This window comes from Streptomyces sp. DF42 (genome assembly GCF_058267695.1).
This window is the reverse complement of sequence record NZ_CM177859.1, coordinates 2,332,418-2,447,058: the sequence shown is the minus strand read 5'-3', so window position 1 is coordinate 2,447,058 and position 114,641 is coordinate 2,332,418. Positions and strand designations below refer to the sequence as shown.

Below are 114,641 nucleotides of genomic sequence, written 5' to 3'. Positions count from 1 at the left end.
CCTCCTGGACCTTGGTGATCAGGTCGATGATCGGCGCGTCCTTGTACCGCGCCTCGACCGTCGTCAGCGTCTCCGTCGCCGAACCGACCACCTGGTTGACGTACCTGACGACCTTCGCGTGCTCGTCCGACACCAACTTGGTGATCTTCGGATCGTCCTCCACCGTGTTCGAGTTCAGCAGCGACGCCGCCACCGACTCGACCTCCCACCGGCCCGAACGGAACACCAGCTCGAAGTCGAACAGCGTCAACCGCTCCGCGAAACACAGCGGCTCGGACAACACGACCGTCCTGCCCGTCCGCTCGTTGGTCACCTTCAGCTCCGGGATCTCCACATGCGCGTGCCCGACCAGAATCGCGTCGATGCCCGGCACCCGCTGAGCCACCAGCGCCGCCGAGTTCTCGACATACGGCAACTGGTCACCGTACGACGACGTCCCGGACGAACCGGAATGCGCCGACACCACCACCACGTCCGCACCCATCGCCCGCAGCCTCGGCACCCACTTCGCCGCCTGCTCCTCAAGCCCCGGGAACGTCAACTTCCCCTGCACATAAGCCTTGTCCCAGATCGCGATACCGGGATTGGTCAGACCCAGCACCGCCACCTTCACCGGCGGCAGACCCGGCACACGGAACCTCTTGATGAGGTACGGCGCAAACGCCGGCTTCTGCGTCCTCGCGTCCAGCGCGTTCGCACCCAGCAGCGGGAACTGCAGCTGGTCCTCGAACCTCCGCAGCGTCTCAAGCCCGTAGTTGAACTCGTGGTTGCCCAGCGCCGCCGCGTCGTACCCGATCGCGTTCATCGCCTGCGCCATGGGATGCACCGGACCACCCTTGGCGGTGATCGGATCCACCTTCGCGTAGTAGTACGTCAGCGGCGTGCCCTGCAGCGTGTCACCCGCGTCCAGCAGCATCGTGTGGCAGCGCCCCCTCTCCGCCCGCACCCGGTTCACCAGCGTCGAGATACGCGCCAGACCCATCGCGTTCCCGGCCTTGTCGGAGTACTCCGCGTCCTTGAAGTAGTCCCAGTTGAAGACGTGTCCGTGCAGGTCGGTGGTGCCCATGACGGTGAGCGAGTACCGCCTGGCAGGCCTACGCCCCTCAGCGGCCTCGGCCGACGGAGCCGCCACGGCACCGGCCACCGCCACCCCCGCTCCGGTCACGGCGGACTTCTGCAGGAACTTCCTACGGTTCAAGGGCATGCCCGGATCTCCTCGCGAAATAGTCAACAACGCGCGTAGATTCTGACCCGGACACAGCAAAACGCAACAGACCCCACAGGTTTCGATCCGATGACCCAACCGCACCACCCACGGCCCCCAAACAGCCAACAAGTGCCAGAGTGGGACGTATGACCACCCCTCCCACGAACGACCCACCCCCCGCCGTCCCCTACGGCACCCCCGACGCCCCCCGCATCGCCGTCCGCGGCGAAGCACGCCTCGAAGTCGACCCCGAAATCGCCCGCATCGGCATCACCGTCGCCTCCCGCGGCAAAGACCGCCGAGCCGCCCTCGACGACCTCACCCGCCGCAACACCACCGCCCTCGACCTCACCAAGACATACGGCAACGCAGTCGAACGCCTCGAAACCGGCGCCTTCTCCATCAGCCCCGAACTCAAGGACAAAGGCCGCGGCGAACGCATCCACGCCTACCACGGCCGCGTCCACATCACCGCCGAACTCACCGACTTCACCGCCCTCGGCGAACTCACCACCCGCCTCGCCGACTTGGACCTCACCCGCGTCGACGGCCCCTGGTGGGCCCTGCGCCCCGACTCACCCGCCCACCGACAAGCCCGCCGCCAAGCCGTAAAAGAAGCCGTCCAACGAGCACGCGAATACGCCGAAGCACTCGGCACCACACTCGCAGCACTCGTAGAACTCGCCGACATCGGAGCAGAGGACCAACAGCCCTACCCCCCGACCCCCGGCCGCATGCGCTCCATGGCCTACGGCGCCGCCACCGAAGACACCGCAGCCACACCGCTCGACCTCGAACCCCAACGCCAGCGAATCTTCGCAGCCGTGAACGCCCGCTTCACCATGGCACCACCACAGCTGTAGGAAATGCCCACCAGAGCACCTCCAGACACACTTCAATACTTGTCAACACCCCTTCACCCAAAGGTTGTTGAGAAGACATGTGCGACCAATTCCCTACCCACCCGTAAGGCCTAGGCTCACACCATGCGCCGAGCAAAGATCGTCTGCACACTGGGGCCCGCCACCGACTCCTACGACCAGATCAAAGCCCTGGTCGAAGCCGGAATGGACGTCGCCCGCCTCAACCTCAGCCACGGCACCCACGCCGAACACGAGGAGCGCTACCAACACGTACGAAAGGCCTCCGACGAAACCGGCCACAGCGTCGGAATCCTCGCCGACCTCCAAGGCCCGAAGATCCGACTCGGCCACTTCACCGAAGGCCCCGTACTCCTCGAACGCGGCGACACCTTCACCATCACAGTGGAAGACGGCGCCCAAGGAGACCAACACAGCTGCGGAACCACCTACCCCGGCCTCGCCACCGACGTCGCCCCCGGCGAACACATCCTCGTCGACGACGGCAAAGTCTGCCTCCAAGTCACCGACGTCAAAGGCCCCCACGTCCACACCACCGTCCTCGAAGGCGGCATCCTCTCCGACCACAAAGGCCTCAACCTCCCCGGAGCCGCCGTCTCCGTCCCCGCCCTCTCCCACAAAGACGAAGCAGACCTACGCTGGGCGCTGCGCACCGGCGCCGACGTCATCGCCCTGTCGTTCGTACGCAGCGGCCGCGACATCGAAGACGTCCACCGCATCATGGACGAAGAAGGCCGCCGCCTCCCCGTCATCGCCAAGGTCGAGAAACCCCAGGCCGTCGACGCGATCGACGACATCGTCGCCGCCTTCGACGGCATCATGGTCGCCCGCGGCGACCTCGGCGTCGAGATGCCCCTCGAACACGTCCCGGTCGTCCAGAAGCGAGCAATCAAACTGGCCAAGCGCAACGCCAAACCGGTCATCGTCGCGACACAGATGCTCGACTCGATGATCGACAACTCCCGCCCGACCCGCGCGGAAGCCTCCGACGTCGCCAACGCCGTCATCGACGGCACCGACGCCGTGATGCTGTCCGGCGAGACCAGCGTCGGCAAATACCCCATCGAGACCGTCCGGACCATGGCGAAGATCGTCGAAGCGGCCGAGGAAGACATCCTCGCCAAGGGCCTCCCGCCCCTGACCGAACGCAACAAGCCCCGCACCCAGGGCGGCGCGGTCGCCCGCGCGGCAGCCGAAATGGGCGACTTCCTTGGCGCCAAGTTCCTGGTCGCCTTCACCCAGTCCGGCGACACGGCCCGCCGCCTCTCCCGCTACCGCTCCCCGATCCCCCTCCTCGCCTTCACCCCCGAGCCGGCCACCCGCTCCCAGCTCAGCCTGACCTGGGGCGCGGAGACGTTCCTCGGCCCGCACGTCGACTCGACGGACGCGATGGTCGACCAGGTGGACGAGCTGCTGCTGAAGTACGGACGGTGCGAGAAGGGCGACGTGGTCGTGATCACGGCAGGCTCGCCTCCCGGGGTGTCCGGCTCGACGAACCTGGTGCGGGTGCACCACGTCGGCGAGGACGACAGTCCCAAGTAGGGCTCCGGGGTTAGTACTTGGGGCCTACGTGGGCGTCCATGAGGGCTACTGAGGCTTTGCGGGCGATGGAGATGTTGAACGGGTCGCTGCCGCGAGCGAGGGTGCTCCAGTCGACGCCGACCTTGTCGAGGGTGTCGGTGCAGAGCTTCCGGATGTCGTCCGACTTGTTGGTAAAGAAGTAGCGCGGGTATTCGTAGCGCTTGCGCTCTCCGGCCACTAGACGAGTCGTCCAGTTGGTGATGCGGCATCCGTCGGAGTGGATAAGACCACGGATGAATTCCCAGGGGTGCACATCGACGATGTCCTGCTGCCAGGGTTCGAGGGCGATGCGACGGTCGTGCTTCTTGCCGGGACCGTGTTGAGGGAAAAGGCACCATAGATGCATGGAGTTCAGTTTCACCTCGCGGCAGCCCTTACGGCGGACTCTGCAGACGGAGTTTCTTGGAAAGACCGAACGCATGGCCCTCTCGCACTCGTCCATGAGCCCGGGGTGCGCCTCAGCGCAGGTGATGGACAGGCTGGGTGACCGCATGGCGCGGTTCTGAATGATGTGGCCGTCGCCCAGGTACAGGCCTAGGAGGTAGGAATAGGCCGGACTGTCCAGGTCCCCGTCGCAACGGGGGCATGGTGGGTGGGTGCGCCCCGGGCACTCGCCGCGTTTCGCGCGGTCCACGTGCTTCCAGTAACTGACCGTACCGAGAGGGATATTGAACTGGCGAGCCACGTCCGCGTTACGAGCTCCGTCGCGAAGAAGCGTGAGTGCCCTCTGTCGAACCTCAGTGCCGTGAAAGTTCATGCGGAAACTCTGCGTTACTGATCGCTACTCCGTGCAGCAAAAAGCGGAGGACCACGCGAACGTGGTCCTCCGCTTCTGGTTCCGTTGTGCCCGGTGTGGGATTCGAACCCACATGCCCGAAGGCACGGTGGTTTGAGCACCGCGAGTCTGACCAGATTCCTCCAACCGGGCAGGCCGTGGAACTGTTGGGAAGTGTACCGGGTCACCACGAGATGCTGCAGCTAGGTAGGCTCTGGGGGAGCAGTACCTGCCCGGCCCGTAACAAGGAGCCCCCGTGACCGCCCCCGAGTCGCCCCAGCCCGCAGACGCGCCCGACGACGACAAGTCGCACGTGCCTCCGCTGACGACCCGTGTCGTCATCGCCGAGGACGAGGCCCTGATCCGGCTCGATCTCAAAGAGATGCTGGAGGAGGAGGGCTACAGCGTCGTCGGTGAGGCCGGTGACGGTGAGCAGGCCATCGAGCTGGCCCGCGAGCACAAGCCGGATCTGGTGATCCTGGATGTGAAGATGCCCAAGCTGGACGGCATCTCGGCGGCCGAGAAGATCGCGGAGGAGGGCATCGCCCCGGTGCTGATGCTCACCGCCTTCTCGCAGCGCGACCTCGTGGAGCGGGCCAGGGACGCCGGTGCGATGGCGTATCTGGTGAAGCCGTTCAGCAAGAGTGATGTCGTACCGGCCATCGAGATGGCCGTCTCGCGGTTCACTGAGCTGAAGGAGCTGGAGAAGGAGGTCGCCGACCTGACGCTGCGCCTGGAGACGCGCAAGTTGGTGGACCGGGCGAAGTCGATCCTGCAGACGGAGTACGGGCTGTCGGAGCCGGCCGCGTTCCGGTGGATCCAGAAGACGTCGATGGACCGTCGGATGTCGATGCAGCAGGTCGCGGAGGCGGTTATTCAGGACGCTGACGAGAAGAAGGCCGCTAAGGGCTGATCCTCGCGCCGTAGTCCGACGACGGAGGCCCGCGTCCCTGGTTTCAGGGGCGCGGGCCTTGGTCGTGTCCGGTGAGGGGGTCAGTCCTCGCCGAGGTAGGCCTTGCGTACCGATTCGTCGTGCAGGAGGTCCTGTCCGGTGCCGGAGAGGACGATGTTGCCGACCTCCATGACGTGTCCCTGGTCGGCGAGCGAGAGGGCGGCCTGGGCGTTCTGTTCGACGAGCAGGATGGTGGTGCCCTGGGACTTCAGTTCGACGATGGTGGACATGATCTTCTGCATCATGATCGGGGAGAGGCCCATGGAGGGTTCGTCGAGCATGAGGAGTTTGGGCTGGGACATCAGTGCGCGGCCCATGGCGAGCATTTGCTGCTCGCCGCCGGAGAGGGTTCCGGCGGCTTGTTTGCGGCGTTCTCCGAGGATGGGGAAGAGGTCGTAGGCGCGTTGGATGTCTTTTTCGATGGCTTCCTTGTCTTTGCGGAGGAAGGCGCCGAGTTGGAGGTTCTCGGTGATGGTGAGGCGGGGGAAGATGTGTCGGCCTTCGGGGGAGTGGGCGAGGCCGAGGGCGACGATCTTGTGGGCGGGGATGCCGTTGAGGGGCTGGCCGTCGAAGGTGATCTTGCCTGAGCGGGGCTTGAGGAGGCCCGAGAGGGTGCGCAGGGTGGTGGTTTTGCCGGCGCCGTTGGTGCCGATGAGGGTGACGATCTGGCCGGCTTCGACGGTGAAGGAGATGCCCTTGACGGCTTCGATCTTGCCGTAGGCGACCTTGAGGTCTTCGACCTCCAGGAGTGCGGTCACTGGGCGTTTCCTTCCGTGCTGGTGGTGCCCTGTGCTCCGGTGGTCTCGGCGGCTTCGACTTCGGCGATTTCGTCGGCGCCGGGGGCGCCTTCGAAGGGGGTGCCGAGGTAGGCGGCGACGACGCGTTCGTCGCCCTGGACGACGTCGGAGGTGCCTTCGACGAGTTTTTCGCCTTGGACGAGGCAGGCGACGCGGTCGCACAGGTTGAAGATGAAGCGCATGTCGTGCTCGATGACGAGCACGGCGACGCCCTTGTCGCGGATGGCGAAGACCAGTTCCTCGGTGGCGCGGGTCTCCTGGGGGTTCATGCCGGCGGTGGGCTCGTCGAGGAGGAGCAGGCCGGGGTCGCTGGCGAGGGCTCGGGCGATTTCGAGCTTGCGCTGCTCGCCGTAGGGGAGGTTGCGGGAGAGGTGGTCGGCTTTGTGGGCGAGGCCGATGAACTCGAGGAGTTCCATGGCGCGTTCGCGGGAGGCGGCTTCGGCTTTGCGGAAGCCGGGGCCGCGTAGGAGGGCCGACCAGAGGCCTTCTTTGGTGCGGGTGTGGCGGCCGACGAGGACGTTTTCCAGGACGGTCATGTTGGCGAAGAGCCGGATGTTCTGGAAGGTGCGGGCGATGCCGGCGCTGGTGACGAGGTGGGGTTTGGGGGGGAGGACGGTGCCTTTGTAGGCGACTTTGCCCTCGGTGGGGATGTACAGGCCGGTGAGGCAGTTGAAGAAGGTGGTTTTGCCGGCGCCGTTGGGTCCGATGAGGCCGACGATTTCACCGGTGTTGACGGTGAGGTCGACGCTGCGTACGGCGGTGAGGCCGCCGAAGCGCATGGTGACGCCGCTGGCTTCGAGGACGGGGCTGGTGGCGGTGGTGGTGGTCATGGTGGTTACGCCCCTGCCTTGGTGACGCCGACTGTGGTGTCGGGAAGGCTCTGTTCGGGGATGTCGGCTTGTTCTGTTTCGTGGAATTCGAGTTGGCGGCGTCGGTTGGCGATGATGCCTTCGGGGCGGAAGCGCATCAGGATGACGAGGGCCAGGCCGAAGGCGAAGAGTTGGTACTCCTTGAGGAAGCTGAGCTTCTCGGGGAGGAGGTAGAGCAGGGTGGCGCCGAGGATGGGTCCGCCGACGGTGCCCATGCCGCCGAGGACGACTGCGGCGAGCAGGAATGCGGAGTTGGGTGGTACGGAGCCGGCGAACTGGTAGGGGGCGGGGTTGACGCTGTAGCCGACGTGGGCGCTGACGGTGCCGGCGAGGCCGGCGAGTGAGGCGCCGAGGGCGAAGGCGATGAGTTTGACGCGGAAGCCGTTGATGCCCATGGCGGTGGCGGCGGTTTCGTCTTCGCGGATGGCGATCCAGGAGCGGCCGATGCGGGAGTCGGCGGCGCGGTTGAAGACGAGGACCACGATGGCTGTGATGACGAGCATCAGGAGCAGGTAGTTGGCGAATCGGCCGATGGTGATGGAGCCGATGTCGTGGCTGCTGCCGAAGTTGAAGCCGAAGATCTCCAGGTCGGGGATCATCGAGATGCCGTTGGGTCCGTTGGTGATGTTGGGTCCGGAGGAGCCGTCGAGGTTGTTGACGGTGATGCGGAAGATTTCTCCGAAGCCGAGGGTGACGATGGCGAGGTAGTCGCCGCGCAGTCGCAGGGTGGGGGCGCCGATGAGGACGCCGAATGTGAGGGATGCGGCCATGCCGGTGAGCATGGCGGCCCAGAAGGGGAATTGGACGCCGGAGAAGCGGGAGAACTCGGAGCCGGAGACGAGGGCTGCGGCGTAGGCGCCGACGCCGAGGAAGGCGACGTATCCGAGGTCGAGGAGTCCGGTGAGGCCGACGACGATGTTGAGGCCGAGGGCGACGGTGGCGACGACGAGGATGTTCACGCCGAGGTTGGCGTTGTGTTCGTTGTTCTCGACGAAGGGGAAGATCGCGGCGGCGAGGAAGGCCATGGAGGTGGCGAAGCCTTTGTGCCGGGCGTTGATGACGGAGAATCGGTCGGCGAGTCCGGCGGCGATCACGGCCCAGGAGCCGAAGATGACGAGCAGCAGGAAGCCGATGAAGGTTTCGCTGGCGTCGGGGTCGACGCCGATGCCGTAGGCGAAGGCGATGAGGCCGACGGCGGTGGCGGCGGTGATGACGAGGCGCTCGCCCCAGGCGGGGAGTGTGCCTGCCGGGGGGATGTTGTCGGGCTTGCTGACCCAGGCTTTGGCGGTGTTGCCGGGGCTGGGCAGGGCGAGGGCGCCGAGGATGGCGACCAGGGAGGCGGCGGCGGCTATGTAGGCGCCGGGGTCGAGGTTGACGAGCCCGCCGAGGTCGATGGCGATGGCGAGTGCGCTGAACCAGCTGACGGCGAAGGCGGCTGCGGCGGCGAGGAACACGGGGGCGGTGGCGCCGGCCGGGTTGAGCCAGGTGAGGCCGCGTATGTTCCAGCGGGTGAGCGCGAAGAGGAGGGTGAGGACGCCGGCGACGAGGTCGAGGATCTGCAGTCCGGCGGGGGAGCCGTAGTAGGTGAGGTCCCCGGGGAAGTCGGACGTCCAGGTCCAGGACATGTACGTGCTGGCGATGGTGCCGATGGCGCCTGCGGCGATCAGGAGGCGGGCGGCGGACTGGGGCAGGGGGATGAGGCCGCGCGGGGTGTCCGGCGTGGTGGGGCTGGTCTTCTTGGTGGTTGTCATGGTGGTCACGCCCTGTCCGCTACGCGTTCGCCGACGAGGCCTTGTGGCCTGAACAGCAGGACGAGGATGAGGAGGACGAAGGCCCAGACGGAGGACCAGCCGCCGCCGCCGAGTTGCTGCATGCCGGGGATGTCGTTGATGTAGGAGGTGGCCATGGTTTCGGCGAGGCCGAGGACGAGGCCGCCGATCATGGCGCCGTAGATGTTGCCGATGCCGCCGAGTACGGCTGCGGTGAAGGCTTTGAGGCCCATCTGGAAGCCCATGTCGTACTTGATCTGCCCGTAGCGCAGGCCGTAGGCGACGGCGGCGACGGCGGCGAAGAAGCCGCCGATGGCGAAGGCGATGACGATGATGCGGTTGGTGTCGATGCCCATCAGCTGTGCGGTGTCCGGGTCCTGCGCGGTGGCCTGCATGGCGCGGCCGGTGCGGGAGAGGCGGACGAAGAAGGCGAGGGCCGCCATGCAGAGGGGGGCGGCGATGATGACGAAGAGGGATCCGCTGCTGATGCTGATGGAGCCGAGGTTCCAGGGGCCGGCGTCGATCTGCGGGAAGTTGCGGTCGGTCTTGGCGTCCGGGTACCAGTTGAAGACGGCCTGCTGGAGTGCGAGGGAGAGGCCGATCGCGGTGATGAGGGGGGCCAGGCGTGGGGCGCCGCGGAGTGGTCGGTAGGCGAAGCGTTCCGCCCCGACGGCGATGAGGACGGAGACGAGTCCGCCGCCTATGAGCATCGCCGGGAGGGCTATCCACATGGATGTGCCGTTGGGCAGGACGTAGAGGTAGACCGTGAGCGCGCCGAAGCCGCCGGTCATGAAGATCTCGCCATGGGCGAAGTTGATGAGCTGGACGATGCCGTACACCATCGTGTATCCGATGGCGATCAGCCCGTACATCGAGCCGAGGAACAGCCCGTTGGCCAGCTGCTGCGGCAGGGTGTGCACCGCATGGCCTCCATGTGGTGGGGAGTGAGCAGGGGGCGTGGAACGGGCCGCGCGGGTGACGTGTGGTCGGCCGCGCGGCCCTGGGGTGGTGCTAGCGGCAGTTCGGCTGGTTAGGTCAGCCGTTGAACGTGCCGCTCTTGACGGCCTTCCACTTGCCGTTGGTGACCTGGTAGACGGTCAGCTGCTTGTTGGTGGTGTCGCCGTACTGGTCGAAGGCGACGGGGCCGGCGACGCCGTCGAACTTGGTCTTGCCGACCTCGTCGACGATCTTGGCGCGGGCGTCGGAGGGGACCTTGCCGTCCTTCACGACGTTGGCGATCGCCTTGATGATGGCGGTTGCGGCGTCGTAGGAGTAGCCGCCGTAGGTGCCGTAGTCGCCCTTGAGGCCGGCTGCCTTGTACTTCTTGATGAAGTCCTGGGCGGAGGCGAGGGTGTCGACGGGCTGGCCGACGGAGGTGGCGAGGTCACCTTCGGAGGGCTTGCCGGCGGTCTGGATGTAGGTGTCGCTGAACATGCCGTCGCCGCCGAAGAGCGGGATCTTGGCGCCGCCGTCCTTGAGCTGCTTGGTGAGCTTCTCGGACTCGTCGTACTGGCCGCCGTAGTAGACCAGGTCGGCCTTGGAGTTCTTGATCTTGGTGACGAGGGCGGAGAAGTCGGTGTCGCCGGTGTTGACGTGGTCGGTGCCGGCGACCTTGCCGCCGGCCTTGGTGAAGCCGGCGGTGAACAGCTTGGCCAGGCCGGCGCCGTAGGTCTGCTTGTCGTCGACGACGAAGACGCTCTTCTTCTTCAGCGTGTTGTACGCGTAGTCGGCCGCGAAGCCGCCCTGGAGGGCGTCGGTGGTGGCGGTACGGAAGTAGGTCTTGAAGGGGCGGGCCTTCTTCGTCTGCCAGTTCTTGCCCTGGGTGAGCTCGGGGGCGGTGTTGGACGGCGAGATCTCGACCAGGTTGGCGGTGGCGAAGACCTGCTGCATCTGGGTGGCGACGCCGGAGTTCAGCGGGCCGACGACGCCGAGCACCTTGTCGTTGTTGACGAGCTGGGTGGCGTTCTGCTGACCGCTGGCGGGGATGGCCTTGTCGTCGAGGGCCTGGACCTTGAACGTCACGCCGGGCACGAGGTTGTTCTTGTTGGCGTCGTCGACGGCGACCTGGACGCCGCCCTGGATGCCGAGGCCGGTCGCGGAGTTCTGACCGGTCAGTGGTGCGTCGACGCCGATGATGACCTCGGTCTTCTTGCTGCCGCTGTCCCCACCCTTGTCGTCGTTGCGCGAGCCGCAGGCGGTCAGCGTGAGAGCGCCTGTGGTGAGCACGGAGGTGAGTATGACCAAAGAACGGTGTCGCACGATGAATCCTCTCCCTGGCGCCGGCAGTCCTGCTGGGCTGCCGTGTGTCTCGCCGGGCCGTACTGGGGTGGAGCTGGGCCGTTCTGCAGACGCGCCCGGCGGCGCGGTGACTGGGCGTGACTCTAAACCTGTCTGTCAGGTGAGGGCATCGCTGTGGGCTGGCTTGTGACTTTCTTGTTATGACGTGCCGGAAGGTGAGGCTTGGGGAAGTTCGCTCTCGGCCGGTTTGGCGGGAGCGCGTCGGGTCCACATCGTGAGAACCCGCACTTCCGGTTGGACGCGGGGCGAGGGGAGCGCCCGGGTGGCGTCGCAGGCCGTGTGGAGGAGGTCGGAGAGGTCGCGCGAGTAGCTGCCGCCGAAGATGAAACTGTAGTGCTGTATTGCGTGTGTGTTACGCAGCGTTACGTCAAGGAATGGCAGGTTGACGTTGAGGGGGAGTCCGCCGCAGTGGGTCACGGTGATCCGCACGGTGATGCGGTGGATGGTTCCGGCGCGCACGGTGAAGGTTGTCGGGGGTGTGGTGCGGGTGTGTACGCCGGCGGGGGTGGCGGTGATGTCGGAGATGGTGACGGGGGGTCCGTCGTGTACGGAGACGTCGAAGCGGAAGTCCCTGGTGGTGGCCGTGCTCGGGTGCTCGGCAACTCCCTTGTAGTGGAAGGCCGTTGTGGTCGAGGGCCAGGGTGCGGTCGGTTTTTTGGGCGGTGTGGCCGGGGGTCTGGCGGTCAGGAGCCATACGGCCGCGGCCAGGGTGGCCGCGGCCGCTGCCAGTGCGGCGGCGCGGGTGCGCGGGAGCAGTGCGTGCCAACGGTCGGTCAGGCGGGGTGAGTCGGTGCCGATGACGTCGGGTGGCGGTGCGTCCTGGGGGGTGGCGGGGTCGTCGCCGGTGTGTGTCTCGACGGGGCCGGCGGGTTCGACGGGGCCGATGCCGCTCATGTCAGGGGCCTCATGGGGAGACGGTAGGCGCGGCGGGCGCGGCCGGACAGTGCCCGGTGGGGAAAGGGCGCCGGTGGTCAGTCCGCGGCGGGTTGCTGTACGTCGCGCAGCAGGCAGGTCAGCCGCGCACTGCACACGCGCCGCCCTTCCTCGTCGCTGATGACGATGTCGTACGTCGCCGTGGTGCGCCCGCGGTGCACCGGTGTGGCCACGCCGGTCACGAGGCCGGAGCGCGCGCCTCGGTGGTGGGTGCAGTTCAGGTCGACGCCCACCGCGAGCTTGGAGCTGCCGCCGTGCAGCATCGAGCCGACGGAGCCGAGGGTTTCGGCGAGGACTGCCGAGGCGCCGCCGTGCAGCAGTCCGTAGGGCTGGGTGTTGCCCTCGACGGGCATGGTGCCGACGACGCGGTCCGCGGAGGCTTCGATGATCTCGACGCCCATGCGCGTGCCGAGGTGGCCGGCGGAGAACAGGGCGGGGAGGTCGACGCCGAGTGCGGCGTACTCGTCGATGACCTCCTGCGGGAACTTCACGTACTGCTGCTCGCCCATGGGCCCGGCTCCGTTCGTCCTGATCGCTCGTCCAACCTGCCTGAGCAAACGCTCAGTGGGTTGGTGATTGTTCCAGACGTACGACGACGGACTTGCTGGCCGGGGTGTTGCTGATGTCGGCGGTGGAGTCCAGCGGGACCAGCACGTTGGTCTCCGGGTAGTACGCGGCCGCGCAGCCGCGTGCCGTGGGGTAGTGCACGACCCGGAAGCCGGCCGCCCTGCGTTCCACGCCGTCCTTCCACTCGCTGACCAGGTCGACGTACGACCCGTCGGCGACCTTGAGCGCCCGCGCGTCCTCGGGGTGGACCAGGACGACCCGGCGGCCGTTCTTGATGCCGCGGTAGCGGTCGTCGAGGCCGTAGATGGTGGTGTTGTACTGGTCGTGCGAGCGCAGCGTCTGCAGCAGCAGGCGGCCTTCGGGCACTTCGGGGTATTCCACGGGTGCCGCGGTGAAGTTGGCCTTGCCGGTGGCGGTCGGGAAGCGGCGTTCGTCGCGGGGGGCGTGCGGGAGGGCGAAGCCGCCAGGGCGACCAGCAGAACCAGCCACGCGCGCGTTGAAGTCCTCGAAGCCGGGGATCACGCGGGCGATGCGGTCGCGGATCGTGGCGTAGTCCTTCTCGAACTCCTCCCACGGCGTGGTGCTTTCCTCGCCGAGCACGCGGCGGGCCAGACGGCAGACGATGGCCGGCTCGGACAGCAGGTGGGTGCCGGCGGGCTCCAGCCGGCCGCGGGAGGCGTGCACCATGCCCATGGAGTCCTCGACGGTCACGAACTGCTCGCCGCCGTCCTGGAGGTCGCGCTCGGTGCGGCCGAGCGTGGGCAGGATGAGGGCACGCGCGCCCGTGACCGCGTGCGAGCGGTTGAGCTTCGTCGACACGTGCACGGTCAGCCGGGCGCGCCGCATGGCCGCCTCCGTGACGTCCGTGTCGGGTGAGGCGGAGACGAAGTTGCCGCCCATGGCGAAGAAGACCTTCGCCGCGCCGTCGCGCAGGGCGCGGATGGCCTGGACGACGTCGTAGCCGTGCTCGCGCGGCGCCGCGAAGCCGAACTCCTTCTCCAGGGCGTCCAGGAAGGCGGGTGCGGGGCGCTCGAAGATGCCCATCGTGCGGTCACCCTGGACGTTGCTGTGTCCGCGGACGGGGCACACTCCGGCCCCCGGGCGGCCGATGTTGCCGCGCAGCAGAAGGAAGTTGACCACCTCGCGGATGGTCGGCACGGAGTGCTTGTGCTGGGTGAGGCCCATCGCCCAGCACACGATGGTGCGCTTGGAGGCGAGGACCATCCGCAGGGTCTGCTCGATCTCCTCGCGGGTGAGACCCGTGGCGGCGAGGGTCTCGTCCCAGTCGGCGGTGCGGGCGGCTGCCGCGAACTCCTCGTAGCCGTGGGTGTGTTCACGCACGAAGTCCTCGTCGACCGCGCCGTCCGCATCGAGGATCAGCTTGTTGAGGAGGCGGAAGAGGGCCTGGTCGCCGCCGATGCGGATCTGCAGGAACAGGTCGGTGAGCGCGGCGCCCCTGAGCATGCCCTGCGGGGTCTGCGGGTTCTTGAAGCGCTCCAGACCGGCCTCGGGCAGCGGGTTGACGCTGACGATCTTCGCGCCGCCCGCCTTGGCCTTCTCCAGTGCGGAGAGCATGCGCGGGTGGTTGGTGCCGGGGTTCTGGCCGGCGACGATGATCAGGTCGGCCTTGTAGAGGTCCTCCAGCAGGACGCTGCCCTTGCCGATGCCGATCGTCTCGTTCAGTGCCGAACCGGACGACTCGTGGCACATGTTGGAGCAGTCGGGCAGGTTGTTCGTGCCGAGCTGCCGGGCGAACAGCTGGTAGAGGAAGGCCGCTTCGTTGCTGGTGCGGCCCGACGTGTAGAAGAGGGCCTCGTCCGGGGAGCCGAGGGCGGCGATCTCCTCGGCGACGATGTCGAAGGCGCGCTCCCAGCTCACCGGCTCGTAGTGCGTGCCCCCTTCGGGGAGATGCATGGGATGCGTCAGCCGGCCCTGCTGGCCCAGCCAGTAGCCGCTGCGGGTCGCGAGATCGGCGACGGAGTGGGTGGCGAAGAACTCCGGGGTGACGCGGCGCAGGGTGGCTTCCTCGGCCACCGCCTTCGCGCCGTTCTCACAGAACTCCGCCTTGTGCCGGTGTTCCGGCTCCGGCCAGGCGCAGCCCGGGCAGTCGAAGCCGTCCTTCTGGTTGACGCGCAGCAGCGTCAGCGCGGTGCGCTTCACGCCCATCTGCTGCTGGGCGATGCGCAGCGTGTGCCCGATGGCGGGGAGTCCCGCCGCGGCGTGCTTCGGCTCGACGACCTGCGGCGCGTCCTGCACCGGGTCGCCCTTGGGCGGCTTCGTCGCCATCGCGCACTCTCCTTCTCATACACGCACGTACACGCTTCACCCACGCGTGCGAGCCATCTCCTCGATCCTCGCACGGGGCGGGGGCAGCGAGGGGGCCAGGGCGTGCGGGGGTCTCAGTGTCAGTGGCTCGTGGCAGGATCGGGGGCGTGGCAGAGACAGCATCGAAGAAGACCGAGAAGACCTCCGGCGGCAAGCGGCCCCGCCTCATGCTCATGGACGGGCACTCACTGGCCTACCGCGCGTTCTTCGCGCTGCCCGCGGAGAACTTCACGACCGCGACGGGCCAGCCGACGAACGCGATCTACGGCTTCGCGTCGATGCTCGCCAACACCCTGCGTGACGAGGAGCCCACACACTTCGCCGTGGCCTTCGACGTCTCCCGCAAGACGTGGCGCTCCGAGGAGTTCACGGAGTACAAGGCGAACCGTTCCAAGACCCCCGACGAGTTCAAGGGCCAGGTCGAGCTGATCGGCGAGCTCCTCGACGCGATGCACGCGTCGCGGTTCGCGGTCGACGGCTATGAGGCGGACGACATCATCGCCACCCTCGCCACCCAGGCCGAGGCCGAGGGCTTCGAGGTGCTGATCGTCACCGGTGACCGCGACTCCTTCCAGCTGGTCACCGAGCACACGACGGTGCTGTATCCGACCAAGGGCGTCTCCGAGCTGACCCGGTTCACCCCGGAGAAGGTCTTCGAGAAGTACGGGCTGACGCCCGCGCAGTACCCCGACTTCGCGGCCCTGCGCGGCGACCCGTCCGACAACCTGCCGGGCATCCCCGGTGTCGGCGAGAAGACCGCCGCGAAGTGGATCAACCAGTTCGGTTCGTTCGCGGAGCTGGTCGAGCGCGTCGAGGAGGTCAAGGGCAAGGCCGGGCAGAACCTGCGCGACCACCTGGAGGCCGTCCAGCTCAACCGCCGCCTCACCGAGATGGTGCGTACGGTCGAGCTGCCCAAGGCGGTCACCGACCTGGAGCGCGTCGCCTACGACCGCACGGCCCTGGCGATGATCCTGGACACCCTGGAGATCAGGAACCCCTCGCTGCGCGAGCGGCTGCTCGCCGTGGATCCGGGCGGCGAGGAGGCTGAGGCGACGCCGGTCGCCCCCGGCGTGGAGCTGGACGGGACGGTGCTGGGCACGGGCGAGCTGGCCGGCTGGCTCGCCGAGCACGGCACGCAGACACTCGGCGTGGCCACGGTCGACACATGGGCGCTGGGCACCGGCTCGGTCGCCGAGGTCGCGCTCGCCGCCGCCGGGGGGCCGGCCGCCTGGTTCGACCCGTCCCAGCTGGACGAGGCCGACGAGAAGGCGTGGCTGGCCTGGCTGGCCGCCGGGGACCGGCCCAAGGTGCTGCACAACGCCAAGGGCGCCATGCGCGTGTTCACCGAGCACGGCTGGAGCATCGCCGGTGTCTTCATGGACACCGCACTGGCCGCCTACCTGGTCAAGCCGGGCCGTCGCTCCTTCGACCTGGACGCACTGTCCCTGGAGTACCTGGGCCGTGAGCTGGCTCCGGCCGCCGCGGCCGACGGACAGCTCGCCTTCGGTGCCGACGACGGTGCCGAGGCCGAGGCGCTCATGGTGCAGGCCCGCGCGATCCTCGACCTCGGGGAAGCGTTCCGTGGCCGCCTCGAGGAGGTCGGCGCCGCGGACCTGCTGCGCGACATGGAGCTGCCCACGTCCATCCTCCTGGCCCGCATGGAGCGGCACGGCATCGCGGCCGACCGGGCCCACCTGGAGGCCATGGAGCAGATGTTCGCCGGCGCCGTCCAGCAGGCGGTGAAGGAGGCGCACGCGGCCGCGGGGCACGAGTTCAACCTCGGCTCGCCCAAGCAGCTGCAGGAGGTCCTCTTCGGCGAGCTCGGCCTGCCCAAGACGAAGAAGACCAAGACCGGCTACACCACGGACGCCGACGCCCTGGCCTGGCTCGCCACCCAGACGGACAACGAACTGCCGGTCGTCATGCTCCGCCACCGCGAGCAGGCGAAGCTGCGGGTCACCGTCGAGGGCCTGATCAAGACGATCGCCGCCGACGGCCGTATCCACACCACCTTCAACCAGACGGTCGCCGCGACCGGCCGTCTGTCGTCCACGGACCCGAACCTGCAGAACATCCCGGTCCGCACGGACGAGGGCCGCGCCATCCGCCGGGGCTTCGTGGTCGGCGAGGGCTTCGAGTCGCTGATGACCGCCGACTACAGCCAGATCGAACTGCGCGTGATGGCCCACCTCTCCGAGGACGAGGGCCTGATCGAGGCGTTCACCTCCGGCGAGGACCTGCACACCACCGCGGCCTCCCAGGTGTTCGGCGTCGAGCCCGCCGGGGTGGACGCGGAGATGCGGCGCAAGATCAAGGCCATGTCGTACGGCCTGGCGTACGGGCTGTCGGCGTTCGGACTGTCCCAGCAGCTGAACATCGAGGCGGGGGAGGCGCGCGGCCTGATGGACGCGTACTTCGAGCGCTTCGGCGGCGTCCGGGACTATCTGCGCCGGGCGGTCGACGAGGCCCGTGCCACGGGGTACACGGCGACGCTCTTCGGGCGCCGCCGCTACCTCCCCGACCTCAACAGCGACAACCGGCAGCGCCGCGAGGCCGCCGAGCGCATGGCTCTCAACGCGCCCATTCAGGGCACCGCGGCGGACATCGTCAAGATCGCCATGCTCAAGGTGGACGACGCACTGCGGGCGGCGGACCTCACCTCCCGCATGCTCCTCCAGGTCCACGACGAAGTCGTCCTGGAGATCGCCCCCGGCGAGCGCGCGAAGGCGGAGGAGATCGTCCGCCGTGAAATGTCCGACGCCGTTCACCTGACAGTGCCACTGGGGGTCTCGGTGGGCGTGGGCACGGACTGGGAGTCGGCGGCGCACTAGCCTCCGGCGGCGGAGCGGGGGTTCGGCCGCGCGGCCGGCCCCCGAGGCCGGGCTCCAGGCTCCGCCCCGGCCCGGTGGTCGGCCCGTCCCGGGCATGGGGCGACGGCACCGGGGGCCGGCCGCGGCGGGGCGGAACGCTCTGCGTGCTCTACGGCCGGTCGCCGCAGGGCCCGCCACCGACGGTGCCACGCGAAAAAGGGCGCCCCTCGATGTCGGCATCCACGTTCTGCCGGCCCGGTGGTCGGCCCGTCACCGGTATGGATCGACGGCGCCGGGGGGTCGGCTGCGGCGCTGAGGGACGCCCTGCTTGCTCCACGGCCGGTCTCCGCAGGGCCCGTCACTCAGGTGGCCCCCGCGAAAAGGGCGCCACCGCCTCGGCCCCGTCAGGATGCGGGCATGGGTATACGCATGCTCAACCGCCGGCCGGCGAGAGCGCAGGCGAGTGCCGAGGCGGCGTCCGCCGCACCGCCCGCGCCGGCGCCGGCCTTCGCAGCCCGCGCAAGCACCGCCCGCATCCCCACCGACCTCGCCGTCGTTCTGCGCCGCACGGCGAAGAACCTCCGCCGCCGACTGCGCCGCCCCGCACCGACCTCGGGAGAGCCGTCCGTCTGGCGGCTATGGGCCGGCCTGGGCCGCAGCCACCTGACCGCACTCATCGCCCGTACCCGCCACACCCGCGCCGTCCGAGCCACCCGTACGATCCCCGTCTTCATCGTCACCACGGGGACCTTCACCAAGGGCAGGGACGGCGGCGCCGGGCCCTGACCGACGGTCAGGGTGTGCGTCGTGACCGCGGGCACGCTGATGGACGCTCCGGGCGGCCCCGGTGGGCGCCGACTGGCCTCTGGCCCGGCCCGGCTCTGCGCTTCGCGCGCGTGTGCCTCGTCCACCGCAACTGTTCCGCACGAGCGGCCAGGGCGTGGTGTGCGTAGGGCCTGCGAACACCCTCACTCTGAGGGCACGGACGGCGCCGGGCACTGACCGACGGTCACGGTGTGCGTCGTGACCGCGGGCACCCTCACCCACGGTCCGGTCGACCCCAGTCGGCGGTGACCCGCTCCGGTTCCGCGGCGTTCGGCGCGGGCCGGCGCCACATCCTGACTCCCACCGCGTACAGCAGCAGACCCAGTACGAGCCCCGCGCCCGCTCCGAAGCACACCGTCGGGATGAGTTCCCACGGCTTCGCGGCCGATCCCCAGTACGCCCACCACCGGGTCGCGCGCTGCACGGCCCCCACCGCCGCACACCCACCGGTCACGGCACCGGCCCACCACCGGTCCCGTACCGACAGCAAGGCCACGCCCGTCGGCCCTTCACCGGCATGTCCCGCGCCCACCGGCCCGGCGGCGGAGGCCACCTTGGCCGTCTCCCGCCGCAGCGCGGGCCCGGCACCGGCACGCCCCCCGCTCCCCGGCCCGGCACCGGCGCGTCCCCCGCTCCCCGGCCCGGCACCGGCGCGTCCCGTGCTCCCCGGCCCGGCACCGGCGCGTCCCGTGCTCCCCGGCCCGGCACCGGCGCGTCCCCCGCTCCCCGGCCCGGCACCGGCACGCCCCCCGCTCCCCGGCCCGGCACCGGCGCGTCCCGTGCTCCCCGGCCCGGCGGTGGACGTCACCCCCGCCGGCTCCCGCCGCAACGCCCACCGCACCCACACGGCGATCACGCCCGCAGCCAGCGCCGAGCCGCCGTACTGCAGGTACCAGTACAGAGGGAAGCTCCCGACCTTGTGTCCCAGGACAGGGAAGAGCCGCATGCCCCAGCGGTCGAGGTGGGTGAAGGCATCCCACACGACGTGGGTCAGGGCGCCGAGTGCGGCGGAGGCGTACCACCGGGCCACCAGGGACGGCCCGACGCGCGCGCGTGGCGCTCCGCAGTGCAGCAGGGCCGCCGGCCGCGGCTGCCAGGCCCGTGGCAGCAGCGCCACCAGCGGCTCGCGCAGCAGCAGCCACAGCCCGACCAGCACCCAGGCCACCAGCACATCGACCGTGAAGACGCCTGGGAAGGAGTGCGTGACGTCACCGAACTCCATCGCTCCGGACACCGCACTCGCCGCGTAATAGGTCATATCCGGCGCGAAGGAGCCGACCACGAGCACAGCCGGAATCAGCCGACCTCGCCCGGTCCCGTCGGCGCGCACCGCGGGCAGTACGGCGGCCGCATGGCTCAGCGTGAACGGCAACTGGGCTCCTCACACGGGACGTTGCCCGAGTGGGCAGTCCGGGCGATCACTTCGGTCCAGTATGCGTGCCGCGATTGTGCCCCGACCGCACATGGCCAACCGGTGAATATCGGGCACGAACGGGTCCCCGTGGAAGGGAAGTTGTCGTAGGGTCGCCTGGGTCACCGTGCCGACAGCACGTTCGAACACGCGAACAGGGCAACTCGACAGCGGCGCCGGCGACGCCGGTGGCACCAGTGACCCGAGCGATACAAGAGCAACATCGAGGGCAACCCGCACGCCGGGTCGATCGTCACAGCTAGGGCGGGCGCGGTGAGTGCCCGACAGGACGAAGACGAACGCTGGTGCGTTCACGGGAGGGGTTCACTCTATGGCGGCGCAATTCGGCAGGAGGCTGGCCAAGGGGGCGGCGACCACCGCCGTGGCAGCGGTCGCAATAGCGGCCCTGTCCGCCTCTCAGGCTCCGGGGGTGACCGTCGACGACCACGGCAGACGGACCGCCTCGGACGCCCAGCCCTCTCCCGACGCGACGGCGGACGCAGGCGCCGCCACCGGCAACTCGCCGTACTACACGGATCTGCCGCCGCTGCACAGCCCGAGCCCCTCGCCGTCCGCGAGCAGCACCCCCGTGGCGCAGGGCGGCTCCGAGTCCGGCATACCCGCGACCGTCCTCGACGCCTACAAGAAGGCCGAGGCCGAGCTGCGCGAGTCCAAGCCCGGCTGCAACCTGCCCTGGCAACTGCTCGCCGCGATCGGCAAGGTCGAGTCGGGCCAGGCCCGCGGCGGCCGCGTCTCCGCCGACGGCACCACGACCTCCCCGATCCTCGGTCCGCAGCTCGACGGCAACGGCTTCGCGATGATCAAGGACACCGACGGCGGCAAGTACGACGGCAACAGCTCGTACGACCAGGCCGTGGGCCCCATGCAGTTCATCCCCTCCACCTGGGCGTGGGCGGGCCGCGACGGCAACGGCGACGGGGTCGAGGACCCCAACAACGTGTACGACGCCGCCCTCTCCGCAGGCCACTACCTGTGCCGCTACGACTGGGACCTGTCGACCCCGTCCGACCTCAACCGCGCGATCCTCAGCTACAACAACTCGCAGGACTATCTGAACCTCGTCCTGTCGTGGCTGGAGTACTACCGCAAGGGCACCCACGAGATCCCGAACGGCAGCGGCAGTGTCCCCTCGGGCCGCAGTGACGACTCGGCGGGCGCCGGCCCGTCTCCGTCGCCCTCGCAGCCGGGCAGGTCGAAGCCGGGCAGGTCGAAGCCGGGTTCGGGCCCGACCAGCCCGTCCGCGCCGACCACCCCGTCCGTGCCGTCCACGCCGGGCAGCCCGTCGCCCACCCCCACCCCCACCGACACGGTCGACCGCCTGGAGGACGCGGGCACCGCGAAGCTCACCGCGATGGCCGGCGACGCGTTCACCAAGAAGATCAGCACCAGGGCCGAGACCAAGGCCGGCAAGGCGGTCGGCAAGGTAAGGGTCCGCTTCACCGTCGTCGGCGACACCGACACCGCCTTCACCGGTGGCGAGCGCGTCGCCACGGTCGTCACCAACAGCTCCGGCGTGGCCGTCGCTCCCGCGCTGCGGGCGGGTGAGAAGACCGGCGACGTCACCGTCCGCGCCACCGTCGTGGGCCGTTCGGTCACCGGCCTCGACTACACGGCCACCGTCACCGAGCGCGTCGCCGACACCCTCGTCCGTACCAGCGACACGGCGCTGACCTGCACCCCGGGCGGCGAGTTCGCCGACCAGGCCGAGGTGAAGGCCACCTACAAGGGTGCCGTCGCGGACAAGGTCGCGGTCACCGCGACCCTGATCAAGTCGGTGCTCGACCCGACCGAGGACGACAAGGGCCCGTACTTCAAGGACGCCGACGGCAAGGCCGTACGCACGCTGACGGGCCTGAAGACGGACGCCAAGGGCGTGCTGAAGCTGCCGAAGCTGTACTCCGACGACAACACCGGCACCTTCATGCTCCGCGTCACCACCGCGGGCGGTGCGTCGCTCAACGTCCCGCTGACGGTGGCCCCCGCCGCCTCGGCAAGCCCGAGCCCCAGCCCGTCCGCGAGCCCGAGCCCGAGCTCGTAGTTCTCCGTACGACGACGACTGCGGCGCTCCCTCGACCGGAGGGAGCGCCGCAGTCGTTGTGTGTGCAACGTGTTCTCATCTCGCCCACCCGTTGCTACGGTGCCGGAACTGACGATGTATCAGTTCTCAGTTCCATGCGGTCCACCCGTCGGGAGGCAGGCATGCGCGCCCTGATCGCCGCCGCGACCGGTCTCGCCCTCGCGTTCGCGCTGATCCTCACGATCACGGCCATGGGCAGTCCCACCGGCAAGACGTCCCCGAAACCGCTGCTGACGACGGTGCCCGCACACCCGTAACCGCCCGGTAGGGAGGCCGAGATGCGCCGCAAGGCCAGCCTGGTCCTGCTCGCCTTCGCCGTGTTCTTCGCGGCTCTGTCCCCGATGCTGCGCTGGTACGCCTTCCCCCGTCTCGCCAAGATCCCGGCCGACCAGTACCAGGACATGGTGCTGGAGGCGAAGGGCGCGACCCTCCTCGACTACGGCACGATGAAGGCACGCAAGGTCTCCGAGGTCACCATCGTGCAGACCCTCAAGGGCAACGTGGAGGCCGCGAAGGAGATCGAGAGGACGGCAGGCCGCGACGTCGTCGTCTGGGACGGCCTGTCCTACGTCCAGGGCCCCGACGGGAAGATGGTCTCCCGCATCCCCGAGCGCTACATCTTCGACGCCCACAGTCAGGCCCCGGTCCACGCCACCGGCGAGACGGTCGACGGCGCACCGGTGAAACGGGACGGCATCGAGTTCAAGTGGCCCTTCCTGACGCAGAAGCGGGACTACGAGTACTTCGACGCCCAGACCCGCACCACCAACCCCATCCACTACAAGGGGACGAAGAACTTCCGCGGCCTCAAGGTCTACTACTTCGAGCAGACCATCCCCTGGACCAAGGTGGCGTTCCCCAGGACCATGCCGGTCAAGGGCATCACCCCCGCGTCGGTCGCCAAGACCGGCACCACCCGCTGGTACACCACGGTCCGCAGGTTCTGGGTCGAGCCCGTCACCGGCGCTCCCGTCTACGGCGAGGAACTCCACAAGGAGGAACTCCGCGGCGGCACCCTGCTCGGCGGCCGCGACAAGGTGACGGCGTTCGCCGGTGACGTGAAGATGCGCGAGGACTACATCAGGCACACCGTCGACCTGGTCAGGTCCAACCGCACCCTCGTCCTGCTGCTGACGTCCTACCTGCCCTGGGGCTTCCTGGCCCTGGGCGTCCTGCTCCTGTCCCTCTCCCTCTACCTGGAGGCACGCGGCCGGCGCCCGGTCGATCCGGAACCGGCCGAGTCGTCCACGCCGGAACCGGTCACCGCCTGAGCCGCGCGTTGGTGTGCCGGGTCGGCTCCGCGGCGGCCGGATCCTCGGGCCAGGGATGCTTCGGATACCGGCCGCGCAGTTCCGCCCGTACGCCCTTGTAGCCCTCCTTCCAGAAGGAGGCGAGATCGGCGGTGACGGCGGCCGGGCGCCCGGCGGGGGACAGGAGATGCACGAGCAGCGGCACCCCCGCGACGGCGGGCGACTCGTGCAGCCCGAACATCTCCTGCAACTTCACGGCGAGCACGGGCTGTTCGGGATCGCCGTAGTCGATCCGGATTCTGGATCCACTCGGCACGGTGATGCGCTCCGGGGCGAGCTCGTCCAGCCGGCCGGCCTCCCCGGAGGCCCACGGCAGCAGCCGGGCGAGCGCCTGCCCGGCGTCGATCCGCGCCAGGTCGGCGCGCCGTCGGGCCCGGCTCAACTCCGGCTCCAGCCATTCGTCCACGCGCGCGTGGAGCGCGTCGTCGGACACGTCGGGCCAGGGACCACCGAGGTGCGCATGAAGGAACGCGAGCCGCTGCCGCAGTACGCCGGCGTCGGGGGACCAGCGCACCAGGCCGAGCCCTTCCTGTCGCAGACCTTCGAGCAGGGCGGTCCGTACGAGGGCGGGGCCGGCGTTGCGCAACGGCCGCGCCGTGAGCTCGATGGCCCCCAGCCGCTCGACGTGGCGCGCGACGACGTCCCCGTCGGCCCAGTGGACCTCCTGGGCCTCGGAGTACAGGGACGCCGCCGCCGACAGGGCGATGTCCTGGTCCACCGCGGCGGCCAGCTGCACGCGCGCGTGCCCCTTGCCGACGGGCCGGTCGGCGACCGCCACGGCGATCCAGGGAGCCCCGCGGAGGGTGGATCCGTCGCGCAGTTCGGCGCGGGTGCCGGAGGCCATGAGGTAGGAGCCGCCGTCGGCCTTCGCGACGCGCTCGGGAAAGGCGAGGGCGGCGACGAGCCCGGCAAGGTCGTGTTCCCCGGTGAGAGGGGCACCGGCGGCCGGCTCGGCGAACTGTGCCGAGACGGTCCGCAGCCGCCGCACCTCCGTACGCCAGCGTGTCGCGTACCCGTCACCCCCGCTCCGGGCCGCCCGCAACGCACCGGCGACGTCGTCCCCGTACTCCCGCGGCGCCTCCTCACTCAGCAGCGCCACCACCTCGGCGGCCCGATCGGCACCGGCGTCCAGCAGCGCCCGCCCCAGCCGGGGATGCAGCCCCAGCCGGGCCAGCCGAACGCCCCTGTCCGTGGCCCGGCCGGCGGCGTCCACCGCGCCGATGGCCGTCAGCACACCCCGCGCCGCGGCCATCGCCCCGCCCGGCGGCGGATCCAGCAGTGCGAGGCCCGACGCGTCCGGGTCGCCCCAGCACGCCGTCTGCAGGGCGAACGCCGTCAGATCGGCCACCTTGATCTCCGGCGAGGGGAAACGCGGCAGCCGGGCGTCCTCGGCCTCCGCCCAGCACCGGTACACCGCCCCCGGCGCCTCACGCCCGGCGCGCCCCGCCCGCTGCCGCCCGGCCGCCTGCGAGGCGCGCACCGTCGTCAGCGCGCTCAGCCCGCGCGCGTGGTCGACGCGCGGCTCCCGCGCCAGCCCCGAGTCGACGACCACCCGCACACCCGGCACCGTCAGCGACGACTCGGCCACCGAGGTCGCCAGCACCACCCGGCGCCGCTGCCCCGAAGCCAGCACCGCGTCCTGCACGGCCGCGGGCGTCCGCCCGTGCACCTGCAGCACCTCGACGCCGCCCAGGTCCCCCAGCTGCCCTGCCACGCGCGCGATCTCACCGACACCCGGCAGGAAGCACAGCACGTCCCCCTCCCGCTCGGCCAGGGCCCGCCGGACCACCGACGCCACGTACGCCGGCAGCGCCGGGTCGACCCGCATGCCGTGCGGCGGACGCATGGGCCGCAGGGGCGGCGCCCACACCACGTCCACCGGATGCAGGACCCCGTCCGCCTCCACCACCGGCGCCCCGCCGAGCAGCCGCGCCCACCCCTGTGCGTCGGTCGTCGCCGACGCGGCCACCAGCCGCAGCTCCGGCCGCAGCGTCTGGCGTACGTCCCACAGGAACGCCGCCGTGGTGTCCGCGTCCAGGTGCCGCTCATGGCACTCGTCGAGCACCACGACGTCGACGCCGGCCAACTCCTGGTCGCGCTGCAGCCGCTGCAGCAGCACACCCGTCGTGACGACCTCCACGCGCGCGCGGCGTCCGACGACCCGCTCGCCGCGCACCGTGTAGCCGACGCTGTCGCCGGCCTTCTCGCCCAGCAGCCACGCCATCCGCCGTGCCGCCGCCCGCGCCGCGATCCGCCGCGGCTCGGCGACGACGACCCGTCGTGCGGGCCCCTCCCCGAGCAGTCCGGCCAGGGCGAGCGGCACCAGCGTGGTCTTGCCGGTGCCGGGCGGCGCGCACAGCACGGCCGTACCGTGCCCCTCCAGCGCGTCCCGCAGGGCGGGCACGGCGGAACGGACGGGCAGGAGACCGAGGGCGTCGTGGCGGATCACCGCCTCAGTGTTCCAGCCGACGCGTCGGGCGAGACCGTCACGGCAGGACCATGAGGTCGCAGCGCTCGCAGATCAGCTTCCTCTTCCACTCGTCGTAGCGGCGGTACGCCTCGAAGGCGCTGTTCCTGACCGCCGTCAGCCACACCAGCCCCGCGGCCACCACCGGCAGCCCGAGCAGCGAGCCGGTGACGAGCAGCCCGCCCCCCAGGGCCAGCAGCCCGACGGGCGGCGAGTACCGGGCGTCGTCGAGGACGGGCGGCGCGAGGTGCGGTGCCCCGGTGCGGCCGTCGACCGACAGCGTCCTCCAGTGGCGCCCGAGGCTGGTGAGCCTGTCGCTCAGCTTGCAGCGCGTGCAGACGGCCATGCGCGCACCCCCGTGTGCGTACATCGCGGGAACCCCGGCTCAGGACCGGGAACCGCAGTCCAGGACGATGTGGCGGCCAGACGGTTTTTCCCTGACGGCGCCCGGAGCATGCTCCCCGCGGCCGGGCGCGCCGGGGATTGGCCGGAACGCGCCGCTCAGTCCCGCTCGCACACGAAGATCGCCGTACCGGGGATCAGATTGCCGCGCAGCGGCGACCAGCCACCCCACTCCGAGGTGTTCCACGCGGGCCACTCCGGCTCGACCAGGTCGACGAGGCGGAAGCCGCCCGCCACCACGTCGCGCACGCGGTCGCCGATCGTCCTGTGGTGCTCGACGTAGACCGCACTGCCGTCCTCGCCCTGCTCGACGTACGGCGTGCGGTCGAAGTACGACGCCGACACGCTCAGCCCCTCGGGGCCCGGCTCGTCCGGGAAGGCCCAGCGGATCGGGTGGGTCACCGAGAAGACGAAGCGGCCGCCCGGGCGCAGCACCCGGCGCACCTCACGCAGCACCAGCACCGGGTCGGCGACGAACGGCAGCGCGCCGTACGCCGAGCACGCCAGGTCGAAGGAGCCGTCCGCGAAGGGCAGCGCGCCCGCGTCGGCGCACACCAGAGGGACCGGCCCGCCGATGCGCAGCGCGTGCTGGAGCTGGCGGTGCGAGATGTCCAGGGCGACCGGGCGCGCACCCTGGCCTGCCAGCCAGCGCGCGCACTGGGCCGCGCCGGCGCCGATCTCCAGGACGTCCTTGCCCTTCAGCTCCTCCGGCGGGCCGAGCAGCACCGCCTCCACCTCGTCGAGGCCCTCGGGACCCCATACGAAACGGTCGTCGCCGAGGAACGTGCCGTGCTCGACCTGGTACTCGTCCGCGTTCCGGTCCCACCAGCCCCGGTTGGCCCGGGAGCTTTCCGCGATGTCCGACTCACGCCGGGTCGCTTCCGGTTCGAACGCTTCGGCCTCTTGGATGATCGGCTCCCTCGTCGTACTCTTCCGTCACCTTCACGACGCCGTCGACCCTCTTGGCGGTGTCACAGAAGGGGTCTCACAGGCCTGCGTGGCCTCCGGAGACGGTTCTTGTGCCGGGTATGGGGCGATCCGCCCCGGGTGTGCGCCTTCGCGCATTGACCCTGCCTGGCTGCCCCCGTATGCTACAAGTTGCGCTGCGGGCCTGCGCACCTCAGACGTAGCAGGCTGCGCTCGCATCTGTCGTATGTCCCCTCGGTTGTCGAGGCGTCATCACCGGTTTCTGGTGGGGCGCTTCCTTGGCTGTCCGGCTTCTTCAGAGCGATACGGGCTCCCGGCGTAGCAGTACCTACGACTCACCGTCCGTACCGGAGCCCTTTCCCACATGACGAGCAGCACCGAGACCACCGCCACCACCCCGCAGGTTGCGGTCAACGACATCGGTAACGAGGAAGCCTTCCTCGCCGCGATCGACGAGACGATCAAGTACTTCAACGACGGCGACATCGTCGACGGCGTCATCGTGAAGGTCGACCGGGACGAGGTCCTGCTCGACATCGGTTACAAGACCGAAGGTGTCATCCCGAGCCGCGAGCTCTCGATCAAGCACGACGTCGACCCGAACGAGGTCGTCGCCGTCGGTGACGAGATCGAAGCCCTTGTTCTCCAGAAGGAGGACAAGGAAGGCCGCCTGATCCTCTCGAAGAAGCGCGCCCAGTACGAGCGCGCCTGGGGCACGATCGAGAAGATCAAGGAAGAGGACGGCATCGTCACCGGCACCGTCATCGAGGTCGTCAAGGGTGGTCTCATCCTCGACATCGGCCTCCGTGGCTTCCTGCCGGCCTCCCTCGTCGAGATGCGCCGTGTCCGCGACCTCCAGCCCTACGTGGGCAAGGAGCTCGAGGCGAAGATCATCGAGCTGGACAAGAACCGCAACAACGTGGTCCTGTCCCGCCGTGCCTGGCTCGAGCAGACCCAGTCCGAGGTTCGCCAGACGTTCCTCACCACCCTGCAGAAGGGCCAGGTCCGCTCCGGCGTCGTCTCCTCGATCGTCAACTTCGGTGCCTTCGTGGACCTGGGTGGCGTCGACGGTCTGGTGCACGTCTCCGAGCTCTCCTGGAAGCACATCGACCACCCCTCCGAGGTTGTCGAGGTCGGCCAGGAAGTCACCGTCGAGGTCCTCGACGTCGACATGGACCGCGAGCGTGTCTCCCTGTCGCTGAAGGCGACCCAGGAAGACCCGTGGCAGCAGTTCGCCCGCACCCACCAGATCGGCCAGGTCGTGCCCGGCAAGGTCACGAAGCTGGTTCCGTTCGGTGCGTTCGTCCGCGTGGACGAGGGCATCGAGGGCCTGGTGCACATCTCCGAGCTGGCCGAGCGCCACGTGGAGATCCCGGAGCAGGTCGTCCAGGTCAACGACGAGATCTTCGTCAAGGTCATCGACATCGACCTCGAGCGCCGTCGCATCAGCCTCTCGCTGAAGCAGGCCAACGAGGCCTTCGGTGCCGACCCGGCGACGGTCGAGTTCGACCCGACCCTGTACGGCATGGCCGCGTCGTACGACGACCAGGGCAACTACATCTACCCCGAGGGCTTCGACCCCGAGACCAACGACTGGCTCGAGGGCTTCGAATCCCAGCGTGAGGTGTGGGAGAACCAGTACGCCGAGGCGCAGACCCGCTTCGAGCAGCACCAGCAGCAGGTCATCAAGTCCCGCGAGGCCGACGCCGCTGCTGCGGCCGAGGGCGGCGACGCTGCGGGTGCGGCTCCGGCCGCGTCCGGTGGTGGCGGTGGCGGCGGTTCCTACTCCTCCGAGGGCCCGGACAACTCCGGCGCGCTGGCCTCGGACGAGGCGCTGGCCGCGCTCCGCGAGAAGCTGGCCGGTGGGCAGAGCTGAACGCTCGCCGCTGAGGCTTAGCCGGTAACTGAGGGGCCGTACCTTTCGAGGTACGGCCCCTCAGCGTTGCCCCGGCTCGTTGTTCGGCTGTCGGCCGGTGGGGGCTTGCCGCGCCCACGCGGCGGAGCCGCACATCGATACAGCCCCGCGCCCCTCGGGGCATGCCGCTCGCCCTTGTACCAGCCGCCGCTTTTTCTCTCCTACGGCATGAAAAGCCGCTCACAGATGGCCTGATCAGGGGCGCCGGCGGGAATGCCCGTGTTCCAGGGGGTGTTGTGCTGTACGAACACGAGGAGGAGCGGTCACTGTGCTTGATCCGCAGGGTTTGTACGCATGGGAGCCGAAGGGCCTCGCCGCGGTGGACATGGCGCTCGCCCAGGAGTCGGCGGGCCTTGTCATGCTCTACCACTTCGACGGATACATCGACGCGGGCGAGACCGGCGACCAGATCGTGGACCGGCTGCTCGACGCGCAGCCCCACCAGGTCGTCGCCCGCTTCGACCACGACCGGCTCGTGGACTATCGCGCCAGGCGCCCGCTGCTGACCTTCAAGCGCGACCGGTGGACCGACTACGAGGAGCCCACCCTCGACGTGCGGCTCGTCCAGGACGCCACGGGAGCGCCCTTCCTGCTGCTGTCCGGCCCCGAGCCGGACGTGGAGTGGGAGCGCTTCGCCGCTGCCGTCCAGCAGATCGTGGAGCGGCTCGGCGTCCGCCTGTCGGTGAACTTCCACGGCATTCCCATGGGCGTTCCGCACACCCGCCCCGTGGGCCTCACCCCGCACGGCAACCGAAACGACCTCGTCCCCGGCCACCGCAGCCCCTTCGACGAGGCGCAGGTACCCGGCAGCGCCGAGTCCCTGGTCGAGTACCGCCTCATGGAGGCCGGGTTCGACGTCCTCGGTGTCGCTGCGCACGTGCCGCACTACATCGCCCGCTCCCCGTACCCGGACGCGGCGCTGACCGTCCTGGAGGCCATCACGGCCGCCACAGGTCTGGTGCTCCCCGGCATCGCGCACGCCCTGCGCACGGACGCGCACCGCACTCAGACGGAGATCGACCGGCAGATCCAGGAAGGGGACGACGAGCTCACCACCCTCGTCTCGGGCCTGGAGAACCAGTACGACGCCGTCGCGGGCGCCGAGAGCCGGGGCAACATGCTCGCCGAGTCCGTCGACATCCCGTCGGCCGATGAGATCGGCCTCGAGTTCGAGCGGTTCCTGGCGGAACGCGAAGGCGACAACTGACGGACACCCCGTGCGTCGCCGTCAGGACCAGGGCCTAAGCTCCCACTCATGCTGAAGGTGGGCCTGACCGGCGGGATCGGTGCCGGCAAGAGTGAAGTGTCGCGGCTGCTCGTCGAGTGCGGTGCCGTGCTGATCGACGCCGATCGCATCGCGCGCGAGGTCGTCGCGCCGGGCACGGCCGGACTGGCGGCGGTCGTCGAGGCCTTCGGCGAGGAGGTACTCGGCGCCGACGGCGGCCTTGACCGGCCCAAGCTGGGGTCGATCGTCTTCGCCGACCCGGAGAAGCTGGCCGTCCTCAACTCGATCGTCCATCCCCTCGTCGGCGCGCGGTCGCGTGAGCTGGAGTCGGCGGCCGCCGAGGGCGCGGTCGTCGTCCACGACGTGCCGCTGCTCGCCGAGAACAGCCTGGCTCCGCTCTACGACCTCGTCATCGTCGTCGACGCGAGCCCCGAGACCCAGCTCGACCGGCTGGTGCGACTGCGCGGCATGACGGAACAGGACGCACGCGCCCGCATGGCCGCCCAGGCGACCCGCGAGAAGCGCCGGGAGATCGCGGACGTCGTGATCGACAACGACGTACCGCTCGAACAGCTCCAGCGCCGAGTGCGGGACGTCTGGGCGGATCTCGTGCGCAGACCGCGGGCGTAGCCGGCATCGTCACGGCCGCTTCAGGAATAGCGGCCCCCTTCAGGGGCGTTGAACCCTCCCAGTGAGGGAAGGACTGTGCCGTGCCCGAGATCAGCGGTTCGACCGGACGTACTCCGGAGACGCATGTCATCGACTTCCGTGCCGCCGAGCAACTGCTCAACGCACGGGACCCGCGGGGCGCGGTGAAGTTGCTCGACTCTGTCATCGCCGCGCACCCGGAGAACACCGCCGCACGGCTGCTGCGTGCGCGTGCCTTCTTCGCCGCCGCTCAACTACGGCCCGCGGAGCTGGAGTTCACGATCGTCCTGGAGCGCGAGCCGGACAACGCGTTCGCGCACTTCGCGCTCGCCCGGACCTACGAGCGCCGTGGGGAGCCCGAACTGGCCAAGCGTCACTTCCGGCTGGCGGCCGCACTGGACCCCAACCCGGAGTACTTGAAGGCGGCGCAGTTCGACGCGTGAGCGCCGGCTCGGAGCACTGGGGGCCTGTTGCGAAAGTGGCGTCGTCGCCCGAAGGGCGTCGCGCGGCAGACGCCACTTTCGCAACAGGCCTTCAGCGGGGCCGGCTCTCGGGCGGGCGGTACGGGGGGATGTCCGGGCCCGGCTGGTAGTGCGGGCCCTGCCGGATGTGCCTGAGGATGACCGCCATGTCCACGGTGATCACCAGCCACAGCACACCGCACGCGGCCGCCCACCCGGGGCGTCCCGCGAGGGCGAACGCGGCCGTGCCGAAGACCGTCCAGACCAGCCCCCACATGCTCAGCCAGAAGCGCGCACGCAGCGCACTGCGCGCGGTCGTCGGCTCACTGCCCGTACGCATCGGGAACATCGCTCCTGTTTGCAACGTACTCTTCGGGACGGACGTTCACCAAGGGGAACGGGACTAGGGGGTCGCCGCGTGCTGCCGGATGCCGACGAGCTCGCCGAGGTGCTGCTGGACCTCGCCGTACCGCACGAGGACATCAACCAACTCGTCCGGATGGGCCGACGTGTGACCGACGACCCGGAACTCCTGCACGTCCTCGAGGCGTCGGTCGAGGAGCTGGTCCGGGGCATGGGGGAGACCGACGGCGCGGTCGACCTGCCCCAGCTGGACTGGGCGTCGGGGCCGCTGCAGCGTTGCTTCCCGGTGTACGTGTTCGTGGCGGCGTTGCCGTACACGCGCGCCTACCACCGCGCGCGGGGCGTGCCGGACGACGTGTCCCGGCGCACCCTCGCCGACCTGGGACGGAACATGGCCGTGCACCGCAGGCGGCACGGCCGGGCGGGTGTACAGGCACCGTGGTGGCTCACCCACCACTTCCGGGGGGAGCTGTACCAGCTGGGGCGGCTGCAGTTCGAGCGGAGCAAGCACGGGCAGCGCACATCGCGGGTGCTCGCGTCGGCCGGCCTGGACGTGGCACCCGGCATGCCGTGCCTGAACATCCACATCCCCGACTACCTCGGCCCGCTGTCACCGGCGGCGTGCGAGCGCTCGCTGGCCCTGGCCGGGGAGTTCTTCACCCGGCACTACCCCGAGGAGAAGTACCGGGCCGCGCTCTGCCACTCCTGGCTGCTGGACCCGCAGTTGAGGGAGTATCTGCCCGCCGGCTCCAACATCGTCCGGTTCCAGGAACGCTTCCGGGTCGCCCGCGAGGACCGGGAGGCGGCCGACACGGAACCGGTCCAGTTCGTCTTCGGCGACCCGGGGTTGCCCATCGAGAGCCTGCCCCGGCGCACAGCGGTGGAGCGGGCGGTCGGGGACCACCTGAGGGCGGGCGGACACTGGTACATCGGGCACGGGTGGTTCCCGCTCTAGGGTGCCTGCGAAATCCCGCTCGGCGGCGATGAGTTCCGGCGTGACGGCCGGTCTACCCCTGTGACAGCACGACGAACCGCTCACCACAGGAGAACCCCGTGTCCGAGACCACCGTCCCCGTCGCCTCCGTCGCAACCGCCTCCTCCGGCAGCACCGTCGCCGGGTCCGCGACGCCCCGCGGCCGCCGCGCCCGGATCGCCCTGCGCACCGTGCAGGTGCTGATCGCCCTCTTCTACGGCATCGCGAGCGCCCTGCCCAAGCTGATCGGGAACTCCTACGCCGTCGACGCCTTCGACAAGATCGGCTGGGGCAGCGCGGGCATGTACACCATCGGTGCTCTCGAACTGGCGGGTGCAGCCGCCCTGTTGATCCCGGTGCTGCAGTCGGTGGCCGCGATCGCGCTGAGCGGGCTCATGGTGGGCGCGTTCGTCGTCCAGACCACCGTCTTCGACGGCGAGAACGCGGCCACCCCGCTGATCCTGATCGTGCCGCTCGCCCTGATCGCCTGGGCCCGGCGCGGCTCGAACGCCGATCTGCTGCGACTGGTGCGACGACGGGCGTGACGACGAGCACGATGACGAGTCCGACGAGGGGGGTGACGACGGGGGCGGCGCCCTTGCGTGAACGACAGCGGTGGCGTCCGGCGGGACCTGAGAGGTCCGGGCCGGACGCCACCGCCGTATGTACGGCCGGCTTCCCGCGGCGGCGTCAGCGACCGTCCGGACGTCCCGTGCCGTCGCTGCCGCCCGCCTGGCCCCGCAGCCGTTCCATGTCGCGGCGGTCCCGCTTGGTCGGGCGGCCCGTGCCGCGGTCGCGGATGCCCGCCGGGGCGAAGACCTGGCGGGGCGGCGGGGGCGGGGAGTTGTCGACGTAGCACTGGGCCGCCACCGGGGCGCCCACCCGCTTGCGGATCAGCCGCCTGACGATGACGATCCGCTCCCAGCCCTCCTGCCGTACGCGCACCTCGTCGCCGATCCGCACGGAGTACGCGGGCTTCACGCGCTCACCGTTCACATGCACATGTCCGCCCTTGCAGGCGGCGGCGCCGAGCGAGCGGGTCTTCGCGAGCCGTACGGCCCAGATCCAGCTGTCGATCCGCACCGTCCGGCCGTCGTCCGGGCCCGCGGCCTCCGCGGCCGCGATGGCGGCGGCGATCCTGGGATCGGTCTCGGCAGGCGCAACCTCGGCGGAGCCCGGTCCGCCCTTCTCCTCGTCAGCTTCGGAAGCCATAGCCCCGACCTTAGTCCGTCGCAGCGGCCGAGCCGGACGGATTTCCGTGCGCGGCCCGCAGGAACGGCACATGGCGGACGCCCCGGCGACGTAGCCCGGAACCCGCCTCTGACCTGCGGCGATGACGATCCACTACTAGACTTGGAGCCCAGCGCCCGGTCCGAGACGGTAGGTCCGGTGCGGTGCGGGAAGGCGGTGGCGCCGGATCATGCTGTACGTCGCCGTGAGCGCGCTGAGCCATCCCGGGCTGCTCCGTGAGCGGAACGAGGACAGTCTCGTCGCCGGACCGTGGACCCTGTGCGCCACCGTGACCGACTGCCCGCAGACCCTGGTCTTCCCGCTCGGGGCGCCTCTCGTCGTCGCCGTGGCCGACGGGCTCGGCGGGCATCCCGGCGGCGATGTGGCCAGTGCCCTGACCGTCGGCCGGATCGCCTCGCTCGGCCCCGCACTGACCGGCGAGGACACCGTCCGTGCGGCCCTGGACAACTGCAACCGCGCCGTGTACAAGGCGGCCGGCGGCGACGCGGGAGGCGAGCTCACCGCCATGGGGACGACCGTCGCCGGACTCGTCGTGCAACCCGACTCACTGATGGTGTTCAACGTGGGCGACAGCCGCGTCTTCGCGTCCTCGCACGACGGGCTGCGCCAGGTGAGCGTGGACGACAGCCCGCCGCTCCGCCCCGGGCAGCACAGCACCTCGCTCGTCACCCAGTGCCTGGGCGGCTCTCCCACGTACCGTGCCGTCCGCCCGCATGTGACGACCGTGCCCCTGGTGCCCGGTGTCCGCTACCTCGTCTGCACGGACGGCCTGACCGACCCGCTGCCGACGGACGTGATCGAGGAGGCCATGCGGGAGCACGACGACGGCCGGGCCGCCTTCGAGCTGTGGAAGGCCGCGATCGAGGCCGGCGGCCCCGACAACATCACGCTGGCCGTCGTACGTATCGGGGGCGAGGGCGAATAGACCGCTCGGGGCCGAGCGGCGTCCGCCCCGGGCGAGGGCGCACAGCCCGTCCGGCCCGGGGCTACGCCGTGCCGTTCCACACGTACGGTCCGCCGCCGCGCCACTCGATCAGCTCGGGGTCGTCGACGGCCCGGTCCTCCTCGGCCGGCAGGCCCGCGCGATGCACGAAATCCAGCACGTCGAAGAGGTTGTAGGCGGTGCCGACACGCTCGCCGTTGACCGTCACCCGCCGTCCGCCGTCCGACTGCGGCGGAAGCACGACGACAGGGGGGCTCTCGTCCATGCCTCCAGCATGCGTCGGGACGAGCAGGACCGCAGGTCAGCGGCGGCCAGTCCAGTGGTTCTACGGTGGGGGCATGGACAGCTTGGCCGATCTCGACGCCCGCGTCTGCCGATGTACCGCATGTCCTCGGCTCGTGGACTGGCGTGAGGAGGTCGGCCGGACGAAACGGGCGGCCTTCCAGGACTGGACGTACTGGGCGCGCCCGGTGCCCGGCTTCGGGCCCGCCGCCGCCCCGCTCCTGATCGTCGGCCTCGCGCCCGCCGCCCACGGCGGGAACCGCACCGGCCGCATGTTCACCGGGGACCGCTCCGGCGACGTGCTGTACCAGGCGCTGTACGACGTCGGGCTGGCGAACCGGCCGACCTCCGTCAGCGCCGACGACGGCCTGGAGCTGCTCGGCGTCCGCGTCACCTCGCCGGTGCACTGCGCCCCGCCCGAGAACAAGCCCACCCCCGGGGAGCGGGACACCTGCCGGCCCTGGCTCGTCCAGGAACTCACGCTGCTGCGGCCGACCCTGCGCGCGGTGGTCGTGCTCGGCGCGTTCGGCTGGCAGGCCGCGCTGCCCGCCTTCGCCGAGGCCGGCTGGACGGTGCCCCGCCCGCGGCCCGTCTTCGGGCACGGCACGTGCGTGTCGCTAGGCGGCGGCCTCGACCTCTTCGGCTGCTTCCACGTCAGCCAGCGCAACACCTTCACCGGCAAGCTCACCCCCGAGATGCTGCGGGACGTGCTGCGCAGGGCGGGGGAGGCGGCGGGACTGCCCGTCCGGGCGGCCGGTAAATGAGGCGACGGGCCGACCTTACGGAGGTTACGGTGCCCGGATGCCTCGTTACCCGGAGACCGAACCGTACGACGAGGGCATGCTCGACGTCGGCGACGGCAACCGCATCCGCTGGGAGGCCTGCGGAAACCCCGGGGGCAAGCCCGCAGTCGTGCTGCACGGCGGGCCGGGGTCCGGCTGCGGCCCGTTCTTCCGGCGTTACTTCGACCCGGACATGTACCGCATCGTGCTGCTCGACCAGCGCGGCTGCGGGCGGTCCACACCGCATGCGAGCGCGTACGACACCGACATGAGCGTCAACACGACGGCGCATCTCATCGCCGACCTGGAGCTGCTGCGTGCGCACCTGGGGATCGAGCGGTGGCTTGTGTGGGGCGGTTCGTGGGGTTCGGTGCTCGGGCTGCGGTACGCGCAGACGCATCCCGGGGCGGTGTCCGAGCTGGTCCTGACCCTGGTCGCCACCGGCGCCGACGCGGAACACGCGCTGCTGACCAGGGGACTGGGAAAGATCTTCCCGGAAGCGTACGAGCGGTTCCTGGCAGAACTGCCCGTCGACGACCGGGACGGCAACCTCGCCGCCGCGTACAGCCGGCTCCTCGAGTCCCCCGATCCCTCGGTGCGGAAGCGGGCGGCGCGCGCCTGGACCGACTGGGAGACGGCGATCATTCCCGCGCCGCCGCGCTCGGTCCAGCGTTTCGAGGACCCGGATTTCCGCATGGGCTTCGCCCGGACGGTCACGCACTACTGGGGCAACGACTGCTTCCTGGGCGAGGGCAACGACGAAGGCGTGGTCCTGCGGGACGCGCCTCTGCTCAAGGACATCCCCGGCACCCTCGTCCAGGGCAGCCTCGACTTCGGCAACCTCCTCGGCACCGTCTGGCGTCTCCACCATGCCTGGCCCGGCAGCGAGTTGATCGTCGTCGACGAGGTCGGGCACGACGTGGGGGCGCCGGGAGTCGCCGAGGCGCTGGTGGCGGCGACCGACAGGTACGCCCGCCGCTGACCTGACCGTCCGTCAGGCCTCCGTGTTCCCCGTGTCCTCCGTGCCCTCCCTGGCTTCCCCGTCCTCCGTGTCCCCGAACAGATGCCGCACCGTGGAGCGGTAGTTGGTCCGCACATGGGCGAGGGCGTGCGCGCGGGCGCGGTCCGGGTCTCCGGAGGCGATCGCCTCGTACAACTCGCGGTGTTCAACGAGGAGTTGGGGCCACTCCTCGTTTCTCCGGGTCATCCAGCGCAGTCGGCCGGCGACCGGCTCCAGAGCCTCGGTCAGCAGGCTGTTGCCCGCCATGGCCATGATCCGGTCGTGCAGACGGCTGTTGATGTCGGTGATCGCCTCGGCGTCCCCCGCCTCGGTCGCGGCGGCCGCGCGGCCGAGAAGCTCCTCGGCCTCGGCCAGGTCCTCCGGTGTCGCGTGGGACGCGGCGAGCCCGGCGGCGTAGACCTCCAGGGCCTCGCGCAGCTCGAAGAGCTCCCGGACATCCGTCGGGGTGAGACGGCGTACGACCGTGCGGCGTGGCGTCTCGAAGTGGACGAAGCCCTCGGCGACCAGTGCCCGGATCGCCTCGCGCACGGGCACCCGGGACACCCCGAAGCGCTCGGCCAGCTCCCGCTCGACCAGCCGGTCGCCCGGCAGGAGGGTGCCGGCGATGATCTCCTGCCGCAGGCCGGCCAGGACGCGTTCGCGGACGGCGCCCAGAGGTTCGATCTTCGTCGTGGGGGAGCTCATGGAGCCATCTTCTCCGACCTCGGGGCTGTTTTACCGAGCGTTAACGATGGCGACATCGGTCCGAACGCTTGACGGGGGGACCATGACCGCAGTTTGGTATACCAAATGGCTGCAGTCCTCCGTCCGCCCGTCCCTGGAGGCCCCGTGTCCCTCGCCGACCGTGCCGAAGCCATCGGCGCCCCACCGTTCACCCCCGACCCCCGGCTCACCAACGAAGACCTCGCTCCCGCCGAGAAGCGCAACTGGAGGGTCTTCGATCTCTTCGCCATGTGGATGTCCGACGTCCACAACCTCGGCAACTACACCTTCGCCGCCGGTCTGCTCGTCCTCGGTATGAACGTGTGGCAGGTCTTCACGTCCCTGCTCGTCGGCTTCGTACTCATCTACGTCGGCATGAACTGGATGGGGAAGGTCGGCCAGCGCCACGGCGTGCCCTTCCCGGTCGTCAGCCGCATCAGCTTCGGTGTCTGGGGAGCCAACATCCCGGCCCTCATCCGGGCCGTGATCGCCATCATGTGGTACGGCATCCAGACCTATCTGGCCTCCGTCGCCGTCAACGTGATGCTGCTGGCCGCCTGGCCGGGCCTGGAGTCCTGGACGCACCACTCCTTCCTGGGACTCGACGCACTGGGCTGGGTGTCGTTCCTGTCGCTGTGGCTGATCCAGGCGCTGATCATCAACCAGGGCATGGAATCCGTGCGGAAGTTCCAGGACTTCTGCGGTCCGGCCATCTGGCTGGTGATGATCGCGCTGGCGGTGTGGGTGCTCTGGAAGGCCGACTGGAGCATCTCGCTCACGTCCACCCCGCACCCGGTCTCCGTGGGCGAGCAGTGGCGGCAGTGGTTCGGCGCGATCGGGCTGATCCTCGCCACGTACGGCACGCTGATGCTCAACTTCTGCGACTTCTCGCGCTTCGCACCGGACAATCGCACCGTCCGGCGCGGCAACTTCTGGGGCCTGCCCATCAACTCGACCGCCTTCGTGGTCGTCTCCGTGATCGTCACGGCGGGCTCGCTCAAGGTGTTCGGCGAGGCGATCACGGACCCCGCGGAACTGGTGGCCAAGGTGGGCAACACCTGGGTGCTCGTGGTGGGCGCGTTCACCTTCGCCGTCGCCACCATGGGCGTCAACATCGTCGCCAACTTCGTCTCACCGGCGTACGACCTGGCCAACCTCTGGCCGCAGAAGATCACCTTCAAGGTCGGCGGCATGATCAGCACGGTCGCCGCCCTGGTCGTGACCCCGTGGAACCTCTTCTCCAACCCCACGGTCGTCAACTACTTCCTCGGCGGTCTCGGCGCCTTCCTCGGCCCGCTGTTCGGCGTGATCATGCTCGACTACTACTGGGTCAAGCGTGGCCGTGTCGACGTGAACGACCTGTTCGACGCCCGCCCCGGCAGCCGCTACTACTACCGCAAGGGCGTCAACCCGAAGGCCCTGTGGGCGTTCCTGCCGTCGGCCGGGGTCGCGGCCGTACTCGCGCTCGTGAAGACCTTCAGCGACGTGGCCCCGTACTCGTGGTTCATCGGCACGGCGCTGGCCGCAGGCCTGTACGCGCTGCTGTGCCGGTCCGAACGGGCGGCTGCGGCCGCCGTGTCCGACAAGCCTGCGGAGGTCTGAGCGGAGTGCGGATCGTCGTCACCAACTGCAACACCACGCAGGAGATGACCGAGGAGATCGTACGGGGTGCCCGGGCCGCAGCAGGCCCGGGCACCACCGTGCTCGGGCTGACCCCCACGTGGGGCCCCGAGTCGGCGGAGGGCTGGCTCGACAGCCACCTGTCCGCCGCGGCCGTCCTCGATCTGCTGCGGACGTACGAGGGTCCGCCGTACGACGCCGTCGTCATGGCCGGCTTCGGGGAGCACGGACGCGAAGGCGTACGGGAGTTGGTCGACGCGCCGGTGGTCGACATCACGGAGGCCGCGGCGCATCTGGCGTGCTTACTGGGCCGGAGGTACGGGGTCGTCACGACGCTGGAGCGCTCCTGCGGGCAGATCGAGGACAGCCTGGAGCTGGCGGGGGTGGGGCGCAACTGCGCCGCGGTGGTCGGTACCGGTCTTGGAGTTCTCGATCTGGGGGACGCCGACCGCACGGAGGCGGCGTTTGTCACGGCGGCCCAACGGGCGCTGGACGCCGGGGCCGAGGTGCTGGTGCTCGGGTGCGCCGGGATGACCGGACTGCAGCAGGTGGTGGGGGAGAAGCTCGGGGTGCCGGTGGTCGACGGGGTCGCGGCGGCGGTGAAGCTGGCGGAGTCGCTGGTGACGATGGGGCTGAGCACGAGCAGGGCGGGGAGTTATGCGAGGCCGGAGCGCAAGAGGCGGGTGTGGGGGCGACCGCAGAACCTGTGATCACCTTCACCGACAATGAACGGCATGAACCTTCCCGACGGACTCACCCCGGTCGCCGACGGACTCCACCTGTGGTCCCCGGGCCACGCGGGCACCTGGGGCTTCGCCAACTGTCTGCTCGTCACCTCCGGCGAGCAGGCGGCCCTGGTCGACACCCCGTACGACCAGCCCATGACCCAGGCCCTCATCGCCGCCGCCCGGCCGGTCCTGCCCGCGGGCGCCGCCGCCGTGCGGACGATCGTCAACACCCACGTCAACGGCGACCACACCTTCGGCAACGGCTGCTTCCCGGGCGCCGAGATCATCGCCACGAAGGCGAGCGCCGAGCACCTCTGCCGCGAACCCTCCCCGCAGCAGATGCACTTCCTCACCCACCAGACACCGGCCGACCAGCCGCTCGGCTGGTACGCGCGCGAACACTTCGGCCGTTACACGTACGAGGGCGTCGAGTCCGTCCCGCCCACCACCACCTTCTCCGGCCGGTATGCGCTGCGGGTGGGTGACATCGAGGCCGAACTGGTCGAGGTGGGCCCGGCACACTCGGCCGGCGACCTCATCGTCCACTTCCCCCGGCAGCGAGTCGTCTGCGCCGGGGACGTCCTGTTCGCCGACGACCACCCCGTCCACTGGAACGGCCCGCTCGCCCGGATCGCCGCCGCCGCCGAGACGATCCTCGCCCTGGACCCCGAGGTGGTGGTCCCCGGACATGGTCCGGTGATGGCCCCGCAGGACGTACGCGACTACGTCACCTACCTGCGCGAGCTCGAAGCCCTCGTGCGGGCCCACCATGCGGCGGGCGCCCCGGCGGGCGAGGCCGCAGCGGACATCCTCGCCTCCGGGTTCTACGACCACCTGGGCCTGCGGGAACGGATCGTCATCCTCACCGCCGTCGAATACCGCCACCTCGACGGCGACGACAGCGACCCGGACCTGGTCCAGCTCGCGGGGCGGGCGGCGGACTGGGCCTACCGGGATCACGGTCCCGGGGCGTCGGCCTAGGGGAGCAAGGGCGGCGAGAGCGGCAGGGGAGGCGGGGGAGGCGGGGGAGGCAGTGCGGCGGACCTCCGGCCGAACGTCCTCAGGGCCGCCACACGTAACACACGTCCGGCTCCCGCTCCTCGTTCCCGCTGCCGTCCGTGTACTCGACGGCGACGAAGCCGTGGCGCTCGTAGAACCGGTGGGCCGGCCCGTTGACCTGGAAGGTCCACAGACCGAGCCCGTCCGGTCTGCGCTCCTTGGCGAGCGCGACGAACTGGTCGCCGATGCCTCTCCCACGCCAGTCGGGCTGCAGATACAGCTGGGAGAGCTCGTCGTCGTGGAGCACCATCACCCCGACGACCCCGGCACCGGCCCCGGCGTCCGCGACCCAGGTCTCCCGCAGGGGCACCACGACATCCCGGAAGTAGCCACGCACCTCGTCGGCGGAACGGGGGCTGACGACCGTCGGCAGCGCGACGGCGAAAGAACTCAGCCAGACGTCCGCTGCGGCACAGGCATCGGCGTCGGGGGCCGAGGCGGCCCGCCGGAGTGTCACCGCGGACGGTTCGGAAGCTGCGGATGGTTCGGCGCGCAAGGCGGATCCCGTCGGTAGTCGTAGTCATCGTCAGCGGTGATCAACGGTCGAGGGGGCGGTCGTGGTGATGCGCGCCGTAGAAGTCGACCTGGCGCGCCATGATGTCCCGCATGGAGGTGCCGCGGGCGACGCCGTAGACCGTGCCCGGAAAGTCCAACTCCCGCTGCACGGACCATAGTTCATCATGCTGCTCGGGCGAGAAGAGTTGCGCCAATGGTGCTCCGGCCGCGATCCAGCCGATGGGTACGACCGTGCCGGGCGCCAGTACGGAGTTGGCCTGCAGCACGCTGTTGATCCGCAGCTCGGATCCCGCGCCGGCGACGGCACCCGGGAAGACGGCGGCCCCGGTGGCGACGAAGACCTCGTCCTCGATGGCAGCCCCGTTGACATGGGCGTGGGGTCCGACGAGTACGGCGTCACCGATGACGGCGGGGTGCCCGGCGCGCCCTCGCACCAGCGCGTTCTCCATGACGACGACGTCCGAGCCGACCCGGACCTCGCCGTCCTCGGCGGTGAGCACGGCACCGTGCAGCACACGGACGCGCTCGCCGAGGGTGACGGCACCGCAGAGAACGGCCGACGGCGCCACGTAGGCGGACTCGGGTACCACGGGACGGCGCCCGCGATGCTCGATCAACATGCAGCCTCCTATTGAGACCTGGGGAGACCTACGGCGACCTGCGGGCCTCCACGGAGGCCTACGGTCGTCATGAGCCTTCGGGAACGACAGCGGTGGCCGTAATCTCCACCAGCTGTCCGCCGTACCCGAGACACGCCACGCCCATCAGCGTCGAAGAGTGCGGTCCGACGCTGAGCCCGGACGCCTCGACGACGTCCCAGACGGCGGAGAGCACGGCGGTCTCACCGCTCACCACATACACGTCGGTCGCCACGACATGCGCCAAGTCGGTGCCGACGGCGCGCAGTTGCTCTGTGAGGTTCACCAGCACCTGCTCGGCCTGCCGCACGGGATCTCCCTCGCCGACCAGCTTCCCCTCGGCGTCGAGGGGGACGGAACCGGCAAGGAACGCGAGCTTGGTCCCGGCCTCGACGACGGAGGCGTGGGAGTAGGTGGGCGGCGGGAAGAGGGCGGAGGAGGTGACGCGACGGATCACGGGGCGGCTCCTGGAACAGAGGCGGGACAACTGAACGATGGTCCGGGCTGCCGACCGGGACCGCATCCGAATTTCCCGGGACGCGGACGCGTCGGGCTCGTGCGGCGCGGGGATGGCCGGCGGCCGCGTATGTCATTCCGGCGGTGGACCGAGCTCTCGCTCGCACAGCATTGATGACGCACGCCACGGACACTCACCCGAGCTGTGTGAGCGCCGGAGTGAATAATGGTTCGCAGGCGGCGAGTTGGCACTGTTACCGTCCCTCACGTGGCGAAACTCAATCAGATCATCGCAGTGGAGAAGGGCATCAAGTCCAAGGCCCATCAGGACCTGACGGCCGCTCATCACGGGCTGCAGAAGCCCGCGTTGCTGGCCGGAATCTCGCGTACGTACCAGCCGAAGGACGAGGAGGGCGAGCAACTGCCGCCCGAGTCGACGCGAGTGCAGGTGCAGGCCGAGGGCGTGTTGCGGGAGACCGCGGCGACCCTGACCCGGCTGTTCGACGTGACCGCCACCAAGGACTGGGCCAACTGTGCCGCCCGTGCCGACGTGAAGGTGGACGGGCGGGTGCTCGTTGCCGACGTTCCCGTGTCGTACCTGCTGTTCCTGGAGAAGCAGCTCGTCGACCTCAACACCTTCGTGCGGAAGCTGCCCGTCCTCGACGCCTCCGAGGCGTGGGTTCAGGACCCTTCGACGGATGCCTGGAAGACGGAGCCCGTTCGGACTCTGCGGACCAAGAAGGTTCCCCGCAACCACGTCAAGGCCGAGGCGACCGAGAAGCATCCTGCTCAGGTCGAGGTGTACTACGAGGACATTCCCGTCGGGTACTGGACCACCGTGAAGTTCTCCGGTGCGCTTCCGGCCCGTCGCGTCAATGAACTCCTCGACCGGGTCGAGAAGTTGCAGCAGGCCGTGAAGTTCGCCCGTGAGGAGGCGAACGGCGTCGACGTCGTCGACGAGCGGGTCGGTGACTCCGTGTTCGGCTACCTGTTCGGGTAGCCTCCAAGACTCCCCGGTCCCTTGCGGCCGGGGTGCGCGAAGAGCGCAAGCTGAAGCTGAAGCTTGTCGTGAATGCGCGGTTCCAGTGGAGGTTCGAGTCCTCCTCGCGGCATCAAGAGCAACCTCCGTGCCGCGGTAGCCCAACTGGCAGAGGCAGACCGCGATCAATCTCAGACTCTCGCTCCAGACTCAGCATTCGCCGTCGATCGCCGGATCGACCGGGTTCAGGCCCCAGTACGTCGAAATGCTGGTTCAAGTCCAGTCCGCACAGCTCGATGTGCGGTGGTCCAAAGGCAGGACGCGACGACATGACGCTGACCTGGACTCTCAAGTGTGCCGGCGTGTGAACATGGGCGGCATCACAGGGCCCGGGGGCAGGCTACGCCCCCGGGTCCGCCTTCGTTTCCGCGGGTACGCAGCCGCCGTGCCGGGATTCTGTTCATAAAGAACGCGGCTTTCCCTTCGATCGTCACATCCTGGAAATACGAGCGTCCCCATTCCTCCAAGGACGCGATCTACCGTGGACACCACACCAGTCCACAGCCCGGCCACCGTCGCCCGAAGGCTCACTCCCGCCATCGTCGAGACGACAGGAGCCCCGTGTCCCGCCCCGCCGTACCGTTCGCCCTGCCGCCCTGGCTCGCCCACGCGCTCCGTGCCCAGCGCGGCCCGGTTCCCTGGAGCGCGGTCGTACGCGGGACCCTCGCCGCCGGGCCCCTCCTCCTCACCGCCGTCCTTCTCGACCGCACCTCCCTCGGCGTCGTGGCCGCCATCGCCGCCATGCTCGCCGGGATCAACGACCGGCCCGGCAGCCGTCGGGTGTCCGTCAAGCGGCTCGGGCTGCCTGCGCTTGCCGGGGCAGGCGGGCTCCTCGTCGGGACGTATGCCGGGGACCATGTCGGAGCGGTCGCGCTCACCCTTCTCCTGACCGGCATCGGGCTTCTCGCCGGCGGTGTCAGTGCCATCGGGCCCGTCCCCTCCGCCGCGGGTACGCAGGTGCTCGTCGCCTCCGCCGTCGGTGCCGGGATGCCGGTCCCGGAGGCCGGATGGCTGAGGGCACTCGCCTTCCTTGCCGGGGCAGGGTGGCTGCTCGCGCTGCGCCTCGCCCTCCCGACCCCGGGCGCCATCGCCGGCGACTTCCGGTTCGACGGCGAGCGGGACGCCGTAGCCGCCGTGTACGACGCCGTCGCCGACCTCCTCGACGCCGTCGGGACCGACGACGCCACCGCCCGTCGCGTCGCGCTCACCGCCGCCCTCGACCATGCGCAGGACGCCCTCGCCGGGCCCCGGCTGCGGCGTTACGCCTCCTCCTCCGCCGAGCGGCGGCTGCACGCGCAGTACGCCGCCGCGCTGCCGCTCGGCGAGGCCGCGACGGCCCTCGCGTGGGCCGGGGAGGCCGTCACCGGGCGGGCGTCCGAAGCGCCGCGGCGACTCGCCGCCGCCGTACGGGAGAACACGCACACCGGGCCGCTGCCGGCCCCCGACCGTTCGGCTCCCGCCCTGCGCTCCCTCGATGACGCCCTGCTGCGCGCCGCGGAGGCCTTCGACCAGGGCGACGGCGGTGACCTGCACACCCGTCGGCGGTCGGCCCGGGACCTGTTCCGGCTCACCTTCGGCGCCGGCGGGCGGGAGTACGGCCTGCGCGTCGCCCTGTGCTTCGGGGCCAGTGCCGCTGTCGCGCAGGCCCTGCATCACAGCCGTTGGTACGGACAGCACGCGCACTGGTACTGGCTGCCCGCCACCGCCGTCTTCCTCGTCAAGCCCGACCTCGGGCCGCTCGCGTCCAGAGTGCTCAACCGCGCGGCAGGGACGGTTCTGGGGGCCTTGCTCTTCGCCGGTCTCGCCGCCGTACTGCCCCGGCCGGAGGGGCTCATCGCGCTCGTGGCCGTCAGCGGCGCCCTCATCCCGGTCGCCACACGGCACTTCGCCGCACAGACCGCCGTTGTCACCGTCCTCGTCCTCGCCCTGGTGATGGTCGGCGGAGAGCCGCAGGCCTCCGCCAGCAGGATCGGCGAGACGCTGCTGGCCTGCGCGATCGTGCTCATCGTCGGACATCTGCCGATGCCGGGGCAGCGGGGCGGGGGAGTGCGGGCACGCGTCTCGGCGGCGAGCCGCGCGGCGTACGCCTACCTCGCCCACGTCCTGCGTGAGTCGCACGACCCGGACCCGGCGACCGGCCCGACCACCATCGGATCGGGCCACGCCTCCCGCGAACCCGCCGCCGACTCCCGCGCCACCCGCTGGACCCTCCGCCGCGAGGCCTACCGCACGCTCGCCGAGGCCCACGCCGCCATCGTCCTCGCCGCTGCCGAACTCCCCGCGCTCGCCCGGCACTCGAAGGGCGCGGACGAGGTCGTGGCCACCCTCGAACGGCTCGTGGACGCCACCACCGCCTGCGCCGTGCACCTCGACGACTCGGGTTGCCTCTCGGACGGCGATCGGGAGCAACTCAGGGAGATTGTGGGTGAGTTGGACACGGAGCGCGAGCGGACAAGGCTACGGCTTCCCGAGTTGCCCCTGGCCGTGTAGCACCGCGTCACCCAGTCACCGCAGGACCGGCGTACCGATGCGCCACATCACCGATTCACCGCATCACCTCAGCAGCCGCCGCTCCTTCGCCACCGCCACCGCGCCCGACCGCGTCTCCACCCCCAACTTGCCGTAGATCCTGCCGAGATGGGTCTTCACCGTGGCCTCGCTGATGAACAGTGCTCGGGCGATCTCCCGGTTGCCGAGGCCCTGGGCCAGCCAGCCGAGGATCTCGTGTTCGCGTTCGGAGAGCGTCGGGCGGGGGCTGCGCAGCTGGGCCAGGAGGCGGTCGGCGACGGGTGCCGACAGGGCCGTACGGCCGGACGCGGCGCTGTGGATCGCCGCGAAGAGCTCGTCCGGGCGTTCCGCCTTCAGCAGGTATCCCGTGGCGCCCGCCTCGATGGCGCGGGTGATGTCGGCGTCCGTGTCGAACATGGTCAACACCAGGACGTGCGTGTCTCCTTGAGCGGTCAGCCGCCTGGTCGCCGTCACGCCGTCCATGCCCTCCCCGAGCTGGAGGTCCATCAGTACGACATCGGGGTGCAGGCGCGCGGCCATGGCGAGCGCCTCCTCGCCGCTGCCCGCCTCACCGACCACCTCGATGCCGTCGGCGCTCGACAGCAGCGCGCGCAGGCCGGCCCGCACCACCGCGTGGTCGTCGCACAGCAGGAGACGGACGGGCGTCGTACTCATGTGGTCGCCTCCTTCAGGGCCTGAGCCTTCTGCGGAGCCGACGGCTCCTTCTGGGTGAGCGGGATCGCGGCCGACACGACCGTGCCCTCGCCCGGCGTCGACTCCACCGTGAGCGTGCCACCCGACTGGTGGGCCCGGATGCGCATGGCCGGCAGTCCATGGCCGCGTGTCCGGTCCGGTTCCGTCGGCAGCGCGGCCGTGTCGAACCCCCGTCCGTTGTCCGCGACGTCCAGTGAGATCTGGTCGTCCAGGCAGGTCAGGGTGAGCGCGGCCCTGGTCGCGGCGGAATGTTCGCGCACGTTGGCCAGGGCACCCTGGGCGATGCGCAGAAGGGCCGCCTCGATACGTTCGGGGAGTGGGCCGGCGTCGCCGTCGAGCCGGAAGCCGACGGTGAGACCCGGCCCGCTCTCCCGCTCGGCCAGTGAACTCAGCGCCGTCGGCAGGGCGTTCTTCGCGAGGTCGGCCGGTGCCAGGTCGTGGACGAAACGGCGGGCCTCGGCGAGGCTGCGGGAGGTGATTTCGGCTGCCCTGCCGATGTGCGCGCGGGCCGCGTCCGGGTCCGTCTCCCACACGCGCTCGGCGGCCTGGAGCAGCATCCGCTGACTGGACAGGCCCTGCGCGAGGGTGTCGTGGATCTCGGAGGACAGGCGCTGCCGTTCCGCCAGGACGCCTGCCCGCCGTTCGGTGGCCGCGAGGTCGCGGCGGGTGCGGAGCAGGTCGTCGACGATCGCACGCTGCCGGGCCGCCTGGCGCTGCAGATGGACGAAGACGGCGGTGGCGACCGCGGCCACGGCGGGCGGGGCCACGACCATGTTGGGGTTCAACGCGCCCTGTGACACCCGCACTTCGGACACCACGACCAATGCCGTGAGTACGGCGGCCAGCGGTACCGCGATCCGCGGCGGCAGGGCGTACAGACCGGCGAACAGCAGCGGCATCGCGCACCAGGTGGCGCTCGGCGCGAGGGCCAGCAGGGCCATCCAGGCCGCGGACACCGAGCCCAGCCAGGCCAGGTGCCGGACGGTGGGCGGGGTTCCGGCGCGCGGGGGCGGGGCCAGGAAGTGGCCGAGGACGTAGAGCAGGAAGAACGCCGAGAACAGCGCCACCACCCATCCCGTACGTGTCCCGCCCTGGTCGCGGGTCAGGAACCGCGCGAACGAGGAGCACAGCAGCAGGAAGAACGCGGCGTGGACGACCGCGGTCAGCCGGCGCTCGTCCGGTTCGGTGGAGTTGTCCATGCTCCGTGTCTAACGCGGCCGGCCCGGGAACGCATCAACCGATCGGCTGACATCGCGATCACCCGAACCGTCCGGCGAACGGCGCCCGTCGGCCGAGCGGGAGCCCGTGCTCCCGCACCGAGGCTTGACAGCAGTACCCACCGCCACCTCGGAAAGGCCGGGAAACATGCCCGCCAGGAACCTCACCGCCAACCGAGCAGCCCTCGGCCACCGCATCACGTACGCGCTGCGCCACCCCGACCGCGTGCCCCGCCATCTCGCCCGCGCCGCCCGGGACCTGTGGCTCAGCCATCGCCACCCCGACCACATCTCCTACTACCGCGCCGTGATGCGCTCCGACACCCGCGCCGACCCGGACGCGGCCGTCGGCAGCCGCGACCGGGAGCGCTGGCTGGCGCTGGGGGCCATGCAGTTCGACTACCTCGTCGGCCACGGCCTGCGGCCCGAGCACCGCATGCTGGAGATCGGCTGCGGCAACCTGCGCGGCGGCTGGCGGTTCATCCGCCATCTGGAGCCCGCGCACTACTACGGCATCGACATCTCGCCCGACATCCTCGTCGCCGCGCAGGACACGCTCGTGGAGATGGGCCTGGAGAAGCGACTGCCCACCCTCACCCCCGTACGCGACCTGACGTTGCGGTTCCTGCCCGACGCCCACTTCGACGTCGTACACGCCCACAGCGTGTTCTCGCACTCCCCGCTGCCCGTCATCGAGGAGTGCCTGGCCAACGTCGGGCGGGTGCTCGCGCCGGGTGGCTGGTTCGACTTCACCTTCGACCGTACGGAGGGGGAGGAGCACCAGGTGCTGCGGGAGGACTTCTACTACCGGACCGAGACGCTTGCCGGGCTGGCCGAGAAGCACGGCCTGCGCGCCCGGTTCATGGAGGACTGGGAGGAACTTCCGCACGGGCAGTCAAAGATCCGGGTCACCCATCGGCCGGACGGCGAGGCGCACTGAGTCCCCGGGGCCACCGGACGGCCGCCCGTCCGCCACGTCAGCCATGTCAGCCACTGGCCCGGAGCCCGTGAGCCGCGCGGGCGATCTCCCGGCCGCGATCCCAGGGCTCGCCGACCGGCGTACCGCAGGCCGCCCCCGGCGCCCCACCGGCGGCCCGCGCCCCAGTCGCTCTGCTGCAACACCCCGAGCAACTGGCGGCCCTGCGCAAGGACATGACGCAACTGCCGGCCGCGGTACAGGAGTTCCTTCGCTACGAAGGCCCCGCGCTGCTCGCCATCCGACGCTTCCCGGTCGAGGACGTCACCATCGGCGGCGTCACCGTCCCCGCCGGCGAGACGGTCTGGGTGTCCCCGTCCGCCGCCGACCGCGACCCGGACCGCTTCCCCGACCCCGACCGACTCGACCTGACGCGCGACGCGTCCGGCCACCTCGCCCTCGGCCACGGCATCCACCACTGCCTGGGCGCGCCCCTGGCCCGCGCCGAGACCGAGATCGCCGTGGCCGCTCTGCTGGAGCGGTTCCCCGAACTCGGCCTCGCGGACGACGACCTGCGGTGGCGCCGCTCCCTGCGCGCCCGAGGCCTGGTCGAACTCCCGGTGACGTACTCGGCCTGAACTCGTCGAAAGGAACCTGCCGGAACTGCTCGAAAAAATCTGCCGGGCGGCGATGAGTTCCGCCCCTCCCGTCGGTCACCACCCGGAACGGACCGTTGTACAGGAGGGGCCATGTCGCTTCCGGAGATCGTCTCGCGCGAGCAGTGGCGTGCCGCACGCGAGGAACTGCTCGCCAAGGAGAAGGCCGCCACGCGTGCGCGTGACGCGCTCAACGCCGAGCGGCGCAGACTGCCGATGGTCGAGGTGGACGAGGAGTACGTCTTCGAGGGCGGCGAGGGGAAGGCCACCCTGCCCGACCTGTTCGAGGGACGGCTTCAACTCGTCGTCTACCACTTCATGTTCGCGCCCGAGTGGGACACCGGCTGCCGCAGCTGTTCGGGGTTCCTGGACAATATCGGGCATCTGGCGCATCTGGAGGCGCGGGGGACGACGTTCGCGGCCGTCTCCCGGACGCCGTACACGAAGATCCTGCCGTTCAAGGCGCGGATGGGGTGGACGGTGCCCTGGTACTCGTCGTACGGCAGCGACTTCAACCGCGCCTTCGACGTGACCCTGGAGCACGAGGGGGAGTCGTTCGAGCGGCCCGGCGTCAGCTGCTTCCTGCGGGACGGCGAGCGGGTCTTCCACACCTACTCGACGTACGAGCGCGGCCTCGACGGACTCGGATCGACCACCGGCTTCCTCGACCTGACCGCGCTGGGCCGGCAGGAGGAGTGGGAGGAGCCCAAGGGGCGCGCGTCTTCTCTCGGAGCGCCCGCGGGGAGCGAGCGCATCCGGTATCACGACGAGTACGAGAGCTGACACGTTCGGTAGCGCGTATGACCGCATCGTGACCGGAACCTCACACTCCGCAGTGAACGAGTGTCAACTACGTCTCAGTCCCGCAACTGGGCGAGGCGTTCGGCCCCTGGAAGGCGTTAACTCCAACAACGACGCTTTCTGGAGGTGCGAGATGGTGAACGGGCGAACAGTGCTCGAACGCTTTCCCGCAGGTGGGCCGCGAGGCTCGTGGCCCGCGGAGGAGTTCGCGCATGCGCGGCGACTGGAAGGACTGCCCGCCGAGGTGGTCATGGACCTGGCGACGGACATGTTCCTGGTGATCGTCCGCGCGGGTGAGGCAGCCGACGCGACGGCCTGAACAGCTTCAGGGGACGGTCCGAGGAGACGTCAGCCCGCCTTCGGGGCGGGCACCGGCACCGTGAACTGCTCCGCCTGGAGCGAGTACAACTCCGCGTAGATGCCGCCGCTCGCCAGCAGTTCGTCCGGGGTGCCGGACTCCGCGAGGCGGCCCTCGTCGAGGACGTGCACCAGGTCCGCGTGGCGCACGGACGCCAGCCGGTGGGTGATCAGGACGACGGTCTGGCCCGCCGAGGCCAGCGCACGGATCTTCTCGAAGACCTCCAGCTCGGCCCGCGCGTCCAGGGCCGCCGTCGGTTCGTCCACGACCAGGATCCGGCCGCGCCGGTAGGCAGCCCGCGCTATGCCGAGCCGCTGCCACTGACCGCCCGACAACTCGTGGCCGCCGCTGAAGTTGCGGGCCAGCAGGGTGTCCAGGCCGCGCGGCAGATCCTCCACCACGTCCTGCGCCCCGGCCTGGGCGAGCGACGTGGCCATGCGTTCCTCGGTGAGAGGCACAGAGGAACGTCCGACGGCGACGTTGACACGGGCCGTGAACGGCCAGCGCTTGAAGTCCTGGGCCAGCATGGCGACCCGTTCGGCGAGCTGGTGCCGGTCCGCGGTCGCCGCGTCCACGCCGTCCCACAGGATCCGGCCCGCGTCCGGCGTGTACAGGCCCGCGAGCAGTTTGATCAGGGTCGTCTTGCCGGAGCCGTTCTCGCCGACCAGCGCCACGATCCGGCCGAGCGGGAGGGTGAGCGTGACGTCGTCGAGGGCGGGGCGGGCCGACTCGCCCGGATAGCTGAAGGTGACGTTCTCGAAGCGGATCTCCCGCGGGTCCTCGGGCAGCGTGTGGCCGCCGACCGGAATCGCCCGCTCGGCCGCCTCGACGTAGAGCTTCTGCAGATCGCCGACGAACAGGGCCTCCTCGTGGAGCGCGTTGATCTCCAGGACGAGGCTGTCAAGGCTCGATGAACCCGTGCGGATCGCGATCACGGCCGTCCCGGCCACCGACAGGGCCATCGCCCCGGTGAGCAGCAGCCCGCCGAGCGTCGCGTACGTCGCCACGGTCGCGAGGCCCGTCCAGGTCGCCGCGATCAGCCCGGTGCGCGCCGCGAGCCGGGCCAGCCGGGCCTGCTCCGCCTCGGCGGCCTCCGACATCGCGCGGAAGTGACGCAGCAGAAAGGGGCCGATGCCGTGCACACGGATCTCCGGTGCGGCGGCGGGCTCGGTGAGCAGCCCGCTGATCAGATGCCCGGCACGCGCGTGCTGCACCCAGATGTGGAAGGACTCGTAGCGGCGCCGGGCGTTCGTCAGCGCGCTCCACGCACTCGGCAGTGTCATGGTCGCGAGCAGCGGAAGCAGCGCCGGGTGCAGCACGGTCAGCACGCTCGCCGCCGCGATCAGCGAGATCATCGCGTTCACCACGCGCGTGGCGTACGAGATCATCCGCCGGGCCGAGGAGGCGCCGTACTGCGCGGTGTCCAGCAGCTTGTGGAACGCGTGGTCCTCGATCGCCGCAAGCTCCACGGCCGCCGCCCGCTCCAGATACAGCTCCGTGGCCACCCGCTCCACCTTGGGCTCAAGGCGTCCGGTGGCATACGTCGACGCCGCCCGCAGCAGCGCCCCGACCAGCATGACGACGGCCATCGCGACCAGCGCGGGAACGGCGCCGCGCAGCCGGTCCTCGATCGGACCGCCGGTGATCAGCCGCCCCAGCACGCTGTTGACCGCGAGCAGACTCACCGCCTGCATCGCACCCCGGCCGACCTCGGCCATCAGCACGGTCCGCGCCGCCCGCCGGTCGGCCTGCCAGGCGAGCCGGAAACTCGACCCCAGCAGGGCCGGCAGCCGCGTCACCATGGCCCGGAAGTTCAGCTCCAGAAACGCGTCCCGGTGCTGGTTCCAGCCCATGTCGTAGCGCAACGGCCCCCCGAAGAGCAGCTGCTCAGACTCGGAGACCTCGGGCGCCTCGGGTGCCTCGACACTGCCCCTCTTCCCCCGCCCGTCCGGGTGCTGTGTCTTCCCCCGCCCGCCCGAGCCCTGTGTCTTCCCCCGCCCGCCCGAGCCCTGTGTCATCCCCACCGAAGCCTCCCCCGGTTCACCTCGACGAACGGCCACTATCGCGGGGCCGGGTCCATCGGGGGAGGGCGTATGGCGGAGAGGGATGAGCGCGCTGGCGTGCGCCTGTGAGGGCGATGTTTACGCAATCACGAGGGTCATGCGGCGGCCGGTCGTGACCATATGGGCGTCGTCCCCGTGACCCAGCACAGGACCAGATACAGCGGGATCGGCGGGGTGTAGGGGACGGTGCCGGACGGCCGGTGGATGAGGTCGGGGACCGCCGGGGCGTCCGGAACTACCGCCCCGGCGGCGTACTGCGTGGGCTGCGGCCACTCAAGCGCGTAGTCGGAGTCGGAGGGGACGAGCCACCACCAGTGCGCCTCGTCGGCGTAGACGCACCCCACGCGTGGCAGCCGAGGCAGCACCAGCGGGCCGAAGCGCGCGGGCACCTCCACCGCGTCGCAGCCCAGCGGGGTCGTCATGCCCTCGGGCAGGGGCAGCCGCTGGGGCGCACCCGGCGTCTGCAGTCCGCGCCGGACGCGGACCAGCGTGTCCAGGCTCAGCACCTGACCCCCGGACGCAGCCCTCACCCCCATGCGGCTCCCGTCCCGTGCTGCCCGTGGTGTGCCTCGGTCTCGTCCTCGTCGCCCGAACCGCCGGCCGGGCCAGGCTTGGGGCGGGCTCCCCAGCCCAGATCGTTGCAGGGGCCGCAGTCGTGACGGGGCGTGTCCGCCTTGCGCGGCAGCTCCGCCCAGACCAGCAGCCCCGGGCCGTGTTCATGGGCACCCCATGCGTCACAGAGCGCGTCGATGAGGAGCAACCCCCTCCCGTGCTCCTCGTCGGGCCGCGCCCGCGACGGATGGGGCTCACCCGCTGCACGTCCCTCGTCACGCACGGCTATGCGCACCAGGTCGTCACCGCTGTGCAGCTCGCAGACTATGTGGCTGCTCGCCGTGTGCATGAGGGCGTTGGTGACCAGCTCGGAGATGACCAGAGCCGCGGTGTCGCAGATGTCCTCGCACACCGACCACACGTTCAGCCGGGCCCTCATCAGGCGTCTGGCCTGCGCGGGAGAGCCCGGATGTGCGGTTAGCTCGAAACGGAACCGGCGCTCGGCAGCGGCCCGGTCGGGCCTCACTCCCGGGGCGGCACCGAGACCGAGGGGGCGGCCTGCGGCAGCGTCTGTTCCTAAGGGCGCGGACGGAATCACGCTTGCCACTATCGCCCCGCCGTGAACACTTGGCAAGTGTCACTCTGAAAAATGCAGAGTGCGTGTGACGCGGTGAAGTGCCGTGGCACACTGCTCGCAACAGCACCTTGAGCGGCGCCAGTTGGGATCAACGGAGATCCGTACAGATCTTCGAATAGGTCTTCGAATGGCGCCGTAGGGCTGTCAGCATGCTTTTTTTTGGACTCTCGGCGGCCAGTGGAGGTGGAGCGTGAGTGAACCGCGGTCCGCGCCGACGGTCGGTCAAGTCGTCCTCGGCCGCCGTCTGCTGGATCTGCGGGAGCGCGCCGGCCTCAAGCGCGAGGAGGCGGCCCGCGTCCTGCGTGTCGCCCCCGCCACCGTCCGCCGCATGGAGATGGCCGAGGTCGGCCTCAAAATCCCGTACCTCCAGCTGCTCCTGAAGTCCTACGGCGTCTCGGACGAGGAGGCCGACACCTTCGTACGGCTGGCCGAGGAGGCCAACAGGCCCGGCTGGTGGCAGCGGTTCCACGACATCATGCCCGGCTGGTTCTCCATGTACGTCAGCCTGGAGGGCGCGGCCGCCCTGATCCGCTCCTACGATCCGCACTTCGTGCCCGGCCTGCTGCAGACCGAGGAGTACGCGCGCGGAGTGCTGCGGTCGGGCGCGATCGGCCAGACCAGGCCGGACGACATCGAGCGCCATGTGGCCCTGCGCATACAACGCCAGGAACTGCTCACCCGTCAGGGCGCGCCCCGGTTCTGGGCCGTGTTCGACGAGACCGCGTTGCGCCGCCCCGTCGGCGGCCCGGAGGTGATGCGTGCCCAGATCGACAAGCTGCTCGAGGCCGCGGAGCGGGCCAACGTGACCCTGCAGGTCGCGCCGTTCACCCACGGGCCGCACCCCGGCACGTACGGGCCCTTCGTGCTGTTCCGTTTTGCCATGCCGGAACTGCCGGACATGGTCTACAGCGAGTACCTGACCGGCGCCGTCTATCTCGACGCGCGCGCGGAGGTGGCGACCCACCTCGAGGTCATGGACCGCACGGCGGCGCAGGCCGCTACGGCACATCGCACGAAGGAGATCCTCCGGGACCTCCGCAAGGAGCTGTGAATGGATCGCATCAAGCCGCGCGGACACGTCTACAACGGCATGCCCGCGCGGGAGTTGGGCAGTGAGGGCTGGCACAAGCCGTGGAGCGGCGGCAACGGCGGGAACTGCCTGGAGGCCATGAAGCTCGCCGACGGCCGGATCGCCGTGCGCCAGTCCACCGACCCGGACGGGCCGGCGCTGATCTACACCACCGACGAGATGACGGCGTTCATCCAGGGTGCCAAGGCGGGGGAAGCCGACTTCCTGCTTTCGTGACGACATTGCGTGATGTTCGCCGAACCTCTGGCTTCTGGACTTCTGGACTTCTGAACGTCTGGACTTCCTTGTGCTGCTGCTGAATTGATGGGCGCCAAGCAGTGGTGGGGAACCGTCCCGTCGGCGAGTGGATCAGGCGGGATCGTCGGGGTCGCCCGGCGGCAGGATCCGGCACAGCGCTTCCAGCGCGGTCCCGTACGCGTGCTCCGAGGGCGTCGCATAACCCACGACCAGACCGTCGGGTGCGGCCGAGGCCGCGTCGGTGTCCGGGTGCCGGAACTCGGCGAGCCCGTCGAGCGCGACGCCCTGCCAGACGGCGGCCTTGACGGTGGACGGCTCGGTGCCCGGCGGCAGTCGCAGTACCGCGTGCAGTCCGGCCGCGACTCCGGTCACCTCGATCCGCGGCGCGTGCGGGGCGAGCGCCGCGACGAGGCGGTCGCGGCGGCTCCGGTACCGCTGCCGCATGCGCCGTACATGACGGTCGTACGACCCCGAGGTGATGAGGTCGGCGAGGCTCAGCTGGTCCAGGATGCTCGCCCACGCCTCCCGTTCGCCCTTGGCCGCGAGCACGCCGTCCACGTAACGCTCCGGCAGTACCATCCACCCGAGCCGCACCGCGGGTGACAGGCTCTTGCTGACCGAGCCGACGTAGATCACCCGCTCGGGATCGAGACCCTGGACGGCCCCCACGGGCCTGCGGTCGTAACGGAACTCCCCGTCGTAGTCGTCCTCCAGGACCACCCCGCCACGCGCGCGTGCCCAGTCGACCACCGCGGAACGGCGCTCGGCGGCCAGCGGTCCGCCGGTCGGGAACTGGTGGGCGGGCGTGAGCAGCACGGCGCGCTCTCGAGTCAACCGGTCGATACGGGCGCCGTGTTCGTCGAGGGGGAGTGGCACCGTCCGTACGCCGGCGGCCGCGAGCAGTTCCCGGTGGAAGGGCAGCCCGTACGCCTCCACGGCCAGTGGTCCGCCGAGGATCCGGTTCCGGCCGTCGAAGAGCAGGCGCAGCGCGTGCGCGAAGCCCGAGCAGATCACGATCCGGCCCGGCTCGGTGCGCACACCACGCGCGCGTGCCAGATACTCCGTGAGCGCCTCCCTGAGCTCGACGCGACCGGCGGGATCACCGGGCCCGAACACCTCGTTGGGCGCCTGCTGCAATGCGCGCCGGTAGGAAGCGAGCCAGGCCGCACGCGGGAACGCGGACGCGTCCGGGGTGCCCTGGCGCAGATCGTGCCGGGGGCCACGCGCGTGTGCAGCCGCCTTGGACCCACGCGCGCGTGCAGGTGAGTTCCTGCGCACGCGCGGACCGTGGCGTAGAGGTTCGGTACGGGCCGCCACCTGGGTGCCCGAGCCCTGGCGGGCGGTCAGCCAGCCCTCCGCGACCAGTTCCGCGTACGCGTCGGCGACCGTGTTGCGGGCGACGCCGAGGTCGGTGGCGAGCGAGCGGTACGGCGGCAGCCGGGTGCCGGGGGCGAGCCGCCCGCCGCGCACGGCCTCGCGCAGCGCCTCGATGAGCGCGGCCCGCCGCCCGCCCGCCGCGGTCAGTTCCAGATGCAGGTCGGCCCCGATCCGCTCCGCCGAATTGACCCATGATTCCGCCATGGAAATGCACCCTACAGCGGGTCTTTCCAGCTCGTAGATTGATGCACATGACGACGAACACGACGAACACGACGAACACGGCGAACCCGGCGAACACCACGAACGCTGCAGGCATGATGAACACCACGAACACGACTGACGGTCACGTCACCGCGGCCGTGGCCGAAAAGGGCCGCCTGGACTTCGGGAAGTCCGCCCCCAAGGTGTTCCGCGCCCTCATCGGTTTCGACGCCGCCGCCCGCGAGGGCCTCGACCCGGCCCTCGTGGAACTGATCCAGATCCGTGCCTCGCACCTCAACCACTGCGCGTACTGCCTGTACATGCACACGGGCGACGCCCGCAAGGCCGGTGAGAGCGAGCACCGGCTGCACATGATCTCCGTGTGGCGCGAGGCCCGCCACTTCTTCACCGGGCGGGAGCAGGCGGCGCTCGCCCTGACGGAGGCGGTCACGCTGGTGGCCGACGGCGGCGTCCCGGACGAGGTCTACGCCCAGGCGGCGGCCCAGTTCGACGAGCAGGAACTGGCCCACGTGCTCGCCCTGATCTTCACGATCAACACGTGGAACCGGGTGGCGCTGTCGACGGCCAAGGTGGCGGGGACGGACGGACGGCGCTGACCCTCGGCCACAGCGCCCCACCGCCGCGCCGGCGATCACACCGCGTCGGCTAGACCGTCATCGGCCGGTCGTACGGCCCTATCGGCGCGGGCAGTTGTGAGCTCCCCGTCAGGTGGCGGTCGACGGCCGCCGCCACCGCCCGGCCCTCCGCGATCGCCCACACGATCAGCGACTGCCCCCGCGCAGCGTCCCCGGCCGCGAACACGCCGGGCACGTTCGTCGCGAACCCGGCGTCGCGGGTGATCGTCCCGCGAGGCTCCATCGCCAGCCCCAACTGGTCGACGAGCCCGTCCGCCCGGTCCGGTCCGGAAAAACCGAGCGCGAGCAGGACGAGGTCGGCGGGCAACGTCCGCCCGCTCTCCGCCACCGGCCGGCGCCGCGCGTCGACCTCGACCAGGTGCAGCGAGCTCACATGCCCGTTCGCGTCGCCCTCGAAGCGGAGCGTGGACGCCGCGAACAGGCGCGCGTCCGCGTCCGCCGCCGGCGCCGTCCGAAGATCGCGGGCCTCCTCGTGGGCGGCCGACAGCCGGTAGATCTTCGGGTACGTCGGCCAGGGCTCGGTGTCCTCGTCGCGATCGGCGCCGGGCTGGGTGTAGATGTCCAACTGCGTGACGGACGCGGCGCCTTCACGCACCGCGGTGCCCAGGCAGTCCGCCCCCGTGTCACCGCCGCCGACGATGACGACGTCTTTCCCGGCGGCGCACATCGGGGAGCTCTCCAGATCCCCCTCGCGCACTCGGTTGGACAGCGGCAGATACTCCATCGCCTGCTGTATCCCGGTCAACTCCCGCCCCGGCACGGGTAGTTCGCGCCATGCGGTGGCCCCCGTCGCTATCACCACGGCGTCGTAGCGCGCCCGCAACTCCGCCGCGCCGACGTCCCTCCCGACCGCCGTCGACGTACGGAACTTCGTCCCCTCGGCCCGCATCTGCTCCAGCCGCCGGTCCAGATGGTGCTTCTCCATCTTGAACTCGGGGATGCCGTACCGCATCAGCCCGCCGAGCCGGTCGTCCTTCTCGTACACGGCGACCGTGTGCCCGGCCCGGGTCAGCTGCTGTGCCGCCGCGAGCCCCGTCGGCCCCGACCCGATCACCGCGACGGTCCGCCCGGACAGCCGGTCCGGCGGTCTCGGCGGTGCGAGGCCCAACTCCCAGGCCCTGTCGGCGATGGCGGCCTCGACGTTCTTGATGGTGACCGCGGGCTGGTTGATGGCGAGCACGCACCCCGCCTCGCACGGCGCCGGACAGAGCCGGCCGGTGAACTCCGGGAAGTTGTTGGTGGCGTGCAGCCGGTCGGCCGCCGCCCGCCAGTCGTCCCGGCTGACCAGGTCGTTCCACTCGGGGATCAGATTGCCCAGCGGGCAGGCGTCGTGGCAGAACGGGACGCCGCAGTCCATGCAGCGGTCGGCCTGCCCGGTGACGATCGGCAGCAGCGCACCGGGAACATAGACCTCGTTCCAGTCCCGGACCCGCTCCTCGACCGGACGGCGGGGCCACTCCCGGCGAGGCGTGGTCATGAAACCCTTGGGATCGGCCATGGCCGTCTTCCTTGCCTACGCGTACGACGAGCCGTGCGTCATCGGGCGGCATTCTTCCGGCCACGATACGACTCCTCTGCCCTGTGCGCAGAGGGGACGGACAGCGCTTTCCGCCCCACCCCACTCGGCATTCCCCAGCGCCCGCCCGGAACTTCTCAGCGCCCACCAGGAACTTCTCAGCGCACTCTCAGGTGAGCGCCAGCACATACGCCATCGCCGAACCGGCCGAGGCGACCATGCGGACGTGGTTCCAGAACGTCCACTCGCGCACGTACGACGGCCAGTACGCGGCCGCCTCCGCGGTGCCCGGGTCCAGCTTGAGCAGGGCGTCGTTGCGCGGCACGTTCGCGACCATGGTCACCCCGAAGCAGCCGAACAGATACAGCCCGCTGCCCACCAGCAGCTCCACCGTGCCCTGGTCCGGCCACAACACGAACGTCACCACGGCGAGCACCGCGCACAGCACCGCCGATCCCACGAACACGAGCATGAACGCGGGCATCACCGCGCTCACGTTGATCGCGTTCATCGCGGCGACGCCCTGCGCCGGCGGCAGCGCGGCGAGCCCCCTCATCACGAACGTCGAGAAACCGCAGAAGACCCCGGCCACCAGACCGGTCCCGAGCACACCCAACACCGTCAGCCAGAGGTACGGCCCATCGATCACTTCAGGTCAACTCCCCGTATCGAGCCGAGTCCTCGCCCGGCACCTCCTGTCACCACCAGTGAAATCCCGTACGGGACCGGTGACCATGGCCGAAGGGCGCGGGCACATGTGCGAGCGTCCAGGCGCGCACCGCCGGTCCGCCGTCCGTGCGCGGCCGGCCCGGCGCTCGCCGCCCGATCCCTTTTCGTCCCCTTTTCGTCAACCGGCCTCCACCCTGTCCGACCGCCACCCCTGCAGCACCGTCTCCACCCCCGCTCCGATCCGCCGCCGGGCCTCGTGCCGCGGCACCCCGCTCATCAGCAGCTGGTCGTACGGCGTGTCCACATGCCGTACGGACGCCACGACCGCCGAGACCACCGCCCCCTCGGACAGCGCCCGCCCCGCGGCGCTGCGGCCCACCCGCCCGCTGCCCCGCACCGACGCGTGCTCCGCGATCTCCCGGGCCCGCTCCACCGGGCACCCGGGAAACAGCCGCCGTATCCGTGCCGCGAACGCCTTCGTGAACCGCACGTCCTCCGTGGCCCGCCGCCGGGCGTCCCGCACCCGACGCCGCCGCCGCGCCTCGGCGTCCGCGAGGCACCGTCGCTCGGCCCGGGCGAGCCCCGCCTCCTCGACCAGGACGCCCTGCCGCTCGTACCGCGCCTTGCGCCGGTTGAAGCGCACGACGACCGCCGACAGCGTGCTCTCCTCCCGAGACCGACGCGTCAGCGCCGTGTCGCCGCGCGGCAGGAACACCAGATGCCCGAGATCGGCACAGTCGAGACACCGCGGTGCTCCCTCTTCGAGCACGAGCAGCGTCAACGGTCCGGTTTGACACTCCTTGCAGTGCCGTCCGCGGAGAGGCTGGAAGACGAGAAGTCCGGTGCGGGGCGGGGGAGTTGCCAGACGTGCCATGGGTGATTCTTTCCCCCCGACAGGACGTGGGACCACCGCGCAATCACGCCCTCCGCGCCCGCGCTCCGCGCACCCTCCTCCCGTACACCTTCCCTCCCCGCGGGTGCGCGACGCATCCGGGCGGGCGGCTGACGCATCATGGGCCGTGTGCGACTCGAAGCGATCACCTGGGACCGGCTCGGCGACCTCCTGGCCGAGCGTCTGCTCGACCTCAAGCCGGCCGGCGGCGGCTCCTGGCCCCGCATCGCCTTCGACGGAGCTGCGGCGGCCCGCCCCGGAGACCTCGCCGAGCGTGTCGCCGAGGCCCTGCGCATACGCGGCCGGCCCTCGCTGACCGTCGGCGCCGAGGGCTTCCTGCGGCCTGCCTCGCTCCGCCTGGAGTACGGCCGCCAGGACGTCGACACCTATTACGACGGCTGGTTGGACACCGGCGCCCTGTGGCGCGAGGTGTTCGGACCCCTCGAAGCCGGCGGCGACGGACGCGTCCTGCCCGACCTGTGGGACCCGGCCACCGACCGCGCCACGCGTACCCCCTACGTCCAACTCCCGCCCGGTGGCTTCCTGTTGCTGCACGGTCCCCTCCTGCTGCGTCACTGGTTCCCCTTCGACCTGACCGTCCACGTCCTCCTCTCACCCGGCGCCCTGCGCCGCCGTACCCCCGAGGCCGACCACTGGACGCTCCCCGCCTTCGAGCGCTACACGGACGAGACCGCCCCGGCGGACACGGCCGACGTCCTGGTGCGTGCCGACGATCCACGGCATCCGGCATGGAGAGGGTGATCGGCCGCGAGGTGGCGCCCCACCACTTACCACTTTTATATGCGCGTGCATTTAGTTACTGTGATTCCATGACGACCTCATCGAGTGCTCCCGTCTCCTTCGCCGACTCCGTCCGCGCCCTTGTCGACGGCAAGAACTTCGCCAGCGTCGCCACCCTCGGCCCCGACGGCGCCCCACAGAACTCGGTGGTCTGGATCAAGCGCGACGGCGACACGGTGCTCTTCTCCTCCATCGACGGACGCCAGAAGGTGCGCAACCTCCGCCGCGACCCCCGCATCAGCCTCTCGGTCTTCGACCTTGCCAACCCCTACACCTCGGTCGAGATCCGCGGCACCGCAGAGATCCTCCCCGACGAGGGCAAGCGGCTCCCGCACGAGCTCTCGCACAAATACCTCGGCATCGACCCGCCCGCGGAGAAGGACGACGAGGTCCGCGTGATCATCCGCATCGTCCCGCGGAGGATCGTCGGGTTCTCGGCCTGACGGCGCCTTCCCGGGGCGCCTGTTACCGCGGGGTTCCGGGTGCACGGGGCGGGCCGCGCGGCGAGAATGAAGGGCGCCGGGACTAGCGGAGCGTTCCCGTGCCGCGCCGGCCGTCCGGCACCGGGAGGTATTCCATGACCACCGCCGGAGACATCATGCACCGTGGCGCCCAGTGGATCCCCGCGCACGAGACGCTGGACCGCGCGGCCCAGCTGATGCGCGAGCTGAACGTCGGAGCCCTGCCCATCAGCGACCAGAACGAGCGGCTCTGCGGCATCCTCACCGACCGCGACATCGTCGTCGGCTGTGTGGCCATGGGCCACGACCCGACCAAGGTCACCGCGGGCGAGATGGCTCACGGCACCCCGCGCTGGATCGACGCGAGCGCCGACGTCGGCGACGTACTCCGGGAGATGCAGGGCCACCAGATCCGCCGGCTCCCCGTCATCGAGAACAAGCGGCTGGTCGGGATGATCAGTGAGGCCGACCTGGCCCAGCATCTGACGGAGGACCAGATCGCCGACTTCGCCCACAGCGTGTACGCGAGGGGTACGGCCCGCTGACCCGTCGGACGCGGCGCGTCACAGCCAGCCGCTGCGCCTGAAGCCGCGGTACAGCACCAGACACGCCAACGACATCACGCCTATGACCAGGGGGTAGCCGAACCTCCAGTGCAGCTCCGGCATGTGATCGAAGTTCATGCCGTACACACCGCAGACCATCGTCGGTACGGCGATCACCGCGGCCCAGGCCGTGATCTTCCGCATGTCCTCGTTCTGGGCGACCGTGACCTGCGCGAGGTGGGCCTGCAGGATCGAGTTGAGCAGTTCGTCGAAGGAGGCGATCTGCTCCTTCGCCCGCATGAGGTGGTCGAGGACGTCCCTGAAGTAGGTCTGTATCTCCGGGCCTACCACCCGTACCGGCCGGGTGGCGAGGTCCTCGACCGGGCGGCCCAGGGGCACGACGGCGCGCTTCAGCTCCAGCAGTTCACGCTTGAGCTGGTAGATCCGGCCCGGGTCGGCCCGCGCGCCGCCCTCCGCGAACACGTCCATCTCCACCTGGTCGATGTCCGCCTGGATGGAGTCGGTGACGTGCAGATAGTCGTCGACCACGTGGTCCGCGACGGCGTGCAGCACCGCCGCCGGCCCCTTCGCGAGCTGGTGGGGGTTGGACTCCAGCTCCTCGCGCAGCGGGCCCAGCGAGCCGTGCATCCCATGCCGGACGGTGATCACGAAGTCCTCACCGACGAACAGCATGATCTCGCCGGTGTTCACCACCTCGCTCGTCGCCGTCAGCTCCTCGTGCTCGACGTAGCAGACCGTCTTGAACACCGCGAACAGCGTCTCGCCGTAGCGCTCCAGCTTCGGACGCTGATGTGCCTCGACCGCGTCCTCGACCGCCAGCGGATGCAGGTCGAAGAGCTCGGCGATGCCGGCGAACTCCTGGTCCGTCGGCTCGTGCAGACCCAGCCACACGAACCCGTCCCCCTTCTTGCGCACGCGCTCCACGGTGTCCACCAGATCGCTGCCGCCGGGGACCCGCACGCCGTCCCGGTAGGTCACGCAGTTCACCACCGAGGAGCCCAGCGGGGACCTGGCCGGGTGACTCAGGTCGACGCGCGGGCGCCGCCTGGCCAGCCGTGCCACCGTGCGGAGGCCGCCGACCCTGCCGAGGTGAGTGACCTTCCGCAGATTCCCTGCCATGGACATCTGGATCTCCTTGCGTGGATCTCCGGCTCGATGCGTGGTGCGCGGTTCACCTGCGTGATGAACCGCCTGCTTGTGCCTTGGCGCGCCAGTTTGCCAGGTCTGTGTAAGCGGCGGGTGAGCCTGTGGGAGCAGGGCATTCCGCTTGGTTCCCGACTGTGGACGAAGAGTTCCCCGACGACCGGGCCGGCCGCCCCGTCGTACACCGTGCGCCGGGGCGTCGACGGCTTCCGCCGAGCCGGGCGAGCGGCTGGGATGATCGCACCATGACGCGATCCGACGGGTACCTCCTCGACAACCAGCAGAAGGAGGCGGGAGAGCGCTTCGGCGCGTTCGCCAACCTCTTCGACCCGACGACCTTCCGGCACCTCGAAGGGTTGGGCGTCGGTTCCGGCTGGCGCTGCTGGGAGGTGGGCGCGGGCGGCCCCTCCGTGGTGTCCTGGCTGGCCGAGAAGGTCGGTGTGACCGGAAAGGTCGTCGCCACGGACATCGACACGTCCCTGCTCGCCTCCGTCGCCCGCCCGCCGGTGGACGTACGGGTCCACGATGTCGGGGCCGATGAGCCACCCGGTGAGGGCTTCGACCTGGTGCACGCCCGGCTCGTCCTCGTCCATGTGCCGGACCGCGAACGGGCGTTGCGTTCGATGATCAAGGCCCTGCGCCCCGGCGGCCGGCTTCTGGTCGAGGACGCCGACCCCGCCCTGCAGCCCCTGGTCTGCCCCGACGAGCACGGCCCCGAGCAGGAGCTCGCCAACCGCCTGCGGCACGGCTTCCGGCACCTGCTCGCCGACCGGGGCGCCGACCTCTCCTACGGCCGCCGCCTCCCGCGCCTGCTCCGCGAGGCAGGCCTGCGGCAGGTGGAGGCCGACGCGTACTTCCCCCTCACCTCGCCGGCCTGCGCCGCCCTCGAATCGGCCACGATCCGCCAGATCCGAGACCGCCTCGTCAGCGCGCACATCGCCACGAACGAGGACGTCGACCGCCACCTGGCGAACATCGCATCCGGCGCAATGGACCTGGCCACGGCCCCGATGATCTCGGCATGGGGACGCAAGGCGTAACCTGCGGCCCGTCCCCCCGTCCCCCCGTCCCCCCGTCCCCCCGTCCCCCCGTCCCCCCGTCCCCCCCGGCCCCCCGGTCTCCGGCGGGCGGCACCTCCGGTCGGGCCCTTGCGGCCTGTGGCGGACGGCACCAGCCTGAAGAACATGACGGACAACACGACACGTCTCGATCATGTCGTCCTGTGGGTACACGACCCGGTCGCCGCGGCCGGCTTCTACGAGAAGGCCGTCGGGCTGCGCCCCCTGAGGATCAGCGAGTTCTCCGCAGGGAAGGCCCCCTTCCCCTCGGTACGGCTCAACGACGAGACCATCATCGACCTCATGCCCCACACCATGGCGGAGCACATGACGATGCTCCCCGGCGCCCCCGACAGCGCGGGCCACCCGGTCAACCACGTCTGCCTGGCTCTGACCGGCGACGACTTCGACGCCCTGCACAGCCGCCTGGCGGAACGCGCCGTCCCCGTCTCGGAGTTCTCGTACGACTCCTACGGCGCCCGCGGTAAGGCCAGGCGCAGCTTCTACTTCCGCGACCCGGACGGAAACGTCTTCGAGGCCCGGCACTACGACTGACAGGGCACAGGGGACGACGACCGGCGGGCGCAGGCGACCACGACCAACAGGGCACAGGGGAACATGATTCACCGGGGCACAAGGGATGCCCACGCGCGCGTGGGCATCCCTGCTCATGCCAGTGGCTGTGCGCATGGCGAGTCCGCTACCGGCTCCGCTTCCCTGCCACCCTTCGCGCGTCCCTCGGAACGGCAGAGCATCAGAACAGCGGCTCGGGCAGCACTCCCTCCAGAGCGAGCAGCTTGCGCTTCGTCTCCAGCCCGCCCCCGAACCCGCCGATGCCCCCGTCGCTCTCCACCACCCGGTGACAGGGCACGACGACCGGCAGCGGATTGGATCCCATCGCCACCCCGACCGCCTGGGCCGCGCCCGGCTGGCCCACCCGCCCGGCGAGGTCGCCGTAGCCCACCACCGCGCCGTACGGGACACCAGAGGCCAGTTCGCGCAGCACCTGCCGGTTGAAGCCCGAGATCAGCGACCAGTCCAGCGCCAGCTCGAAGTCGCGCCGATCGCCCGCGAAGTACGCCTCGACCTGCCGTATCGCCTCGGTCAGCAGCGGCGAGCCGGGGGCCTCGACGGGCTCGCAGCCCAGCCGGGACGCCAGCCGGTCGAGCGCCTTGTCGCGTGCCGCCCCGGTGGCGTGGAACACGACGTTGACCAGGCCTTCGCGGGTCGCGGCCAGCAGCAGCGGACCGATCCCGGTGCCGACCACCGCCCACACGACCTGCTGCTCGTACTGCCCATCGCTGTCCATGCGCCCACCGTACGACCCAGCACTGACAACGCCCGGAGAGCGGGGCTCAGGGCGCCTGCAGAGCGGCCCGGACCACATCCGGCTTGTCGGTGATGACGCCGTCCACGCGGTATTGGGCGACCCGGAGGGCGGTGTCCGCGTCGTCGACGGTCCAGGCGAAGACGGCGAGCGGCCGGCCGTGCGGTCCCGTCACGGAGTGCACGGCAGCGACGTAACCCCGCGAGATCGATCCGTAGGACGGGTTGATCCCGTCGGTGAAGCTCGCGTACCCGGGCAGTTCCGAGACGCGCGGTGTGCCGAGGAAGCCCGTCCTGACGGCGGGTTTGAGGTCATGGACGATCCGCAGGCTGTCCGCGCTGAAGCTCTGCACGATCAGCCGGTCGGCCAGGTGCCGCCGGTCGAGCCAGCCCTCGTTGCCGAGGACCTTCAGGGTCTGCCCTTCGATGCCCGTATACAGGTCGGGGTTCTTGATCTCCAGCAGCAGCTTCTGGTGATTGTGCTCGACGCGGCGCATGTACTGCGTCAGCGTCGGCACGCGCGCGCACCCGTACCCGGGGCCGAACCAGCTGCCCGCGTCGAGGCGGGCGATCTCGGCCGCGGTGAAGTCCTTCACCTTCCAGGGCGCCCGGCGGGGGAACACCTGCTCGACGTCTGTGGTGCGCTGCAGGCTGTCGTCGTGGATGACGACGAGTTCTCCGTCCTTGGTGCGCTGGACGTCGTTCTCGACCCAGGTGATGCCCAGCTCGGCCGCCTTGTCGATGGAGGCCAGCGTGTTCTCGGGCGCGTAGGCGGCCGCGCCCCGGTGGCCGATGACCAGGGGCCGCACTCCGACGTCGCCGGCCCGGGCGGCGGAGCCGGGCAGCAGAAGGGCAGCGGTCCCCAGGAGCGCGGCGGTGATGGCGGCGACTGCGCGCGCGTGCATGCGTACTCCTCGCGTCGGTCGATCACGGTCAGATCAACTGTGACAGCAGAGCGTCAACGACGGAGGGGCGCAAGATGGCCACACATTGAATGCAGATGCCCAAGAGCGCTCACCGTTGCCGCACAACTGAGGCAACGACGTGTTTCTTTGCCGGAAAATCGTTCGACCATTCCGGTGGGAGTCATACTCTCTGCCTCACCCCTGACCGCTCGGGCGGTCCCGGGAGGGGCGTATTTCAGGGAATTACGGGACGTACGAAGGCGGGAAGGGCAGCCGCGCATGCAAGGCACGGTCGACGGATTCAGCTACGGACTCGTCACACCGCTGGTGGCTTTTCTCATGGCCTCCCTCGGCGGCGCTCTGGGCCTGCGCTGCACCACCAGATCCATGGTCGTCTCGCACTCCTGGCGGCCCGGCTGGCTGGCCCTCGGGTCGGCGGCCATCGCTTCCGGCATATGGACCATGCACTTCGTCGCGATGATGGGGTTCAAGGTCAAACAGGCTCCGATCCACTACGACAGAGCGATGACGTTCGCCAGTCTCGCAGTCGCCATCGTCATGGTGGGTATCGGTATATTCATCGTCGGCTACAAGGGCGCGAAAGGTACGGCCCTGTTCACCGGTGGCACGATCACCGGCCTGGGTATCGCCTCGATGCACTATCTGGGCATGGCCGGAATGCGCCTGAACGGACAGCTGGAGTACAACACGGTGACCGTCGCCGTCTCCGTCGTCATAGCGATGGGGGCCGCGACCGCCGCTCTGTGGGCGGCCGGACAGGTCAGGGGCTTCCTGTGGAGCGTGGGCGCGAGCCTCGTCATGGGCCTCGCCGTCAGCGGCATGCACTACACGGGCATGGCGGCCCTCAGCGTCCACCTCCACGACACGGGGGCACCCACCGCCGGCGCATCGCCCGCCGCGCTGCTGTGGCCCATACTCGTCGGCCCGCTCGCCTTCCTCCTGCTCGCGGGGGTGGTCGTGATGTTCGACCCGCTGATGGTCATGGGGAAACCCGACTGGACCCCTGTCGAGCACAAGCCGGGCGTCCCGGCCCATCCGGTGGTCCACCACCCGGCCCACCGCCCCCCGCTCCGCCCGGTCCGGCAGCCGGGCCGGAGCGGCTCCCGCACCCCGCAGAACCGCTGATCGGTCCGCGTTGTCAGTGCCGGGTCGTACGGTGGTTTCCATGCGGCCCGTTTCCAACATCGAACGCACGGTGGCGCCCTTCGAGGTCGTCAGCCCCTACCAGCCGAGCGGCGACCAGCCGACGGCCATCGCCGAGCTGGCCAAACGCATCGAGGCAGGCGAGAAGGACGTCGTCCTCCTCGGCGCGACCGGCACCGGCAAGTCCGCCACCACCGCGTGGATGATCGAGAAGCTCCAGCGCCCCACGCTCGTGATGGCGCCGAACAAGACCCTGGCCGCCCAGCTGGCGAACGAGTTCAGAGAGCTCCTGCCGAACAACGCCGTCGAGTACTTCGTCTCGTACTACGACTACTACCAGCCCGAGGCCTACGTCCCCCAGTCGGACACCTACATCGAGAAGGACTCCTCGATCAACGAGGAGGTCGAGCGCCTGCGCCACTCCGCGACCAACTCGCTGCTCACCCGCCGTGACGTCATCGTGGTCGCCTCGGTCTCCTGCATCTACGGCCTCGGTACCCCGCAGGAGTACGTGGACCGCATGGTCCCCCTCAGGGTCGGCGACGAGATCGACCGGGACCAGCTGCTGCGCCGTTTCGTCGACATCCAGTACACGCGCAACGACCTGGCGTTCACCCGCGGCACCTTCCGCGTCCGCGGCGACACCATCGAGATCTTCCCGGTCTACGAGGAACTCGCCGTCCGCATCGAGATGTTCGGCGACGAGGTCGAGGCCCTCTCCACGCTCCACCCGCTGACCGGCGAGATCATCAGCGACGACCAGCAGCTGTACATCTTCCCGGCCACCCACTACGTAGCGGGCCCCGAGCGACTGGAGCGGGCCGCCAACGACATCGAGAAGGAACTCGGGGAGCGCCTGGCCGAACTGGAGAAGCAGGGCAAGCTCCTGGAGGCCCAGCGCCTGCGGATGCGCACGACGTACGACCTCGAGATGCTCCGCCAGATCGGCTCCTGCTCCGGAGTCGAGAACTACTCGATGCACTTCGACGGCCGTCTGCCCGGCTCCCCGCCGAACACCCTGCTCGACTACTTCCCGGACGACTTCCTGCTCGTCATCGACGAGTCCCATGTCACCGTCCCGCAGATCGGCGCCATGTACGAGGGCGACGCCTCCCGCAAGCGCACCCTCGTCGACCACGGCTTCCGCCTGCCCTCGGCCCTCGACAACCGTCCCCTGAAGTGGGAGGAGTTCCAGGAGCGCATCGGGCAGACGGTCTATCTGTCGGCGACCCCGGGCAAGTACGAACTCTCGCGGGGTGACGGCGCCGTCGAGCAGATCATCCGCCCCACCGGCCTGATCGACCCGGAGGTCGTGGTCAAGCCCACGGAGGGGCAGATCGACGACCTGGTGCACGAGATCCGGACGCGTACCGAGAAGGACGAGCGCGTCCTGGTCACCACCCTCACCAAGAAGATGGCCGAGGACCTCACGGACTACTTCCTGGAGCTCGGCATCCAGGTCCGCTATCTGCACAGTGACGTCGACACCCTGCGCCGCGTCGAGCTGCTGCGCGAACTGCGCTCCGGCGAGTTCGACGTCCTGGTCGGCATCAACCTCCTGCGAGAGGGCCTCGACCTGCCCGAGGTCTCCCTGGTGGCCATCCTCGACGCCGACAAGGAGGGCTTCCTGCGCTCCGGCACGTCCCTGATCCAGACCATCGGCCGCGCGGCGCGCAACGTCTCCGGTCAGGTCCACATGTACGCCGACAAGATCACCCCGGCGATGGAGAAGGCCATCGACGAGACCAACCGCCGCCGGGAGAAGCAGGTCGCGTACAACACGGCGAACGGCATCGACCCCCAGCCCCTCCGCAAGAAGATCAACGACATCGTCGCGCAGATCGCCCGCGAGGACGTCGACACCGAACAGCTGCTCGGCTCCGGCTATCGCAAGCTCAAGGAGGGCAAGGGCGCCAAGGCACCCGTGCCCGCCCTCGGCGGCAAGGCGGCCGGTGGTGCCAAGTCCGCCAAGGGCAAGGCCAAGGAGACGGTCCCGACCGACCGGCCCGCTGCCGAACTCACCGAGCAGATCGAGGAGATGACGGCGCGTATGCGGGCCGCGGCCGCCGACCTCCAGTTCGAGATCGCGGCCCGGCTGCGCGACGAGGTCTCCGAGATGAAGAAGGAACTGCGTCAGATGAGGGAGGCGGGCCTGGCCTGACCTCCCCGGGCTACCGCCGGACTTGGCATACGCGCTCTGTGTTGCAAGACCGACACAAAGTACGGGTCGGGGTACGGCACGGTCAGGGGCCCTGCGTAGGGTTCTGGTCAACCGCGGACTCCGCGGCAACAGGGGACAGTTCGAGAGGGGAATCAGCGCGTGACCGTCAACATGACCAAGGGTCAGGCCATCAGTCTGCAGAAGAACGACGGAGGCAGCCTGACCGCGGTGCGCATGGGTCTCGGCTGGCAGGCGGCTCCCCGGCGTGGCCTGTTCGGCTCGCGCACGCGGGAGATCGACCTGGACGCCTCCGCGGTCCTGTTCGCGGACAAGCAGCCGGTCGACGTCGTCTTCTTCCGCCACCTGGTGAGCGACGACGGCTCCGTGCGCCACACCGGCGACAACCTCGTGGGCGGTGTCGGGCAGGGCGGCGACGACGAGGCGATCCTCGTCGACCTGGCGCGCATCCCGGTCCACATCGACCAGATCGTCTTCACCGTGAACTCCTTCACGGGTCAGACCTTCCAGGAAGTGCAGAACGCGTTCTGCCGTCTGGTCGACGAGACCAACGGCCAGGAGCTGGCCCGCTACACGCTGGCGGGCGGCGGCGCCTACACGGCCCAGATCATGGCGAAGGTGCACCGCTCGGGCCCGGGCTGGACGATGACCGCGCTCGGCACCCCGGCCAACGGCCGCACCTTCCAGGACCTGATGCCGTCGATCCTGCCGCACCTGTAGGGCAATCCCGCCGGGGCCGTCGGAGTACAGGCCCCGGCGGCACACGACACGACGGACCAGCAACACAGGGGGACGAGGGCGATGACGGCCGAGCTGGTGCGGGGGCAGAACCATTCGCTCTCCCAGGCCCGTCTCGAGATCCGGGTCTCGGCCGGCGCACTGGTCGTGGCCTCGGCCACGCTCAGCGACGAGCACGGCAGGGCCAGCGGCGTGGAATGGGTGGCCCACCCGGGTGCCCCCACGCTGCCGGGGCTCGAGGTCTCCAAGCAGGCGGCCGCCGACCACCGTCTCGCGGTGGACCTGGGCGCCATGCCGGAGGCCGTGCACCGCGTCAATGTGCTGCTCGCCCTGCCCACCGGTGGCGGGGGACCGGTCCGCTTCGGCGCCGTGGCGGCCCCGTTCGTCGCGGTCACCGGCCTCGACGGTACCGAGGTCGCCAGTTACACGATCACCGGCCTGGACGCCGAGTCGGCCGTCGTCGCCCTGGAACTCTACCGACGGCAGGGCGCCTGGAAGGTGCGCGCCGTCGGCCAGGGCTACGCGGGCGGCCTCGCCGAACTCTTCGCCGACCAGGGCCTGTCCGAGGCCCACCAGCTCGCGGGCACGATCAACGAGGCGGTGGCTCAGGGCCTGGCCCGCTCGGTGCCGGCACCTCCGCAGCGCACGGCGGACGGCGACCGTACCCGCCAGGCCGCCGCACCGGCGCTCGGCCCCGACCAGGGCGGGCCCGCGCCCCAGGCCACCCCTGGTCTCGCGACCCCGCAGCCCACGTCGCCGTACGGTCCACAGGGCACGCAGTCCGGATATCCCGCCGACCCTTCCGCGGCCACCGAGCCGTCCGTTCCCCATGTCGGCAGCCCGGTCAACTACAGCCACCCCGGGCGGCAGAACGCCGCACCGCCTCCGCCTCCGCCGACCGCGCCTCAGGCTCCGCCCGGGCAGCCCGCGCAGCCCGTCGCGGGCGACGCCACTGGCTGGTCGATGGACGAGCGGCTGTACAACCAGGTGTGGGGCATGTTCGAGGACCTGGCCCGGACCACGGCCGCGTACCGCAGCGCCGTCGACTTCGCCGACTCACGCATGGAGAAGGAGCTCGACCAGGCCCTGTCAGACCCTCGCAGCAGGATCGGTGGACAGGGTGACGCCGCCCGCGAGGCGGCCCGGGCCAAGCACGCGCAACTCGTCGACCAGGCCCGCCAGGCCCTCGACCGGGACCTCGCCCAGCTGGCCGCCGAGTCCGATGTCGTCGAGCCCGCGCTGCCTCCCGCGTACGCACGCTGGGACAACCCCGTCTGGCACGCATACCGGGTGCCGATGGAGATCCCCATGGCCCTGCGCCTGGGTGACCTGTACCTGCCCGAGAGCGAGCTGCTGCGCATCCCCATGCTGGTCCGCCTGCCGCTCGAACGCGGTTTGTGGATCGACAGCGGAAGCGCCGGATCACTCGACGAGTCGTACGCGGACGCCCACGCACTGGGGCGCCTCGCGATGGACACGGCGGTGGCGCTGGCGGCCCGGCTGCTCGCGGTCTACCCGGCCGGCGAGTTCGCCGTGCACGTCATCGACCCGGCCGGCTCCGGGGCTCAGGCGCTCGCGCCGCTGGTGCAGACCGGCCTGCTCGCCTCACCACCTGCCCCGGGCGCGGCAGGGGTGTCGGACGTCCTGACCCGGCTCACCCAGCGCGTCGACCTGGTGCAGATGGCGGTGCGCGGTGGTGCGGCAGACTCGCTGCCGCCGGGGTTCGACACCGCCGAGCAGCTCCTGATCGTCAACGACTTCCCGCACGGCTTCGACGACCGTGCTGTGACCCAGCTGCGCTACCTCGCGGATGAGGGTCCGGCCGTCGGTGTCCACCTGATGATGGTCGCGGACCGCGAGGAGGCCGCCGGATACGGGCCTTTGCTCGACCCCCTGTGGCGTTCGCTGCTGCGACTCACACCGCTGCCCGACGACCACCTCGCCGACCCGTGGGTCGGCCATGCCTGGACATACGAGCCGGCGCTCGTGCCGCCCGGCAGCCAGGTGCTCCAGCACGTGCTCGGTCAGATCGCACAGGGCCGAACCAAGTACATGTAAAGCTCTTTGACCAGCTGCTTTGGTCTTTCCTTTACCAAATACTTTACCTTTCCTTGGTGATTGAGGTACTGTTTTCCTCACGGAGGGGAGTACTCCCTGTCTGCTGCGGCGCACCCGTCAGTACGGATCAACCAGATCCCGGGGCGTCGGCCCAGGGCCCGTGCCTGGGTGGAAGAGACCTCCGGTAGCGACGACGCCGACATTTGCCGTTACGTACTGCCGGAGGCGCAGTGAATGTTTCCCCGACCCTGTGGGTCCTGACCATCGTGGGCCTTGCCGCCCTCATCGCGGTCGACTTCTTCATCGGCCGAAAGCCGCACGACGTCTCGATCAAGGAAGCCGGGATCTGGACGGTCGTCTGGATCGCCCTCGCCGGGCTCTTCGGGCTCGGCCTGCTCGTCTTCGGAGGCGGCCAGGCGGGCGGTGAGTTCTTCGCGGGCTTCATCACCGAGAAGTCGCTGAGCGTCGACAACCTCTTCGTGTTCGTGCTGATCATGGCGAAGTTCGCCGTGCCGTCCCAGTACCAGCAGCGGGTCCTGCTCGTCGGTGTCCTCATAGCCCTGGTACTCCGAGCGATCTTCATCGCCGCCGGAGCGGCGATCCTCGCCAGCTTCGCCTGGGTCTTCTACCTCTTCGGCGCCTTCCTGATCTGGACGGCCTGGAAGCTCATCCAGGAAGCCAGGGTCGACGAGGAGGACGAGGAGTTCGAGGAGAACAAGCTGCTCAAGGCCGTCGAGCGCCGCTTCGGCGTCGCCGACCGCTACCACGGCACCAAGCTGTGGATCGCGCAGAACGGCAAGCGGGTCATGACGCCGATGCTGGTCGTGATGCTCGCGATCGGCACCACCGACGTCCTGTTCGCGCTCGACTCGATCCCCGCGATCTTCGGTCTGACCCAGGACCCCTACATCGTGTTCACGGCGAACGCGTTCGCGCTGATGGGCCTCAGGCAGCTGTACTTCCTCATCGGCGGACTGCTGAAGAAGCTGGTCCACCTCAGTTACGGTCTGTCGATCATCCTGGGCTTCATCGGCGTCAAGCTGGTACTGCACGCGCTGCACGAGTCGGGGGTCCACGTCCCCGCGATCAGCATCCCGTTCTCTCTCGGCTTCATCGTGCTCGTCCTGGCGATCACCACGATCACCAGCCTCAGGGCGTCCAAGAAGCGGGCGGCGGCCGAGGCGGCGCAGACGGAGAGCGAAGGCGCTCCGAAGGACAGCATCCAGGCCTGACCACGACCGACGTAGGGACAATCACCGCCGGGAGCGGTGCGCGGCGAATTGCCGACCACCGCTCCCCGTGCTTCGTTGGGTGCTGGGCGCTCCCCCCGGGAGAGCCATGGCCGGTGGAGGCACCGTGGACGCACCGATGAAGTTCGTTCAGATCGTCGACTTCGAGACCGACCGCATCGAGGAGGTGCGGACCCTGTCCGAGGAGATGGAGAAGAAGTTCGCCGGCCGCAGTGGCGGCCCGACGCACCGTCTCGTCCTGCACGACCGCAACAACCCGGGCCGCTATCTCGTCGTGATCGAGTTCAACTCGTACGAGGAGGCCATGCGCAACAGCAACGATCCCGAGACGACGAAGATGGCCGAGCAGATGGCCGCGTTGTGTACCAGGCCGCCGTCCTTCACGGACTGCGACGTGGTGGACATGACAGAGCTCCAGTGATGCCCACGGGCCCCGATCCGCCGGAGTGCGGGGCCTGTTCGCCTCTGCGACGATCACTCCATGATCGCTCGGCTGAGGTCGCTCACGACACAGTGGACGTCCATCGTGCCGGCGCTCGCGGTCGTCCTGCTGGCCCTCACCTGGGGGCGTGACCTGCCAGGCGCGGTCGTCGCCCCGGTGACACTCGTCCTCGCGGGCGCGGTGCCGGCGGCCGTCCATCATGCCGAGGTGGTCGCCCACCGGGTCGGCGAACCCTTCGGCTCCCTCGTGCTCGCCATCGCCGTCACGGTCATCGAGGTCGCCCTGATCGTCACCCTCATGGTGGACGGCGGCGACAAGAGCTCGACCCTGGCCCGGGACACCGTCTTCGCAGCCGTGATGATCACCTGCAACGGCATCGTCGGCATCTGCCTCCTCGTCGCCTCACTCCGGCACGGCCTGGCGGTCTTCAACCCCGAGGGCACCGGCGCCGCCCTCGCGACCGTCGCCACCCTGGCCACGCTCAGCCTGGTGCTGCCGACGTTCACCACGAGCAAGCCGGGCCCGGAGTTCTCGGGTGTACAGCTCACCTTCGCCGCGATCTCCTCGCTGATCCTCTACGGCCTGTTCGTCGCGACCCAGACCGTGCGGCATCGCGACTACTTCCTGCCCATCACCCGTCAGGGCGAGGTGATCACGGCGGACGACCACGCCGACGCGCCGTCCGCCCGCACCGCCTGGACCAGTCTCGGGCTGCTCGGCCTCGCGCTGATCGGCGTGGTCGGGCTGGCCAAGGGAGTGTCGCCGACCATCGAGTCCGGGGTGGAGGACGCCGGACTGCACCACGCCGTCGTCGGCGTGATCATCGCCCTGCTGGTACTGCTCCCTGAGACCATCGCCGCCCTGCGCTCCGCACGCCGGGACCGGGTGCAGACCAGCCTGAACCTCGCCCTCGGCTCCGCGATGGCCAGCATCGGCCTGACCGTCCCCGCGGTGGCCCTGGCGTCCATCTGGATCTCCGGCCCGCTCGTCCTCGGCCTCGGCTCCACAGACATGGTGCTGCTCGCACTGACCGTGGTGGTCAGCTCCCTGACCGTGGTGCCGGGCCGGGCCACGCCGCTGCAGGGAGGCGTCCATCTGGTGCTGTTCGCCGCCTACTTGGAGCTGGCGATCAATCCATGACCGGCTTCGCGACCGCCACCGGCACCGGTCGTGTCTCGGGGAGCAGCGCGAAGCAGCCCAGGCTCAGCAGCGCGATCGCCGTCAGATACGCGCCCACGCCCCACGGCACCCGGCCCCCGTGCTCGGCGAGAGCCGTCGCCGCGATCGGCGTGAGCGCACCTCCGAGCACCCCGCCGAGGTTGTAGCCGACCGCCGCTCCCGTGCAGCGCACCCGCGGCTCGTACAACTCGGGCAGATACGCGGCGATGACCCCGAACATCGTGATGAACGCGATCAGCGCGCCCAGGAAGCCCGTGAACATCAGCAGCGGCTCACCGGTCGCGAGGAGCGCGACCGTGGGAAACATCCACAGGACGGCGGCGGTGCACCCGGCCAGGCACATGGGGCGCCGTCCGTAGCGGTCCCCGAGCAGCGCGGCGACCGGCGTGAGCGCGCCCTTCACCACCACCGCGCCCATGATGCAGGTCAGCATGACGGTACGGCTCACTCCGAGTCGCTCCGTCCCGTACGCGAGGGACCAGGTCGTCACGGAGTAGAAGATCGCGTAGCCGACCGAGAGCGCCCCGGCCGTCAGCAGGACGAGCCGCCAGTGCTCGCGCACGACCTCCACGAGCGGCACGCGCGCGTGGTCGTCGATATCCAGGAAGCTGGGACTCTCGGTGAGTGAGGACCGCAGCCACAGCCCCACCGCGGCCGGCACCCCCGCCGCCCAGAACGGCACACGCCAACCCCACTGGGCGAACTGCGCCTCGGGCAGCGTCGCCGACAGTGCCAACACGACACCGTTGGCGAGCAGAAACCCGAGGGCGGGTCCGACCTGCGGGAAGCTCGACCACAGTGCGCGCCGTTCGGCGGGCGCGTGCTCAGCGGTGAGCAGCACGGCCCCGCCCCACTCCCCACCGAGCCCCAGCCCCTGCAGGAAACGCAGCACGAGCAGCAGCAACGGCGCGGCCACACCGATCGACTCGTACGTCGGCACACAGCCGACCGCGACCGTGGAGGCACCGGTCAGCAGCAGCGAGCCGACGAGGACAGGCCGGCGTCCGCGCCGGTCGCCGATGTGCCCGAAGAGCACCGAACCCAGGGGGCGCGCCACGAATCCCACACCGAACGTGGCAAAGGCGGCGAGCGTCCCCGCCACCGGCGAGAACGCAGGGAAGAACAGGGGCCCCAGGAACAGCGCCGCTGCGGTCCCGTAGACGAAGAAGTCGTAGAACTCGATGGCCGTCCCGGCGAGCGAGGCGGCTGCGAGCCGCAGCATGGAGGGTTTCGTTACGGTGCGTACGTCGTGCATGCTGCGTCAACTACCCACGGTGATCGCGGGTTACGGGGGCGCGCGGGTGCGCGTGGGCAGCCTCAGTACGTGAGGGCGATGCGCCGGGAGGATACGGGCCGGTCCACCGTCGATACACCGTGATAAACCGGTCCGAGCAGCGGTCCTTCGCCGGATCGCCCCACCCCGACCGGACCGGAGGAACCGTGCCCCGCACCCTGGCCAACGCCCCGATCATGATTCTCAACGGGCCCAACCTGAACCTGCTCGGCCAGCGCCAGCCGGAGATCTACGGCAAGGACACCCTCGCCGACGTCGAGGCCCTGTGCGCCAAGGCGGCGGCCGCGCACGGCGGCACGGTGGACTTCCGTCAGTCCAACCACGAGGGCGAGTTGGTCGACTGGATCCACGAGGCGCGGCTCCATCACTGCGGGATCGTCATCAATCCCGGCGCCTACTCCCACACGTCGGTCGCGATTCTGGACGCGCTCAACACCTGTGACGGGCTGCCCGTGTTGGAGGTGCACATCTCCAACATCCACCAGCGCGAGTCGTTCCGGCACCATTCGTATGTCTCGCTCCGTGCCGACGGCGTCATCGCCGGGTGCGGTGTGCAGGGTTACGTTTTCGGCGTGGAGCGCGTCGCGGCGCTGGCGGGGGCGGCTCAGGCCGACGCGTAAGCCCCGGCGTCCCGGAGCGCGCCCCTTACAGCCGCCCCGCCTCCACGATCCGCCGCAGGAACCGCTGTGTGCGCTCCTGCTGCGGATCGCCGAAGATCTGCGCGGCGGTTCCGCGCTCCAGGACCACGCCTCCGTCCAGAAAACAAACCTGGTCGGCGACGTCCCGGGCGAAGCCCATCTCGTGCGTGGCCAGCACCATGGTCATGCCGTCGTCCTTGAGGTCACGTACGACGGCGAGGACCTCACCGACGAGCTCCGGGTCGAGGGCCGCTGTGATCTCGTCGAACAGCAGCAGTCGGGGCCGTACCGCGAGAGCACGCACGATCGCCACACGCTGCTGCTGACCGCCGCTGAGCCGGTCCGGGAACTCGCCCGCCTTCCCGGCAAGGCCGAGCCGCTCCAGGAGCTCCCGGGCGCGCTCCTCGGCCTCCGAGCGGGAGGCGCCGTGCACGCGCCGCGGGGCGAGGGTGATGTTGTCCAGGACGGTCATGTGCGGAAAGAGGTTGTACGCCTGGAAGACGACGCCGATACGACGGCGTACCGCGTCCTGGTCGACGCGCGGATCGGTGATCTCCTCGCCGTCCAGCCAGATCGCGCCGTCGTCGATCTCCTCCAGGAGGTTGGCGCACCGCAGCAGCGTCGACTTCCCGGAACCCGAGGCGCCGATCAGCGCGGTCACCGTGTGCGGGGCGACCTCCAGGTCGACGTCCCGCAGGACGACCGAGTCGCCGAAGGTCTTGCGCACGGACTCCATGCGCAGCACGGGCGCGTCGCTCATATCGATCCTCCCTGGGCCCGCCGACGGTCCATCCGGGCCGTCACCCAGTCCGTGAAGCGGGTCATCGGGATGGTCAACGCCACGAAGACCAGGCCGGCGACGATGTACGGCGTGTAGTTGAGGCTGCGCCCCACGATGATGTCCGCGGCCCGTACGGCGTCGATGGCACCGCCGATCGACACGAGACCGGTGTCCTTCTGCAGCGACACCAGGTCGTTGAGCAGGGGCGGCACCTGGCGGCGCACGGCCTGCGGCAGGACGACGTGCCGCAGCGCCTGCCGGTTGGTGAGGCCGAGCGAGCGGGCCGCCGCGCGCTGCGAAGGGTGCACGGACTCGATGCCGGCGCGGAACACCTCGGCCACGTACGCCGAGTACGTGAGCGTGAGCGCCGTACCGCCGAGAAGCACCGGGTCGACGGTCACACCCTGCAGGCGCAGCGCGGGGACGCCCAGGACCACGATCATCAGGTTGATGATCAGCGGCAGCCCGCGGAAGAAGTCGGTGTACGCGGCAGCCAGGAACCTGAGGGGGAAGAACACGGGCCCGCGCAGCGTGCGCGCGATGGCGATCAGCATGCCGAGGACCAGCACCGCCACACCGCAGATCAGCAGCAGCCGGACGTTCAGCCACAGCCCTTCGAGGACCTTGGGGACCGCCTCGCGCGCGTACTGCCAGTCGAAGAACGTCTCCTTGGTGCGCGGCCAGCCGGGCGCGTTGACGACGATCAGGTAGAGGACGATGCCTGTGACGAGGGTCGAGAGCGCCGCGAGAGCCGTCGCGCGGCGGGCACGCGCGCGTTTGAAGGCCTCGCGCTCGATCCGCCGCTGCGACGGGACGTAGCCGTCGCCCCCGCCGTGCATGTCACCCTTGTCGGCCGCGCCGTCGCGGCCGGACTCCTCCTTCGCGACCGTCACTTGAGGACCGGGGCGTCGACGGCGTCGGAGAGCCACTGCTTCTCGATCTTCGCGAGCGTGCCGTCCTTGCGCAGGGCGTCCACGGCGCTCGTGACGCACGAGGTGAGCGCGCTGCCCTTGTCGAGCACGAGCCCGAACTGCTCCGGCGTACCGCCCTGGTTCTCGAACTGCCCGACGATCTTCGCGTCCGTCACTTCGGCAGCGGTGATGTAGAAGGCGGTCGGCAGGTCGACGACGATGGCGTCCACCTGGCCGTTCTTCAGCGCGGACTTGGCCTGGTCGTTCTTGGCGTAGACCGCGGCCTCCTGCTTCGGCTTCACCACGTCGGTGATGTAGTCGAGGCTGGTGGTGCCGACCTGGGCGCCCAGTTTGAGGCCCTTCAGATCGGCGATGCCGGACGCCTTCGCGGCCTTCGAGCCCTTCAGGGCGATCACGGCCTGGCGCACGTCGTAGTAGCCGGACGAGAAGTCGACGGCCTTCTTGCGCTCGGCACTGATCGACACCTGGTTGATGTCGAAGTCGAAGGTCTTCACACCGGGCGCGAAGGCCTTGTTGAAGGGCACGCTCTGCCAGACGACGGCGCTCTTGTCGTAGCCGAGCCGCTGTGCCACGGCGTAGGCGACGGCCGACTCGTAGCCCTTGCCGTTGGCGGGCTTGCCGTCCTTGAACCACGGCTCGTACGCGGGCTCGTCGGTGGCGATCGTCAGCTTGCCGGACGTCTGGGTGGCCAACTTGCCCTTGGCGCAGGTGTTCCCGGCCGCCCCGGACGGCGTGGCCGCCGCCTTCTCCTCCGGCTGCGGGGCACAGCCGACGGCTGTGGCAAGCAGGGCGATGGTTGCCGTGGCGACGGCGCGGCGCAGTGCGCGAGGGGCGAGGTGCATGGCGGGAGATTGGCAGTACGACGGCCCGTTTGTCGAGGTCACGACCACAATTGTCCGCATGGTGGGAACGGGTGTTGCAGTCCTGTGAACAGTTTCCGGCCAGGGAACGCGCCGGGGCCGCCGGTCGAGGGCGGGGATCGAAAGACCGGCGGCCCGTACCGCGCAGGAGCCGTCATCCTGTGCGGGGCTGTTTCCAGTTGACTGCGCAACAAGGTGCGCCGGGAGCGTGCACTTGGCTCCGGCGTGTGTGAACGGTTCACACGGGGCGCGTGCGGTGAACTACGCGCGGCGCGCAGGCAACTCCTGCGCGCCCCCGCCCGACGGTGTTCACCACCCGCGCGCGTGCCACTCCGACAGATGCGGTCGTTCCGCGCCCAGGGTCGTGTCGTTGCCGTGTCCCGGGTAGACCCACGTCTCGTCCGGGAGCGCACCGAAGATCTTCGTCTCGACGTCGCGCATCAGACTGGCGAACGCCTTCGGATCCTTACGGGTGTTGCCGACACCCCCGGGGAAGAGGCAGTCCCCGGTGAACACATGAGGGTGCCCGTGCGGGTCGTCGTACACAAGGGCGATCGAGCCCGGCGTGTGCCCGACCAGGTGGCGCGCGGTCAGCTCCACGCGCCCCACCCGGATCGTGTCGCCGTCATCGACGAGGACGTCGGTCGGCACGGGGATGCCGGTGGCGTCGTCCCGCCCCGCGTACGTGCGGGCGCCGGTGGCCGTGACCACCCGGGCGAGCGCCTGCCAGTGGTCGCCGTGCTGATGCGTGGTGACGACGGAGGCGATGCCGTCGTCACCGATCATGCCGAGCAGCGTGTCCGCGTCGTTGGCGGCGTCGATCAGCAGCTGCTCATCGGTGGCCCGGCAGCGCAGCAGATAGGCGTTGTTGTCCATCGGGCCGACCGCGATCTTGGTGATCATCAGGTCCTTCAGCTCGTGCACGTCCGCCGGGCCGCCGACCGTCACCTGTCCGCTGTACGTCATGACGGCCAGCTTATAGCGGGGGAGCGCACCCCGGCCCCCGCCATCGGAGGCGAGGTCACAGCGGGGGAAGCGCCGGCAGCGAGCCGCCCTCCACGGTCAGCCCGGAGCCGTCACGGCGTCCGGCGAGCCAGCCGAGCAGTTCGGGCGCCGGGCCTGAGACGGTGACCTCCGGCTCCCTCGCCTCCCGGCCCGTCCGCCACGCGCGCGTGCCGTCCGTCAGGCGCGCGGCCGTCACCTCGGGGTGCCCCGAGAAGCGCTCGGCGAGGAAGTCGATCTCCCGCTGCGAGAACTCCTTCGGCAGATCCTCCAGCTCGTATCCGATGCCGAGGTCCACGTGGTGCAGCTCGACCTCGGCCCATCGGCGGAACGGCACCCTGGACGCCGAGTCGGTGACCCCGTTGCGCAGCTCCACCGTGCGCGACCAGTCCGCGGGCGCGGCTCCCGTCTCCTGGAAGCGGGCCGCGCTGTCGCGCAGGTCGGCGAGCTGGACGTCGATCGGGCGCGGGGCGTCCCGCTCGATGTCGGCGTCGCGGGCGTCCCCGGAGGCGTACATGGGGCGACCCCGGAGGACGTTCGCGAGGGCGTCCGCGTTGCGGGCGAGGTGGGCGAGGACGTGGCCGCGGGTCCAGCCGGGGAGCCGTGACGCTCCGGCCGCCGAGGCGTTGTCCAGTTCGGCGGCTGCGGTGAGCAGCCGGTCCGTCGCGTCACGTACAGACGCCAGGTCATGACCGTGATCAATCATGGTGCTGACCCTAGCCCCGCCACACCTTTGGGTGAAGGTGGTGAAGCCGTGCCGTAAATCGAATGCGCGTGCCATATGGTCGGAGGTGGCGTCGGGCATGCTGGATGGTCGGGGATTGTTATGCAACCCGGAATCCGACCGGCGTTGTCAGTGGCTCCCCCTAGTCTGAGAAAGCACGGGGGCCTCGCCCCTGTCACTTCTCTCAAGAAAGGTGCGGACCGGCGTGGCCGACCGTCTCATCGTCCGTGGCGCGCGCGAGCACAACCTCAAGAATGTCTCGCTCGACCTGCCGCGCGACTCGCTCATCGTCTTCACGGGCCTGTCGGGGTCGGGCAAGTCCTCGCTGGCCTTCGACACCATTTTCGCCGAGGGGCAGCGGCGCTACGTGGAGTCGCTCTCCTCGTACGCCCGTCAGTTCCTCGGGCAGATGGACAAGCCGGACGTCGACTTCATCGAAGGTCTCTCCCCGGCCGTCTCCATCGACCAGAAGTCGACTTCGCGCAACCCGCGCTCGACGGTCGGCACCATCACCGAGGTCTACGACTACCTGCGTCTGCTCTTCGCGCGCATCGGCAAGCCGCACTGCCCCGAGTGCGGCCGTCCGATCTCGCGCCAGTCGCCGCAGGCCATCGTCGACAAGGTCCTGGAGCTGCCGGAGGGGAGCCGCTTCCAGGTGCTGTCGCCGCTCGTGCGCGAGCGCAAGGGAGAGTTCGTCGATCTCTTCACCGACCTGCAGACCAAGGGCTACAGCCGCGCGCGCGTGGACGGCGAGACCGTCCAGCTCTCCAACCCGCCCACGCTGAAGAAGCAGGAGAAGCACACCATCGAGGTGGTCGTCGACCGCCTCACGGTGAAGGACTCCGCCAAGCGCCGCCTCACCGACTCCGTGGAGACCGCCCTCGGACTGTCCGGCGGCATGGTCGTGCTCGACTTCGTCGACCTCCCCGAGGACGACCCCGAGCGCGAGCGCATGTACTCGGAGCACCTGTACTGCGCGTACGACGACCTGTCCTTCGAGGAGCTGGAGCCGCGCTCCTTCTCCTTCAACTCGCCCTTCGGCGCCTGCCCGGACTGCACCGGCATCGGCACGCGCATGGAGGTCGACCCCGAGCTGATCGTCCCGGACGAGGACAAGTCCCTCGACGAGGGTGCCATCCACCCCTGGTCGCACGGCCACACCAAGGACTACTTCGGCCGCCTGATCGGCGCCCTGGCGGACGCGTTGGGATTCCGGACGGACATCCCCTTCGCCGGCCTGCCGCAGCGCGCCAGGAAGGCACTTCTCCACGGCCACAAGACGCAGATCGAGGTCCGCTACCGGAACAGGTACGGACGCGAGCGCGTGTACACGACGCCCTTCGAAGGCGCCGTCCCCTTCGTGAAGCGCCGGCACAGCGAGGCCGAGAGCGACGCCAGCCGCGAACGCTTCGAGGGCTACATGCGCGAGGTGCCCTGCCCCACCTGCCAGGGGACGCGCCTGAAGCCGATCGTCCTCGCGGTCACCATCATGGGGAAGTCGATCGCCGAGGTCTCCGGCATGTCCATCAGCGACTGCGCGGACTTCCTGGGCGAGCTGAGGCTCAACGCCCGCGACAAGAAGATCGCCGAGCGCGTGCTGAAGGAGGTCAACGAACGGCTGCGGTTCCTGGTCGACGTCGGCCTGGACTACCTCTCGTTGAATCGTGCGGCCGGCACACTCTCCGGCGGCGAGGCCCAGCGCATCCGTCTGGCCACCCAGATCGGCTCCGGCCTCGTCGGCGTCCTGTACGTCCTCGACGAGCCGTCCATCGGCTTGCATCAGCGCGACAACCACCGGCTGATCGAAACCCTGGTCCGGCTGCGCGACATGGGCAACACGCTCATCGTCGTCGAGCACGACGAGGACACCATCAAGATCGCCGACTGGATCGTCGACATCGGCCCCGGCGCGGGCGAGCACGGTGGCAAGGTCGTGCACAGCGGCTCCCTGAAGGAACTGCTCACCAACGCCGAGTCGATGACCGGCCAGTACCTGTCCGGCAAGAAGTCGATCCCGCTGCCCGAGATCCGGCGCCCGCAGGACCCGACACGTCGGCTCACGGTGCACGGCGCGCGGGAGAACAACCTCCAGGACATCGACGTCTCGTTCCCGCTGGGCGTGTTCACGGCAGTGACGGGTGTGTCCGGCTCCGGCAAGTCGACGCTGGTCAACGACATCCTGTACACGCACCTGGCCCGTGAACTCAACGGCGCCCGCAATGTGCCCGGACGGCACACACGCGTGGACGGCGACGACCTCGTCGACAAGGTCGTACACGTCGACCAGTCGCCCATCGGCCGCACCCCGCGCTCCAACCCGGCCACGTACACCGGTGTCTTCGACCACGTCCGCAAGCTGTTCGCGGAGACCACCGAGGCGAAGGTCCGCGGCTATCTGCCCGGCCGCTTCTCCTTCAACGTCAAGGGCGGTCGCTGCGAGAACTGCGCGGGCGACGGCACGATCAAGATCGAGATGAACTTCCTCCCGGACGTGTACGTCCCGTGCGAGGTCTGCCACGGCGCCCGCTACAACCGGGAGACCCTGGAGGTCCACTACAAGGGCAAGTCCATCGCCGAGGTCCTGAACATGCCGATCGAGGAGGCGACGGACTTCTTCGAGGCCGTCCCCGCGATCGCCCGCCACCTCAACACCCTCAAGGACGTCGGTCTCGGCTACGTCAGGCTCGGCCAGTCCGCGACCACCCTCTCCGGCGGCGAGGCGCAGCGCGTCAAGCTCGCCAGTGAGCTGCAGCGCCGTTCCACCGGCCGCACCGTCTACGTCCTGGACGAGCCGACCACCGGTCTGCACTTCGAGGACATCAGCAAGCTGCTGACGGTCCTGTCCGGCCTGGTCGACAAGGGCAACACGGTCATCGTCATCGAGCACAACCTCGACGTGGTCAAGACCGCTGACTGGGTCGTCGACATGGGCCCCGAGGGCGGCGCCGGCGGCGGACTGGTCGTCGCCGAGGGCACACCCGAGGAGGTCGCCGGGGTCCCCGCCAGCCACACCGGCAAGTTCCTGAGGGAGATCCTCGGCGCCGACCGGATCAGCGACGCGGCTTTGGTGCCGGCCCCGCGCAGGACGACGGCCAAGAAGACCGTCGCTGCCAAGAGCACGGTCTCGGCAAACAAGACGGTCGCAGCCAAGTCGACGGCGAAGAGGACGACGACGGCCAGGACCGCCGACAACACGGCCACCAAGAAGGCCGCCGGCGCCACGAAGAAGGCGGCACCCGCGAAGAAGACGACGCGGGCACGGAAAGCCTGAACAATCCGGAAAAGTGCGGCGCCCCGTGGGAACTCCCCGCGGGGCGCCGCTCGTTGCAAGATCAGCCGCCTGATCCGCGGCTACGACGCACCTTGACTCCTGAACAGTGGAATCAGCGAAGGAGAGCCGAACGCCCGTTACCAGTCCCCGAGTTCGGAGACGTACGGCGGCTCTGCGCCTGCCCGGGAGCAGGTGATCGCGGCTGCGCGCGCCGCGAATCGCAGCAGCCTCGTCCAGCCGTCGGCTCCCAGTCCCAGGAGCGCCTCGGCGGACAGGGCGTCCTGGGCGGCCAGGGCATGCAGGAGAGCGGCGTTCACGGTGTCACCGGCGCCGATCGTGTCCACCACGTCGACCTTCTCGCCCGGTACGGCGTGCACCGCTCCGTCCCGGGTGAAGGCGGTCAGCCCGTCGCCGCCATGGGTGATGACGACCGCCGCGGGTCCGGCGGCGAGCCACTCGCGCGGGGTGCCGCCCAGCCAGAGGGCGTCCTCCTCGGAGAGCTTGAGCAGCGTCACCGAGGGCAGCCAGCTCGTGAAGCGGGCCCGGTAGGCGTCCGCATCAGGGATCAGACCCGCCCTGATGTTGGGGTCGAGCGCGGTGAAGACGCCCTGGGCGGCAGCGGTCCGCATCAGGCTCTCGTAGGCGGTTGCGCCGGGTTCCAGGACGAGCGAGCAGGTGCCGAAGGACACGGCTCGCGTCTCGGCGGGCAGCGCCTGCGGTATCGCGAACAGCCGGTCGGCGGTGCCCTCGACATAGAAGGAGTAGGCGGCCGAGCCGTTGCCGTCGAGCGTGGCGAGGGCAAGGGTGGTCGGCTCCGGACCGCGCTGCACGGCCGAGACGTCCACGCCCGCTTCCCGGAGCCGGTCGAGCAGCGCCTCGCCGAAGGCGTCCTGCGAGGTACGGGAGCAGAAGGCGGTGGGGGAGCCGAGGCGGCCGAGCGCCACGGCCGTGTTGAACGGGCCGCCGCCGAGCGCCGGTTTGAGCCCCGCGAGGGCACCGGTGCCTTGCGGTACCAGGTCGATCAGAGCCTCACCGGCGACGACGATCACGAGACGGTTCCTTTCTTGAACTACTCGGGCTTCTGGAACTCTGCGGGTTTCTCACACTCGGCCCCCTCGGCCCGTTCGGCCCCTTTGGCTTTATCGGCCCGTTCGGCCTTCGCGGCCTCGCCCTCCTCGAACTCCCCGCGTGGCTCGGGCTGTTCGGGAAGTGCGAACTGCGACAGCTCGAACCGCACCGACCCCTCCGGGCAACCGCACGAGGTGCGGTGGACCAAGGTGCAGGGGAGTCGCAGCGTGCGGGCGGGGCGGTCCGGGGAGGCGAGGCGTTCCAGGAGCACCCGCACCGCCTCGGCGCCGAGTTCCCTGCTGGGCTGGGCGACGGCGGTGAGCCGGGGCGAGAACAGGTCCGCCCAGGCGAAGTCGTCGAAGCAGCACAGGGCGATGTCACCGGGCACGGACAGGCCGCGATCCCGCAGTGCACGCAGCGCGCCGATGGTCATCGCGTTGTTGGCGGTGACGAGTGCCGTGGGCGGGTCGGCGAGGGAGAGGAGCCGCGCAGTGGCGCGTTCGGCGCCGACGGACTCGGAGTCGCCGTGCACCACGAGGTGTTCGTCGGGGAGGAGCCCGGAGGCGGCGAGGCCGCTGCGGTATCCGGCGATGCGTTCGCGGGTGGTGCTGAACCCGGGCGCGCCGGCGACCAGGGCGATCCGGCGGTGGCCGAGGTCGGCAAGATGGGTGACCAGCCGGGCGGTCGGCTCGGTGCTCTCGGTACAGACCTGGTCGTAGCGTGGTGTCCCGTCGGCGGGGAAGTCCACACGGCGGTCGAGGAAAACGGCCGGGACGCCGTGCCGGCTGAGGTAGGCGACGAGTTCGCCCGGGTCCGCGGACGGGGCGACGATCATGCCGTCGACCCGGCGTTCGTGCAGCAGTTGGACGACCTTGCGCTCGTGCTCAGGGTCGTCGTGCGGATCGGCGATGAGCAGGCTGTAGCCGTGTTCCAGGGCGCCGGCCTCGACGCCCTGGAGGATCTCCGTGAAGTACGGGTTGCTGGTCGCCGACACCGCGAGGCCGATGGACCGGGTGCGCGAGGTCACCAGGGAGCGGGCGAGGGTGTTCGGGCTGTAGCCGAGCCGGTCGACGGCGTCCAGGACGGCCTGGCGGGTGTGGGGGAGGACGGGCCGGGTGTCGTTCAGGACGTGCGAAACGGTCGCGACGGAGACGCCGGCGCTCCGAGCGACGTCGGCCATGGTGACCATGACGTACCCCCTGAACCGTGGCCCTCGCCGGCAGAGCATGCCTTCCGGCCGGGACGCTATCTCATTCCAGGGCGGACGTAAACGCTTGCGCAAACGTTTACGTCACCGCCCGTGCGCCTGCGGGGGATTCCCGCCCGCCCGCAGGGATTCCCTCACCGCGGAGCTCTGCGTGAGCCGGCCCTTACGTCCGGTTCACTCCCAGTCCCACCCGATCCCCACGATCCCCGACCGCACCCGGGGCTCGACGAGGTGGACCGAGTGGTGGCGGCCCGTGAGGGCGAGTTCCTGGCGGCCGCTGCGTGGGGCCGCCGGAGAGTGCTGGGCGAAGCGGTGGCAGTGGGACGGCAGGGCCTGTTCGTCGAAGCGCACCTGGAGGGCGTACTGCCCGCCCGCGGGCCCGAAGCTGCGGACGTACTCGCGGCACACACCCGCGGTGCCGTCCTCGATGCCGTAGCGGAACAGGAAGGTGTCGCCGGCCCGCAGGCGGGTGTCGAAGAGGAGCTCGGCGACGAGCACACCGGTCTCGTGGTGCACGCGTATGCGTCCCGTGCGGCAGTTCTCCAGCGCGTGCACCCCCATGCGCTCCGGAGCGCACCCCGGGTCGCCGTGGTGGACCGCCACGAAGCGGTCGACGCCGTCCTTGTGGGCGCGCACGATGTGGTGGGACTCCCGCCCCGCCAGCTCGCGGTGCGATCCGATCCGTATCCGCTCGTGATGCCCCAGGGTGTGCAGCCCGCTGTCCAGGGGCGAGCCCAGTTCGGCCAGCAGCCGTTCCAGGACGCCCGACGCCTCCACGAGGGAGCGGTAGGAACGGCCCGCGGTCCGTGGTGCGGACGGGCCTTCGGCGGTCTCCGCGAGCAGCCGGATCAGGGACTCCTCCGGCAGCTGCAGGATCTCCTCCAGCGCCCGCACGGCCCGCAGGGACTCGGGGCGCTGCGGTCGCCGGGCACCCTGCTGCCAGTAACTCAGGCTGGTGACGCCGACCTTGACCCCGTAGCGCGACAGATGGTGCTGCACGCGCTGCAGCGGCAGCCCACGGGCGGCGATCGCGGCACGCAGCGCGGCATGGAAGGGGCCACCCCGCAGGGCCGAGTCCAGTTCCGCTGTGGCGACGGTGGCGACGTCCGCGTGCTGTGTGGCGTGCGGCATGCAGGGGCCTTTCTGTGAATGCTCGCTACGGCTGGTCGGGCCGGGTTCGTGCTGTCTGCCGGGGCCTCCCCGTCGGCGCCGGGGCGTCTTCCCATCCGTACGCCGCCGTTCACGGCCCCGAGTTCCCCCGCATTGAAGCGTGTTGACCAAGTCCCGACAACACCTGACGCCCAACAGCGGCGTACTCCTGGCCGAGACACGATCGGCTCTCTCAGGCCGGTGCAGTCGTCCCGTCGGCGCCGAGAACCTCCCTGATCGCCCGCGCCGACAGGCCGGATTTCTGCAGGAACACTTGGGCGGCACCGGCGGCGACGAGTCTTTGGAAGTCCTCCGGGGAGTGCGTGGAGATCAGCATGATGACGGAGCAGACGCGGTCGGCCAGTTCCGCCGCGACGTCGAAATCGCTCTAGCCGTTGAGGTCCAGGTCCGCCAGGACGATGTCCGGGGGCGAGCTCCGTCGCGCGCGAGAGCCTCCGCACCCGTCGGGGCAAGGCCGGGGAGGGGTACTCCGTCGCGTTCGAGCAGGGTGCGCGCGGCCTCCAGGAACCGGATGCTGTCATCGACGAGAAGACAGGGCATGGCCATGCCGACAGGGTGCCAATCAGCAGGTGATTGAGAGTTCCAGCCAGCCGGAAAGACTCGGTGCGTCAGCCGTCCGGTTCTGGGGGTGGTCGCCGGCTCCAGGGGCGGCCCATCCCGCCGACCTGCTCACCTTGCAGGGGCTTGGCGCGCAGGCCCTCGAGCGCATCCGCCGGGGCGGATCGGTCGTCGGCCCCTCGCTGGTGGCGGAGCTGTTCGCCGCCAACCCCCGCGACGCCCCCTTGTCCCACTTCAGTGCCCGGGAGCGCGAGGTCCTGGCCCTGATGGCGGAGGGCCGCTCGAACGCGGGCATAGGCCGCAGGCTGTGGGGCGTCGAGGGCACCGTCGAGAAACACGTCCGCAGCATCCCGGGCAGACTCCGCCCCACCGGGGACACCTACGACCACCGCCGCGTCCTGGCCGTTCTACGTTCCTGGAGTCCGGGTAGTCCCCGCAGCGGGGTTGTCCACAGGCCGGCCGCAGTGTCAGCCCTCGCCAGTAGGGTGTGAGACATGGCCGATCCCTCCAGCTACCGCCCCAGGCCGGGTGCGATCCCGGACTCCCCGGGGGTGTACAGGTTCCGCGACGAGCACCGCCGGGTGATCTACGTCGGAAAGGCGAAGAGCCTGCGCCAGCGCCTGGCGAACTACTTCCAGGACCTGACGAACCTGCACCCGCGCACTCGGACGATGGTCACCACGGCCGCGTCCGTGGAGTGGACCGTGGTGTCCACAGAGGTCGAGGCCCTGCAGCTGGAGTACTCCTGGATCAAGGAGTTCGACCCCCGGTTCAACGTCAAGTACCGCGACGACAAGAGCTATCCCTACCTCGCGGTGACCATGAACGAGGAATTTCCGCGCGTCCAGGTGATGCGCGGACACAAGCGCAAGGGCGTGCGCTACTTCGGGCCGTACGGACACGCGTGGGCGATCCGCGACACCGTGGACCTCCTCCTGCGGGTCTTCCCCGTGCGCACCTGCTCGGCCGGCGTCTTCAAGAACGCCGAGCGCACCGGCCGGCCCTGTCTGCTCGGCTACATCGGCAAGTGCTCGGCGCCCTGCGTCGGCCGCGTCTCGGCCGAGGAGCACGACGAACTGGCCGAGGAGTTCTGCGACTTCATGGCCGGCCGCACGGGGACGTACCTCCGCCGCCTGGAGAAGCAGATGGCCCAGGCGGCCGAGGACATGGAGTACGAGCGGGCGGCCCGCCTGCGTGACGACATCGGGGCCCTGAAGAAGGCCATGGAGAAGAGCGCGGTCGTGCTCGCCGACGCGACCGACGCCGACCTGATCGCGGTCGCCGAGGACGAGCTCGAGGCGGCCGTCCAGATCTTCCACGTCCGCGGCGGACGCGTGCGTGGCCAGCGCGGCTGGGTCACCGACAAGGTCGAGGAGATCACCACCGGCGCCCTCGTCGAGCACGCCCTGCAGCAGCTGTACGGCGAGGAGAAGGGCGACTCCGTCCCCAAGGAGGTCCTCGTCCCCGCCCTGCCCGACCCGGTCGAGCCCGTCCAGCAGTGGCTCGCCGAGCGCCGGGGCTCGGGCGTCTCCCTGCGCATCCCGCAGCGCGGCGACAAGAAGGCCCTGATGGAGACGGTGGAGCGCAACGCCCAGCAGTCCCTGGTGCTCCACAAGACCAAGCGCGCCTCCGACCTGACCACGCGCTCGCGGGCCCTGGAGGAGATCGCCGACGCCCTCGACCTGGACAGCGCACCCCTGCGGATCGAGTGCTACGACATCTCGCACCTCCAGGGCGACGACGTCGTGGCGTCCATGGTCGTCTTCGAGGACGGCCTGCAGCGCAAGAGCGAGTACCGCCGCTTCCAGATCAAGGGCTTCGAAGGTCAGGACGACGTCCGCTCCATGCACGAGGTGATCACCCGCCGCTTCAGGAGGTACCTCGTCGAGAAGGAGAAGACCGGCGAGTGGGTCGACGACGGCCAGGAGAGCCATCTCGACGGTGATCTCGGCAACGGCCTCAAGGACGAGGACGGCAGGCCCAAGAAGTTCGCCTACCCGCCCCAGCTCGTCGTCGTCGACGGCGGGCAGCCCCAGGTCGCGGCCGCCAAGAGGGCCCTCGTCGAGCTCGGCATCGACGATGTCGCGGTGTGCGGCCTGGCCAAGCGTCTGGAGGAGGTGTGGCTGCCGGACGACGACCCGGTGGTCCTGCCCCGCACCAGCGAGGGTCTCTACCTGCTGCAGCGCGTCCGCGACGAGGCGCACCGCTTCGCGATCACCTACCAGCGCACCAAGCGGGCCAAGCGCTTCCGGTCGAGCCCCCTGGACGACGTGCCCGGCCTCGGGGACACCCGCAAGCAGGCACTTCTCAAGCACTTCGGTTCGTTGAAGAAACTGCGATCCGCCACCATCGACGAGATCTGCGAGGTTCCCGGCATAGGCCGCAAGACGGCCGAGACCATTGCCGTGGCCCTCGCGCAGGCGGTCCCGGCCGCGCCCGCCGTGAACACGGCGACTGGAGAGATCATGGAGGAGGAACCCGGCACCACGGGTTCCAGTGGGGAGCCCGTGACGATGGGCGCCCCGGACGAACGACGGGGGCAGGAGACATGAATGTGAACGAGCACGACGGGCAACAGACCCCAGCCGGAGACGGCCCAGCCGGAGACGGAGCACAGGTGAGTACGGGCAGCGAAACACCCGGGGTGCCCGAGTCGGCCATCCCGGAGCTGGTGATCATCTCCGGCATGTCCGGTGCGGGCAGGTCGACGGCCGCCAAGTGCCTTGAGGACCTCGGCTGGTTCGTCGTCGACAACCTGCCGCCCGCCCTGATCCCCACCATGGTGGAACTCGGCGCGCGCTCGCAGGGCAACGTGGCCAGGATCGCGGTCGTCGTCGACGTCCGCGGCCGCCGCTTCTTCGACAACCTCCGCGACTCCCTCGCCGACCTGGAGTCCAAGCACGTCACCCGGCGGATCGTCTTCCTGGAGTCCTCCGACGAGGCCCTGGTGCGCCGCTTCGAGTCGGTGCGCCGCCCGCACCCCCTCCAGGGTGACGGCCGCATCGTCGACGGCATCGCCGCCGAGCGCGAACTGCTGCGCGAGCTGCGTGGCGACGCCGACCTGGTGATCGACACCTCCAGCCTGAACGTGCACGAGCTGCGCGCCAAGATGGACGCCCAGTTCGCCGGCGAGGAGGAGCCGGAGCTGCGGGCCACCGTCATGTCCTTCGGCTTCAAGTACGGCCTCCCGGTCGACGCCGACCTGGTCGCGGACATGCGGTTCTTGCCCAACCCGCACTGGATCCCGGAGCTGCGCCCCTTCACCGGCCTCAACGAGGAGGTGTCGGCCTACATCTTCAACCAGCCCGGCGCCAAGGAGTTCCTCGACCGCTATGCCGAACTGCTCCGGCTCATCGCGGCCGGCTACCGCCGCGAAGGCAAGAGGTACGTGACCATCGCCATCGGCTGCACCGGCGGCAAGCACCGCTCGGTGGCCACCTCGGAGAAGCTCGCCGCGCGCCTCGTGGCCGAGGGTGTGGAGACGGTGGTCGTGCACCGGGACATGGGACGGGAATGACAGGACGTTCTTCGCGGCTGAGCAGGCTGCGCCGGACGGTGCCCGAGGGGCGGGCGAGCCGGCCCGTCGAGACCCGCGGTGCCAGGCCCCGCCGACGCGGCGCCCAGCCCAAGGTGGTCGCCCTCGGCGGCGGCATGGGCCTGTCCGCCTCGCTCGCCGCACTGCGCCGGATCACCGGCGACCTCACCGCCGTCGTCACCGTGGCCGACGACGGCGGCTCCAGCGGACGCCTGCGTGACGAGCTGGGCGTACTGCCGCCCGGCGACCTGCGCAAGGCGCTGGCCGCGCTGTGCGGCGACGACGACTGGGGCCAGACCTGGGCCCGGGTCATCCAGCACCGCTTCCAGTCCAAGGGCGACCTGCACGAGCACGCCGTCGGCAACCTCCTGATCGTCGCCCTCTGGGAACAGCTCGGCGATCACGTCCAGGCCCTCGACCTGGTCGGCAAGCTGCTCGGCGCGCACGGGCGGGTGCTGCCCATGTCCGCCGTACCCCTGGAACTGCAGGCACTGGTCAAGGGGCACCTCCCGGAGCGGCCCGAGGACGTCGAGACCGTGCGCGGACAGGCGACTGTGGCGCTGACGCCCGGCGAGGTGCAGTCCGTTCACCTCGTGCCGCACGACCCGCCGGCCGTGCCCGAGGCCGTCGAGGCGGTCCTGGACGCCGACTGGGTGGTTCTCGGCCCGGGCTCCTGGTTCTCGTCGGTCATCCCACACCTCCTCGTGCCAGATCTGCTGGACGCGCTCATCGAGACCAAGGCGCGCCGGGTGCTCCCGCTGAACCTCGCCCCGCAGCCCGGAGAAACCGAAGGCTTCTCACCGCAGCGTCATTTGGAGGTTTTGGGACGACACGCCCCTAAACTCGCCCTGGACGTGGTGCTGGCCGACGAGGCCGCCGTGCCCGACCGCGACGTGCTCACCGAAGCTGCCAAGCGACTCGGAGCCGCGGTCGAGCTGGCGCCGGTGGCCCGGAGGGACGGAACCCCTCGGCACGACCCGGAGCTGCTGGCCGCCGCGTACGACCGTATTTTTCGGATGCATGGAAGGATCGGCCCATGGCGATGACGGCAGCGGTGAAGGACGAGATCTCCCGGCTCCCCGTCACCCGGACCTGCTGCAGGAAGGCGGAGGTCTCCGCCATTCTGCGGTTCGCCGGCGGCCTTCACCTGGTCAGCGGGCGCATCGTGATCGAGGCGGAGCTGGATACCGCGATGGCGGCCCGGCGCCTGAAGCGGGACATCCTGGAGATCTTCGGCCACAGTTCCGAACTGATCGTGATGGCACCGGGCGGACTGCGGCGCGGTTCGCGCTATGTCGTCCGGGTCGTCGCCGGAGGTGATCAGCTGGCCCGGCAGACCGGCCTGGTGGACGGCCGGGGCCGCCCGATCCGGGGTCTGCCCCCGCAGGTGGTCTCGGGGGCCACCTGCGACGCGGAGGCCGCCTGGCGTGGGGCCTTCCTCGCGCACGGCTCGCTGACCGAGCCCGGCCGCTCGTCCTCCCTGGAGGTGACCTGCCCAGGGCCCGAGGCCGCCCTCGCCCTGGTCGGCGCCGCCCGCCGGCTGTCGATCGCCGCCAAGGCCCGTGAGGTGCGCGGAGTGGACCGGGTGGTCGTCCGTGACGGCGACGCGATCGGCGCCCTGCTCACCCGCCTCGGCGCGCACGAGTCGGTGCTGGCCTGGGAGGAGCGCCGGATGCGCCGCGAGGTGCGGGCGACGGCGAACAGGCTCGCCAACTTCGACGACGCCAACCTGCGCCGCTCCGCCCGCGCGGCGGTCGCGGCCGGTGCCCGTGTCCAGCGCGCCCTGGAGATCCTCGGCGAGGAGGTCCCCGAGCACCTCGCCGCCGCCGGGCGCCTGCGCATGGACCACAAGCAGGCCTCGCTGGAGGAGCTGGGCGCGCTCGCCGACCCGCCGTTGACCAAGGACGCCGTCGCCGGCCGTATCCGGCGGCTGCTCGCGATGGCCGACAAGCGCGCCTCCGACATCGGCATTCCCGGCACGGAGTCCAGCATCACCGAGGAGATGGCCGACAACCTCGTCGGCTGACTGCGCGAAAGATCGGTCAACACGCCGGTGCCGATGCCCTGTTGGGGCGTCGGCACCGGCGTTGTCTGTCCCTGGGGCACCCTTGACTCGATCATGGAGTGTCATGAACCTGGCAGCAGTTCGCCACTGTGGCGGACCACTGCTAGGGGGGTTCATGAGACCTAGAGCGAGATCGATCCTCGCTGCCGGCGCGCTTGTGATCGGCGGAGCGAGCCTCGCACCCATCGCCCAGGCGCAGAACGCAAGTTCGCAGGGATCCGACCCCAACGAGGTCAAGGTCTTCCGCGCCGACGTCACCGCCAGGCAGGTACCCCTGCTGCTGGCGGCCGGACAGGACAGTCACGAACTCGGTGAGCAGGTCCCGGACAAGGGCACCGCATCGGTCGAGGTCTATCTGACGGACCAGCAGGCCCACAAGCTGGAGAAACAGGGCGTCGACCTCACCGAGCACACCCTTTCGGCCAGGGCGGAGAAGCGTGTCGACGCTGCCGCACAGGGCGTGTTCCGCCCGTACGGCGGAAGCGGTGGGCTCAAGGAGGAGATCGTCCGGACCGGGCAGGAGAACCCGAACCTCACCAAGGTCGTCTCCATCGGCAGGACGGTGGGCGGCCAGGACATCCTCGCGGTCAAACTGACCAAGGGCGCGAAGAAGTCCAAGGACGGTTCGAAGCCCTCCGTCCTCTACATGTCCAACCAGCACGCGCGCGAGTGGATCACGCCGGAGATGACCCGCCGGCTGATGCACTACTACCTGGACAACTACAAGACGGACAAACGCATCAGGAAGATCGTCGACTCGACCGAGCTGTGGTTCGTGATCTCCGCCAACCCCGACGGCTACGACTACACGTTCCGGAACTCCGACACCCGCCTGTGGCGCAAGAACCTGCGCGACGTCAACGGCGACGGTGTCATCTCCACCGGCGACGGCGTCGACCTCAACCGCAACTTCGCCTACAAGTGGGGCTACGACGACGAGGGTTCGTCGCCCAACCCGACGAGTGAGACCTATCGCGGTGCGAGCCCCGGCTCCGAGCCCGAGACCAAGGCGCTCGACGCCTTCGAGAAGCGGATCGGCTTCACGTACGCCATCAACTACCACTCCGCCGCCGAACTCCTCCTCTACGGCGTCGGCTGGCAGGTCGCCACGCCGACCCCGGACGACGTCGTCTACAAGGCCCTCGCCGGTTCGCCGGACAACTCCGCGATCCCCGGCTACCACCCGCAGGTCTCCTCGGAGCTGTACACGACCAACGGCGAGGCGGACGGTCACGCGGGGAACGTCAACGGCATGTCGATGTTCACCCCCGAGATGTCGACCTGCCAGACCGCCTCGAACGTCGACCCGGGCGACCAGTGGAACGCGGCCGACTGCCAGTCGGTCTTCAACTTCCCGGACGACGAGAAGCTGATCCAGGCGGAGTTCGCGAAGAACGTTCCGTTCGCGCTGTCGGTCGCCGAGACCGCCCCGCACCCCGACACGCCGTCCTCCTCGCTCGGCCTGACCGCCGCCGACTTCAACCCGGCGACGTTCTCCACGTCGTACTCCCGCGGCGCTGACCAGACGGTCTCCGTCGTCGTACGCAAGGCCGTCCGCGACAAGGAGCTCAAGTACCGCGTCGACGGCGGCCGTACCAAGGACGTGGCGCTCAGGTCCTGGAAGGGCGGCGAGACGTACGGCGGCGCGGACAACCTGCACTTCGACGAGTACCGGGCCAAGGTCAAGGACGGCGACCCGGGCGACAAGGTCGAGGTCTGGTTCACCGGGAAGTCGAAGAGCGGCAAGAAGGTCTCCAGCGGGCACTTCACCTACACCGTCGCCCAGCGGCCCAAGGCCGACACACTCGTCGTCGCCGAGGAGGGCGCTGCCGCCACGCAGGCACAGACGTACGTGGACGCGCTGAAGGCGAACGGCCGCAAGGCGATCGTCTGGGACGTCGCCACCCAGGGCGCGCCCGACGCGCTCGGCGTGCTGAAGCACTTCAGAACGGTCGTCCACTACACCGGCGCGAGCGTCCCCGGCAACGCCACCCAGCTTCAGCTCCGCGCCTTCCTCAACGAGGGCGGCAAGCTGATCGAGGCGGGCGAGCAGGCCGGCGGCAACGTCGATCTCGGCGGCGGCACCCTGTCGAACGACTTCAGTCAGTACTACCTGGGCGCCTATTCGCGTACATCGACGCCCGGGGCCACCGGCATCACCGGTTCCGGCAGACTCGACGGCTTCAGCGGTGCGCTCGGTGCTGCGCCCGGCAACCCGCTCGACAAGGCGGGCACCTACAGCGTCACCTCCGAGGAACTGCCCGTCGGCACCTACCCGCAGTTCGCGAGCGCGGGCGCGGGCCGGTTCGCCGGGACCGTCGACCCGTACGCGCCGTACGCGGGCTCCTCCATGGCCGCGGCCGTCCACTCCGACGACTCCTACAAGCGCCTCACCCGCACCGTCGACCTCACCGGCGTCACCGCGGCCCAGCAGCCCACCCTGCGCAGCCGGCTGCTGTGGGACACCGAACCCGGCTACGACCACGTGATCGTCGAGGCGCACACCACCGGTGCCGACGACTGGACGACGTTGCCGGAGGCAGGCGGCGCCACCAGCCAGAAGGTGCCGGCGGAGTGCGAGGCGGGCTTCCTGGTGAAAGAGCACCCGTGGCTCAAGCACTACCTCACCGTCGCCTCCGGCGGCTGCACCGCGAGCGGCACCAGCGGCTCCTGGAACAGCCTCACCGGCGCCTCCAGCGGCTGGCAGCAGGTCAACTACGACCTGAGCGCCTACGCCGGAAAGTCCGTCGAGGTCTCCATCAGCTATGTCACCGACCCCAGCACGGGCGGCCACGGCGTCCTCGCCGACGAGGCCTCGCTCGTCGTCGGTGGCACGGCGACGCAGACCGAGGGCTTCGAGACGTCGCTCGGCGCCTGGGGGGTGAGCGGACCGCCCGCGGGCAGCCCGGCCGTGCTCAAGGACTGGGCGCGTACCGGGGCACTGTTCAAGACGTACGGCGCGATCACCACCGACCGGAGCGTCCTGCTGGGCTTCGGTCTGGAGCACGTCCGCGCGGCCGCGGATCGTAATGCCCTCGTCAAGAAGGCACTCGCTGCTCTCCGAGGCTGAACCACCTGGTCAACGATGACCAGCACTCCGTAGTCAGAAAGAGTGATCAGACCTTTCGGGCAGGCGGTCCGTACCCGTACTGGCGGGTACGGACCGCCTGCCCGTGTATGGGGCATCTCGATGTCACCGCGGGGCCCGCAGGGAGGTAGGGTCGGGGGTGGTCGGGGACATCCCAAACAGAGCTCGCCGGCACCGCATAGCCGGCGTACCAACGAGGAGATCGGTTCGTGACGATCCGCGTAGGCATCAACGGCTTCGGTCGTATCGGTCGCAACTACTTCCGCGCACTGCTGGAGCAGGGTGCAGACATCGAGATCGTGGCTGTCAACGACCTGGGTGACACAGCGACCACCGCTCACCTGCTGAAATACGACACCATCCTGGGCCGCCTCAAGCACGAGGTCTCCCACACCGCCGACACCATCACGGTCGACGGCAAGACCATCAAGGTCCTTTCCGAGCGCAACCCCGCCGACATCCCGTGGGGCGACCTCGGCGTCGACATCGTCATCGAGTCGACCGGCATCTTCACCAAGAAGGCCGACGCCGAGAAGCACATCGCGGGCGGCGCCAAGAAGGTCCTCATCTCGGCTCCGGCCAAGGACGAGGACATCACCATCGTGATGGGCGTCAACCAGGACAAGTACGACGCGGCCAACCACCACGTCATCTCCAACGCCTCCTGCACCACCAACTGTGTGGCGCCGATGGCCAAGGTCCTCGACGAGAACTTCGGCATCGTCAAGGGTCTGATGACGACGGTCCACGCGTACACCAACGACCAGCGCATCCTGGACTTCCCGCACTCGGACCTGCGTCGCGCCCGCGCCGCCGCCGAGAACATCATCCCGACCACGACCGGTGCCGCCAAGGCCACCGCCCTGGTCCTCCCGCAGCTCAAGGGCAAGCTCGACGGCATCGCGATGCGCGTCCCGGTCCCGACCGGTTCCGCCACCGACCTCGTCGTGACGCTCCAGCGCGAGGTCACCAAGGACGAGGTCAACGCCGCGTTCAAGAAGGCCTCCGAGGACGGCGATCTCAAGGGCTACCTGGCCTACACCGAGGACCCGATCGTCTCCTCGGACATCGTCAGCGACCCGGCCTCCTGCACCTTCGACTCCTCCCTGACCATGGTCCAGGAGGGCAACTCGGTGAAGATCCTCGGCTGGTACGACAACGAGTGGGGCTACTCCAACCGCCTCGTCGACCTCACGGTCTTCGTCGGCAACCAGCTCTGATCCACAGAGCAGGCACTTGATGTGACGGCAGGGCTCGGGCGGCGCAGTGACGCGCCGCCCGGGCCCTGACTCACGTACGGATCGGCCCTCTTACGATCACGAGCACCACAAGTCCTCCTCGGGAGCCCTCTCAATGAAGACGATCGACGAACTCCTCGCCGAAGGCGTGACCGGCAAGCGGGTCTTCGTCCGCGCCGACCTCAACGTGCCGCTGGACGGCACCACCATCACCGACGACGGCCGTATCCGCGCCGTGCTGCCCACCGTGAAGGCCCTCGCTGAGGCCGGCGCGCGCGTCGTCGTGGCCTCGCACCTCGGCCGCCCCAAGGGCGCGCCGGACCCGGCCTTCTCCCTCGCCCCCGCCGCCGTGCGCCTGGGTGAACTCCTCGGCGCGGACGTGGCGTTCGCGACCGACACGGTCGGTGACTCCGCCGGGTCCACCGTCGCGGGCCTCGCCGACGGTCAGGTCGCCGTGATCGAGAACCTGCGTTTCAACGCCGGCGAGACCAGCAAGGACGCCGCCGAGCGCGGCGCTTTCGCGGACCAGCTGGCCCAGCTCGCGGACGTCTACGTCGGGGACGGCTTCGGCGCGGTGCACCGCAAGCACGCCTCGGTCTTCGACCTCCCGGCCCGTCTGCCGCACGCCGCCGGCTACCTCATCACGAACGAGGTCGCCGTCCTGAAGAAGCTCACCGACGACGTCAAGCGGCCGTACGTCGTCGCCCTCGGCGGCGCCAAGGTCTCCGACAAGCTCGCCGTCATCGACCAGCTGCTCGGCAAGGCCGACCGCATCCTCATCGGCGGCGGCATGGCGTACACCTTCCTCAAGGCCAAGGGCTACGAGATCGGCAAGTCCCTCCTTCAGGAGGACCAGATCCCGGCGGTCCTTGAGTACGTCGAGCGCGCGGAGAAGACCGGTGTCGAGTTGGTCCTGCCCGTCGACGCGGTGGTCGGGCCCGGGTTCCCGGACCTGAAGACCAAGGCTTCGGCCGGTGCCACCGCCGTCGCCGCCGACGCGATCCCCGCCGACCAGATGGGCCTGGACATCGGTCCGGAGTCCCGCAAGCTGTACGCCTCGAAGATCACCGACGCCGCCACCGTCTTCTGGAACGGCCCGATGGGCGTCTTCGAGCACCCCGATTTCGCCGAGGGCACCAAGGCGGTCGCCCAGGCCCTCCTCGACTCCCCGGCCTTCACGGTCGTCGGCGGCGGCGACTCCGCCGCGGCCGTGCGCCTCCTGGGCTTCGACGAGAACGCGTTCGGACACATCTCGACCGGCGGCGGCGCCTCCCTCGAATACCTCGAGGGCAAGACGCTCCCCGGCCTCGCCGCACTGGAGGACTGACCTTTATGAGCACGCGCACGCCGCTGATGGCGGGCAACTGGAAGATGAACCTCAACCACCTCGAGGCCATCGCCCACGTCCAGAAGCTCGCCTTCGCTCTCGCGGACAAGGACTACGAGGCCGTAGAGGTCGCCGTCCTGCCGCCCTTCACCGACCTGCGCTCCGTGCAGACCCTGGTCGACGGCGACAAGCTCAAGATCAAGTACGGCTCCCAGGACATCTCGGCGCACGACTCCGGCGCCTACACCGGCGAGATCTCCGGCTCGATGCTGGCCAAGCTGAAGTGCACGTACGTGGCGATCGGCCACTCCGAGCGCCGCCAGTACCACAACGAGACCGACGAACTGGTCAACGCCAAGGTCAAGGCCGCCTACAAGCACGGTCTGACCCCGATCCTGTGCGTCGGTGAGGAGCTGGAGGTCCGCGAGGCGGGCAACCACGTCACGCACACGCTCGCCCAGGTCGAGGGCGGCCTCAAGGACCTCCCGGCCGAGCAGGCCGAGACGATCGTCATCGCCTACGAGCCGGTGTGGGCCATCGGCACCGGCAAGGTCTGCGGCGCCGACGACGCCCAGGAGGTCTGCGCCGCCATCCGCGGCAAGATCGCCGAGCTGTACACCCAGGAGCTCGCCGACCAGGTGCGCATCCAGTACGGCGGCTCCGTGAAGGCCGGCAACGTCGCCGAGATCATGGCCAAGGCCGACATCGACGGTGCCCTGGTCGGCGGTGCCTCCCTGGACGCGGACGAGTTCGTCAAGATCGTGCGCTTCCGCGACCAGTGAGTAGGCCATAGCGGCGATCCGTCGTACCCTTGCGGGGGCATGGTAGGGAGCTGCCGTGCCCCCGTCGTTCATCCGAATCCGAGAGAGTTGGTCCAGCCGTGGTTTTGGGGTTCTCGATCGCCCTGATCGTCTTCAGCCTGCTGATGATGCTGCTGGTGCTGATGCACAAGGGGAAGGGCGGCGGCCTCTCCGACATGTTCGGCGGCGGCATGCAGTCATCCGTCGGCGGCTCCTCTGTCGCCGAGCGCAACCTCGACCGCATCACCGTGGTGATCGGTCTGCTGTGGTTCGCGTGCATTGTCGTACTCGGCATCATCATGAAGACGAACAGCTGAGCAGCAACGCACACACAGCACCTGGATTCCGCACGTAAGGCCCCATGTTCGGTACGCGCAGCTGAGCGCGGCCTATCATGGGGCTTGCGTCTGGATGTAGGGGATGTAACTCCCATCACTGGACGCGCGTTGGGCCTTACGTAGACTGAGGCGCTCGCAACGAAGCGACACGCCGACTCGCTTCGCGGCACCATCACGCAGGGAGTTACGACCGTGGCAAGTGGCAACGCGATCCGAGGAAGCCGGGTCGGGGCGGGGCCGATGGGCGAGGCCGAGCGCGGCGAGTCCGCGCCGCGTCTGCGCATCTCCTTCTGGTGCTCCAACGGGCACGAGACGCAGCCCAGCTTCGCCAGCGACGCGCAGGTTCCGGAGACCTGGGACTGTCCGCGCTGCGGCTTCCCGGCCGGACAGGACCGGGACAACCCGCCGGACCCGCCGCGCACCGAGCCCTACAAGACGCACCTCGCGTACGTCCGGGAGCGGCGCAGCGACGCGGACGGCGAGGCGATCCTCGCCGAGGCGCTCGCGAAACTGCGGGGAGAGATCTAGGAGTTGAGAGCCGGCCGGGTACCCAGGGTGCCTGGCCGGAGGTGTTTCGTCACCGGCCTGTTCCGTCACCGGCGGCCGGCCGTCCGCGGACCGATTGTCAGTGGTGCCCTCTACGGTTTGTGCATCGGCGAATCGTGAGGGGGAGACGTGGCGGCGGTCGAGGGGACGGGCGCGTTCGCGCCCGTGTGGCGTGGGGGATTCGGGCGGCTGTGGACGGCCGCGGTGGTCTCCCGGTTCGGGGACGCACTGCGGGGCGCGGCGCTGCCCCTGCTCGCCACCTCGCTGACGAGCCGGCCCCTGCTCATCGCGTCGGTGACCGCCTGCGGCTATCTGCCGTGGATCGTCTTCGGGCTGCTCGGCGGCGCGGTCGCGGACCGGGTGGACCAGCGGCGCGCCATGTGGACGGTCGATGCGGTACGGGGAGTGCTCGTCGCCGTCTTCGCCGTGGCCGTCGCCTCCGGGCACGCCTCGATCGCGCTGCTCATCGCGCTCGCCTTCGTACTGACCACCCTCCAGACGCTCTTCGACAATGCCTCCACGGCCCTGCTGCCCGCCCTGGTCGACCATGAGGCACTCGGCCGTGCCAACGCGCGTCTGATGACCGGACAGCAGATCGCGGGCGGCCTGATCGGGGCGCCCGTGGTGCCGCTGCTGATCGCCGCGGGAGCCGCCGTTCCCTTCGCGGCCGACGCGGGGACCTTCCTGCTCGCCGCCGCGCTGGTCGCCTCCCTGCCACGAACCGAAGCGCCCGAGCGCGCGCCGAGACCGGCGGGCGGCACCCTGCGCCGCGAGATCGCGGACGGGCTGCGCACCCTGTGGCACGACCGGGCCCTGCGCGGACTGTGCACCGCCACGGCCCTGTGCAACATCGGGATGGGTGCCCTGATCGCCACGCTGGTGATCCTGGTGACCGGCTGGCTGGACGCCGGCACCTCCGGATACGCGGCGGTGACCACCGCGTACGCGGCCGGCGGCCTGGCCGGGGGAGTGGTGAACGGGCGGATCGCCGCGCGGCTCGGGCCCACGCCGGCCGTGCTGCTCGCCGGGCTGATGCAGATCGCCGCCCTCGTGGTCCTGGGCAGTGTGCGCCGCCTGGCCGTGGCGGCGGCCGCCCTCGCCGTCTTCGGTTTCATGGGCATGGTGTGGAACGTCAACACCACGACCCTCATGCAGCAGCGCGCGCCCTCCGAGATGCTGGGCCGGGTCAGCTCCGCCTTCCGCACCCTGGCCGTCGCCGGGGCCCCGCTGGGCGCCCTGCTCGGCGGGGCCGTCGCCACCGCCTGGGGGCCGAACACGCCGGCCCTGCTCGCCGCCGCCTTCTTCGTCCTGTCCGTCCTCGCGCTGATATCTGCCCGCAAGCGGGACGTATCTGTTGTTGCGCCGGGCGGCGACGCCACGACGGCTCACCCCCCGCGCTGATCAATTAGGTTGGAACATCTGGGACAGGCACGAAAGAAGGCTGAAGTCGGACATGAACGCAGACGGCCGTACCAGGCTCAACCAGACGCCCGAGTGGACCGCGCTGGCCAAGCACCGTGAGGAGCTCGCCGGCACCGGTCTGCGGGAGCTCTTCACCGCCGACCCGGGCCGCGGCACCGGCTGCACGCTGCAGGTGGGCGACCTGTACGTCGACTACTCCAAGCACCTGGTCACCGACGAGACCCTGCGGCTGCTGCGCGAGCTGGCCGCCGCCACGGATGTGTTCGGCCTGCGGGACGCCATGTTCCGCGGCGCGAAGATCAACACGACCGAGGGCCGGGCCGTGTTGCACACCGCCCTGCGCGCGCCGCGCGACGCGGTGATCGAGGTCGAGGGCGAGAACGTCGTCCCTGATGTGCACGCGGTCCTCGACAGGATGGCCGGCTTCGCCGAGCGGGTCCGCTCCGGCGCCTGGACCGGCCACACCGGCAGGCGCATCAAGAACGTGGTCAACATCGGCATCGGCGGCTCCGACCTCGGTCCGGCGATGGCGTACGAGGTGCTGCGCAGCTTCACCGACCGCGACCTCACGGTCCGCTTCGTGTCGAACGTGGACGGCGCCGACCTGCACGAGGCCACCCGCGACCTGGACGCGGCGGAGACGCTGTTCGTCATCGCCTCCAAGACCTTCACCACCATCGAGACCATCACGAACGCCACCTCGGCGCGTGAGTGGCTGCTCCGTGAGCTGAAGGCCGGTCAGGAGGCCGTCGCCAAGCACTTCGTGGCGCTGTCGACGAACGCGGGGAAGGTCGGCGAGTTCGGCATCGACACGGCCAACATGTTCGAGTTCTGGGACTGGGTCGGCGGACGGTACTCGTACGACTCGGCGATCGGCCTGTCGCTGATGATCGCCATCGGCCCGGACCGCTTCCGGGAGATGCTCGACGGGTTCGCGCTCGTCGACGAGCACTTCAGGTCGGCGCCCGCCGAGTCCAACGTGCCGTTGCTGCTCGGCCTGTTGGGCATCTGGTACGGCAACTTCCACGACGCCCAGTCGCATGCCGTGCTGCCGTACAGCCACTACCTGTCCAAGTTCACGGCGTATCTGCAACAGCTGGACATGGAGTCCAACGGCAAGTACGTCGGCCGCGACGGGCGGGAGGTCGACTGGCATACCGGGCCGGTGGTCTGGGGCACGCCGGGCACCAACGGGCAGCACGCGTACTACCAGTTGATCCACCAGGGCACGAAGCTGATCCCGGCGGACTTCATCGGCTTCGCCGAGCCGGTGGGCGAGCTGAGCGACGGGCTCAAGGCGCAGCACGACCTGCTGATGGCCAACTTCTTCGCGCAGACGCAGGCCCTCGCCTTCGGCAAGACCCCGGACGAGGTGCGGGCGGAGGGCGTGCCCGAGGAGCTGGTGGCGCACAAGACCTTCAAGGGCGACCACCCGACCACGACGATCCTCGCGCGTGAGCTGACGCCGTCCGTGCTCGGCCAGTTGATCGCCCTGTACGAGCACAAGGTGTTCGTACAGGGGGCGGTCTGGAACATCGACTCCTTCGACCAGTGGGGCGTCGAGCTCGGCAAGGTGCTGGCCAAGCGGGTCGAGCCGGCGCTGACCGAGGGGGCGGAGGTTCCGGGTCTGGACGAGTCCAGCACGGCACTGGTCGCCAAGTACCGGGAGCTGCGCGGGCGGGCGTAACACCGCCGCCACAGGTCCGGGAAGCGAGGCGGCACCTGGCCGTCCGCTTCCCGTAGACTGCCCCGGCGATCATGAACACGACCGCTCGGGGGAGCACACCGTGAGTAACGCACAAGGGAGTTGGCTCAGCGACAGGCTGGAAGCCCGGTCCTTTCTGAAGCCTCATCACATGGCGCGGGCGGTGTTCCATCCGGCGTGGATCCCCCCGGCGGTCGACCCGTCCGTGGAGCAGCTCAAGCGGGTGCGGGTCATCGCGGGGGCGGTCGCGGGGCTCGGCGTCTACACCTTCGTCGAGGGCGGGTTCGCCTTCGACGAGATGCTGGACAACGCGGTCACCGCTTCCGTCGTCCTGTTGTTCCTCACCCCGCTGACGGTCGGCGTGATGCTCTACGTGTGGCGGCGGGGCGGCACGGTGCGGCAGTTGCGGGTGCCCCTCGTCAACGCGCTCAAGCTGCTGCTGCTCTTCATCGGTTCGGTCCTCGTGACCGTGCTGCTCTTCCGGCTGGGCGACGCGTTCGGAATCCTCGCGAGACTCGTGCTGAGCCTCGCCGGACTCTGGATGGTGTGGTTCGTGATCGCGGGTGCGGTCAAGCTCACGGGGAACTTCTTCGGCACCGCCGCCGTGCACCGCGGCCTGCCGCCGCTGCTCGCCACGGTGACGACCTGGCTGATGGCCCTGCCCGACCTGTTCACGGGCGATCTGCACGGCCTGAGCCTCACCATGGGCATCGTGTTCATCCTGGGTGCTCCCGTGACGGTCACCGCGATCGCGGTGCTGGAGCTGCGGCGGCTCAGACAGCGCTACGGCGTCCGGCTGACGGCACATCCGCTCACGCTGCCGCGGATCGCTCCGCCGCCACCGCCGCAGTACGCCCCGAACGGCTTCGTCCCTCCGCAGGGCAACCCGTACGGTCCTCCGTCGGGTCATCCGGCGGGTCCTCCGTCCGGGAATCCATACGGGAATCCGTATGACCCGCGCCCGCCGCACCACCCGCAGAGTCCCTACGGCAACTCCGGCAACCCTTACGGCAACTCCGGCAATCCCTACGGGAGTTGACCCGCTCGCGCGTTGCGGTCAGGCCAGCGCGCCGAGGGTGTCCGCGAGCCGTCGTCGTGCCGCACGTGCCGCGGGCAGGGCCGCGAGCCCGGCGGCGCCGAGCACCGCGGCCGCGCCGAACAGCATCAGCAGCGCGGGCGACGGTCCTTGGGCTATCCCCGCCCCGATGCCGCTCGATCTGCCCTGGGTGTCGATCAGCCAGTGCGCGAGGGGCGTGCCCAGGGCCGTACCGGCGAGGACGGCGGCCAGCGCGGTGCAGGTGGTGGCCGTGACCGTGATCGCGGTGATCTGGCGCGGGGACAGTCCGATGGCCTTGAGGGCGAGCAGATCGCGCTCGCCCTCGCGGACCGTGCCGCCGATCGCGGTGAGCAGTTCGACGAGCCCGATGAGGGCGAGGACGACGATCAGCCCGGCGACGACCGAGCGCAGAGGGGAGAGCCCGTCGGCCGGGTTGGTCACGGTGTGCACGTCCAGATGCCCGTGCCCGGCGGTGGCCAGCCGGCCGGCGACCGTGTGAGGGTCGGCGCCCGGGCGCAGGCGGAGCTGGTAGAGGCTCGGGGTGAGGTGGGGGTCGTTCTCGCGAAGGGTGTCGAGCGAGGTGGAGATGACCCGGCCGGCGTTCTCCGGTTCGATGCTGCGGCCCACGATGTGCAGGATCTGCGGCTGCTCGCCGACCGTGATCCGCACCCAGTCGCCGACACGGGCGTGCAGCAGGTCGAGGAAGCCCTGCCCGGCCACCGCCTCGTCGCTGCCGTGCGCGCGCCGGCCGTCGGCCAGGGCGTAGGGGTAGGGCTCCTGGTGGGTGCCCAGGCCGCGCAAGGCGATCGTGGCCGTCTGGCCGGGCACCAGCGCGGCCACCTCGACGCCGGGGTAGGTGGCGGCGACCTGCGGGTCGCGCCCCAGCAGTGCGCGGGTGGCGGGGTCGCTGAGACCCGCGTCCGTGTGGACGGTGAGCGCGGTCGGCAGGCCCATCTGCTCGGGCCTGCTGTGGAAACGGTCGATGGTGGTCCAGGCACTCATCGCCACGACGATCAGCAGCAGGGGCAACGCCAGTCGGGCCACGGTGGCCAGCGACCGCATCCTGCGGACAAAGGCCGTGTGCCACCCCAGCACCAAGGCGGGCGGCACCCCCACCCCGAGCGCCCACCGGGCCATCCCGGAGAGCTGCCCGCCGGAGCGAGCGGTGGGAGGCGGGCCGGAGTAGCCGTGAGCCGGGGCGGGATTCCTGCCGTCCTGTGCCGAGGCCGGTGGGGCCGGGCTCGAAACGCGGCCGGTGTCCTGCCCGGCGGCCGCAGTCGCCGGCCGCGGCCCGAGCCCCCGCCGCACCGGACCTGCCGGTCGGAAGCCCGGCGGACCCGCGGACACCGACTCCAGCGCCTGTCCGGCTCCCGGATCCGCTGCCTGCCTGGCTCCGGGCTCCGTCCCCCGCAAGGACCCAAGCCCCGACATCCCCGGCGATCCCGCCCCCGGCTTCAGGGACTCGGCCCCCGGCTCCCGGGACTCGGCCCCCGCCCGCCGCCGAGCCGCCCCCGGCACCCCTCCGCCCTTCACAGCCGAAGGCCGTGTCACCGGGACCGGGGGTACCCGGCCCGCTCGCCAGGCCGCGAGGCCCGTCGTTGCGGTGATGAAGAGGATCGCGCCCACCGGGATGGCGAAGAGGGCCGCTGTGTGGCCGGGGAGGCTCTGCCATACGCCGAGGGCGTCTCCGAGGCGGCCCGGGAAACGGCTGCCGAGGGACTGGGTGAGTGCTGCCGCGGACACGGCGCCCAGGACGGCGTAGGCGATGTGCTGGAGCAGGAACACGCGGACGACCTGGCCCGGGGTGAAGCCGATCGCCTTCAGGACCGAGATGTCCCGCAGGTGGCCGCGGATGCGGGTGGCGATCGCGCCGTGCACGGCGAGCCCGGCGGCGATCAGTGCGCCCAGCCCGAACAACCCCAGCACCTGGCCGAGCAGCCGGTTGTCGCCCTGGGCCTCGGCCCGGGCCTGCTGCCAGGTGGAGACCTCGCCGATGGCACCGGCGCCGAGGACGGTGACGGCGCGCTGGACGGCGTAGGCCGTGTCCTCGGGGTCGCTGAGGCGCAGGCCGATGACCTGCCCGGTGGGGTGGGAAACGAGGGAGGGGAGCGCCCAGACCAGGCCCGGCTGCTCGCCGGGGCGGTAGCGGGGCTCGGCGCTGTCGGCCACGCCCAGCACGGTCACCGTCCGTGCCGTGCCCGGCAGGGTGAGCGTGTCGCCCGGTTCGGCGAGCAGGGCGCGGGCGAGGCGGCTCTCCAGGACCACGCCGTCGGGCGTGGCGGGGTCCAGCCAGCGGCCCGCGGTGAGCAGCGGATGGCCGATGGTGGGGCGCTCGGGTGTCGCACGCAGTTCGACCGACGCGCGGGTGCCGCGTGAGGCGAGGGTGGTGGGGGCGGTGGGGTAGGGGCCGGAGACCGACTCGACTCCGGCCACGTCCGCCAGTCTGCGCACCTTGGCGGACTCGCTGGTGTGGATCCAGACGTGCGCTCCGCGCTCCTGCGTGAAGATCCGCTGCCACGGGTTGGTGGCATACCCGAACAGCGCCGTGGCCAGCAGCAGCGACACGACTATCCCGGCGGTCGCGAGCACCAGGAACAGCGCCTCACCGCGATGCGTGCGCAGATCGGAGTGCGCCCAGCGCAACGTCGCCCGCATGCGGCTCAGCCCTTCCGGGGGTCGTCGTACACCCGCATGTCAGTCCCTGAGTTCGAGCACACCGGATATGCCCGTTGCGCGCGACGGCGTGCCGTCGAGTTCCGCGTCGTCGGCTATCCGGCCGTCGAAGAAGCTGATCACCCGGTCCGCGGCGCTCGCCAGCCGGGCGTCATGGGTGACCAGCACGATCGTCTGGCCGCGCTGGTGGAAGCGGGACAGCAGCCGCATCACCTCGCGGGTGCCCTTGCTGTCCAGGCTGCCCGCGGGCTCGTCGGCCAGCAGGAGCGGCGGATGGTTGACCAGCGCCCGGGCCAGCGCGACCCGCTGCTGCTGGCCGCCGGACAGTTCGCCCGGCAGGCTCCGCTCCTTGCCTGCCAGACCCAGTTCGCCCATCAGCTCCTCCCGCTCGGCACGCGCCCGCTTCGGCGACACCCCGGCCAGCAGCGCCGGCAGCTCCACGTTGTCGGCGACCGACAGTCCGGATACGAGATTGAAGAACTGGAAGACGATGCCGATCCGTTTCCTGCGCTCCACCGCCCAGCGCGCCTCGCTCCATGTGTCCGTGCGCTCGCCGTCCAGCAGGATGCTGCCGCCGTCGGGCCGCTGCAGCCCGCCCAGCAGGTGCAGCAGCGTCGACTTGCCGGCGCCGGACGGGCCGGTGACGGCCACGAACTCGCCCTGCCGCACACACAGCTCGACCCCGCGCACGGCATACGCCGGGGCACCCTCGCCGTAGTGCGTCTTGACCAGGCCTTCGGCGCGCAGCACGGGAGCGGGGCTGTCACTCGACCCAGCACTCACTCCAGCTCCTCCAGCTCTTCCTGACACCGTTCCAGCCAGTCGAGGTCGGCCTGCAGGTGCAGCATCGCGCCCTCGATCAGCAGATGGGCGATGCGGTTGTCGCGGTCTTCGGCGGCCGCCAGCTTCGACAGGTCACGCATGGTGTTGAGGTACTGGCGCCGCTGCTTGTTGATCAGGGCGATCTGCTCGGCGAGCCCCGTCTGCGGAGCGAGTGCCAGCTTCATGAAGAACTCGTCCCGCACCCGCGGCTCGTCCTCGGGCTCCTCGAACCAGGCGCGCAGTGCCGCCCGCCCGGTGTCGGTGAGGTCGTAGACCTTTTTGTTGGGCCTGCTCGACTGCTCGACGTCCTTGCCCTCGATCAGCCCTTGCTTCTCGAGGCGGCCGAGGGTTACGTAGATCTGGCCGACGTTCGGCTGAGGGTACGCGGAGCCCAGCAGTTGCTCAAGGTCCTGCTTCAGCTCGTAGCCGTGGGCCGGGCCGCGTGCGAGGAGTGCCAGGAGGGGCAGGCGCACGTGTGCTGTCCTCCCGTCCTCGTAATGTGCTCCAGGCCCTAGTATCGCGCATACCTAACAGGTATACATGGCCTCTGTCCCCGGGCGAGGATGCCCGCGGTGCCGGTGTACAGGGAGGAACCTATGCGGTGGATCCATGCCGCCGGTAGGGGCCTCCTGGTTCTCGTCGTGGTCATGACCGGGTACGTCGCCTCCGGCGCGCGCGCCGACGAGGGCACGGCAGGCGGCCGCGGACCCCTGACGCTCGCCACCGCGGGAGACCTCACCAGCTATCTCGGCCCCCTGCTGGAGGGCTGGAACCACACCCACCCCGGCGAGAAGGTCACCCTCGTCGAACTGCCGGACTCCGCCGACGAGACCCACGCCCAGATGGCCACCGACCTGCGCGGCGGCGACCGCAGCCGGTTCGACGTCCTCAACATCGACGTCAACTGGACCCCGGAGTTCGCGGCGGCGGGCTGGATAAGGCCACTGCCCCGCGACCGCTTCCCGCTGAAGAGCTTCCTGGATCCGGTCGTCGACACGGCGACCTACGACGGCCATCTGTACGCCGTCCCGTACGTCACCAACGCCGGCCTGCTCCTCTACCGCAAGGACATCCTCGCCAAGGAGGGCGTCCGGCCGCCGCGCACCTGGGCCGAGCTGGAGCACGACGCCAGGACCATCGCGCCGAAGTACGGACTCGACGGCTACGCGGGGCAGTTCCTCCCCTACGAGGGCCTCACCGTCAACGCCGCGGAGGCCGTCTACTCCGCGGGCGGCAGCATCCTCGGCGACGAGGGCGCACGGGTCACCGTGAACTCGGCGGCCGCACGCGAGGGCATCGGGTTCCTCGCCCGGGGCGTGCGCGAGGGCTGGATCCCGAAGAAGGCGCTGACGTACAAGGAGGAGGAGTCCAAGCAGGCCTTCCAGGACGGCCACCTGCTGTTCCTGCGCAACTGGCCCTACGCCTACGTCGCCGCGTCCGCCAAGGGCTCCCCGGTCGCCGGCAGGATAGGAGCCGTACCGCTGCCCGGGCCGGACGGGCCGGGGAAGAGCGTCCTCGGGGGCTCCAACCTGGCCGTCAACACGCACACCCGGCATCCCGACTCGGCCGCCCGCCTGATCGCGTACCTCACCAGCGAGCCCGTCCAGCGCCAGGTCCTCACGCGCGGTGCGCTGCCGCCCGTACGCGCCGCGCTGTACGAAGATCCCGCGCTGATACGGCGGTTCCCGTATCTGCCGACCCTGCGCAAGAGCGTCGTCTCCGCCCAGCCGCGCCCCAAGAGCCCGCGCTACGACCAGGTCAGCCTGGTGGTGCAGGCGGTCGTGCAGGACGCGATGACCGGGCACGAGACGCCCACGGCGGCGGTGCGACGGCTGGCGCGGGAACTGGCCGCCATTCCCGGCCGATAGCCCTCCTGGTTGCCTGTCCTAGTTACTTGTTAGGTAACGCGGCGGTCTCTCTTGGGCTGATTGTGGCCCATTAAATAGGCATATAAAGGGTTGACTCCTCGGTAGCTTCCGCCTGTTCATTGACACCCTCTCGACACGTCTACTTAACATGCATGCATGTTGAGTAAGTACCGCCGCTGGTGGCGTGACGCGGTGATCTACCAGGTGTACGTCCGCAGCTTCCTGGACAGCACCGGCGACGGCATCGGAGATCTGGCCGGGGTCCGGGCCGGACTGCCGTATCTGAAGAAGCTGGGCGTGGACGGGATCTGGCTGAGCCCCTTCTATCCCTCGCCCCAGCACGACCACGGCTACGACGTGGCCGACTACTGCGACGTCGACCCGCTCTTCGGCGACCTCGCCGAGTTCGACCTGCTGGTGGCGGCCGCCCGGCGGCTCGGCGTCAAGGTGCTCCTCGACGTGGTGCCCAACCACTGCTCCAGCGAGCACCCGTGGTTCAAGGAGGCGCTCGCGGCGGCGCCCGGCAGCGCGGCCCGCGCCCGCTTCCACTTCGCCGACGGACGCGGCACGGACGGCTGCGAGCCGCCCAACAACTGGCACTCCATGTTCGGCGGCCCCGCCTGGACCAGGGTCGTCGAGACCGACGGCCGCCCCGGCCAGTGGTACCTGCACATGTTCGCGCCCGAGCAGCCCGACTGGAACTGGCGGGTCCCGGAAGTCGCCGCCGAGTTCGACCGGGTGCTGCACTTCTGGCTCGACCGGGGCGTCGACGGCTTCCGTATCGACGTCGCCGCCGGCCTCTTCAAGCACCCCGGCCTGCCCGACTCGGACGACCCCGAGGCCGACGCCCGCACCCGCGACTCCGTCAACCCGCTCGCCTGGAACCAGCCCGAGGTGCACGACGTGTGGCGGCACTGGCGGGCGGTGTGCGAGGAGTACACGGCACGGGACGGCCACGAGCGGCTGCTGGTCGGCGAGGTGTCGGTGCCCAGCGCCCGCGAGCACGCGAAGTACGTACGGTCGGACGAGCTTCACCAGGCCTTCTTCTTCGACCTGCTCAGCGCACCCTGGAACGCGGACGCCTTCCGCAAGGTCATCTCCGAGGCCATGCAGGACATCGCCGGTACCGGATCCACGGTCACCTGGGTGCTCAACAACCACGACCAGGTCCGCACCGTCACCCGCTACGGCGAACTCGCCACCGGGGGCAGCGGCCTCGGCGCCGCCCGCGCCCGCGCCGCCGCGCTGCTGATGCTGGCGCTGCCCGGCGCCGCGTACATCTACCAGGGCGAGGAGCTGGGCCTGCCCGAGGTCGTCGACCTGCCCGACGACGTGCTCACCGACCCCATCTTCCGCCGCACCGGCAGCCGGGCGCGGATCCGTGACGGCTGCCGGGTGCCGCTGCCGTGGTCCGGGCAGGCGTCACCCTTCGGCTTCACCTCCGGCGCCGAGAGCGCACGGCCCTGGCTGCCGCAGCCGTCGTACTTCGCCGAGTACGCCACCGACCGCGCCCTCGCCGACACCCGCTCCTTTTGGCACCTGTACCGCGACGGCCTCCAACTCCGCGCCGCGCTGCCCCAGTTGGGCGAGGGAATGCTGCGCTGGCTGGACACCCCACCCGGCGTCCTCGCCTTCACCCGGGGCGACGGCCTCGTCTGCGCCGTCAACTTCGGTACGGCGCCCACACCCGCGCCGGTCTCCGGCACCCCCTTGCTGTCCAGCGGCCCGTGCCCGATCGGGGTGCTGCCCGGCTCGACGGCCGCGTGGTGGATCAACGACCTCTGACCACCGTCACGGACCGCTGATCACCGCCCATTCCCCTGATTGTTCGTCAGTTACTCACCCCTTGAAGGGACATCAACGATGATGCGACGACGTACGACCATGCTCGCAAGCTGCACCGCCCTGGCCCTCGGCGCCACCGCCTGCTCAGGCGGCGGTCCGGTCTCCGCAGGCGGCGGTGACAAGGCGCTCAGCGGGCAGACGGTCACCGTGGCCGGTGTCTGGTCCGGCAGTGAGCAGAAGAACTTCCAGAAGGTGCTGGACGCGTTCAGCGCGAAGACCGGCGCCAAGACGCAGTTCACGTCCACCGGTGACAACGTCTCCACCGTCGTCGGCAGCAAGATCGAGGGCGGCAACGCGCCGGACGTGGTGATGGTCCCGCAGGTCGGCGTGTTGCAGCAGTTCGCGAAGAAGGGCTGGCTCAAGCCGCTGTCGGCCACCACCGAGAAGTCCGTGGACGCGGGATACGCGCCCGTCTGGAAGAAGTACGGCAGCGTCGACGGTCACCTCTACGGTCTCTACTTCAAGGCCGCCCACAAGTCGACGGTCTGGTACAGCCCGGACGCCCTCGACCAGGCCGGCATCAAGCCGCCGACCACGTACGACGCGATGCTGAAGGCCGGACACACCGTCTCCGACTCGGGCCTGGCCGCCTTCTCGGTCGCCGGTCAGGACGGCTGGACCCTCACCGACTGGTTCGAGAACATCTAC

The 114,641-nt window shown here is 70.1% G+C and carries 104 protein-coding genes, 1 tRNA gene and 2 pseudogenes (2 of these 107 running past the window's edge); 60 read left to right on the top strand and 47 right to left on the bottom strand.

What is annotated here, in order from left to right:
* On the bottom strand, positions 1-1,204 hold the 5' portion of the coding sequence (locus ACYUED_RS11190; protein WP_491292126.1) for a bifunctional metallophosphatase/5'-nucleotidase. The gene continues 593 nt to the left of window position 1, outside the view; the window shows 1,204 of its 1,797 coding nt (coding positions 1-1,204); its start codon is at positions 1,202-1,204; its stop codon lies off the left edge, out of view.
* A 149-nt stretch (positions 1,205-1,353) separates the two neighbouring features.
* On the opposite strand from ACYUED_RS11190, the gene ACYUED_RS11185 reads away from it, so the two are divergent.
* Both ACYUED_RS11185 and pyk read left to right on the top strand, forming a co-directional pair.
* Positions 1,354-2,070, top strand: a complete 717-nt coding sequence (locus tag ACYUED_RS11185; protein WP_491292125.1) for an SIMPL domain-containing protein — start codon at positions 1,354-1,356, stop codon at positions 2,068-2,070.
* Between the two features lie 123 nt (positions 2,071-2,193).
* Positions 2,194-3,630, top strand: coding sequence for a pyruvate kinase (pyk, locus tag ACYUED_RS11180; RefSeq protein WP_491292124.1), 1,437 nt, complete (start codon positions 2,194-2,196; stop codon positions 3,628-3,630).
* A 10-nt stretch (positions 3,631-3,640) separates the two neighbouring features.
* On the opposite strand, the gene ACYUED_RS11175 is transcribed toward pyk, so the two are convergent.
* Positions 3,641-4,426, bottom strand: a complete 786-nt coding sequence (locus ACYUED_RS11175; protein ID WP_491292123.1) for a helix-turn-helix domain-containing protein — start codon at positions 4,424-4,426, stop codon at positions 3,641-3,643.
* Between the two features lie 87 nt (positions 4,427-4,513).
* Positions 4,514-4,597, bottom strand: a tRNA-Leu gene (locus tag ACYUED_RS11170).
* 103 nt (positions 4,598-4,700) lie between these two features.
* Between ACYUED_RS11170 and ACYUED_RS11165 the strand changes: the two genes are divergently transcribed.
* On the top strand, positions 4,701-5,357 hold the full coding sequence (locus ACYUED_RS11165; RefSeq protein ID WP_491292122.1) for an ANTAR domain-containing response regulator: 657 nt from the start codon (positions 4,701-4,703) through the stop codon (positions 5,355-5,357).
* A gap of 80 nt (positions 5,358-5,437) precedes the next feature.
* Here the strand turns inward: ACYUED_RS11165 and ACYUED_RS11160 are convergent, their stop codons facing one another.
* From ACYUED_RS11160 to ACYUED_RS11125, 8 genes are all read right to left on the bottom strand, one after another.
* Positions 5,438-6,154, bottom strand: coding sequence for an ABC transporter ATP-binding protein (locus tag ACYUED_RS11160; RefSeq protein ID WP_491292120.1), 717 nt, complete (start codon positions 6,152-6,154; stop codon positions 5,438-5,440).
* Entirely contained in the window at positions 6,151-7,023 is an 873-nt protein-coding gene (locus tag ACYUED_RS11155) for an ABC transporter ATP-binding protein (protein ID WP_491292119.1), read from the bottom strand. Before ACYUED_RS11155 ends, ACYUED_RS11160 begins: the two co-directional genes overlap by 4 nt.
* Positions 7,024-7,028: 5 nt before the next feature.
* The gene (locus ACYUED_RS11150) at positions 7,029-8,813 is read right to left on the bottom strand and encodes a branched-chain amino acid ABC transporter permease (RefSeq protein ID WP_491294208.1); all 1,785 of its coding nucleotides are present in this window, start codon (positions 8,811-8,813) and stop codon (positions 7,029-7,031) included.
* Between the two features lie 5 nt (positions 8,814-8,818).
* A complete protein-coding gene (locus tag ACYUED_RS11145) occupies positions 8,819-9,751 on the bottom strand; it encodes a branched-chain amino acid ABC transporter permease (RefSeq protein WP_491292118.1) in 933 nt (310 codons plus the stop codon).
* A gap of 115 nt (positions 9,752-9,866) precedes the next feature.
* The gene (locus tag ACYUED_RS11140; protein WP_491292117.1) at positions 9,867-11,090 is read right to left on the bottom strand and encodes a branched-chain amino acid ABC transporter substrate-binding protein; all 1,224 of its coding nucleotides are present in this window, start codon (positions 11,088-11,090) and stop codon (positions 9,867-9,869) included.
* 177 nt (positions 11,091-11,267) lie between these two features.
* Complete coding sequence (locus tag ACYUED_RS11135; protein WP_491292116.1) at positions 11,268-12,023, bottom strand: hypothetical protein; 756 nt, start codon at positions 12,021-12,023, stop codon at positions 11,268-11,270.
* Positions 12,024-12,100: 77 nt separating this feature from the next.
* Positions 12,101-12,571 carry a PaaI family thioesterase gene (locus tag ACYUED_RS11130; protein WP_491292115.1) on the bottom strand — a complete coding sequence of 157 codons (471 nt, stop codon included), beginning with the start codon at positions 12,569-12,571 and terminating at the stop codon, positions 12,101-12,103.
* Positions 12,572-12,623: 52 nt separating this feature from the next.
* A complete protein-coding gene (locus ACYUED_RS11125) occupies positions 12,624-14,915 on the bottom strand; it encodes an FdhF/YdeP family oxidoreductase (protein WP_491292114.1) in 2,292 nt (763 codons plus the stop codon).
* A gap of 146 nt (positions 14,916-15,061) precedes the next feature.
* Here ACYUED_RS11125 and polA point away from each other — a divergent pair, with 146 nt between their 5' ends.
* The gene (polA, locus tag ACYUED_RS11120; protein WP_491292113.1) at positions 15,062-17,785 is read left to right on the top strand and encodes a DNA polymerase I; all 2,724 of its coding nucleotides are present in this window, start codon (positions 15,062-15,064) and stop codon (positions 17,783-17,785) included.
* 396 nt (positions 17,786-18,181) lie between these two features.
* Complete coding sequence (locus ACYUED_RS11115) at positions 18,182-18,550, top strand: hypothetical protein (RefSeq protein WP_491292112.1); 369 nt, start codon at positions 18,182-18,184, stop codon at positions 18,548-18,550.
* A gap of 253 nt (positions 18,551-18,803) precedes the next feature.
* Here ACYUED_RS11115 and ACYUED_RS11110 read toward each other — a convergent pair whose 3' ends face one another.
* Positions 18,804-19,961, bottom strand: coding sequence for a DUF4184 family protein (locus ACYUED_RS11110; protein WP_491292111.1), 1,158 nt, complete (start codon positions 19,959-19,961; stop codon positions 18,804-18,806).
* Positions 19,962-20,331: 370 nt separating this feature from the next.
* Between ACYUED_RS11110 and ACYUED_RS11105 the strand changes: the two genes are divergently transcribed.
* From ACYUED_RS11105 to pgfA, 3 genes are all read left to right on the top strand, one after another.
* On the top strand, positions 20,332-22,059 hold the full coding sequence (locus ACYUED_RS11105) for a lytic transglycosylase domain-containing protein (protein ID WP_491292110.1): 1,728 nt from the start codon (positions 20,332-20,334) through the stop codon (positions 22,057-22,059).
* 161 nt (positions 22,060-22,220) lie between these two features.
* The gene (locus ACYUED_RS11100) at positions 22,221-22,355 is read left to right on the top strand and encodes an SPW_0924 family protein (protein WP_491292109.1); all 135 of its coding nucleotides are present in this window, start codon (positions 22,221-22,223) and stop codon (positions 22,353-22,355) included.
* A gap of 21 nt (positions 22,356-22,376) precedes the next feature.
* Positions 22,377-23,369 carry a cell envelope lipid trafficking protein PgfA gene (pgfA, locus tag ACYUED_RS11095; protein ID WP_491292108.1) on the top strand — a complete coding sequence of 331 codons (993 nt, stop codon included), beginning with the start codon at positions 22,377-22,379 and terminating at the stop codon, positions 23,367-23,369.
* On the opposite strand, the gene hrpB is transcribed toward pgfA, so the two are convergent.
* From hrpB to ACYUED_RS11080, 3 genes are all read right to left on the bottom strand, one after another.
* Complete coding sequence (hrpB, locus tag ACYUED_RS11090; RefSeq protein WP_491292107.1) at positions 23,359-25,857, bottom strand: ATP-dependent helicase HrpB; 2,499 nt, start codon at positions 25,855-25,857, stop codon at positions 23,359-23,361. The genes pgfA and hrpB overlap by 11 nt on opposite strands.
* 37 nt (positions 25,858-25,894) lie before the next feature.
* Positions 25,895-26,221, bottom strand: coding sequence for a hypothetical protein (locus tag ACYUED_RS11085; protein WP_491292106.1), 327 nt, complete (start codon positions 26,219-26,221; stop codon positions 25,895-25,897).
* 155 nt (positions 26,222-26,376) lie between these two features.
* Positions 26,377-27,189 (bottom strand): class I SAM-dependent methyltransferase, encoded by an 813-nt coding sequence (locus ACYUED_RS11080; protein WP_491294207.1) that lies wholly within the window; start codon positions 27,187-27,189, stop codon positions 26,377-26,379.
* Positions 27,190-27,568: 379 nt separating this feature from the next.
* On the opposite strand from ACYUED_RS11080, the gene rpsA reads away from it, so the two are divergent.
* The 4 genes from rpsA (at position 27,569) to ACYUED_RS11060 (ending at position 31,435) form a co-directional block, all read left to right on the top strand.
* Positions 27,569-29,080: a 30S ribosomal protein S1 gene (rpsA, locus tag ACYUED_RS11075; protein WP_491292105.1), complete on the top strand. Its 1,512-nt coding sequence runs from the start codon at positions 27,569-27,571 to the stop codon at positions 29,078-29,080.
* Between the two features lie 307 nt (positions 29,081-29,387).
* Entirely contained in the window at positions 29,388-30,326 is a 939-nt protein-coding gene (locus tag ACYUED_RS11070; protein WP_491292104.1) for a PAC2 family protein, read from the top strand.
* Between the two features lie 48 nt (positions 30,327-30,374).
* Positions 30,375-30,974, top strand: a complete 600-nt coding sequence (gene coaE / locus ACYUED_RS11065) for a dephospho-CoA kinase (protein WP_491292103.1) — start codon at positions 30,375-30,377, stop codon at positions 30,972-30,974.
* 80 nt (positions 30,975-31,054) lie between these two features.
* Positions 31,055-31,435, top strand: coding sequence for a tetratricopeptide repeat protein (locus ACYUED_RS11060; protein ID WP_266585449.1), 381 nt, complete (start codon positions 31,055-31,057; stop codon positions 31,433-31,435).
* Positions 31,436-31,526: 91 nt separating this feature from the next.
* Here the strand turns inward: ACYUED_RS11060 and ACYUED_RS11055 are convergent, their stop codons facing one another.
* A complete protein-coding gene (locus ACYUED_RS11055; RefSeq protein WP_491292102.1) occupies positions 31,527-31,802 on the bottom strand; it encodes a DUF6343 family protein in 276 nt (91 codons plus the stop codon).
* Between the two features lie 69 nt (positions 31,803-31,871).
* Here ACYUED_RS11055 and ACYUED_RS11050 point away from each other — a divergent pair, with 69 nt between their 5' ends.
* Both ACYUED_RS11050 and ACYUED_RS11045 read left to right on the top strand, forming a co-directional pair.
* On the top strand, positions 31,872-32,771 hold the full coding sequence (locus tag ACYUED_RS11050) for an acyltransferase domain-containing protein (protein WP_491292101.1): 900 nt from the start codon (positions 31,872-31,874) through the stop codon (positions 32,769-32,771).
* Positions 32,772-32,869: 98 nt separating this feature from the next.
* On the top strand, positions 32,870-33,334 hold the full coding sequence (locus ACYUED_RS11045; protein WP_491292100.1) for a DoxX family protein: 465 nt from the start codon (positions 32,870-32,872) through the stop codon (positions 33,332-33,334).
* Positions 33,335-33,479: 145 nt separating this feature from the next.
* Here the strand turns inward: ACYUED_RS11045 and ACYUED_RS11040 are convergent, their stop codons facing one another.
* Entirely contained in the window at positions 33,480-34,001 is a 522-nt protein-coding gene (locus ACYUED_RS11040) for an RNA-binding S4 domain-containing protein (RefSeq protein WP_491292099.1), read from the bottom strand.
* Between the two features lie 208 nt (positions 34,002-34,209).
* Between ACYUED_RS11040 and ACYUED_RS11035 the strand changes: the two genes are divergently transcribed.
* The gene (locus ACYUED_RS11035) at positions 34,210-34,965 is read left to right on the top strand and encodes a PP2C family protein-serine/threonine phosphatase (protein WP_491292098.1); all 756 of its coding nucleotides are present in this window, start codon (positions 34,210-34,212) and stop codon (positions 34,963-34,965) included.
* 61 nt (positions 34,966-35,026) lie between these two features.
* Here ACYUED_RS11035 and ACYUED_RS11030 read toward each other — a convergent pair whose 3' ends face one another.
* Positions 35,027-35,248: a hypothetical protein gene (locus tag ACYUED_RS11030; protein ID WP_491292097.1), complete on the bottom strand. Its 222-nt coding sequence runs from the start codon at positions 35,246-35,248 to the stop codon at positions 35,027-35,029.
* 73 nt (positions 35,249-35,321) lie between these two features.
* Between ACYUED_RS11030 and ACYUED_RS11025 the strand changes: the two genes are divergently transcribed.
* The gene (locus tag ACYUED_RS11025) at positions 35,322-36,029 is read left to right on the top strand and encodes a uracil-DNA glycosylase (RefSeq protein WP_491292096.1); all 708 of its coding nucleotides are present in this window, start codon (positions 35,322-35,324) and stop codon (positions 36,027-36,029) included.
* Between the two features lie 37 nt (positions 36,030-36,066).
* A complete protein-coding gene (gene pip / locus ACYUED_RS11020; RefSeq protein ID WP_491292095.1) occupies positions 36,067-37,029 on the top strand; it encodes a prolyl aminopeptidase in 963 nt (320 codons plus the stop codon).
* 12 nt (positions 37,030-37,041) lie between these two features.
* Here the strand turns inward: pip and ACYUED_RS11015 are convergent, their stop codons facing one another.
* Positions 37,042-37,752 carry a GntR family transcriptional regulator gene (locus ACYUED_RS11015; RefSeq protein WP_491292094.1) on the bottom strand — a complete coding sequence of 237 codons (711 nt, stop codon included), beginning with the start codon at positions 37,750-37,752 and terminating at the stop codon, positions 37,042-37,044.
* 144 nt (positions 37,753-37,896) lie between these two features.
* On the opposite strand from ACYUED_RS11015, the gene ACYUED_RS11010 reads away from it, so the two are divergent.
* Genes ACYUED_RS11010 through ACYUED_RS11000 form a run of 3 tightly spaced genes read left to right on the top strand, consistent with a single transcriptional unit; the run spans position 37,897 to position 41,099 of the window.
* Complete coding sequence (locus ACYUED_RS11010) at positions 37,897-39,372, top strand: NCS1 family nucleobase:cation symporter-1 (RefSeq protein WP_491292093.1); 1,476 nt, start codon at positions 37,897-37,899, stop codon at positions 39,370-39,372.
* Between the two features lie 5 nt (positions 39,373-39,377).
* Positions 39,378-40,100: an aspartate/glutamate racemase family protein gene (locus tag ACYUED_RS11005; RefSeq protein ID WP_491292092.1), complete on the top strand. Its 723-nt coding sequence runs from the start codon at positions 39,378-39,380 to the stop codon at positions 40,098-40,100.
* Between the two features lie 24 nt (positions 40,101-40,124).
* Positions 40,125-41,099, top strand: a complete 975-nt coding sequence (locus ACYUED_RS11000) for an MBL fold metallo-hydrolase (protein ID WP_491292091.1) — start codon at positions 40,125-40,127, stop codon at positions 41,097-41,099.
* A 79-nt stretch (positions 41,100-41,178) separates the two neighbouring features.
* On the opposite strand, the gene ACYUED_RS10995 is transcribed toward ACYUED_RS11000, so the two are convergent.
* From ACYUED_RS10995 to ACYUED_RS10985, 3 genes are all read right to left on the bottom strand, one after another.
* Complete coding sequence (locus ACYUED_RS10995; protein WP_491292090.1) at positions 41,179-41,634, bottom strand: GNAT family N-acetyltransferase; 456 nt, start codon at positions 41,632-41,634, stop codon at positions 41,179-41,181.
* A 79-nt stretch (positions 41,635-41,713) separates the two neighbouring features.
* Positions 41,714-42,313 (bottom strand): gamma carbonic anhydrase family protein, encoded by a 600-nt coding sequence (locus tag ACYUED_RS10990; RefSeq protein WP_491292089.1) that lies wholly within the window; start codon positions 42,311-42,313, stop codon positions 41,714-41,716.
* Positions 42,314-42,380: 67 nt separating this feature from the next.
* Positions 42,381-42,788 (bottom strand): RidA family protein, encoded by a 408-nt coding sequence (locus ACYUED_RS10985; RefSeq protein WP_491292088.1) that lies wholly within the window; start codon positions 42,786-42,788, stop codon positions 42,381-42,383.
* A gap of 267 nt (positions 42,789-43,055) precedes the next feature.
* On the opposite strand from ACYUED_RS10985, the gene ACYUED_RS10980 reads away from it, so the two are divergent.
* Both ACYUED_RS10980 and ACYUED_RS10975 read left to right on the top strand, forming a co-directional pair.
* Complete coding sequence (locus tag ACYUED_RS10980; RefSeq protein ID WP_491292087.1) at positions 43,056-43,787, top strand: DUF7873 family protein; 732 nt, start codon at positions 43,056-43,058, stop codon at positions 43,785-43,787.
* 600 nt (positions 43,788-44,387) lie between these two features.
* Positions 44,388-46,316: an FUSC family protein gene (locus ACYUED_RS10975; protein WP_491292086.1), complete on the top strand. Its 1,929-nt coding sequence runs from the start codon at positions 44,388-44,390 to the stop codon at positions 46,314-46,316.
* A gap of 63 nt (positions 46,317-46,379) precedes the next feature.
* Here ACYUED_RS10975 and ACYUED_RS10970 read toward each other — a convergent pair whose 3' ends face one another.
* Together ACYUED_RS10970 and ACYUED_RS10965 are read right to left on the bottom strand one after the other, a co-directional pair.
* The gene (locus tag ACYUED_RS10970) at positions 46,380-47,009 is read right to left on the bottom strand and encodes a response regulator (RefSeq protein ID WP_491292085.1); all 630 of its coding nucleotides are present in this window, start codon (positions 47,007-47,009) and stop codon (positions 46,380-46,382) included.
* On the bottom strand, positions 47,006-48,247 hold the full coding sequence (locus ACYUED_RS10965) for a sensor histidine kinase (protein ID WP_491292084.1): 1,242 nt from the start codon (positions 48,245-48,247) through the stop codon (positions 47,006-47,008). The genes ACYUED_RS10970 and ACYUED_RS10965 overlap by 4 nt, the downstream gene beginning before the upstream one ends.
* Positions 48,248-48,413: 166 nt before the next feature.
* On the opposite strand from ACYUED_RS10965, the gene ACYUED_RS10960 reads away from it, so the two are divergent.
* The 4 genes and pseudogenes from ACYUED_RS10960 (at position 48,414) to ACYUED_RS10945 (ending at position 50,957) form a co-directional block, all read left to right on the top strand.
* Positions 48,414-49,205, top strand: a complete 792-nt coding sequence (locus ACYUED_RS10960) for a class I SAM-dependent methyltransferase (RefSeq protein WP_491292083.1) — start codon at positions 48,414-48,416, stop codon at positions 49,203-49,205.
* Positions 49,206-49,363: 158 nt separating this feature from the next.
* A pseudogene (locus ACYUED_RS10955) lies at positions 49,364-49,819 on the top strand (cytochrome P450); the annotation flags it as partial.
* A gap of 111 nt (positions 49,820-49,930) precedes the next feature.
* Entirely contained in the window at positions 49,931-50,620 is a 690-nt protein-coding gene (locus ACYUED_RS10950) for a DUF899 domain-containing protein (RefSeq protein WP_491292082.1), read from the top strand.
* 151 nt (positions 50,621-50,771) lie between these two features.
* Entirely contained in the window at positions 50,772-50,957 is a 186-nt protein-coding gene (locus ACYUED_RS10945) for a DUF8839 family protein (RefSeq protein ID WP_491292081.1), read from the top strand.
* Between the two features lie 29 nt (positions 50,958-50,986).
* Here ACYUED_RS10945 and ACYUED_RS10940 read toward each other — a convergent pair whose 3' ends face one another.
* The 3 genes from ACYUED_RS10940 to ACYUED_RS10930 all read right to left on the bottom strand — a co-directional run bounded on the left by ACYUED_RS10940 (position 50,987) and on the right by ACYUED_RS10930 (position 54,218).
* Positions 50,987-52,849: an ABC transporter ATP-binding protein gene (locus ACYUED_RS10940; protein ID WP_491294205.1), complete on the bottom strand. Its 1,863-nt coding sequence runs from the start codon at positions 52,847-52,849 to the stop codon at positions 50,987-50,989.
* A gap of 305 nt (positions 52,850-53,154) precedes the next feature.
* Positions 53,155-53,595: a hypothetical protein gene (locus tag ACYUED_RS10935; RefSeq protein ID WP_491292080.1), complete on the bottom strand. Its 441-nt coding sequence runs from the start codon at positions 53,593-53,595 to the stop codon at positions 53,155-53,157.
* On the bottom strand, positions 53,586-54,218 hold the full coding sequence (locus ACYUED_RS10930; protein ID WP_491292079.1) for an ATP-binding protein: 633 nt from the start codon (positions 54,216-54,218) through the stop codon (positions 53,586-53,588). Before ACYUED_RS10930 ends, ACYUED_RS10935 begins: the two co-directional genes overlap by 10 nt.
* Positions 54,219-54,438: 220 nt before the next feature.
* On the opposite strand from ACYUED_RS10930, the gene ACYUED_RS10925 reads away from it, so the two are divergent.
* Positions 54,439-55,299 carry a Sco1979 family transcriptional regulator gene (locus tag ACYUED_RS10925; protein ID WP_491292078.1) on the top strand — a complete coding sequence of 287 codons (861 nt, stop codon included), beginning with the start codon at positions 54,439-54,441 and terminating at the stop codon, positions 55,297-55,299.
* Positions 55,300-55,554: a DUF397 domain-containing protein gene (locus tag ACYUED_RS10920; RefSeq protein WP_491292077.1), complete on the top strand. Its 255-nt coding sequence runs from the start codon at positions 55,300-55,302 to the stop codon at positions 55,552-55,554.
* A 132-nt stretch (positions 55,555-55,686) separates the two neighbouring features.
* Here the strand turns inward: ACYUED_RS10920 and pdxR are convergent, their stop codons facing one another.
* Entirely contained in the window at positions 55,687-57,156 is a 1,470-nt protein-coding gene (pdxR, locus tag ACYUED_RS10915; protein WP_491292076.1) for a MocR-like pyridoxine biosynthesis transcription factor PdxR, read from the bottom strand.
* A 116-nt stretch (positions 57,157-57,272) separates the two neighbouring features.
* On the opposite strand from pdxR, the gene ACYUED_RS10910 reads away from it, so the two are divergent.
* Positions 57,273-57,773: a carboxymuconolactone decarboxylase family protein gene (locus ACYUED_RS10910; RefSeq protein WP_491294204.1), complete on the top strand. Its 501-nt coding sequence runs from the start codon at positions 57,273-57,275 to the stop codon at positions 57,771-57,773.
* Between the two features lie 49 nt (positions 57,774-57,822).
* On the opposite strand, the gene ACYUED_RS10905 is transcribed toward ACYUED_RS10910, so the two are convergent.
* The 3 genes from ACYUED_RS10905 to ACYUED_RS10895 all read right to left on the bottom strand — a co-directional run bounded on the left by ACYUED_RS10905 (position 57,823) and on the right by ACYUED_RS10895 (position 60,871).
* On the bottom strand, positions 57,823-59,310 hold the full coding sequence (locus ACYUED_RS10905; RefSeq protein WP_491292075.1) for a glutamate synthase subunit beta: 1,488 nt from the start codon (positions 59,308-59,310) through the stop codon (positions 57,823-57,825).
* A 187-nt stretch (positions 59,311-59,497) separates the two neighbouring features.
* The gene (locus ACYUED_RS10900) at positions 59,498-59,977 is read right to left on the bottom strand and encodes an anthrone oxygenase family protein (protein ID WP_491292074.1); all 480 of its coding nucleotides are present in this window, start codon (positions 59,975-59,977) and stop codon (positions 59,498-59,500) included.
* A 198-nt stretch (positions 59,978-60,175) separates the two neighbouring features.
* Positions 60,176-60,871, bottom strand: coding sequence for a DUF2293 domain-containing protein (locus ACYUED_RS10895; protein ID WP_491292073.1), 696 nt, complete (start codon positions 60,869-60,871; stop codon positions 60,176-60,178).
* A gap of 138 nt (positions 60,872-61,009) precedes the next feature.
* On the opposite strand from ACYUED_RS10895, the gene ACYUED_RS10890 reads away from it, so the two are divergent.
* From ACYUED_RS10890 to ACYUED_RS10880, 3 genes are all read left to right on the top strand, one after another.
* Positions 61,010-61,651: a nucleoside/nucleotide kinase family protein gene (locus tag ACYUED_RS10890; protein ID WP_491292072.1), complete on the top strand. Its 642-nt coding sequence runs from the start codon at positions 61,010-61,012 to the stop codon at positions 61,649-61,651.
* 68 nt (positions 61,652-61,719) lie between these two features.
* Positions 61,720-62,133: a PPOX class F420-dependent oxidoreductase gene (locus ACYUED_RS10885; RefSeq protein WP_491292071.1), complete on the top strand. Its 414-nt coding sequence runs from the start codon at positions 61,720-61,722 to the stop codon at positions 62,131-62,133.
* Positions 62,134-62,267: 134 nt separating this feature from the next.
* The gene (locus tag ACYUED_RS10880) at positions 62,268-62,696 is read left to right on the top strand and encodes a CBS domain-containing protein (protein ID WP_491292070.1); all 429 of its coding nucleotides are present in this window, start codon (positions 62,268-62,270) and stop codon (positions 62,694-62,696) included.
* Between the two features lie 18 nt (positions 62,697-62,714).
* On the opposite strand, the gene corA is transcribed toward ACYUED_RS10880, so the two are convergent.
* The gene (corA, locus tag ACYUED_RS10875) at positions 62,715-63,842 is read right to left on the bottom strand and encodes a magnesium/cobalt transporter CorA (RefSeq protein ID WP_491292069.1); all 1,128 of its coding nucleotides are present in this window, start codon (positions 63,840-63,842) and stop codon (positions 62,715-62,717) included.
* A 263-nt stretch (positions 63,843-64,105) separates the two neighbouring features.
* Between corA and ACYUED_RS10870 the strand changes: the two genes are divergently transcribed.
* Positions 64,106-64,900, top strand: coding sequence for a methyltransferase domain-containing protein (locus tag ACYUED_RS10870; RefSeq protein WP_491292068.1), 795 nt, complete (start codon positions 64,106-64,108; stop codon positions 64,898-64,900).
* A gap of 144 nt (positions 64,901-65,044) precedes the next feature.
* Positions 65,045-65,473 (top strand): VOC family protein, encoded by a 429-nt coding sequence (locus tag ACYUED_RS10865; RefSeq protein ID WP_491292067.1) that lies wholly within the window; start codon positions 65,045-65,047, stop codon positions 65,471-65,473.
* 199 nt (positions 65,474-65,672) lie between these two features.
* Here ACYUED_RS10865 and ACYUED_RS10860 read toward each other — a convergent pair whose 3' ends face one another.
* Positions 65,673-66,227, bottom strand: a complete 555-nt coding sequence (locus tag ACYUED_RS10860) for a methylated-DNA--[protein]-cysteine S-methyltransferase (protein ID WP_491292066.1) — start codon at positions 66,225-66,227, stop codon at positions 65,673-65,675.
* Between the two features lie 46 nt (positions 66,228-66,273).
* Positions 66,274-67,149, bottom strand: a complete 876-nt coding sequence (locus ACYUED_RS10855) for a glycerophosphodiester phosphodiesterase (RefSeq protein WP_491292065.1) — start codon at positions 67,147-67,149, stop codon at positions 66,274-66,276.
* 279 nt (positions 67,150-67,428) lie between these two features.
* On the opposite strand from ACYUED_RS10855, the gene ACYUED_RS10850 reads away from it, so the two are divergent.
* The 7 genes from ACYUED_RS10850 (at position 67,429) to ACYUED_RS10820 (ending at position 76,120) form a co-directional block, all read left to right on the top strand.
* On the top strand, positions 67,429-68,295 hold the full coding sequence (locus ACYUED_RS10850; RefSeq protein ID WP_491292064.1) for an MHYT domain-containing protein: 867 nt from the start codon (positions 67,429-67,431) through the stop codon (positions 68,293-68,295).
* Positions 68,296-68,335: 40 nt separating this feature from the next.
* A complete protein-coding gene (uvrB, locus tag ACYUED_RS10845; protein ID WP_491292063.1) occupies positions 68,336-70,474 on the top strand; it encodes an excinuclease ABC subunit UvrB in 2,139 nt (712 codons plus the stop codon).
* A gap of 159 nt (positions 70,475-70,633) precedes the next feature.
* A complete protein-coding gene (locus ACYUED_RS10840; RefSeq protein WP_232648053.1) occupies positions 70,634-71,212 on the top strand; it encodes a TerD family protein in 579 nt (192 codons plus the stop codon).
* Between the two features lie 81 nt (positions 71,213-71,293).
* Positions 71,294-73,288, top strand: a complete 1,995-nt coding sequence (locus tag ACYUED_RS10835) for a TerD family protein (RefSeq protein WP_491292062.1) — start codon at positions 71,294-71,296, stop codon at positions 73,286-73,288.
* 230 nt (positions 73,289-73,518) lie between these two features.
* On the top strand, positions 73,519-74,520 hold the full coding sequence (locus ACYUED_RS10830; RefSeq protein WP_491292061.1) for a TerC/Alx family metal homeostasis membrane protein: 1,002 nt from the start codon (positions 73,519-73,521) through the stop codon (positions 74,518-74,520).
* A gap of 136 nt (positions 74,521-74,656) precedes the next feature.
* Entirely contained in the window at positions 74,657-74,959 is a 303-nt protein-coding gene (locus ACYUED_RS10825; RefSeq protein WP_491292060.1) for a DUF1330 domain-containing protein, read from the top strand.
* Between the two features lie 60 nt (positions 74,960-75,019).
* Entirely contained in the window at positions 75,020-76,120 is a 1,101-nt protein-coding gene (locus tag ACYUED_RS10820; RefSeq protein ID WP_491292059.1) for a calcium:cation antiporter, read from the top strand.
* Here ACYUED_RS10820 and ACYUED_RS10815 read toward each other — a convergent pair.
* On the bottom strand, positions 76,110-77,381 hold the full coding sequence (locus ACYUED_RS10815) for an MFS transporter (protein WP_491292058.1): 1,272 nt from the start codon (positions 77,379-77,381) through the stop codon (positions 76,110-76,112). The two genes, ACYUED_RS10820 and ACYUED_RS10815, sit on opposite strands and share 11 nt — an antisense overlap.
* A 218-nt stretch (positions 77,382-77,599) precedes the next feature.
* Here ACYUED_RS10815 and aroQ point away from each other — a divergent pair, with 218 nt between their 5' ends.
* A complete protein-coding gene (gene aroQ / locus ACYUED_RS10810; protein ID WP_491292057.1) occupies positions 77,600-78,073 on the top strand; it encodes a type II 3-dehydroquinate dehydratase in 474 nt (157 codons plus the stop codon).
* A gap of 25 nt (positions 78,074-78,098) precedes the next feature.
* Here aroQ and ACYUED_RS10805 read toward each other — a convergent pair whose 3' ends face one another.
* The 5 genes from ACYUED_RS10805 to ACYUED_RS10785 form a co-directional block, all read right to left on the bottom strand.
* The gene (locus ACYUED_RS10805; protein ID WP_491292056.1) at positions 78,099-78,851 is read right to left on the bottom strand and encodes an amino acid ABC transporter ATP-binding protein; all 753 of its coding nucleotides are present in this window, start codon (positions 78,849-78,851) and stop codon (positions 78,099-78,101) included.
* Positions 78,848-79,765, bottom strand: coding sequence for an amino acid ABC transporter permease (locus tag ACYUED_RS10800; RefSeq protein WP_491292055.1), 918 nt, complete (start codon positions 79,763-79,765; stop codon positions 78,848-78,850). The genes ACYUED_RS10805 and ACYUED_RS10800 overlap by 4 nt, the downstream gene beginning before the upstream one ends.
* The gene (locus ACYUED_RS10795; protein ID WP_491292054.1) at positions 79,762-80,646 is read right to left on the bottom strand and encodes an ABC transporter substrate-binding protein; all 885 of its coding nucleotides are present in this window, start codon (positions 80,644-80,646) and stop codon (positions 79,762-79,764) included. Before ACYUED_RS10795 ends, ACYUED_RS10800 begins: the two co-directional genes overlap by 4 nt.
* Before the next feature lie 327 nt (positions 80,647-80,973).
* Positions 80,974-81,630: an MBL fold metallo-hydrolase gene (locus tag ACYUED_RS10790; protein ID WP_491292053.1), complete on the bottom strand. Its 657-nt coding sequence runs from the start codon at positions 81,628-81,630 to the stop codon at positions 80,974-80,976.
* Positions 81,631-81,685: 55 nt separating this feature from the next.
* On the bottom strand, positions 81,686-82,372 hold the full coding sequence (locus ACYUED_RS10785) for a maleylpyruvate isomerase family mycothiol-dependent enzyme (protein ID WP_491292052.1): 687 nt from the start codon (positions 82,370-82,372) through the stop codon (positions 81,686-81,688).
* A 223-nt stretch (positions 82,373-82,595) separates the two neighbouring features.
* Between ACYUED_RS10785 and uvrA the strand changes: the two genes are divergently transcribed.
* The gene (uvrA, locus tag ACYUED_RS10780; protein ID WP_491292051.1) at positions 82,596-85,661 is read left to right on the top strand and encodes an excinuclease ABC subunit UvrA; all 3,066 of its coding nucleotides are present in this window, start codon (positions 82,596-82,598) and stop codon (positions 85,659-85,661) included.
* A gap of 137 nt (positions 85,662-85,798) precedes the next feature.
* Here the strand turns inward: uvrA and ACYUED_RS10775 are convergent, their stop codons facing one another.
* The 4 genes from ACYUED_RS10775 to ACYUED_RS10760 all read right to left on the bottom strand — a co-directional run bounded on the left by ACYUED_RS10775 (position 85,799) and on the right by ACYUED_RS10760 (position 89,422).
* Positions 85,799-86,710, bottom strand: coding sequence for a carbohydrate kinase family protein (locus ACYUED_RS10775; RefSeq protein ID WP_491292050.1), 912 nt, complete (start codon positions 86,708-86,710; stop codon positions 85,799-85,801).
* A gap of 20 nt (positions 86,711-86,730) precedes the next feature.
* A complete protein-coding gene (locus ACYUED_RS10770; protein ID WP_491292049.1) occupies positions 86,731-87,918 on the bottom strand; it encodes a LacI family DNA-binding transcriptional regulator in 1,188 nt (395 codons plus the stop codon).
* Between the two features lie 192 nt (positions 87,919-88,110).
* Positions 88,111-89,067: a hypothetical protein gene (locus ACYUED_RS10765; protein WP_491292048.1), complete on the bottom strand. Its 957-nt coding sequence runs from the start codon at positions 89,065-89,067 to the stop codon at positions 88,111-88,113.
* A gap of 211 nt (positions 89,068-89,278) precedes the next feature.
* Positions 89,279-89,422: a hypothetical protein gene (locus ACYUED_RS10760; protein WP_491292047.1), complete on the bottom strand. Its 144-nt coding sequence runs from the start codon at positions 89,420-89,422 to the stop codon at positions 89,279-89,281.
* A 376-nt stretch (positions 89,423-89,798) separates the two neighbouring features.
* Here ACYUED_RS10760 and ACYUED_RS10755 point away from each other — a divergent pair.
* The 14 genes and pseudogenes from ACYUED_RS10755 to ACYUED_RS10690 form a co-directional block, all read left to right on the top strand.
* A pseudogene (locus ACYUED_RS10755) lies at positions 89,799-90,074 on the top strand (helix-turn-helix domain-containing protein); the annotation flags it as partial.
* A gap of 84 nt (positions 90,075-90,158) precedes the next feature.
* Positions 90,159-92,216, top strand: a complete 2,058-nt coding sequence (gene uvrC / locus ACYUED_RS10750; RefSeq protein WP_491292046.1) for an excinuclease ABC subunit UvrC — start codon at positions 90,159-90,161, stop codon at positions 92,214-92,216.
* Entirely contained in the window at positions 92,213-93,181 is a 969-nt protein-coding gene (gene rapZ, locus ACYUED_RS10745) for an RNase adapter RapZ (RefSeq protein WP_491292045.1), read from the top strand. The genes uvrC and rapZ overlap by 4 nt, the downstream gene beginning before the upstream one ends.
* Positions 93,178-94,245 (top strand): gluconeogenesis factor YvcK family protein, encoded by a 1,068-nt coding sequence (locus ACYUED_RS10740; protein ID WP_491292044.1) that lies wholly within the window; start codon positions 93,178-93,180, stop codon positions 94,243-94,245. Before rapZ ends, ACYUED_RS10740 begins: the two co-directional genes overlap by 4 nt.
* On the top strand, positions 94,236-95,225 hold the full coding sequence (whiA, locus tag ACYUED_RS10735) for a DNA-binding protein WhiA (RefSeq protein WP_491292043.1): 990 nt from the start codon (positions 94,236-94,238) through the stop codon (positions 95,223-95,225). Before ACYUED_RS10740 ends, whiA begins: the two co-directional genes overlap by 10 nt.
* Before the next feature lie 154 nt (positions 95,226-95,379).
* A complete protein-coding gene (locus ACYUED_RS10730) occupies positions 95,380-98,334 on the top strand; it encodes a M14 family metallopeptidase (RefSeq protein WP_491292042.1) in 2,955 nt (984 codons plus the stop codon).
* Positions 98,335-98,561: 227 nt separating this feature from the next.
* Positions 98,562-99,572 carry a type I glyceraldehyde-3-phosphate dehydrogenase gene (gene gap / locus ACYUED_RS10725; protein WP_266512237.1) on the top strand — a complete coding sequence of 337 codons (1,011 nt, stop codon included), beginning with the start codon at positions 98,562-98,564 and terminating at the stop codon, positions 99,570-99,572.
* Between the two features lie 133 nt (positions 99,573-99,705).
* Complete coding sequence (locus tag ACYUED_RS10720; protein ID WP_491292041.1) at positions 99,706-100,917, top strand: phosphoglycerate kinase; 1,212 nt, start codon at positions 99,706-99,708, stop codon at positions 100,915-100,917.
* Between the two features lie 5 nt (positions 100,918-100,922).
* On the top strand, positions 100,923-101,699 hold the full coding sequence (tpiA, locus tag ACYUED_RS10715; protein ID WP_491292040.1) for a triose-phosphate isomerase: 777 nt from the start codon (positions 100,923-100,925) through the stop codon (positions 101,697-101,699).
* Between the two features lie 104 nt (positions 101,700-101,803).
* Positions 101,804-102,034, top strand: coding sequence for a preprotein translocase subunit SecG (gene secG / locus ACYUED_RS10710; protein ID WP_266520156.1), 231 nt, complete (start codon positions 101,804-101,806; stop codon positions 102,032-102,034).
* Between the two features lie 213 nt (positions 102,035-102,247).
* Positions 102,248-102,583, top strand: coding sequence for an RNA polymerase-binding protein RbpA (locus ACYUED_RS10705; RefSeq protein ID WP_003976875.1), 336 nt, complete (start codon positions 102,248-102,250; stop codon positions 102,581-102,583).
* Positions 102,584-102,730: 147 nt separating this feature from the next.
* Positions 102,731-104,002, top strand: coding sequence for an MFS transporter (locus tag ACYUED_RS10700; protein ID WP_491292039.1), 1,272 nt, complete (start codon positions 102,731-102,733; stop codon positions 104,000-104,002).
* A 52-nt stretch (positions 104,003-104,054) separates the two neighbouring features.
* Positions 104,055-105,710: a glucose-6-phosphate isomerase gene (gene pgi, locus ACYUED_RS10695; RefSeq protein WP_491292038.1), complete on the top strand. Its 1,656-nt coding sequence runs from the start codon at positions 104,055-104,057 to the stop codon at positions 105,708-105,710.
* A gap of 100 nt (positions 105,711-105,810) precedes the next feature.
* Entirely contained in the window at positions 105,811-106,767 is a 957-nt protein-coding gene (locus ACYUED_RS10690; protein WP_491292037.1) for a proline-rich domain-containing protein, read from the top strand.
* 18 nt (positions 106,768-106,785) lie between these two features.
* Here ACYUED_RS10690 and ACYUED_RS10685 read toward each other — a convergent pair whose 3' ends face one another.
* From ACYUED_RS10685 to ACYUED_RS10675, 3 genes are read right to left on the bottom strand one after another with little or no spacing between them, the layout of a single operon-like run.
* Positions 106,786-109,440 carry an ABC transporter permease gene (locus ACYUED_RS10685; protein ID WP_491292036.1) on the bottom strand — a complete coding sequence of 885 codons (2,655 nt, stop codon included), beginning with the start codon at positions 109,438-109,440 and terminating at the stop codon, positions 106,786-106,788.
* Between the two features lie 39 nt (positions 109,441-109,479).
* On the bottom strand, positions 109,480-110,241 hold the full coding sequence (locus ACYUED_RS10680; protein ID WP_491292035.1) for an ABC transporter ATP-binding protein: 762 nt from the start codon (positions 110,239-110,241) through the stop codon (positions 109,480-109,482).
* Positions 110,238-110,753, bottom strand: a complete 516-nt coding sequence (locus ACYUED_RS10675; RefSeq protein ID WP_266512222.1) for a PadR family transcriptional regulator — start codon at positions 110,751-110,753, stop codon at positions 110,238-110,240. The genes ACYUED_RS10680 and ACYUED_RS10675 overlap by 4 nt, the downstream gene beginning before the upstream one ends.
* Before the next feature lie 123 nt (positions 110,754-110,876).
* Between ACYUED_RS10675 and ACYUED_RS10670 the strand changes: the two genes are divergently transcribed.
* The 3 genes from ACYUED_RS10670 to ACYUED_RS10660 form a co-directional block, all read left to right on the top strand.
* Positions 110,877-112,148 (top strand): ABC transporter substrate-binding protein, encoded by a 1,272-nt coding sequence (locus ACYUED_RS10670; RefSeq protein ID WP_491292034.1) that lies wholly within the window; start codon positions 110,877-110,879, stop codon positions 112,146-112,148.
* Between the two features lie 156 nt (positions 112,149-112,304).
* Complete coding sequence (locus ACYUED_RS10665; protein WP_491292033.1) at positions 112,305-113,933, top strand: glycoside hydrolase family 13 protein; 1,629 nt, start codon at positions 112,305-112,307, stop codon at positions 113,931-113,933.
* A gap of 78 nt (positions 113,934-114,011) precedes the next feature.
* On the top strand, positions 114,012-114,641 hold the start of the coding sequence (locus tag ACYUED_RS10660; protein WP_491292032.1) for an ABC transporter substrate-binding protein. It continues 693 nt past the right edge of the window; only the first 630 of its 1,323 coding nucleotides appear in the window; the start codon lies at positions 114,012-114,014; its stop codon lies off the right edge, out of view.

Coding starts and splice junctions, on each gene's coding strand:
- ACYUED_RS11185 (WP_491292125.1), top strand. CDS start 1,354: ATGACCACCCCTCCCACGAACGACCCACCCCCCGCCGTCCCCTACGGC.
- pyk (WP_491292124.1), top strand. CDS start 2,194: ATGCGCCGAGCAAAGATCGTCTGCACACTGGGGCCCGCCACCGACTCC.
- ACYUED_RS11175 (WP_491292123.1), bottom strand. CDS start 4,426: ATGAACTTTCACGGCACTGAGGTTCGACAGAGGGCACTCACGCTTCTT.
- ACYUED_RS11155 (WP_491292119.1), bottom strand. CDS start 7,023: ATGACCACCACCACCGCCACCAGCCCCGTCCTCGAAGCCAGCGGCGTC.
- ACYUED_RS11150 (WP_491294208.1), bottom strand. CDS start 8,813: ATGACAACCACCAAGAAGACCAGCCCCACCACGCCGGACACCCCGCGC.
- ACYUED_RS11135 (WP_491292116.1), bottom strand. CDS start 12,023: ATGAGCGGCATCGGCCCCGTCGAACCCGCCGGCCCCGTCGAGACACAC.
- ACYUED_RS11130 (WP_491292115.1), bottom strand. CDS start 12,571: ATGGGCGAGCAGCAGTACGTGAAGTTCCCGCAGGAGGTCATCGACGAG.
- ACYUED_RS11125 (WP_491292114.1), bottom strand. CDS start 14,915: ATGGCGACGAAGCCGCCCAAGGGCGACCCGGTGCAGGACGCGCCGCAG.
- ACYUED_RS11115 (WP_491292112.1), top strand. CDS start 18,182: ATGGGTATACGCATGCTCAACCGCCGGCCGGCGAGAGCGCAGGCGAGT.
- ACYUED_RS11105 (WP_491292110.1), top strand. CDS start 20,332: ATGGCGGCGCAATTCGGCAGGAGGCTGGCCAAGGGGGCGGCGACCACC.
- ACYUED_RS11100 (WP_491292109.1), top strand. CDS start 22,221: ATGCGCGCCCTGATCGCCGCCGCGACCGGTCTCGCCCTCGCGTTCGCG.
- pgfA (WP_491292108.1), top strand. CDS start 22,377: ATGCGCCGCAAGGCCAGCCTGGTCCTGCTCGCCTTCGCCGTGTTCTTC.
- ACYUED_RS11085 (WP_491292106.1), bottom strand. CDS start 26,221: ATGGCCGTCTGCACGCGCTGCAAGCTGAGCGACAGGCTCACCAGCCTC.
- rpsA (WP_491292105.1), top strand. CDS start 27,569: ATGACGAGCAGCACCGAGACCACCGCCACCACCCCGCAGGTTGCGGTC.
- coaE (WP_491292103.1), top strand. CDS start 30,375: ATGCTGAAGGTGGGCCTGACCGGCGGGATCGGTGCCGGCAAGAGTGAA.
- ACYUED_RS11055 (WP_491292102.1), bottom strand. CDS start 31,802: ATGTTCCCGATGCGTACGGGCAGTGAGCCGACGACCGCGCGCAGTGCG.
- ACYUED_RS11040 (WP_491292099.1), bottom strand. CDS start 34,001: ATGGCTTCCGAAGCTGACGAGGAGAAGGGCGGACCGGGCTCCGCCGAG.
- ACYUED_RS11035 (WP_491292098.1), top strand. CDS start 34,210: ATGCTGTACGTCGCCGTGAGCGCGCTGAGCCATCCCGGGCTGCTCCGT.
- ACYUED_RS11030 (WP_491292097.1), bottom strand. CDS start 35,248: ATGGACGAGAGCCCCCCTGTCGTCGTGCTTCCGCCGCAGTCGGACGGC.
- ACYUED_RS11025 (WP_491292096.1), top strand. CDS start 35,322: ATGGACAGCTTGGCCGATCTCGACGCCCGCGTCTGCCGATGTACCGCA.
- pip (WP_491292095.1), top strand. CDS start 36,067: ATGCCTCGTTACCCGGAGACCGAACCGTACGACGAGGGCATGCTCGAC.
- ACYUED_RS11015 (WP_491292094.1), bottom strand. CDS start 37,752: ATGAGCTCCCCCACGACGAAGATCGAACCTCTGGGCGCCGTCCGCGAA.
- ACYUED_RS11000 (WP_491292091.1), top strand. CDS start 40,125: ATGAACCTTCCCGACGGACTCACCCCGGTCGCCGACGGACTCCACCTG.
- ACYUED_RS10990 (WP_491292089.1), bottom strand. CDS start 42,313: ATGTTGATCGAGCATCGCGGGCGCCGTCCCGTGGTACCCGAGTCCGCC.
- ACYUED_RS10970 (WP_491292085.1), bottom strand. CDS start 47,009: ATGAGTACGACGCCCGTCCGTCTCCTGCTGTGCGACGACCACGCGGTG.
- ACYUED_RS10965 (WP_491292084.1), bottom strand. CDS start 48,247: ATGGACAACTCCACCGAACCGGACGAGCGCCGGCTGACCGCGGTCGTC.
- ACYUED_RS10960 (WP_491292083.1), top strand. CDS start 48,414: ATGCCCGCCAGGAACCTCACCGCCAACCGAGCAGCCCTCGGCCACCGC.
- ACYUED_RS10950 (WP_491292082.1), top strand. CDS start 49,931: ATGTCGCTTCCGGAGATCGTCTCGCGCGAGCAGTGGCGTGCCGCACGC.
- ACYUED_RS10945 (WP_491292081.1), top strand. CDS start 50,772: ATGGTGAACGGGCGAACAGTGCTCGAACGCTTTCCCGCAGGTGGGCCG.
- ACYUED_RS10940 (WP_491294205.1), bottom strand. CDS start 52,849: ATGGGCTGGAACCAGCACCGGGACGCGTTTCTGGAGCTGAACTTCCGG.
- ACYUED_RS10935 (WP_491292080.1), bottom strand. CDS start 53,595: ATGGGGGTGAGGGCTGCGTCCGGGGGTCAGGTGCTGAGCCTGGACACG.
- ACYUED_RS10920 (WP_491292077.1), top strand. CDS start 55,300: ATGGATCGCATCAAGCCGCGCGGACACGTCTACAACGGCATGCCCGCG.
- pdxR (WP_491292076.1), bottom strand. CDS start 57,156: ATGGCGGAATCATGGGTCAATTCGGCGGAGCGGATCGGGGCCGACCTG.
- ACYUED_RS10910 (WP_491294204.1), top strand. CDS start 57,273: ATGAACACCACGAACACGACTGACGGTCACGTCACCGCGGCCGTGGCC.
- ACYUED_RS10905 (WP_491292075.1), bottom strand. CDS start 59,310: ATGGCCGATCCCAAGGGTTTCATGACCACGCCTCGCCGGGAGTGGCCC.
- ACYUED_RS10895 (WP_491292073.1), bottom strand. CDS start 60,871: ATGGCACGTCTGGCAACTCCCCCGCCCCGCACCGGACTTCTCGTCTTC.
- ACYUED_RS10890 (WP_491292072.1), top strand. CDS start 61,010: ATGGGCCGTGTGCGACTCGAAGCGATCACCTGGGACCGGCTCGGCGAC.
- ACYUED_RS10885 (WP_491292071.1), top strand. CDS start 61,720: ATGACGACCTCATCGAGTGCTCCCGTCTCCTTCGCCGACTCCGTCCGC.
- ACYUED_RS10880 (WP_491292070.1), top strand. CDS start 62,268: ATGACCACCGCCGGAGACATCATGCACCGTGGCGCCCAGTGGATCCCC.
- corA (WP_491292069.1), bottom strand. CDS start 63,842: ATGTCCATGGCAGGGAATCTGCGGAAGGTCACTCACCTCGGCAGGGTC.
- ACYUED_RS10870 (WP_491292068.1), top strand. CDS start 64,106: ATGACGCGATCCGACGGGTACCTCCTCGACAACCAGCAGAAGGAGGCG.
- ACYUED_RS10865 (WP_491292067.1), top strand. CDS start 65,045: ATGACGGACAACACGACACGTCTCGATCATGTCGTCCTGTGGGTACAC.
- ACYUED_RS10860 (WP_491292066.1), bottom strand. CDS start 66,227: ATGGACAGCGATGGGCAGTACGAGCAGCAGGTCGTGTGGGCGGTGGTC.
- ACYUED_RS10855 (WP_491292065.1), bottom strand. CDS start 67,149: ATGCACGCGCGCGCAGTCGCCGCCATCACCGCCGCGCTCCTGGGGACC.
- ACYUED_RS10850 (WP_491292064.1), top strand. CDS start 67,429: ATGCAAGGCACGGTCGACGGATTCAGCTACGGACTCGTCACACCGCTG.
- uvrB (WP_491292063.1), top strand. CDS start 68,336: ATGCGGCCCGTTTCCAACATCGAACGCACGGTGGCGCCCTTCGAGGTC.
- ACYUED_RS10835 (WP_491292062.1), top strand. CDS start 71,294: ATGACGGCCGAGCTGGTGCGGGGGCAGAACCATTCGCTCTCCCAGGCC.
- ACYUED_RS10825 (WP_491292060.1), top strand. CDS start 74,657: ATGAAGTTCGTTCAGATCGTCGACTTCGAGACCGACCGCATCGAGGAG.
- ACYUED_RS10820 (WP_491292059.1), top strand. CDS start 75,020: ATGATCGCTCGGCTGAGGTCGCTCACGACACAGTGGACGTCCATCGTG.
- ACYUED_RS10815 (WP_491292058.1), bottom strand. CDS start 77,381: ATGCTGCGGCTCGCAGCCGCCTCGCTCGCCGGGACGGCCATCGAGTTC.
- ACYUED_RS10805 (WP_491292056.1), bottom strand. CDS start 78,851: ATGAGCGACGCGCCCGTGCTGCGCATGGAGTCCGTGCGCAAGACCTTC.
- ACYUED_RS10795 (WP_491292054.1), bottom strand. CDS start 80,646: ATGCACCTCGCCCCTCGCGCACTGCGCCGCGCCGTCGCCACGGCAACC.
- ACYUED_RS10790 (WP_491292053.1), bottom strand. CDS start 81,630: ATGACGTACAGCGGACAGGTGACGGTCGGCGGCCCGGCGGACGTGCAC.
- ACYUED_RS10785 (WP_491292052.1), bottom strand. CDS start 82,372: ATGATTGATCACGGTCATGACCTGGCGTCTGTACGTGACGCGACGGAC.
- ACYUED_RS10770 (WP_491292049.1), bottom strand. CDS start 87,918: ATGGTCACCATGGCCGACGTCGCTCGGAGCGCCGGCGTCTCCGTCGCG.
- ACYUED_RS10765 (WP_491292048.1), bottom strand. CDS start 89,067: ATGCCGCACGCCACACAGCACGCGGACGTCGCCACCGTCGCCACAGCG.
- ACYUED_RS10760 (WP_491292047.1), bottom strand. CDS start 89,422: ATGCTGATCTCCACGCACTCCCCGGAGGACTTCCAAAGACTCGTCGCC.
- uvrC (WP_491292046.1), top strand. CDS start 90,159: ATGGCCGATCCCTCCAGCTACCGCCCCAGGCCGGGTGCGATCCCGGAC.
- rapZ (WP_491292045.1), top strand. CDS start 92,213: ATGAATGTGAACGAGCACGACGGGCAACAGACCCCAGCCGGAGACGGC.
- ACYUED_RS10740 (WP_491292044.1), top strand. CDS start 93,178: ATGACAGGACGTTCTTCGCGGCTGAGCAGGCTGCGCCGGACGGTGCCC.
- whiA (WP_491292043.1), top strand. CDS start 94,236: ATGGCGATGACGGCAGCGGTGAAGGACGAGATCTCCCGGCTCCCCGTC.
- ACYUED_RS10730 (WP_491292042.1), top strand. CDS start 95,380: ATGAGACCTAGAGCGAGATCGATCCTCGCTGCCGGCGCGCTTGTGATC.
- ACYUED_RS10720 (WP_491292041.1), top strand. CDS start 99,706: ATGAAGACGATCGACGAACTCCTCGCCGAAGGCGTGACCGGCAAGCGG.
- tpiA (WP_491292040.1), top strand. CDS start 100,923: ATGAGCACGCGCACGCCGCTGATGGCGGGCAACTGGAAGATGAACCTC.
- pgi (WP_491292038.1), top strand. CDS start 104,055: ATGAACGCAGACGGCCGTACCAGGCTCAACCAGACGCCCGAGTGGACC.
- ACYUED_RS10685 (WP_491292036.1), bottom strand. CDS start 109,440: ATGCGGGCGACGTTGCGCTGGGCGCACTCCGATCTGCGCACGCATCGC.
- ACYUED_RS10670 (WP_491292034.1), top strand. CDS start 110,877: ATGCGGTGGATCCATGCCGCCGGTAGGGGCCTCCTGGTTCTCGTCGTG.
- ACYUED_RS10665 (WP_491292033.1), top strand. CDS start 112,305: ATGTTGAGTAAGTACCGCCGCTGGTGGCGTGACGCGGTGATCTACCAG.